106 protein-coding genes, 4 tRNA genes and 1 pseudogene (2 of these 111 running past the window's edge) are annotated in these 113140 nt (G+C 59.0%); 34 read left to right on the forward strand and 77 right to left on the reverse strand.

What is annotated here, in order from left to right; translation table 11 throughout:
• From mmsB to chvE, 3 genes are all read right to left on the reverse strand, one after another.
• A protein-coding gene (gene mmsB, locus V1T76_RS00530) for a multiple monosaccharide ABC transporter permease (RefSeq protein WP_330558677.1) crosses the window boundary here: on the reverse strand, window positions 1-1224 show its 5' portion. The gene continues 21 nt to the left of window position 1, outside the view; 1224 of the gene's 1245 nt are visible here — the first part of the coding sequence; its start codon is at window positions 1222-1224; its stop codon lies off the left edge, out of view.
• 11 nt (window positions 1225-1235) lie between these two features.
• Window positions 1236-2750 carry a multiple monosaccharide ABC transporter ATP-binding protein gene (gene mmsA, locus V1T76_RS00535; RefSeq protein WP_330558678.1) on the reverse strand — a complete coding sequence of 505 codons (1515 nt, stop codon included), beginning with the start codon at window positions 2748-2750 and terminating at the stop codon, window positions 1236-1238.
• 249 nt (window positions 2751-2999) lie between these two features.
• Window positions 3000-4079 (reverse strand): multiple monosaccharide ABC transporter substrate-binding protein, encoded by a 1080-nt coding sequence (gene chvE / locus V1T76_RS00540; protein WP_330558679.1) that lies wholly within the window; start codon window positions 4077-4079, stop codon window positions 3000-3002.
• Between the two features lie 156 nt (window positions 4080-4235).
• Here chvE and V1T76_RS00545 point away from each other — a divergent pair, with 156 nt between their 5' ends.
• Window positions 4236-5192 (forward strand): LysR family transcriptional regulator, encoded by a 957-nt coding sequence (locus V1T76_RS00545; protein WP_330558680.1) that lies wholly within the window; start codon window positions 4236-4238, stop codon window positions 5190-5192.
• Window positions 5193-5255: 63 nt separating this feature from the next.
• Here V1T76_RS00545 and V1T76_RS00550 read toward each other — a convergent pair.
• The 11 genes from V1T76_RS00550 to V1T76_RS00600 form a co-directional block, all read right to left on the reverse strand.
• A tRNA-Phe gene (locus V1T76_RS00550) sits at window positions 5256-5331 on the reverse strand.
• Between the two features lie 378 nt (window positions 5332-5709).
• Entirely contained in the window at window positions 5710-7305 is a 1596-nt protein-coding gene (locus tag V1T76_RS00555; protein ID WP_330558681.1) for a bifunctional metallophosphatase/5'-nucleotidase, read from the reverse strand.
• 486 nt (window positions 7306-7791) lie between these two features.
• Entirely contained in the window at window positions 7792-7995 is a 204-nt protein-coding gene (yacG, locus tag V1T76_RS00560; protein ID WP_006939344.1) for a DNA gyrase inhibitor YacG, read from the reverse strand.
• An 87-nt stretch (window positions 7996-8082) separates the two neighbouring features.
• Window positions 8083-8709, reverse strand: a complete 627-nt coding sequence (locus V1T76_RS00565) for a Maf-like protein (protein ID WP_006939342.1) — start codon at window positions 8707-8709, stop codon at window positions 8083-8085.
• 43 nt (window positions 8710-8752) lie between these two features.
• Window positions 8753-8971 (reverse strand): translation initiation factor IF-1, encoded by a 219-nt coding sequence (gene infA / locus V1T76_RS00570; protein WP_006939340.1) that lies wholly within the window; start codon window positions 8969-8971, stop codon window positions 8753-8755.
• 117 nt (window positions 8972-9088) lie between these two features.
• A complete protein-coding gene (locus V1T76_RS00575; RefSeq protein WP_330558683.1) occupies window positions 9089-9703 on the reverse strand; it encodes a GNAT family N-acetyltransferase in 615 nt (204 codons plus the stop codon).
• A 15-nt stretch (window positions 9704-9718) separates the two neighbouring features.
• On the reverse strand, window positions 9719-10171 hold the full coding sequence (locus V1T76_RS00580) for an arsenate-mycothiol transferase ArsC (protein ID WP_330558684.1): 453 nt from the start codon (window positions 10169-10171) through the stop codon (window positions 9719-9721).
• Window positions 10172-10176: 5 nt separating this feature from the next.
• Window positions 10177-10680 (reverse strand): UPF0262 family protein, encoded by a 504-nt coding sequence (locus tag V1T76_RS00585; RefSeq protein WP_330558685.1) that lies wholly within the window; start codon window positions 10678-10680, stop codon window positions 10177-10179.
• Window positions 10681-10710: 30 nt separating this feature from the next.
• Complete coding sequence (gene hisD / locus V1T76_RS00590) at window positions 10711-12018, reverse strand: histidinol dehydrogenase (protein ID WP_330558686.1); 1308 nt, start codon at window positions 12016-12018, stop codon at window positions 10711-10713.
• 42 nt (window positions 12019-12060) lie between these two features.
• On the reverse strand, window positions 12061-12498 hold the full coding sequence (locus V1T76_RS00595; RefSeq protein WP_006939324.1) for a DUF2948 family protein: 438 nt from the start codon (window positions 12496-12498) through the stop codon (window positions 12061-12063).
• 148 nt (window positions 12499-12646) lie between these two features.
• Complete coding sequence (locus V1T76_RS00600; protein ID WP_330558687.1) at window positions 12647-12859, reverse strand: hypothetical protein; 213 nt, start codon at window positions 12857-12859, stop codon at window positions 12647-12649.
• 151 nt (window positions 12860-13010) lie between these two features.
• Between V1T76_RS00600 and V1T76_RS00605 the strand changes: the two genes are divergently transcribed.
• Window positions 13011-13499 (forward strand): DUF3124 domain-containing protein, encoded by a 489-nt coding sequence (locus V1T76_RS00605; RefSeq protein WP_330558688.1) that lies wholly within the window; start codon window positions 13011-13013, stop codon window positions 13497-13499.
• Between the two features lie 78 nt (window positions 13500-13577).
• Here the strand turns inward: V1T76_RS00605 and murA are convergent, their stop codons facing one another.
• The 3 genes from murA to V1T76_RS00620 all read right to left on the reverse strand — a co-directional run bounded on the left by murA (window position 13578) and on the right by V1T76_RS00620 (window position 15883).
• Window positions 13578-14867, reverse strand: coding sequence for a UDP-N-acetylglucosamine 1-carboxyvinyltransferase (murA, locus tag V1T76_RS00610; RefSeq protein ID WP_330558689.1), 1290 nt, complete (start codon window positions 14865-14867; stop codon window positions 13578-13580).
• 443 nt (window positions 14868-15310) lie between these two features.
• Window positions 15311-15493 carry a hypothetical protein gene (locus tag V1T76_RS00615; protein WP_330558690.1) on the reverse strand — a complete coding sequence of 61 codons (183 nt, stop codon included), beginning with the start codon at window positions 15491-15493 and terminating at the stop codon, window positions 15311-15313.
• Window positions 15494-15577: 84 nt separating this feature from the next.
• The gene (locus tag V1T76_RS00620) at window positions 15578-15883 is read right to left on the reverse strand and encodes an integrase core domain-containing protein (protein WP_442970062.1); all 306 of its coding nucleotides are present in this window, start codon (window positions 15881-15883) and stop codon (window positions 15578-15580) included.
• 858 nt (window positions 15884-16741) lie between these two features.
• Between V1T76_RS00620 and V1T76_RS00625 the strand changes: the two genes are divergently transcribed.
• From V1T76_RS00625 to V1T76_RS00640, 4 genes are all read left to right on the forward strand, one after another.
• A tRNA-Thr gene (locus V1T76_RS00625) sits at window positions 16742-16816 on the forward strand.
• 93 nt (window positions 16817-16909) lie between these two features.
• Window positions 16910-17881 carry an FkbM family methyltransferase gene (locus V1T76_RS00630; RefSeq protein ID WP_330558692.1) on the forward strand — a complete coding sequence of 324 codons (972 nt, stop codon included), beginning with the start codon at window positions 16910-16912 and terminating at the stop codon, window positions 17879-17881.
• Entirely contained in the window at window positions 17874-19868 is a 1995-nt protein-coding gene (locus V1T76_RS00635; RefSeq protein WP_330558693.1) for a capsular polysaccharide export protein, LipB/KpsS family, read from the forward strand. Before V1T76_RS00630 ends, V1T76_RS00635 begins: the two co-directional genes overlap by 8 nt.
• A 1-nt stretch (window position 19869) precedes the next feature.
• Window positions 19870-21282: a glycosyltransferase gene (locus tag V1T76_RS00640; protein WP_330558694.1), complete on the forward strand. Its 1413-nt coding sequence runs from the start codon at window positions 19870-19872 to the stop codon at window positions 21280-21282.
• 96 nt (window positions 21283-21378) lie between these two features.
• On the opposite strand, the pseudogene V1T76_RS00645 reads toward V1T76_RS00640, so the two are convergent.
• The 4 genes and pseudogenes from V1T76_RS00645 to V1T76_RS00660 form a co-directional block, all read right to left on the reverse strand.
• Window positions 21379-21782, reverse strand: a pseudogene (locus V1T76_RS00645) (integrase core domain-containing protein); the annotation flags it as partial.
• A 389-nt stretch (window positions 21783-22171) separates the two neighbouring features.
• Entirely contained in the window at window positions 22172-23497 is a 1326-nt protein-coding gene (locus V1T76_RS00650; RefSeq protein ID WP_330558695.1) for an RkpR, polysaccharide export protein, read from the reverse strand.
• A 34-nt stretch (window positions 23498-23531) separates the two neighbouring features.
• Window positions 23532-24191, reverse strand: coding sequence for an ABC transporter ATP-binding protein (locus V1T76_RS00655; protein WP_330558696.1), 660 nt, complete (start codon window positions 24189-24191; stop codon window positions 23532-23534).
• The gene (locus tag V1T76_RS00660) at window positions 24188-24976 is read right to left on the reverse strand and encodes an ABC transporter permease (RefSeq protein ID WP_330558697.1); all 789 of its coding nucleotides are present in this window, start codon (window positions 24974-24976) and stop codon (window positions 24188-24190) included. The genes V1T76_RS00655 and V1T76_RS00660 overlap by 4 nt, the downstream gene beginning before the upstream one ends.
• Before the next feature lie 622 nt (window positions 24977-25598).
• On the opposite strand from V1T76_RS00660, the gene V1T76_RS00665 reads away from it, so the two are divergent.
• Window positions 25599-26891, forward strand: coding sequence for an Hsp70 family protein (locus tag V1T76_RS00665; protein ID WP_330558698.1), 1293 nt, complete (start codon window positions 25599-25601; stop codon window positions 26889-26891).
• A 70-nt stretch (window positions 26892-26961) separates the two neighbouring features.
• Here V1T76_RS00665 and V1T76_RS00670 read toward each other — a convergent pair whose 3' ends face one another.
• Window positions 26962-27276 (reverse strand): DUF1905 domain-containing protein, encoded by a 315-nt coding sequence (locus tag V1T76_RS00670; RefSeq protein ID WP_330558699.1) that lies wholly within the window; start codon window positions 27274-27276, stop codon window positions 26962-26964.
• A gap of 65 nt (window positions 27277-27341) precedes the next feature.
• The gene (locus tag V1T76_RS00675; protein ID WP_330558700.1) at window positions 27342-27860 is read right to left on the reverse strand and encodes a glycine cleavage system protein R; all 519 of its coding nucleotides are present in this window, start codon (window positions 27858-27860) and stop codon (window positions 27342-27344) included.
• 656 nt (window positions 27861-28516) lie between these two features.
• On the opposite strand from V1T76_RS00675, the gene V1T76_RS00680 reads away from it, so the two are divergent.
• The 9 genes from V1T76_RS00680 (at window position 28517) to V1T76_RS00720 (ending at window position 36249) form a co-directional block, all read left to right on the forward strand.
• The gene (locus tag V1T76_RS00680) at window positions 28517-28756 is read left to right on the forward strand and encodes a DUF6732 family protein (protein WP_330558701.1); all 240 of its coding nucleotides are present in this window, start codon (window positions 28517-28519) and stop codon (window positions 28754-28756) included.
• On the forward strand, window positions 28753-29925 hold the full coding sequence (locus V1T76_RS00685) for a sirohydrochlorin chelatase (protein ID WP_330558702.1): 1173 nt from the start codon (window positions 28753-28755) through the stop codon (window positions 29923-29925). Before V1T76_RS00680 ends, V1T76_RS00685 begins: the two co-directional genes overlap by 4 nt.
• A 22-nt stretch (window positions 29926-29947) precedes the next feature.
• Window positions 29948-30589, forward strand: a complete 642-nt coding sequence (locus tag V1T76_RS00690; protein WP_330559395.1) for a precorrin-8X methylmutase — start codon at window positions 29948-29950, stop codon at window positions 30587-30589.
• 1 nt (window position 30590) lies between these two features.
• A complete protein-coding gene (locus V1T76_RS00695) occupies window positions 30591-30845 on the forward strand; it encodes a hypothetical protein (RefSeq protein ID WP_330558703.1) in 255 nt (84 codons plus the stop codon).
• Window positions 30842-32056, forward strand: a complete 1215-nt coding sequence (gene cbiE, locus V1T76_RS00700; protein ID WP_330558704.1) for a precorrin-6y C5,15-methyltransferase (decarboxylating) subunit CbiE — start codon at window positions 30842-30844, stop codon at window positions 32054-32056. Before V1T76_RS00695 ends, cbiE begins: the two co-directional genes overlap by 4 nt.
• The gene (gene cobI / locus V1T76_RS00705; RefSeq protein WP_330558705.1) at window positions 32053-32778 is read left to right on the forward strand and encodes a precorrin-2 C(20)-methyltransferase; all 726 of its coding nucleotides are present in this window, start codon (window positions 32053-32055) and stop codon (window positions 32776-32778) included. The genes cbiE and cobI overlap by 4 nt, the downstream gene beginning before the upstream one ends.
• Window positions 32748-34670, forward strand: coding sequence for a precorrin-3B C(17)-methyltransferase (gene cobJ / locus V1T76_RS00710; protein WP_330558706.1), 1923 nt, complete (start codon window positions 32748-32750; stop codon window positions 34668-34670). The genes cobI and cobJ overlap by 31 nt, the downstream gene beginning before the upstream one ends.
• On the forward strand, window positions 34667-35440 hold the full coding sequence (gene cobM, locus V1T76_RS00715; protein ID WP_330558707.1) for a precorrin-4 C(11)-methyltransferase: 774 nt from the start codon (window positions 34667-34669) through the stop codon (window positions 35438-35440). Before cobJ ends, cobM begins: the two co-directional genes overlap by 4 nt.
• A gap of 179 nt (window positions 35441-35619) precedes the next feature.
• A complete protein-coding gene (locus tag V1T76_RS00720; RefSeq protein ID WP_330558708.1) occupies window positions 35620-36249 on the forward strand; it encodes a class I SAM-dependent DNA methyltransferase in 630 nt (209 codons plus the stop codon).
• On the opposite strand, the gene V1T76_RS00725 is transcribed toward V1T76_RS00720, so the two are convergent.
• Window positions 36246-37565 (reverse strand): cobyrinate a,c-diamide synthase, encoded by a 1320-nt coding sequence (locus V1T76_RS00725; protein WP_330558709.1) that lies wholly within the window; start codon window positions 37563-37565, stop codon window positions 36246-36248. The genes V1T76_RS00720 and V1T76_RS00725 overlap by 4 nt on opposite strands.
• Window positions 37555-38433 carry a uroporphyrinogen-III C-methyltransferase gene (gene cobA / locus V1T76_RS00730; protein ID WP_330558710.1) on the reverse strand — a complete coding sequence of 293 codons (879 nt, stop codon included), beginning with the start codon at window positions 38431-38433 and terminating at the stop codon, window positions 37555-37557. The genes V1T76_RS00725 and cobA overlap by 11 nt, the downstream gene beginning before the upstream one ends.
• A 130-nt stretch (window positions 38434-38563) precedes the next feature.
• On the opposite strand from cobA, the gene V1T76_RS00735 reads away from it, so the two are divergent.
• Entirely contained in the window at window positions 38564-39658 is a 1095-nt protein-coding gene (locus V1T76_RS00735) for a cobalt-precorrin-5B (C(1))-methyltransferase (RefSeq protein ID WP_330558711.1), read from the forward strand.
• Window positions 39648-40409: a cobalt-precorrin-6A reductase gene (locus V1T76_RS00740; RefSeq protein ID WP_330558712.1), complete on the forward strand. Its 762-nt coding sequence runs from the start codon at window positions 39648-39650 to the stop codon at window positions 40407-40409. Before V1T76_RS00735 ends, V1T76_RS00740 begins: the two co-directional genes overlap by 11 nt.
• Here the strand turns inward: V1T76_RS00740 and V1T76_RS00745 are convergent.
• Together V1T76_RS00745 and V1T76_RS00750 are read right to left on the reverse strand one after the other, a co-directional pair.
• Window positions 40406-41194, reverse strand: coding sequence for a WecB/TagA/CpsF family glycosyltransferase (locus V1T76_RS00745; protein WP_330558713.1), 789 nt, complete (start codon window positions 41192-41194; stop codon window positions 40406-40408). The two genes, V1T76_RS00740 and V1T76_RS00745, sit on opposite strands and share 4 nt — an antisense overlap.
• A 161-nt stretch (window positions 41195-41355) precedes the next feature.
• On the reverse strand, window positions 41356-41970 hold the full coding sequence (locus tag V1T76_RS00750) for a putative colanic acid biosynthesis acetyltransferase (protein WP_330558714.1): 615 nt from the start codon (window positions 41968-41970) through the stop codon (window positions 41356-41358).
• Window positions 41971-42321: 351 nt separating this feature from the next.
• On the opposite strand from V1T76_RS00750, the gene V1T76_RS00755 reads away from it, so the two are divergent.
• From V1T76_RS00755 to V1T76_RS00770, 4 genes are all read left to right on the forward strand, one after another.
• Entirely contained in the window at window positions 42322-43542 is a 1221-nt protein-coding gene (locus V1T76_RS00755; RefSeq protein ID WP_330558715.1) for a glycosyltransferase, read from the forward strand.
• Window positions 43539-44855, forward strand: coding sequence for a glycoside hydrolase family 5 protein (locus V1T76_RS00760; RefSeq protein WP_330558716.1), 1317 nt, complete (start codon window positions 43539-43541; stop codon window positions 44853-44855). Before V1T76_RS00755 ends, V1T76_RS00760 begins: the two co-directional genes overlap by 4 nt.
• A gap of 175 nt (window positions 44856-45030) precedes the next feature.
• The gene (locus tag V1T76_RS00765) at window positions 45031-46335 is read left to right on the forward strand and encodes an O-antigen ligase family protein (RefSeq protein WP_330558717.1); all 1305 of its coding nucleotides are present in this window, start codon (window positions 45031-45033) and stop codon (window positions 46333-46335) included.
• A 154-nt stretch (window positions 46336-46489) separates the two neighbouring features.
• Window positions 46490-48838, forward strand: coding sequence for a GumC family protein (locus V1T76_RS00770; RefSeq protein WP_330558718.1), 2349 nt, complete (start codon window positions 46490-46492; stop codon window positions 48836-48838).
• Window positions 48839-48856: 18 nt separating this feature from the next.
• On the opposite strand, the gene V1T76_RS00775 is transcribed toward V1T76_RS00770, so the two are convergent.
• A complete protein-coding gene (locus V1T76_RS00775) occupies window positions 48857-50650 on the reverse strand; it encodes an alpha/beta hydrolase (RefSeq protein WP_330558719.1) in 1794 nt (597 codons plus the stop codon).
• Window positions 50651-50825: 175 nt separating this feature from the next.
• Here V1T76_RS00775 and V1T76_RS00780 point away from each other — a divergent pair, with 175 nt between their 5' ends.
• Window positions 50826-51734, forward strand: a complete 909-nt coding sequence (locus tag V1T76_RS00780; protein ID WP_330558720.1) for a glycosyltransferase family 2 protein — start codon at window positions 50826-50828, stop codon at window positions 51732-51734.
• A 10-nt stretch (window positions 51735-51744) separates the two neighbouring features.
• On the opposite strand, the gene V1T76_RS00785 is transcribed toward V1T76_RS00780, so the two are convergent.
• On the reverse strand, window positions 51745-52425 hold the full coding sequence (locus V1T76_RS00785) for a polysaccharide deacetylase family protein (RefSeq protein WP_330558721.1): 681 nt from the start codon (window positions 52423-52425) through the stop codon (window positions 51745-51747).
• A gap of 237 nt (window positions 52426-52662) precedes the next feature.
• On the opposite strand from V1T76_RS00785, the gene V1T76_RS00790 reads away from it, so the two are divergent.
• Window positions 52663-53973 carry a lipopolysaccharide biosynthesis protein gene (locus V1T76_RS00790; RefSeq protein WP_330558722.1) on the forward strand — a complete coding sequence of 437 codons (1311 nt, stop codon included), beginning with the start codon at window positions 52663-52665 and terminating at the stop codon, window positions 53971-53973.
• 21 nt (window positions 53974-53994) lie between these two features.
• Here V1T76_RS00790 and V1T76_RS00795 read toward each other — a convergent pair whose 3' ends face one another.
• The 9 genes from V1T76_RS00795 to V1T76_RS00835 form a co-directional block, all read right to left on the reverse strand.
• Window positions 53995-56448 carry a glycoside hydrolase family 2 protein gene (locus V1T76_RS00795; RefSeq protein ID WP_330558723.1) on the reverse strand — a complete coding sequence of 818 codons (2454 nt, stop codon included), beginning with the start codon at window positions 56446-56448 and terminating at the stop codon, window positions 53995-53997.
• Entirely contained in the window at window positions 56449-57471 is a 1023-nt protein-coding gene (locus V1T76_RS00800) for a DUF1839 family protein (RefSeq protein WP_330558724.1), read from the reverse strand. It abuts the gene before it with no gap.
• 11 nt (window positions 57472-57482) lie between these two features.
• The gene (locus tag V1T76_RS00805) at window positions 57483-58391 is read right to left on the reverse strand and encodes an amino acid--[acyl-carrier-protein] ligase (RefSeq protein WP_330559396.1); all 909 of its coding nucleotides are present in this window, start codon (window positions 58389-58391) and stop codon (window positions 57483-57485) included.
• 2 nt (window positions 58392-58393) lie between these two features.
• The gene (locus V1T76_RS00810; RefSeq protein WP_330558725.1) at window positions 58394-59575 is read right to left on the reverse strand and encodes an acyl-CoA dehydrogenase family protein; all 1182 of its coding nucleotides are present in this window, start codon (window positions 59573-59575) and stop codon (window positions 58394-58396) included.
• A 3-nt stretch (window positions 59576-59578) separates the two neighbouring features.
• A complete protein-coding gene (locus tag V1T76_RS00815; protein ID WP_006933785.1) occupies window positions 59579-59827 on the reverse strand; it encodes an acyl carrier protein in 249 nt (82 codons plus the stop codon).
• A gap of 349 nt (window positions 59828-60176) precedes the next feature.
• The gene (locus V1T76_RS00820) at window positions 60177-60971 is read right to left on the reverse strand and encodes a class I SAM-dependent methyltransferase (RefSeq protein ID WP_330558726.1); all 795 of its coding nucleotides are present in this window, start codon (window positions 60969-60971) and stop codon (window positions 60177-60179) included.
• Complete coding sequence (locus V1T76_RS00825) at window positions 60968-62020, reverse strand: glycosyltransferase family 4 protein (RefSeq protein WP_330558727.1); 1053 nt, start codon at window positions 62018-62020, stop codon at window positions 60968-60970. Before V1T76_RS00825 ends, V1T76_RS00820 begins: the two co-directional genes overlap by 4 nt.
• Before the next feature lie 6 nt (window positions 62021-62026).
• Complete coding sequence (locus tag V1T76_RS00830; protein WP_330558728.1) at window positions 62027-62425, reverse strand: 6-pyruvoyl trahydropterin synthase family protein; 399 nt, start codon at window positions 62423-62425, stop codon at window positions 62027-62029.
• A 39-nt stretch (window positions 62426-62464) separates the two neighbouring features.
• Window positions 62465-63487: a zinc-dependent alcohol dehydrogenase gene (locus V1T76_RS00835; RefSeq protein ID WP_330558729.1), complete on the reverse strand. Its 1023-nt coding sequence runs from the start codon at window positions 63485-63487 to the stop codon at window positions 62465-62467.
• Between the two features lie 147 nt (window positions 63488-63634).
• On the opposite strand from V1T76_RS00835, the gene mdoH reads away from it, so the two are divergent.
• Window positions 63635-65407, forward strand: a complete 1773-nt coding sequence (gene mdoH, locus V1T76_RS00840; RefSeq protein WP_330558730.1) for a glucans biosynthesis glucosyltransferase MdoH — start codon at window positions 63635-63637, stop codon at window positions 65405-65407.
• Between the two features lie 163 nt (window positions 65408-65570).
• Here the strand turns inward: mdoH and ptsN are convergent, their stop codons facing one another.
• The 10 genes from ptsN to cueR form a co-directional block, all read right to left on the reverse strand.
• On the reverse strand, window positions 65571-66038 hold the full coding sequence (gene ptsN / locus V1T76_RS00845; protein ID WP_330558731.1) for a PTS IIA-like nitrogen regulatory protein PtsN: 468 nt from the start codon (window positions 66036-66038) through the stop codon (window positions 65571-65573).
• A 60-nt stretch (window positions 66039-66098) separates the two neighbouring features.
• On the reverse strand, window positions 66099-66686 hold the full coding sequence (hpf, locus tag V1T76_RS00850; RefSeq protein WP_330559397.1) for a ribosome hibernation-promoting factor, HPF/YfiA family: 588 nt from the start codon (window positions 66684-66686) through the stop codon (window positions 66099-66101).
• 291 nt (window positions 66687-66977) lie between these two features.
• Window positions 66978-68531, reverse strand: coding sequence for an RNA polymerase factor sigma-54 (rpoN, locus tag V1T76_RS00855; RefSeq protein ID WP_330558732.1), 1554 nt, complete (start codon window positions 68529-68531; stop codon window positions 66978-66980).
• 89 nt (window positions 68532-68620) lie between these two features.
• Window positions 68621-69433: an LPS export ABC transporter ATP-binding protein gene (gene lptB, locus V1T76_RS00860; protein ID WP_330558733.1), complete on the reverse strand. Its 813-nt coding sequence runs from the start codon at window positions 69431-69433 to the stop codon at window positions 68621-68623.
• 67 nt (window positions 69434-69500) lie between these two features.
• Window positions 69501-70079: an LptA/OstA family protein gene (locus V1T76_RS00865; RefSeq protein ID WP_330558734.1), complete on the reverse strand. Its 579-nt coding sequence runs from the start codon at window positions 70077-70079 to the stop codon at window positions 69501-69503.
• A 3-nt stretch (window positions 70080-70082) separates the two neighbouring features.
• Entirely contained in the window at window positions 70083-70733 is a 651-nt protein-coding gene (gene lptC, locus V1T76_RS00870; RefSeq protein WP_330558735.1) for an LPS export ABC transporter periplasmic protein LptC, read from the reverse strand.
• Window positions 70734-70792: 59 nt separating this feature from the next.
• Window positions 70793-71413, reverse strand: coding sequence for a ribonuclease D (locus V1T76_RS00875; protein WP_330558736.1), 621 nt, complete (start codon window positions 71411-71413; stop codon window positions 70793-70795).
• A 283-nt stretch (window positions 71414-71696) separates the two neighbouring features.
• A complete protein-coding gene (locus V1T76_RS00880; RefSeq protein ID WP_330558737.1) occupies window positions 71697-72155 on the reverse strand; it encodes a c-type cytochrome in 459 nt (152 codons plus the stop codon).
• Window positions 72156-72172: 17 nt separating this feature from the next.
• Window positions 72173-72598, reverse strand: a complete 426-nt coding sequence (locus tag V1T76_RS00885) for a cytochrome c (RefSeq protein WP_330558738.1) — start codon at window positions 72596-72598, stop codon at window positions 72173-72175.
• Complete coding sequence (gene cueR, locus V1T76_RS00890; RefSeq protein ID WP_330558739.1) at window positions 72598-73023, reverse strand: Cu(I)-responsive transcriptional regulator; 426 nt, start codon at window positions 73021-73023, stop codon at window positions 72598-72600. The genes V1T76_RS00885 and cueR overlap by 1 nt, the downstream gene beginning before the upstream one ends.
• Before the next feature lie 437 nt (window positions 73024-73460).
• On the opposite strand from cueR, the gene V1T76_RS00895 reads away from it, so the two are divergent.
• Both V1T76_RS00895 and V1T76_RS00900 read left to right on the forward strand, forming a co-directional pair.
• Window positions 73461-74276, forward strand: coding sequence for a hypothetical protein (locus tag V1T76_RS00895; protein WP_330558740.1), 816 nt, complete (start codon window positions 73461-73463; stop codon window positions 74274-74276).
• Between the two features lie 250 nt (window positions 74277-74526).
• Complete coding sequence (locus V1T76_RS00900; protein WP_330558741.1) at window positions 74527-74874, forward strand: SMR family transporter; 348 nt, start codon at window positions 74527-74529, stop codon at window positions 74872-74874.
• Window positions 74875-74974: 100 nt separating this feature from the next.
• On the opposite strand, the gene V1T76_RS00905 is transcribed toward V1T76_RS00900, so the two are convergent.
• Window positions 74975-75061, reverse strand: a tRNA-Leu gene (locus tag V1T76_RS00905).
• Between the two features lie 178 nt (window positions 75062-75239).
• Here V1T76_RS00905 and V1T76_RS00910 point away from each other — a divergent pair.
• Together V1T76_RS00910 and V1T76_RS00915 are read left to right on the forward strand one after the other, a co-directional pair.
• Complete coding sequence (locus tag V1T76_RS00910; protein ID WP_330558742.1) at window positions 75240-76214, forward strand: complex I NDUFA9 subunit family protein; 975 nt, start codon at window positions 75240-75242, stop codon at window positions 76212-76214.
• 249 nt (window positions 76215-76463) lie between these two features.
• Window positions 76464-77726, forward strand: a complete 1263-nt coding sequence (locus V1T76_RS00915) for an MFS transporter (RefSeq protein WP_330558743.1) — start codon at window positions 76464-76466, stop codon at window positions 77724-77726.
• A 29-nt stretch (window positions 77727-77755) separates the two neighbouring features.
• Here V1T76_RS00915 and V1T76_RS00920 read toward each other — a convergent pair whose 3' ends face one another.
• Window positions 77756-77992: a DUF1127 domain-containing protein gene (locus V1T76_RS00920; RefSeq protein ID WP_330558744.1), complete on the reverse strand. Its 237-nt coding sequence runs from the start codon at window positions 77990-77992 to the stop codon at window positions 77756-77758.
• Between the two features lie 150 nt (window positions 77993-78142).
• On the opposite strand from V1T76_RS00920, the gene V1T76_RS00925 reads away from it, so the two are divergent.
• On the forward strand, window positions 78143-79171 hold the full coding sequence (locus V1T76_RS00925; protein WP_330558745.1) for a helix-turn-helix transcriptional regulator: 1029 nt from the start codon (window positions 78143-78145) through the stop codon (window positions 79169-79171).
• A 72-nt stretch (window positions 79172-79243) separates the two neighbouring features.
• Here V1T76_RS00925 and V1T76_RS00930 read toward each other — a convergent pair whose 3' ends face one another.
• Window positions 79244-80050, reverse strand: coding sequence for an undecaprenyl-diphosphate phosphatase (locus tag V1T76_RS00930; RefSeq protein WP_330558746.1), 807 nt, complete (start codon window positions 80048-80050; stop codon window positions 79244-79246).
• Window positions 80051-80268: 218 nt separating this feature from the next.
• Here V1T76_RS00930 and V1T76_RS00935 point away from each other — a divergent pair, with 218 nt between their 5' ends.
• The 3 genes from V1T76_RS00935 (at window position 80269) to V1T76_RS00945 (ending at window position 84487) form a co-directional block, all read left to right on the forward strand.
• Complete coding sequence (locus V1T76_RS00935) at window positions 80269-80961, forward strand: glutathione S-transferase family protein (RefSeq protein ID WP_330558747.1); 693 nt, start codon at window positions 80269-80271, stop codon at window positions 80959-80961.
• 66 nt (window positions 80962-81027) lie between these two features.
• Window positions 81028-82170 carry a tRNA epoxyqueuosine(34) reductase QueG gene (gene queG, locus V1T76_RS00940; RefSeq protein WP_330558748.1) on the forward strand — a complete coding sequence of 381 codons (1143 nt, stop codon included), beginning with the start codon at window positions 81028-81030 and terminating at the stop codon, window positions 82168-82170.
• 148 nt (window positions 82171-82318) lie between these two features.
• On the forward strand, window positions 82319-84487 hold the full coding sequence (locus tag V1T76_RS00945; protein ID WP_330558749.1) for a hypothetical protein: 2169 nt from the start codon (window positions 82319-82321) through the stop codon (window positions 84485-84487).
• Between the two features lie 101 nt (window positions 84488-84588).
• Here the strand turns inward: V1T76_RS00945 and fdhF are convergent, their stop codons facing one another.
• The 18 genes from fdhF to V1T76_RS01035 all read right to left on the reverse strand — a co-directional run bounded on the left by fdhF (window position 84589) and on the right by V1T76_RS01035 (window position 102855).
• Window positions 84589-87357, reverse strand: a complete 2769-nt coding sequence (fdhF, locus tag V1T76_RS00950; RefSeq protein ID WP_330558750.1) for a formate dehydrogenase subunit alpha — start codon at window positions 87355-87357, stop codon at window positions 84589-84591.
• Entirely contained in the window at window positions 87354-89030 is a 1677-nt protein-coding gene (locus V1T76_RS00955; RefSeq protein ID WP_330559398.1) for an NAD(P)H-dependent oxidoreductase subunit E, read from the reverse strand. The genes fdhF and V1T76_RS00955 overlap by 4 nt, the downstream gene beginning before the upstream one ends.
• 271 nt (window positions 89031-89301) lie before the next feature.
• Window positions 89302-89832 (reverse strand): RNA pyrophosphohydrolase, encoded by a 531-nt coding sequence (locus tag V1T76_RS00960; RefSeq protein ID WP_330558751.1) that lies wholly within the window; start codon window positions 89830-89832, stop codon window positions 89302-89304.
• 30 nt (window positions 89833-89862) lie between these two features.
• Window positions 89863-91008: a divergent polysaccharide deacetylase family protein gene (locus V1T76_RS00965; protein WP_330558752.1), complete on the reverse strand. Its 1146-nt coding sequence runs from the start codon at window positions 91006-91008 to the stop codon at window positions 89863-89865.
• Window positions 91009-91126: 118 nt separating this feature from the next.
• Window positions 91127-92458 (reverse strand): S41 family peptidase, encoded by a 1332-nt coding sequence (locus V1T76_RS00970; RefSeq protein ID WP_330558753.1) that lies wholly within the window; start codon window positions 92456-92458, stop codon window positions 91127-91129.
• Window positions 92455-93801: a murein hydrolase activator EnvC family protein gene (locus V1T76_RS00975; RefSeq protein WP_330558754.1), complete on the reverse strand. Its 1347-nt coding sequence runs from the start codon at window positions 93799-93801 to the stop codon at window positions 92455-92457. Before V1T76_RS00975 ends, V1T76_RS00970 begins: the two co-directional genes overlap by 4 nt.
• Window positions 93802-94106: 305 nt before the next feature.
• Window positions 94107-94604 carry a GNAT family N-acetyltransferase gene (locus V1T76_RS00980; protein WP_330558755.1) on the reverse strand — a complete coding sequence of 166 codons (498 nt, stop codon included), beginning with the start codon at window positions 94602-94604 and terminating at the stop codon, window positions 94107-94109.
• Window positions 94605-94654: 50 nt separating this feature from the next.
• Complete coding sequence (rlmH, locus tag V1T76_RS00985) at window positions 94655-95137, reverse strand: 23S rRNA (pseudouridine(1915)-N(3))-methyltransferase RlmH (RefSeq protein WP_330558756.1); 483 nt, start codon at window positions 95135-95137, stop codon at window positions 94655-94657.
• Window positions 95138-95216: 79 nt separating this feature from the next.
• Window positions 95217-95600, reverse strand: a complete 384-nt coding sequence (gene rsfS, locus V1T76_RS00990) for a ribosome silencing factor (protein ID WP_330559399.1) — start codon at window positions 95598-95600, stop codon at window positions 95217-95219.
• Between the two features lie 230 nt (window positions 95601-95830).
• Complete coding sequence (locus V1T76_RS00995) at window positions 95831-96466, reverse strand: nicotinate-nucleotide adenylyltransferase (RefSeq protein WP_330558757.1); 636 nt, start codon at window positions 96464-96466, stop codon at window positions 95831-95833.
• A 23-nt stretch (window positions 96467-96489) separates the two neighbouring features.
• Window positions 96490-97770: a glutamate-5-semialdehyde dehydrogenase gene (locus V1T76_RS01000; RefSeq protein ID WP_330558758.1), complete on the reverse strand. Its 1281-nt coding sequence runs from the start codon at window positions 97768-97770 to the stop codon at window positions 96490-96492.
• A gap of 95 nt (window positions 97771-97865) precedes the next feature.
• Window positions 97866-98990 carry a glutamate 5-kinase gene (gene proB, locus V1T76_RS01005; RefSeq protein ID WP_330558759.1) on the reverse strand — a complete coding sequence of 375 codons (1125 nt, stop codon included), beginning with the start codon at window positions 98988-98990 and terminating at the stop codon, window positions 97866-97868.
• The gene (gene obgE / locus V1T76_RS01010; RefSeq protein ID WP_330558760.1) at window positions 98990-100036 is read right to left on the reverse strand and encodes a GTPase ObgE; all 1047 of its coding nucleotides are present in this window, start codon (window positions 100034-100036) and stop codon (window positions 98990-98992) included. Before obgE ends, proB begins: the two co-directional genes overlap by 1 nt.
• A gap of 46 nt (window positions 100037-100082) precedes the next feature.
• The gene (locus V1T76_RS01015; RefSeq protein ID WP_330558761.1) at window positions 100083-100625 is read right to left on the reverse strand and encodes a GNAT family N-acetyltransferase; all 543 of its coding nucleotides are present in this window, start codon (window positions 100623-100625) and stop codon (window positions 100083-100085) included.
• Entirely contained in the window at window positions 100625-101194 is a 570-nt protein-coding gene (locus tag V1T76_RS01020) for a GNAT family N-acetyltransferase (RefSeq protein WP_330558762.1), read from the reverse strand. The genes V1T76_RS01015 and V1T76_RS01020 overlap by 1 nt, the downstream gene beginning before the upstream one ends.
• On the reverse strand, window positions 101191-101796 hold the full coding sequence (locus tag V1T76_RS01025) for a GNAT family N-acetyltransferase (RefSeq protein ID WP_330558763.1): 606 nt from the start codon (window positions 101794-101796) through the stop codon (window positions 101191-101193). The genes V1T76_RS01020 and V1T76_RS01025 overlap by 4 nt, the downstream gene beginning before the upstream one ends.
• 139 nt (window positions 101797-101935) lie before the next feature.
• Window positions 101936-102205, reverse strand: a complete 270-nt coding sequence (rpmA, locus tag V1T76_RS01030) for a 50S ribosomal protein L27 (protein ID WP_006933726.1) — start codon at window positions 102203-102205, stop codon at window positions 101936-101938.
• Between the two features lie 50 nt (window positions 102206-102255).
• Window positions 102256-102855 (reverse strand): 50S ribosomal protein L21, encoded by a 600-nt coding sequence (locus V1T76_RS01035; protein ID WP_330558764.1) that lies wholly within the window; start codon window positions 102853-102855, stop codon window positions 102256-102258.
• Between the two features lie 634 nt (window positions 102856-103489).
• Here V1T76_RS01035 and V1T76_RS01040 point away from each other — a divergent pair.
• A tRNA-Ser gene (locus tag V1T76_RS01040) sits at window positions 103490-103579 on the forward strand.
• Between the two features lie 102 nt (window positions 103580-103681).
• Here V1T76_RS01040 and V1T76_RS01045 read toward each other — a convergent pair.
• The 8 genes from V1T76_RS01045 to V1T76_RS01080 form a co-directional block, all read right to left on the reverse strand.
• Window positions 103682-104587 (reverse strand): 2-oxo acid dehydrogenase subunit E2, encoded by a 906-nt coding sequence (locus tag V1T76_RS01045; RefSeq protein ID WP_330558765.1) that lies wholly within the window; start codon window positions 104585-104587, stop codon window positions 103682-103684.
• A gap of 9 nt (window positions 104588-104596) precedes the next feature.
• Window positions 104597-106027, reverse strand: a complete 1431-nt coding sequence (locus tag V1T76_RS01050) for an NAD-dependent succinate-semialdehyde dehydrogenase (protein WP_330558766.1) — start codon at window positions 106025-106027, stop codon at window positions 104597-104599.
• A 16-nt stretch (window positions 106028-106043) separates the two neighbouring features.
• Window positions 106044-107387 (reverse strand): biotin/lipoyl-containing protein, encoded by a 1344-nt coding sequence (locus V1T76_RS01055; protein WP_330558767.1) that lies wholly within the window; start codon window positions 107385-107387, stop codon window positions 106044-106046.
• The gene (locus V1T76_RS01060) at window positions 107377-108375 is read right to left on the reverse strand and encodes an alpha-ketoacid dehydrogenase subunit beta (protein WP_330558768.1); all 999 of its coding nucleotides are present in this window, start codon (window positions 108373-108375) and stop codon (window positions 107377-107379) included. Before V1T76_RS01060 ends, V1T76_RS01055 begins: the two co-directional genes overlap by 11 nt.
• On the reverse strand, window positions 108372-109382 hold the full coding sequence (locus V1T76_RS01065; RefSeq protein WP_330558769.1) for a thiamine pyrophosphate-dependent dehydrogenase E1 component subunit alpha: 1011 nt from the start codon (window positions 109380-109382) through the stop codon (window positions 108372-108374). The genes V1T76_RS01060 and V1T76_RS01065 overlap by 4 nt, the downstream gene beginning before the upstream one ends.
• Window positions 109383-109436: 54 nt before the next feature.
• Window positions 109437-110735 (reverse strand): M24 family metallopeptidase, encoded by a 1299-nt coding sequence (locus tag V1T76_RS01070; protein ID WP_006933717.1) that lies wholly within the window; start codon window positions 110733-110735, stop codon window positions 109437-109439.
• A gap of 66 nt (window positions 110736-110801) precedes the next feature.
• Window positions 110802-111608: an SDR family NAD(P)-dependent oxidoreductase gene (locus V1T76_RS01075; RefSeq protein WP_330558770.1), complete on the reverse strand. Its 807-nt coding sequence runs from the start codon at window positions 111606-111608 to the stop codon at window positions 110802-110804.
• Between the two features lie 12 nt (window positions 111609-111620).
• Window positions 111621-113140: the 3' portion of an ABC transporter substrate-binding protein gene (locus V1T76_RS01080; RefSeq protein WP_330558771.1), read on the reverse strand. Its footprint extends 235 nt past the window's final position; the window shows 1520 of its 1755 coding nt (coding positions 236-1755); the start codon falls outside the window, past its right edge; it ends in the stop codon at window positions 111621-111623.

Here is a 113140-nt window from a genome sequence, read left to right on the forward strand (position 1 = left end):
GTAGACATCGAAAATAACGGCGGCGAGCAGCACGAGGCCCTTGATCATCTGCTGGTAGTCGATACCGATCCCCATGATCGACATGCCGTTGTTGAGCACGCCCATGAGGAATGCGCCGACGACCGCGCCAATGATGGTGCCGACCCCGCCGGACATGGACGCTCCGCCGATGAAGACGGCCGCGATCACATCCAGTTCCAGCGCAAAGCCCGCCTTTGGCGTTGCTGTGTTGAGCCGTGCCGCGAAGACAAGACCCGCTGCGGCAGCCAGCACACCCATGTTCGTGAAGGCCAGGAAGGTCAGCCGTTCGGTCTTGATCCCGGACAGTTTGGCAGCCTTCTGGTTGCCGCCGAGGGCGTAGATCCGGCGGCCGACCGTGGTGGTTTCGGTGATGAAGGCATAGATGATCGTCAGAATGCCCATGGTGATCAAGACGTTCGGCAGGCCCCGGAAGAGGGACAGCTTGAACATCACGAAAATCAGTGCGGCGGCGATGATCACGTTGCGGACGACGAAGAAGCTGGTGGGCTCATCCTCAATGCCATAGGCCTTGTTCTGGGCCCGCTGACGCAGCCCGATCCACACCACCAGGGCAGCAGCGGCGATACCTGTCGCAAGCGCCAGGACGTTGACCTTGCGGGCCCCGAAGAGATCCGCCAGCGCGGCCCCTATGCCTGCCGGAAACAGATCCGGTACGAAACCGGTGGCGATGATCTGGAATTCCTTCGGAAACGGGCCGACCGACTGGCCTTCCAGCAGCCAGAGCGACAAGCCGCGGAAGACGAGCATGCCGGCCAGCGTCACGATGAAGGACGGGATCTTCCAGTAGGCGACCCAATAGCCCTGGGCGGCACCGATCAGCCCGCCGATGGCAAGACACACGATCATTGTCAGATAGGGCGACTGGTCGTAGTTGACGATCATGACGGCGGCAAGTGCGCCGATGAAGCCCATTACCGAGCCGACCGACAGGTCGATGTTGCCCGAAACGATGACGATCAACATGCCGAGCGCCATGATGATGATGTAGGAGTTCTGCAGCAGCAGGTTGGTGATGTTCACCGCGCGCAGCAGCGTGCCATCGGTGACGACCTCGAAGAAGGCCATGACCGCGATCAGCGCGAACAACAGACCGTATTGCCGCATATGCGAGGAGATATACTCGCCGATGCCCTTGGTCTTCACGACCGGCGTTGCATTGGTGTCGCTATCAGCCAGTTCCATGGGTTTTTCTCTCATTCGTTGACAATGAGCGACATGATGCGCTCCTGGCTCGCATCGCCGGCGGCAAGTTCGCCAACGAGAGCCCCTTCGTTCATGACGTAGATCCGGTCGCACATGCCGAGCAGTTCCGGCATCTCGGACGAGATCATGACCACGCCTTTGCCCTGCGCGGCGAGGTCGTTGATGATGGTGTAGATTTCATATTTGGCGCCGACATCGATACCGCGGGTCGGCTCATCCAGGATCAGCACTTCCGGTGCGGTGAACAGCCATTTGGCCAGCACCACCTTCTGCTGATTGCCTCCGGACAGGTTGACCGTTTTCTGGAACACCGACGGGGTGCGGATCGCCAGGGCTTCCCGGTATCGCTCGGCAACGCGGGTTTCCTCGTTGCGCTTGAGGATAGGACCGGAGGAAACGCCGTCCAGGTTGGCGAGCGTCGTGTTGAACCGGATCGTCTCGTCCAGCACCAGCCCCAGAGCCTTGCGGTCTTCGGTGACGTAGGAAATGCCCGCTGAAATCGCCCGGTCCACCGTACTGACGTCAATCGGCTGCCCCTTGAGCTTCACCGATCCGGTGATGTTGCGACCGTAAGAACGGCCGAAGATCGACATGGCCAGTTCGGTCCGCCCGGATCCCATCAGCCCGGCAATGCCGACGACTTCTCCAGCACGGACATTGAACGAGGCGTTCTTGATCACCCGCCGTTCGGAATGTTCGGGATGCCAGACGCTCCAGTCGGCAACTTCCATCAGGACATCGCCCGGCGTGCGGCTGTGTTCCGGGAACCGGTGGGTCATGTCCCTGCCAACCATGTCGCGGACGATATCGTCTTCGCTCAGGCCGGCCTTGGCGTCGAGGTTCGACACGGTCATGCCGTCCCGGATCACGGTGACGCTGTCAGCGACATAGCGGACTTCGTTGAGCTTGTGTGAAATGATGATGCTGGTGACGCCTTGCGCCTTGAGCTCCAGCATCAGGTCCAGCAGCTTCCGGCTGTCGTTTTCCTGCAGCGCCGCGGTCGGCTCGTCCAGGATCAGCAGCTTCACGTCCTTGGAGAGCGCCTTGGCGATCTCGACAAGCTGCTGCTTGCCGACACCGATGGAATCGACCTTGGTCGTGGGCGGCTCCGAAAGACCGACCTTGGCGAGCAGTTCTTCGGTCCGCTGGTTGGTTTTCCGCCAGTCGATCACGCCCTTGCGGGCACACTCGTTGCCCAGGAAGATATTTTCCGCGATCGACAGCTGCGGTACCAGGGCAAGTTCCTGGTGAATGATGATGATGCCCTGCTTCTCACTGTCCGAGATGCCGGAAAAGCGGGCCGGTTCGCCTTCGAAAATGATCTCGCCGTCATATTGTCCATGCGGATAGACGCCGGACAGAACCTTCATCAGCGTGGATTTGCCTGCGCCATTCTCGCCGACGACTGCGTGAATTTCGCCTTTCTGGACATCCAGGTTGACCCGGTCCAGCGCTTTCACGCCGGGAAAGGTCTTGCTGATGTTCTGCATGGAAAGGAGTGCCATCGACCCCGTTCTCCGAATTCCGAGGAAAGAGCCGCCCATCGCGCCGAACAATCAGGGTCCGGGTCCGTTCCGCGCTTCCCAGACTGCCGGGAAGAACGGAATGTCCATGTCGATGGGCGGTAAGTGCTACCGGATCAGTGGAGGCTCAATCTCTCTGGATTAAGCCTCCGGAAGCTGACCCTTTTTGAAGGGCTGGAGCATCTTCCTTGCATTCACTTGAATGCGGGATGCTCCAGGCCGTTATGGGTGTTACTTGATCTGGTCTTCGGTGTAGTAACCGCTGCCGATCAGCACTTCTTCCCAGTTGCTGGCGTCGACGGACACCGGCTCCAGCAGGTAGGACGGAACGACCTTCACACCGTTGTCGTAGGTGGTGGTGTCGTTGATTTCCGGCTCGCCGCCGCCCAGAAGGGCATCAACCATGCCGACGGTGACGCGGGCCAGTTCGCGGGTGTCCTTGAAAACGGTCGAGTACTGCTCGCCAGCCAGGATCGACTTCACGGACGGAACTTCGGCGTCCTGACCGGTGACAATCGGCATCTTCAGATCGCCGGAGCCGTAGCCGACACCTTTGAGAGAAGACAGGATGCCGATGGACAGGCCGTCATAGGGGCTCAGCGCGCCATGGAGCTGCTTGTCGGTGTAGTGAGCGGACAGGAGGTTATCCATGCGGGACTGTGCGACAGCGCCATCCCAACGCAGGGTGCCGACCGTGTCCATGCCCATCTGGCCGGACTGGATGACGATGGTGCCATCGTCGATCAGCGGCTGCAGAACGGACATTGCGCCATTGTAGAAGAAGTAGGCGTTGTTATCGTCCGGAGATCCGCCGAAAAGTTCGACGTTGTAAGGGCCATCACCGAAACGCTCCTTCAGACCATTCACAAGCGACGTTGCCTGCTGCACGCCGACCTTGAAGTTGTCGAAAGTGGCGTAATAGTCGACGTCGCCGCTGTCACGGATCAGGCGGTCATACGCGATGACCTTGATGCCGGAAGCTGCGGCATTTTCAAGAGCGTTGGAAAGCGTGGTGCCGTCGATGGCGGCGATGACCAGAACGTCCACACCCTTGGTGATCATGTTCTCGATCTGGGCGAGCTGGTTCGGAATATCGTCTTCGGCATATTGCAGATCTGCGTCATAGCCGGCTGCAGTGAACTGCTCGACCATGGAATTGCCGTCGGAGATCCAGCGGGCCGAGGATTTCGTCGGCATTGCGATGCCGATGGAGCCTTTGTCCTGGGCCATTGCCGCGCCGGACAGCGCGACGCCGGACATAAGGGTTGCTGCCGCCGCTACCGCGACGAGCGCCTTTGAAACAAATTTCATATCGTCCTCCCGGACCGGATCCCAGCCGGCCCTATTCAGTCACAGGCATTCACGGGTTGATGCCGGGGAGTACAAAATGGAAAACCAACATGACGGTCAAATTATTATTCATTATCATTACATATCGCAATTGATATGAAATGATGGGAATCGGCCATGAGCCTCGACTTGCTGCGACGGGGAATGAAAATCTCCCACCTGCGTTTGCTCGCAGAGCTTGCAAAGCACTCACGCCTCACCGATGCAGCCAACGCTCTGGGCATGTCGCAACCGGCCGCGTCGCGTCTCATTTCGGAAATCGAACGGGTTGCGGAGGCCGAGATCTACGTGCGGTCGGGCCGTGGAATCGAATTGACCGACATCGGCTACAAGCTGGCCGAACGCTGTGTGCGCATCCTTCAGGAATTCGCCGATGCGGGGCGAGACATCGAACAGCACAAGTCCGGCCAGAGCGGACACGTCAGCATCGGCTCGGTCACCGGCCCGGCAATCGAATATGTCCTGCCCGCGATTCGGCATGTCCGCCTCAGCTACCCGGATATTTCCATATCCGTGGAAGTCGGGCCCAGTCTCGACCTTGCGCCGATGCTGGAAGATGGCCGCCTCGACTTTTCCCTCAGCCGCGTGCCGGTGGACGAGGATCCCGAGCTGTTCGAGGAACGCCCTCTCCTGCGCGAACCTGCCTGCCTTGTCGCCCGGACGGATCATCCGCTGACGCGCGTTCCGGCCCCCATTCCTGCGGACGCCCTGCTCGGATTCGACTGGGTGCTGCCACCGGTTGGCGCCCCAATTCGCACGACGACCGAACAGGCGCTGAGGGACAAGGGACTGGGCCTACCCACCAAGGTTCTGACAACCTCTTCGTTCCTGTTTACGATTGCCACCGTACAGCGCACCAACTCGATCGCGGCCGTTGCCCAGTCTGTCGCTTCCAGCTTTGCCGAAAATGCAGACGGAAGCCCGGGCACCATCACCGCCCTGGAGAGCGAGCTAACGCTGTCGGTTGAAACCTATTCCTTCCTGACCCGGAAAGGACAGGTTCTGACGCCCGTCGCCCGGATTGTGGCACGGGAAGTTCTGCGCGCGATCACCGGTGAAACGGTACTGGCATGACGGCACACGGAGTGTCACCGCGAAGCAACGTCTTGATATTTTTAGCAAAATTCGTAGGGAGAGTGGTGCCCAGAGCCGGAATCGAACCAGCGACACGCGGATTTTCAATCCGCTGCTCTACCAACTGAGCTATCTGGGCGTGCCTTGCAAGTGGTCCGGGGCGAGCCCCGTTCGCTGAAAGCCCGGTCCTTATAGAGGCTCCCTGAAACCTTGTCCAGCACCCCGGCAAAGTTTTTTGCCCGAGGGCCTCACCTCACCTGTTGAAAACTTTGAAACGAAATAACCGACTGAAATAAAAGTGTTTTCCCGACAGCCCATACGGCTGAACACCCAATGTGCACCGGGCATGCCGGCAATTGCGGCACCAAGGCATGAGGGCAACAGCCCTGCGGCCTCGGTGGTTTGACGGTCCCACATCGGGGGCGGCCTTTGAACGGGGGCCGTCTCGGGAACCGGAAACGAAAGAAGCGCGCCAAGGTTGGCGCGCTTCCAATGACTTTCCAGGGGCTGGAACAGCTTATTTTGCGGTGATCCGATCGTCCGTGTAAGCGGAGTAACCGTTCTTGCTGGCAAGATAGTCTGAAACCACATCTGCCAGGTCCGGACCGAAGTCGTAGGCGTTCATGCCGTTGGTCGCGAAGATCTTGTAGCCGTCGCCGCCACCGCGCATGTAGTTGTTGGACACAACGCCGTAGACCTTTTCCGGATCCAGCGGGACGTAGCTGTCGCCTTCCATGACCATGACGTCGGAGATCCGTTCACCGGCGGGTTTGGTCTTGTCGAAGGAATACTTCAGACCGGCCACCTGCGGGAAACGGCCTGCCCCCTCTTCCACCTGGCTGACGCCGTTCTCAAGAGCTGCGATCACGTCGGAACCCTTGAGTTCGAAAGTGGACAGCGTGTTCTGGAACGGCAGAACCGTCAGAACTTCGCCCTTGGTGATTTCGCCGGCATCAATGGAGGCCCGCAGACCGCCGCCGTTCTGAATGGCAATCTGGACACCCTGGCTCTTCACGCGATCCAGCATGGCGTCTGCAACAAGAACACCCATTTCACAGACCTGAGCCCGGCAGACTTCCCGGTCCGCTCCGATGGGGGCATCCGCCTGGGCAACGACTTCCTTGCGGATTTCGTCGAGCGGTTCGGCAAGTTCCTTGATCCGCGAGACCAGTTCCGGGTTTTCCACGATGGTGTTGTCGATGATGATCGGCTCACCGGACGCTTCGGTGATGACGCCATTGTCGTCAAAGGTCACGTTAAGTTCGCCCAGGAACTTGCCGTAGGCATAGGCCTGCACGACAGCGGTCGGCGTTCCGTCCGGGCCGTCGATCATGGTCGGATACGGGCCTTCGGCCTTGTCCGACGTGTTCGACAGATAGGTGTTGGTGTGGCCGCCGACGATCACGTCGATCCCCGGTGCCTTGGCAGCGACTTCCTTGTCGACCTTGTAGCCGGAATGGCTGAGGACGATGATCTTGTTGACGCCTTCAGCAGCGAGCTTCTCCGCTTCGCGGGTGACGGCTTCGACCGGGTCGGTGAAGGAAACATTCGGGCCGGGGCTGGCCAGCTCGTCAGTGTCTTCCGGCGTCAGACCGATCAGGCCGATTTTTTCGCCGCCACGTTCGATCACGATCGAAGGTTTCAGCACATCTGCGAGCTGAGGCTCCTTGGAAACATCGGCGTTCGACATCAGGACCGGAAATTCGACCGCATCCATGAAACCGCGCAGGACTTCAGGTCCGTCATCAAATTCATGGTTGCCGACGGTCATGCCGTCGTAGCCGAGCTTGTTCATGAACTCGGCTGCAGCCTTGCCTTTGTAATAGGTATAGAAAAGCGTGCCCTGGAACTGGTCACCGCCATCGACGAGGATCGAGTTGTTGCTGGCTGCACGGCGATCCTTGATGATCGTGTCGAGGCGCGCGGTACCGCCAAAACACTTGCCTTCTGCATTGTCTTCCGCACTGCAGGTCGAGTCGTATTTGTTGATCGGCTCGATGCGGCTGTGAAAGTCGTTGGTGTGCAAGATCGTCAGCGAATAATCGGCATAGGCTGCCGTCGACAGTGCCGTGGTCACGGACAGCACTGCGGCGCTCAGAAAACGTTTTGTCATCGGACCCTCGCCCTTGGATAGGTTGGTTATGCCGTATCAGGAACGAGACGCCTGACGCCGGCTTCCCGGTGTTCTTAAAGACCCACACACGCCCGCAACACAGGGTATGACCCCGCCCGGAAACAACCGGAATTGAGGACGTCAGGATCGCCGGTATAAAAAGATCTTGGTGCAGTTTTATGACAGCTGCAAGTGCCAGACGGGGCGAAACTGAAAAAAATTTTGCCGGATAAATATTTTTGCAGCACTGCCTAAAAATCGCACATTCCGGCCATCTCTTTCCCGTCACGCCCAGGCATCAGCCGTCTCGCAGGGCAAATGGTCAGACCTCGTCAAACCGACAGCGGCGTGCCGATCCCTGGTCTTTGCGTAAAGGCGTCTGGAAGTGAGGTTCGGGTGTGCCTGGACCTGCCTGCAACGCAGGCATGGCCCGGCATGCATTTCGCCGCTTAACAGTCTTGCAGGCCCACATGGCCTGCAAGGTCTTCAGGAGCGGTCTTCGTCTGGAAAATTGCTCTCATCGATATCGTCGGTTTCCACCACCGGAATGGTGTAGCCTTCGGAGAACCAGCGGTTCAGATCGATCTTGGCGCAGCGATCGGAGCAGAAGGGATAATTGTCCGGCGTCGACAATTTCGAGCAGATCGGACAGGGACGCATGCGCCGTTCGGGTTTCTGGCTTTCGGCCATTTCAGTCTCCGGATTTCGGCCTGTAGCCAACTGCTGAGAAGCAGCCGGCAATGAGGCGTCGGCTTGCCGAACGCGGTGCCGGCAGCGTCAGGCTGCCGCGGTCGCCCAGCCCTGATGGACAGGGTAACCGGCCGAGCTCAGCAAGTTCGCGGTTTCCACCAGGGGCAGCCCCACGACCGCCGGGTAGGAACCGACCAGCTTGACGACAAAACTTCCGGCAAGGCCCTGAATGGCGTATCCACCAGCCTTGCCCCGCCACTCGCCCGAGGAAATATAGTCGTCCATGTCCTTGCGCGTCAGACGCTTGAATCGCACGCGCGTTTCGACAAGCTTGGAGCGGACCTTGCCGTTTGCCTCCGCAACGGCCACCCCGGTGAACACCCGGTGGCCACGGCCGGACAACAGAGACAGGCACATCAGCGCCTGATCGGTCAATTCCGCCTTGGGCAGGGCTCGCCGGCCGACCGCAACCACGGTGTCGGCAGCCAGCACCACACTGTCCTGCATGGCTTCGGACGCATCGGCCATCTGGCGAACGGCCTCGGCCTTCGCCCGCGCCAGGCGCAGCGCAAGGCTGCGAGGCGTCTCATGCTTTTTCGGCGTTTCGTCGATATCGGCCGGCAAAAGGTGATCCGGCTCCAGTCCGATCTGCTGCAGCAGCGCAAGGCGGCGCGGCGAGGCGGAGGCCAGGATCAACTGAGGGGCATTGGTCATTTAAGAGCGAGCCTTGCAGCCGGGGTCACCTTGAAAGATCCGCTTACTTGAAGCGGTAGGTGATCCGCCCCTTGGTGAGATCATACGGGGTCATTTCGACAAGAACCTTGTCGCCCGCCAGAACGCGGATACGGTTCTTGCGCATACGCCCTGCCGTGTGGGCAATAATTTCGTGATCATTTTCCAGTTTTACGCGGAACGTCGCATTCGGCAACAGTTCTGTTACGACGCCCGGAAACTCCAGAGCTTCTTCTTTGGCCATTTGATATCCTGAATAAAGCGGGCCCTGCCCGCGGGTGCCGGGGAAACTAACGGATTAGGGAACGAAAGTGAACCTTTCTTTCCACCGCCATGCAAAGAAACTGCCAATTTTCCAAGCTCATCGCGCGGAAGCCGTCTCCTGCAGCCGGCCGCGGCCGCCAAACCCGTCTCCATGAACCTGGTTTCGCCATTCGTCTTCCAGAATGGCGTAGTAAAACTCTTCGTCCCAGCCGCCCTTGAAGCGCGCATGTTCGCGGAAATGGGCCTCGCGGCGCATGCCCAGGCGTTCCATCACTTTCCAGGAACCCATGTTGCGGGCATCGCAGCACGCAAAAATGCGGTGAAGGTTCAGGTCGTCAAAGCCAATCTTCAAAAGCGCTGCGGCAGCCTCTGTTGCAAAGCCCCTGCCCTTGTAATCCGGGTTGAGGGAAAAGCCGATGGTGCCCTGCAACGCCTCCACACTGGTGACCCTCAGTGAGGCATCGCCAATCAGCCCGGGTGCTTCCCTTCGTTCGATTGCGAATGCCAGCGTGCCCTCGCCGTCGAGGCGGCACATTTCCACCCACTCGGTCAGCTTCGTGCGGATTTCTTCCAGGCTGCGCGGTTCCCAGAAATGATACCGCGCGGTCTCCGGTAATGACTGATAGGCGTGTAGGGCTTGCGCATCGCCAGCCGCAAAAGGCCGCAACATCAGGCGCTCGGTTTTCACCGGCGCCGTGATTTCAAACTTCATTCCTGTCCTCCGGCATCAGCCGCTCGGTGGCGGCGTCCAGTCGAGCCGCTTCTTGATACGCATCATCAACTGGTCGCGCACGGCGCGGTATTCGTCAAGGATCTGCTCGCGGCTGCCGGTGGCGAGCGTCGGGTCGAGGGTCGGCCAGTATTCGACGTCGACTGCTTCCGTCCGGGTCATGTCGAGCGCCTTGTGGTGAGCTTCAGGCGCCAGCGTCACGACAAGGTCGAAGCCGGACTCGTCCAGATCTTCGAACGTCTTGGGAACGTGCTTGCCCATGTCCACACCGATTTCGGCCATGACCGCATCCACAAAGGGGTCAACCTTGCCGGATCGCACGCCGGCAGAGCGCACGTAGACCTGCCCCGGGAAAAGTTTGGCTGTCAGCGCTTCGGCCATGGGCGAGCGTACGGAATTCATTCCGCAGGCAAACAGGACCGCACTCGGACGCATGCCCGGCCCGGACATATCCGTCAGCCCTTCCAGTGCAGGGCGTAGACAAGGGTAAACAGGCGGCGCGCCGTCTGCATGTCGACCTGGATCTTCCCTTCCAGCCGTTCCATCAAAATGGCTGAGCCTTCGTTGTGGACACCGCGTCGGCCCATGTCGATCGCCTCGATCTGGCTCGGCGTTGCATGACGGATCGCCTCGTAATAGCTGTCGCAGATCAGGTCGTAATCCTTGACGATCTTGCGCAGCGGAGACAGCGACAGAACATGCGTGACGACTTCCTTGTCATCATCCGTCCTGATGCGGAAAACCAGCTTCTTTTCGATCACCGACAGGTTGAGCACGTAGTTGGTGGGTGGATACCCGACCGGCTGGAACGTGTTTTCCTCAATCAGGTCGTAAATCGCGACGGCGCGGTCGTGTTCCACTTCCGGTGTCGAGCGGGCGATGGAGGCTTCATCCAAAACCACGTCGACCAGCTTGCCGCCGGTTTTCTGCGGTTCGGGATCCGGGTGCGGTTCGCTCATCTGGTCGAAGCCTCTTGTTCAAGTCGGGAGCTATAAATTCAGCCTGATGGAAACAGAGCGCGCGTGCGCCGACAACCCCTCCGATTCACCAAGGGCAATTGCGGCCGGCCCGAGCACACGCAGGTTATCCGCATTGCATTTCAGGATCGAGGTGCGTTTGACGAATTCCAGCACGCTCAACCCGGATGAGAACCGGGCGGACCGCGCCGTCGGCAACACGTGATTGGACCCGCCGACATAATCGCCGATGGCCTCCGGCGTATAGTGCCCCAGGAACACGGCGCCAGCATTGCGCACCTTTTTCAGCAGGGCTTCCGGATCGGCGACGGCCAGCTCCAGGTGCTCCGGGGCGATCCGGTTGGCGAGCGGCATTGCCGCCTCCAGATCATCGACCAGAATGATAGCGCCATAGTCCTGCCAGCTCGCGCGGGCGACCTCCTCGCGCGGCAGGGTTTTCAACTGGGCTTCGACGGCAGCTTCCACCTGGCTTGCAAGGTCTTCGCTGTCGGTGATCAGGATAGACTGGGCGGCGGTATCGTGCTCGGCCTGGGCCAGCAGGTCGGCTGCAAGCCAGTCGGCATTGTTGCCGCTGTCGGCCAGGATCAGCACTTCCGACGGTCCGGCGATCATGTCGATGCCGACCGTGCCGAAGACACGGCGCTTGGCAGCTGCCACAAAGGCGTTGCCCGGCCCAACAATCTTGGCGACCGGCGCAATGGTCTGCGTCCCATAGGCAAGGGCAGCAACGGCCTGTGCGCCGCCAATGCGATAGATTTCCGTGACACCGGCAATTCTGGCGGCGGCCAGCACCAGCGGGTTCAACACCCCGTCCGGGCTCGGCACCACCATGACGATACGTTCCACGCCCGCAACCTTTGCCGGCACCGCATTCATCAGAACGGAACTCGGGTAGCTGGCGGTGCCGCCAGGCACATAGATGCCGACGGCTTCGACAGCGGTCCAGAGCGACCCAAGTTCCACGCCGATGGGATCCGTGTAGCGGTCGTCCTTCGGCATCTGGCGAGCATGGTGGGCATGAATACGGTCGTGGGCGAGTTGCAAGGCGTCCAGCGTCTCCTGCGGAACCTTCGCAAGCGCGGCATCAATTTCAGCGGCGGAAACCGTCAGTTCGGCCATGCTCTCAGCCTGCAGCCGGTCAAACCTGGCCGTATAGTCGAGGACTGCCTTGTCACCTTCCGTGCGCACTCGCTCCAGAATATCGCGAACGATCTGGTCGACATCCTCCGACACTTCCCGTTTTCCGGAAAGCAGGGCCTTGAACTGGTCTTCAAAACGGGCGTCGTTGATGTTAAGGCGTAGAACCACGCAATTCTCCATCGTGTGCGGTGCCGGGCACCGTCTGTCATTCCGTGCGGGCGGTCAGCTGAGGTCGTGCTGCGGCAGGTTCGGCGTGGACCAGGCAGCTCCCAGGTCCGACAGTTGCGCCTCGATACAGTCCACCTCAAGCGCGAGGCTGCCTCCGCCTGCAAAGGCAAGCTGGATGGTGCCGGCGGGCTCTTCTCCCGGCTCGAAGGTGACGGCGAGCAGTTCCAGAACGGCGCCCTTGGCCTTCTGGTTGATGTTCTGCGCCTTCATGGCCTTTACCTGCGCAAAGGCCAGCGCCGTGCGGCGGCGCTCGTGTTCCTTCGATCGCTTGTCGGCTTCCTTGTCCCACACGAACCGGTTCATCACGAACACGGCCTTCTGCTCCTTCGGCAGGTAGCGGATATCCGCGACGGTAATCACGGCGTCCTGCAGATGGGCGGAAAGAACCTGAAGGTCTTCCTGGTCAAGGGCGGCAAGTTTCAGCTGATCCATTTGCTCTTGTTCTGATCCGGTCATGCGTTGTCTGGCAGGACGCATATAAGCGATTTTCTGCCCGGTCCCAAGGTTGTTGCCTAATGGGGAATGATGGTTTTGGCAATCTCCAATGCCGCGAAACGTGCCTTGCGGCAACAAGGCGCCTTCAGGGCCCTTCATCCACCCGCTGGCGCAAGTCCGCCTTGATCTCGTCCAGCGTTGCAATCCGCTTGAAGATCCGCCGGCCAAACCAGAGCCCGAAGACAAGCAAGAAAAATCCGAGCGACGGCCCATAGGGCGCCGGAACAAAGACCACGGCAAACAAGGCCGCAAAGGCGAAGGCAAGCTGGATCAGGAAACGGATTGTCTGTGCATTCATGCAGTCGCTCCAACATCGTCCTACTGGCCGTTCCGGCGCTGACCAATGACAACCAGCCCCCTTCCGTCTTGCAATCATGGCACGCATTCAGGAAAGTGGCGCCAGAAGATCAGGGCCATACCCTAACACCACTCAAACGCATGGGCACGTGATGCTGAAACGATTGACCTGCCTCGGTCTGCTGGCAGGCAGCCTGGTTCTTTTCCAGGTGCCTACACAGGTTCAGGCACAAGATTTCACCGAAAAGGTGCTCGGTGAGACCATCTACGTGCCAGCCTATTCGAGAGTGTTTTCTCATCCGAACAGGTCCGATCTGCTGGCGGCAACGCTTGCCGTCCACAATGTCGACCCGGAAACCACCATAACGCTTCAGCGCGTCGATTATCACAATGAAGACGGCACCTTGCTGCGCGAGCTGCTTTTGTCGCCTGTGAAGCTTGCGCCACTGCAGTCGAAAACCGTGCTGATCCCCATCAACGACACCTCCGGGGGCGTCGGAGCCAATTTCCTGCTCGTGTGGTCGTCTAAAAGCCCTGCCCTCAGCCCCATCGCCGAGGCCATCATGACCAGCGGCAGCGGTGGCCCGGGGCCTTCCTTCACCTCGCGCGGCCGGGTGATCGCGCGGCAAGCAGCGGATTAAATTTCGCGAAAAATGCACTACATGGGCTGCGCGCGGTTCACGCCGCCCATGCTTTCACACCGTAAATCGATGCTTTGATCAGGCCGAGATGCGCTCGATCTTCGCGCCGCAGCGGGTCAACTTGTCTTCCAGGCGTTCAAAACCGCGATCGAGGTGATAAACGCGGCTGACCGTCGTTTCACCTTCCGCTGCCAGACCGGCAATGACCAGCGAGACGGACGCCCGCAGATCCGTTGCCATGACCGGGGCACCACGCAGCGTCGCAACGCCGTCGATCGTTGCCGTGCGGCCATCCACGTGGATCTGAGCGCCGAGGCGGGCCAGTTCCTGCACGTGCATGAAACGGTTCTCGAAGATGGTTTCGGTGATCCGGCTGGTGCCGCCGGCCTTTGTCATCAGGGCCATGAACTGAGCCTGGAGGTCGGTCGGGAAGCCCGGGAACGGTTCGGTGGTGATATCCACCGGCTGAATTCCGTTGCCGTTACGGTAAACCTTGATGCCGTCAGCGGTCTGCGTGATGTCTGCACCGGTCTGGCGAAGCGTCTCGAGCGCCGTTTCCAGAAGGTCCGAACGAGCGCCTTGCAACAGAACGTCACCGCCGGTCATGGCAACAGCCATGGCGTAGGTCCCGGTTTCGATCCGGTCCGGAACAACCGCATGGTGCGCGCCATGAAGACGCGGCACACCCTGGATGCGGATGGTAGATGTCCCCTCGCCTTCGATCTTCGCACCCATGGCCTTAAGGCATTTGGCAAGGTCGACCACTTCCGGCTCACGCGCGGCATTGACGATTTCCGTCTCGCCGCTGGCCAACGTCGCCGCCATCATGATGGTGTGTGTTGCGCCGACAGAAACCTTCGGAAACTCGACGCGTGCGCCCTTCAGCCCACCGGGCGCCTTGACGATCACATAGCCGCCGTCGATCTCGATTTCAGCACCGAGCGCCGCCAGGCCGTCGATGAAGAAGTCCACCGGCCGCGTACCGATGGCGCAGCCGCCGGGCAGCGAGACGCGCGCCTCGTGACTGCGGGCAACCAGCGGGCCGATCACCCAGAAGCTGGCACGCATCTTCGAAACAAGCTCATAAGGAGCGGTGGTGTCGACGATTTCACGGGCCGTCAGGTTCAGCGTCTGCCCGGCAAGGTCGTCCTGACCGCTGCGCTTGCCGTTGACCGAATAATCAACCCCGTGGTTGGACAGGATCTGCATCAACTGGGCAACGTCACGCAGGCGCGGCACATTGGACAGCGTCAGGGTCTCGTCTGTCAGGAGCGATGCGATCATCAGCGGCAGTGCCGCATTCTTCGCGCCGGAAATCGGAATGACACCATTCAGTTCCGAACCGCCAATGACCTTGATACTGTCCATGTTTTTCCCCGAACAGGTCCGCGCGCTCCGCACGGCCATCTCTTTGCAAACGTCAACAAACTCACATCAAACGTGCGGTCTACACGTAACTTATGGCCCATGCAAGGCAGGCGACAGGCCGCGTTTGGGCAATTTTCAGATCAGGGTGCGGCTCACCGAATGAAGGCGGCATGGCATGGAAAATGCCGAAACCGCATTAAAAGGCATCGCGGAGCAGGCTCTATTCCCGATCAAACTCGTCGACGCCATGCAAGGACCCCATTTTCATGTCCTTCGGCTTTGGACGGACTTTTCCTCCGCCGGCGTTGCGAAAGCTTTCAAACGGGCCACATTGCCCGCACTTCCGCAGCTTGAGGAAGACAAACCCGTTTCAAACCACATTGTCTTTAAATGCAGGTCCCACAACGGAAAAGCCCCCCCCCTTCAGCCAGGCTTGGCGTGCGTCAGTCGGCATCCCGGCTCTTGGACGCAGACTTGCGTCGTCGCAGATTGGCCCTCAGGGCTTCCGCCAGCCGGTCTTCGCGGGACTTGGCCTCCACCTTATCCGCGGGCTTTTCACCGCGCTGTTTGCCGGTTTTTTCGCCTGTGTTTACCGCTGACTTTTTCTGCTGATCTTTGTCGCCCATGGCGTGCTCATCTGGTGATGTCTCGGTCCACCTGTCTAGCAAGCAGCCCGCAACTTGCCTAGGTGTGCTTTCCAATGAGATTGTTCAGTACTTTAAGGTCAGCCGAGTGATCGGTGTCTTGAAGTTAATGCCGCCGTGCGGGCGTTGGCAATTGTAGATGCCGAGCCATCGCGGCAGTGCAGCCTTTCGTTGTTCAGAGGTCTTGTACGGAACTCCGCAAGCCCACTCCTCGTGAAGGGTTTTGATGAAGCGCTCCGCCTTTCCGTTGGTTTGAGGCGGATTGGTCTGACTCAATGCGCGGAAGCGCAGGAAATCTTGCTCACTTTCAAACTTTCGCACGCTGAGGAAGACCAATCCGGTCAAATCCGAAGGACGTGGAAATGGCTTCATTTGTTGGGCCGCACCCTAAATGCGGCGCTATACAGGAGGAAGACCAGGCAAGCGCGAGGTGCTTTACCTCAAATTCCAGAAAGGCCGAAAACGCGGTTCAACGTATCGCTTCCGCATTCTCCAAACAGACCGATCCCTCCAAATCCGACCAACATGAAAACGACCTCACGCGCTTCGGGAGGGAGCTTGACGGAGCATAGGGCTCCTCCGTCCCCGGCGCTCCCACTCCCTCTCGAGCCTTCGCCGTATCTTATGGCACTTAGGTCTTCACCTTTATGTTCATGCTCAGGTTTCCATACGGACTTCATCAAGGGATCTCGCAGTTCCTCAATGGCAGACAGGTTGCTTTGTTGACTTAAAAACCAAGCAATCACGCCTCTCCGTTTCCAACAGGCGTTTGCCCTCTGCCCGGCATAGTCTGGCGTACATTTGTCTGCGGTCAGCCGACACGTATCGTGTCGAACGCGGCGTCTCACTTCACCCAACTTAACGCCAGGCCACAATTTCCAAAACGCTGCCTCTGCTTCCCTGCCCTCGCACCGGCTAGCTCCTCTCACATTGGCACCCTGCTCCACTCCTCAACATCACCGACCGGATTGCCTAATATCCACAGGCGAAAAACTCCTGAACCCAACAACTTGGCGGCATGATCCGGTCAATCCCCGACGCTTTCTCCGAAGGCCTCAAAAGACACCGGAAAAAAATCCCAAAACACCGCTTGCGTCCCAGAGGCTCTTATGGCAAAAGCCCCCTCATTCCGGTCGGCACCGCTGATCGGCACCAGCACTTGCGTCTTGCAACTCAAGCTTTTTCAAGCACCCAGCCAGACGCCGAGCCTGTCCCAAAGACAAGCCAGATGCTGCCGTAGCTCAGGGGTAGAGCACTCCCTTGGTAAGGGAGAGGTCGAGAGTTCAAATCTCTCCGGCAGCACCATCAAGACCTCAATGAAATCAATAACCTGTTGAAACAACAGGGCTTATCTATCCGCCTGTTCCATTGGACTGTTACAGTGGAGCTATGGAAAAGATGGCTGGCGATCCGAGCCCAAGCACCGAAGCTGGATGCAAATTATATGGACCTAAAGCCGTTCTTAGATTATTGAAAGACCGAAAAAATGGCGACGAGTGCCGACGACCCAACCAAGAAATAGAGAAACAAAAAAGAGGTAGCATGACAGAAAGTCGCGATGTTAACGACGTTCAACTATTAAAAATGGTTGAAAATCTATCTTCTAAAATTGACCAGGTCTGCAATCACTTGGAATTCCTCCAAGGATCTATTTTCGCTATCGAAAAATTCCATTCTCAAAAAGACAAAGTATTTTCATTTAATTTTGGAAATCAATCGATCAAAATGTACCTACCGGAAGGTAATTACGACTTTCTGCAACGGGAAATTATTAGAAGACGAAATTTTTATCAAATTAAGATTCTTAGTTACTTGATAAACATTGGCATCGATCTTAAAAATATTAACGTTATAGACGTAGGAGCCAATATCGGTAACCACTCAATATTTTTTAGCTTAATATGCGGAGCGAGTAAAGTCTTTGCCTTTGACCCAAACGATCATGTTCTTACTATTTTCAAAGAAAACATCACATTAAACAATCTTGAAAACATTTATCTACATAACATTGCACTCGGTTCCGGCGCTGGACGCGGGACGCTACATGAAAATAATTTTTTCAATATTGGTGGAAACGAAGTGCAGGAGAGCAACGATGGGGAAATCCAAATAGATAGCATAGATAACCTGTTTAAAAACGAAAAAGTAGGCTTCGTGAAAATTGACGTGGAAGGTATGCTAGATAAGGTAGTAAGTGGCGCAATAGAAACAATCAAGAGAGACAAGCCAATTTTACTATTAGAGGCATTTGGCAACGAAATTAACACGATAAAATTTCTATGTAATAACCACAATTACTATGTAAAAAAATCTTTTGGCTCCGACTTCTTGCTACTTCCTGTCGACGAGGCTAGCAGTCCAGATGAATAAGTTTAAACTATCTTCTTTTATCGAAAAGAAAAGTCCCAATTGGCTAAAAAAACAACCTTGGGCTGTAGATTTGTATCATTTCCTCTTTAGCCTGAGGGAAGTTGAGCCGAAACGCGCCCCTATCAGAAACACACATCCCAACATTACTCCGTTTACCCGACCCGGTGGCAGCGATGAAGTAGCTATCCTTGTAATTTCGCATAAAAATCTAAGAATAAAAACACAAAATGACAACCTAAAACCTATTTTACTCAAAATAGACAAACTTTCCGATGAATCAATACTATCAATACTAAAGACCAGACTGATCTCATCAGTACTTAAATGCGAAAAAGATTACAAATTAGGTATTCTCTCCACGATACTCCTCGACGATACATTACCTCATAAAGAGGTGATTGCTCAAGCCGTTGCGGAAATTGGTTTTAATAGCCGTAATATTTCAGAATACACTGTACAATATGAGCCAGAGGACATAGACAACTCTCTGGAAATGAAGCTTCGGAACGTAATATTCCATTGTGGCCTTCACTATAATAGAAAACCGACCTTCCTATTCGCCGACAACCTAGATGATAACAACATCATCTGGGACGTGGCCCGATACGCAGAAAACACAGGAAACCCAATCGTAATTGTCGACGAACGTGACGCACTAGAGAAGAACTATGACAAGTATTTGTCTTTTTCTAATGTGGGTGTCCTGCCCGGGAAAATATTTTCAGACGACGAAGTCAGCAATATACTTCAATCGGGTTTTGCCGGTTTCTTTTCTGAAGTTGATAAAAACGCTCTGTTGAATGACATCTTGTATTTAGGAACCAATAGACTTCTTCTTCCTAGTGCAAGTGTTGAGGCACTGCGTGACATATCGACACCAATTTTCCTCTCAAACCTTCTCAGATATCGAGATCAATCATTTGTACAGTACAAGCAATTTATGAATGTTGGAGTTAACAGCGTTTCATTAGCTAATAAACTCGACAACTTAGAAGTCATCAACGGTGTACAAAAATACATACTGGAAGCCACTAAATCTAAAGAGAGAACTTTCGGTGGAAATAGTTACTCACTTTCTGACGAAAGTGCTCGCAGCGAAGTTTTTTTAAGGTGGGGTACTTCCATGAGTCGCACCAGGAAAAAATTTGATACCAACTCTAAGAAGCTTGGCAGGCCATACGTTCAAATTGAAGATGGTTTTATTCGGTCAATTGAAATAGGCGCGAAGGGTAGTCCAGGACTGTCTTTTTTGTGTGATGATTTAGGCGCATACTACGATGCTCGGTCTGATAATAGATTCCAGCAAACACTCAATAGCGATTGGTCGCCATCAGCCGACCTCGCTCAAATAGCGTCAGATTTTATTATATCTTATAGAAGAGAACGTCTATCAAAATATAATCATGCTCCTGACCTTGAACTTGACCAGTATAAAGATGGACGTAAAAAGATCCTCTTGATAGATCAACGTTTTGGTGATGCTTCAATAAAATCAGGCCTAGCTGACGAGCACTCATTTAACAGGATGCTACAGACGGCAATATTGGAGCACACAGACCATGAGATTATTTTAAAGCGACATCCCGATGCCACAGTAGGCGGCATGAATAGCTATTTTTCAAATACTCGAATAGCTTCATTTAAGTCGCTCAACAGGGTACATCTGATAGACACTGAAGTTAACCCTCACTCGCTATTTGACGTAGTGGATAAAGTTTTTGTGGTAACTTCAGGCATGGGATTTGAGGCATTGATAGCAGAAAAGCCCGTCAGGTGTTTTGGAGCGCCATATTACAGCAATTGGGGCTTAACGCATGATGAAGTCACTATCAGCTCTCGAACTCGTTCGCGCTCCATAATTGATATTGTTTGCGCCTTGTGGATTGAAAGCTCACTATACGTGGACCCTAAATTCGGAAATTCAATTCCCGCGAAACAGTTTATAGATCGTTTCTCAAAAACTGTCGAGATGTATAGAAAAAGGTAAAATGAGCACACTAGTTTTATGTACCTGCAGCACTGAGCTAAACCTACTCCTAAAAAATAGTAGGATTTCTAACGACGGCGTCTTTGCCATCTATGGTCTCGAACGCGACAATGTGAATATTGGCCAAACGTCTATCCTGTTGAACGAAATGCACCAAATTGCAACGTTGCCGTTCGAGGTTAAGCGTATTATTTTTGTAGGCTCCCCCAGCGTCGATCAGTTTCGCGAAACGATATTTCAAACGCTTAATCACGCTGTTTCAAGCATATACGTTTTTTACCAAAATAGACTAACCCTCATTTCGGATCATTTCTCAAATCAGAGAAGAAAACGAAAAACTGTTTTTCTTATTTATCCTGGAAAACTATTTCCAATTAGAAATGGGTCTGCAATGAGGTGCTTTGATATAGCAGTATCTCTGTGCGCAAAAACTGATCTTACTATTCTTATTCCTTCTAGTGTAAACATACCTAAGAAATTTCGTACGCTATTGTACGCTATGGGGATCTCCTTTCAAAGTTACCAGACGAATCTGATAGCGAGAATACAAAATAAAGTACTTACTTTTCTCCTAAGATCAATTCGTCGCAAAAACGACTATTTACCAACTTTTATTCGCCTCTTAGCGTGCAAAATGTCTAACAAAGATATCCATTCAATAAATAAGATGAATCCTGATGTACTGATTTGTTCTTACATATGGACTTATGACAAGAGATTTCAGATCGAAAAGCTTTTTGTTGACACTCATGACGTTATGCAAGATCGCGCTGCAAGTATACTAACCAATAGCGCATTTGATAGATGGCTTCTCAATAAAGAAAAAGAGACAGAAAATGCGATTTTAGAAAGTGGGAAGAGCTTTGTTGCTATATCAAAGAAAGATTATAATAGATTTAGAGAATTATCTAGAACTAGCAAATTGAAGTATGCGCCACCTAGCTTCAAATGGATCTCACCAATTGCTAAAACTGAGAATTCAAACCTGAGAGTTGGTTTTTTTGGCGGCAGAATGCAAGCAAATGTCGAAGCGTTAAACGTGAGCCTTCAGCAACTTAAAGAAATCGGTTTTTTCCTGGCTGGCGGCACTTTTGTTGTAGCTGGTGATGTTGCAAGATTTATTGACTCAAGTGAACCTAACATAATTAAACTAGGTTATGTGAAAAGTCCGGAAATGTTTTACAAATTTGTTGACGTTGTGTTTGCTCCAATAACAGTAAAAGGTGGGTTAAATTTCAAGATTTTTGAAGCGCTTGCAGCCCAAAGGCCCGTGATTACAAATAATATCGGGGCAGAAGAATTTAAGTTTCATTCAACTTCGAAAAATCTTTATATCTCCGAAACTACTACCGAATTGAAGGATGCCATTGAGACAATATTCCGTATCCAATTGAAACCAAGTCAATCGCTTTAATAGAGCATTGATTTTGATAATTTTTTTTTACCTCAATAAATTACGAGGCGGAACAATGGTAATCATCCCATTTTTAATGGGTTTGAAAACTGGAATTCAGGCGGCTATTTTCAGTTTCATAGCGGGCGTAATACCGCCAATAGCCATGTTGGGCCGCTCGTTGTTGTATGGCGATAGCCAACGCGTTGTGTGGTCCTGCGCCTCCTCAATCGTTTCGAATATGTATTGTCCGAGCCATTCATGGCCCACGGTACGGTTGTAACGTTTGACATAGGCGTTCTGCTGCGGTTTGCTGGGCTGGATGTATTCCAGCCGATCCCACGTCTTGAAGCCCAGCACTGACGTTTTCCGGATCATTGTCTACTCGGATGTTCAACGGCTGGCCGCGCCATTCAATGATCCGCTCCAGCGTGCGCATGACGCGAAGGACTGAGATGGAAATAGCCACTTCAATGCCCAGGCCCCTCACAGATGAAGTCGTCCAGAACGTTCAAGGTCCTGAGGTGCTCCTGATGATGGATCGAACCAACTAGCACATGACAGGAAAGCTTCAGGCGCCGGACAACATCACGGTCCTGCGTTTGCCGCCCAAGCCCCGAAGCTCAATCCGGTCGAAACCATCTGGCAGTTCATGCGCGAAAGCTGAGTCTCAAACAGGATCTTCAATTCCTACTAACAGAACTGGGCGCTATTCCACCAAGCTTGGAACAGACTTCTCGATCAACCGCGGACCATCATGTCCATCGGGAACCGGAATTGGAAACATGTGTTCTGATCAATTGAGCTTGGTATTAACGAACGATAAATATGAACGTACGGCAATAGCGTAACAAACCTGCAGTTTTCTTATGTTGTTGTGCTCAGCTTTTACTAGCTCTTCTTTGCAGCTTTACGTTCTATCTCTGACATTATAATACATCAAAACAACAACAGACCAACCTCCTGCCAGGAGCAAAAACGCTGCCAGAGAATACAGCAAACGATGCGGATATTGCGCGTCTTCTGATAGGGTCGGCTGGATGAATGTCGCCAGATAGAGATGTTTGCTGTCAGCTTCCTGACGCGCTGTTTCCAGGCTGGCGAGCGACGTTACATAGAGCTGTTGAGCAAATTCTTCTTCCAACGCGAGTTCTGAATAATCTGCAAGTCGGAAGGAAAGTGCTGTTCTGCTGGTCCCAGAAGAACCGGAAGGCGATACGCCGGAGCCAAGGCGTTCCCGCGCACTTGAAATCTGACCTTCCAGGGCCTCAATTTGCTGGTTCAGCAGCCTAATGCGCGGAGAATCCTCGTCCAGGTAACTCATCAGAGTCTTTTTTTCCGCTTCCCGGCTCGCCCTCTGCTGGTCAAGCCCGGCAATCATTTCCGCAGCAAGCTTGGCGTTTTCCTCCGGGCTGACTTCCTGTGTCTCATTTCTGTAGGCGAGCATTTGCTTGCGAATTGCTTTGAGGCGCGCCTCGGCGCGCGCGACACTTTCTTCCGCGAAGCGCACCGTCTCTCGCCGGTTTGCTTCTGAAAGCTGATTGACCAGTATTTCGCTGCGCTTAAGGATTGCCTTGGCGATCTCGACCGAATCCTCCGGGCGGAAGCTGCGCACTTCAACCTGAATGACCCCAGAGGTCGCATCAAAGCTGATGTCAACCATGTCGTTCCAGTAGCTCAAGCGGTCTTCGACCGGCAGATCGCTGCCCATGCTGAACAGAAAATCCGAGGGTTCGCGATTGAAGATGGTCTGCAAATCCAGGTCGTCCGGAAGGTCCTCCAGCACGGATTGGCTTTGGAGATAGTCCGTGACGATATAACTATTGGAGGTAACAGACTCTCCTCCTGCATTTCCCATGACCATGCCAAGCACTTCCGTCGCTGCAACAGGCTGGGAACTGCGGACGGCAAATGCTGTCATGCTGTGATATTGGTCGCTGGCCCAGAAGAACATATAGGCAGAAAACGCTGAGGCTGGCATGGCAACAAACAGCATGAAGCCTAACAGGATCATCCTGTGCCGCATTTTTGTAACGGACTTCGCTGTCGCTGTCGGCAGTGCCAAATCAAGCAGTTTCTGCGGATCGAGGCCGGACTTTTTCAGCCTATTAATCAGCTTACCGTCCTTAGAATTTGCCTTGGCAACGGCAGCACCCTTTTTCGACGGAAGATTGAACACCGTTCCCTGACTATTCTCGTCAGTCTTTTCGCCAGGGATTTTTTCGACAGCAGACATGTTCAATCAAACCTTCAAGTAATCAGAGACCGCACTATCGGCGTGCCATGTTGTCATTGTGCATGTTAATTGCATCGTCAATATTGTTAAAATAAGTTAAGTTTCCATCTTCTAACACAATTCCAGTCGTGCAGTACTCTTTAAGCGACGCGTTTGAATGGGACACCATGATGATGTCGGAGTTCTGGAGCTTTTCTTCAAAAACCAATTTGCATTTTTTCTTGAAGTTCGAATCGCCAACTGCGGTGATTTCGTCGACCAGATAATAATCAAAATCAATCCCCATGCTGACGCCAAAGGCCAGCCGCGCCTTCATCCCGGAGGAATAGCTTTTCACAGGCATGTAGTAGGATTTTCCAAGTTCTGCAAAATCCTGCACATAATCGACCAGTTGTTCCGTGTCGTGACCATAAATGCGGGCAACGAAGCGCACATTCTGCTCTCCTGTTAGAGAACCATTGAAACTGCCTTGAAAACCAAGCGGAAATGACACGTTGGCGAGACGGATAATCCTGCCAGAGGTCGGCTTGATCGTACCGGCAATGAGCCTAAGGAGTGTGGATTTGCCAGCGCCGTTGCGCCCCAGCAAACCAATGCTGTTGCCCCTGGGCACCGTGAACGACACATCCCTGGCGATGTAGCGCATCTCGCCCTTGAGCTTGAAGCGTTTGGTCAAGCGATCCAATCTGATCATTTCGGCTCCCTTAGTTGCGCATCATAAAGCCAAACCAGAAAGAAGCCGAAAACAATCGAAAAGGCAGTTAACCCGACTACATAGGGCATATCGACATAAGCAGCCCGATAAGTGGGATAGAACCCGGTTCGGAAGAGGCCGACAATGTGCACAAGTGGATTCCACATGAGCCATTCTCTGAACGGATGGGGAACGGTGTCCGGTAGGAAGAAAACACCGGAAACGATGAAAGCCGGTCGATTGATAATGCCCCAGATCTGTTGATAGGTACTGCTCAGGTGGAACCAGACGATATTAGAGGCTCCTACACCTGCACCTAACAGGATCGCAATCAAAGAAGCCAAGAAAATAGGCGCTAAATCTATACGTTCAAAGGGTACTACGAGATAGAGAACTCCAAAAAGAAGAGCATTCACGACGAAAAGCGTCGCTACCTGCAAGAATATCCTTCCCAAAATTGTATCGTATGGTCGCACGACAGGGTAATTCAACAGAGCTCTATTTGCCTCCACCGCAGACCCTACTTGCTCTGACGTCGAACGATACATGTAGAATGCGATGTAGCCCGTCGCAAAAAACAAGGTAAAACTTCTTCCAAGTGGCGGGATATGTGCGACTGCTGAAAACACTGTTGTCAGAATTGCAATCGTCAAAACCGGATCAAGCACCGCCCACATGTAGCCGCCAAACTTGTTGCCGTAGCGGGTCGTCATTTCGCGGACGATCAAGGCGAAAGTGATCGCGAATTGGCGCTTTAGGCCTTGGCGTAAAGTTTCTGAGTGCATGTTGCCAATCTGCAGTTAATGGTCTCTGATGACGCGCAATCAGGACGTCAACCGGCTGACTTGGTTAAACCTTTAGTCAGTTCATGTCCATCTTCTGACAGAAATTACCATAATCGAATTTCGCGCAGCAACAAAGTGTCAGAATGTCACGATGATGGAAGCTGCACATTGGACGTGAATAGCGGGCGGAGAATCGGTTTGATGCTTCCACCAAAAGTAACCAGGTTTGCAGTGACCGGATTTTGTGTACACACCGTCATCTTTTCGCCCCCACACACCGCCCCCCTTTGGCTCTCCGATTATCAAAGCTGGCGCCTCGGGACCTGCGAATAGGCCCGCCATTAGTTTCCTGTTGTTGTCCTGACCAATCTTTTTTGCCAAACGAAACCATTCACTTGATGATTGAAACGTTCACCCTCACCCGATCGAACGCATGCTAATCGTCCCGTTTTGCTTGCATTTCGTGCTGTTCCCGCATATTCCGCACGACCATTCCAATATCAGAGAGTTCCGCGCGGCCCGGTTGCTTGAATTGCCCTGCCTTCAAGTACGATCGGAGAAAGATCCGTCCGGCGACGAACTGGCCGTGGCCCCTTGCCTATCGTTTTAACAGGATTCCCCCATGAAACAGACCATCGGCCTCGATTTTGGCACCTCCAATACGGTCGCGGTGCTCGCGAACGGGCCAGCGGCGACGACGCCCGTCACTTTCGCGGATGGCAATGACAGTTTCACCTCGCTTCCGACCGTTCTCAGTTTTCTCGACCGGGGGCCTGCCAGGGCTTTGAATGCGGAGGTTGGGCCCTGGGCGATCCGGCAGTTTCTGGAGAGTTTTGGGGATGTGCGGTTTATCCAGTCGCTGAAGACGTTTGCGGCGAGTCGGGTTTTCAAGGGTACGGGCGTGTTCGGCGTCCGGTTTGAGTTTGAAGATCTGATGGCGACGTTTCTGCAGCGGGCGTTTGAGCGGGCGGGAGCTGCGTTTGATCCGGCGGCGACGCGGCTTGTTGTCGGTCGGCCGGTGGAGTTTGCAGGCCATAACCCGGATGAAGAGCTGGCGATGGAGCGATACCGGAAGGCGTTTCGGAAGGTCGGTTTTGAGGACATTCTTTTCGTGATGGAGCCCGTCGGCGCGGCCTTTTCCTATGCACAATCGCTAGAAGAGGACACGACCATCCTGGTTGCCGACCTTGGCGGCGGCACGACCGACTATTCGATCATGCGCTTCGAGACGGAAGCCGGGCATCTGAAGGCCACGCCGCTCGGCCGTGGTGGTGTCGGCATTGCCGGCGATACGTTCGATTACCGCATCATCGACAATGTGGTGCTGCCGAAGCTTGGCAAAGGCACCACCTATCAAAGCATGGGCAAGATACTGGAGATCCCGCCCAACCTCTTTTCCAATTTTGCACGCTGGCACATGCTGTCGATCTTCAAGACGTCCGACGATTTCAAGGAAATGAAGAAGCTGCTGCGCTACTGCATCGAGCCTGAGAAGATCGAACTTTTCATCGATCTGGTGGAAGAGGACCAGGGCTACCCGCTTTACAAGTCCGTCTCGGAGACCAAGGCGCTGCTTTCCTCCGAAGACGAGGCAGAGCTGACGTTTGCCCCGCTGGGGCCGGACTTCCGGGCAACCGTGAAGCGCGCGGATTTCGATGGTTGGATCGCGCCGGACCTGAAGAAGATGGACCTGGCCCTTGATGTCACGCTGGAAAAGGCCGGTTTGCGCGAAGCCGATATCGACCGGGTGTTCATGACCGGCGGGACCTCCTTCGTGCCTGCGGTGCGCCGCCAGTTCGCCGAGCGTTTTGGCCAGGAACGGATTTCCGGTGGCAACGAGCTGACGTCCGTTGCCAACGGCCTTGCGCTGATCGGCGCGCGGACGGATGCAGCCGACTGGGCGCTTGCAGCTTAAAGTCGCCCGCCTGGATCCGGCTGGCCGAGACTGGCTGACAGAGAACAGCGGTTCAAACCGCCCTCGCCTTTCAAAAGCCCGGCGGCACCTGTAGCCACAGGCTTACGTCAACATTGTCCCCGGCTGCGATCTTCTCTTTCTTGCGCACGGCAGCCTTCACCGGCAGCAGGAACGAGCCGGACGCCTTGTCCGGCCAGATGGTTGTGCTCCATTCAGCCGCGCCGATCCGCGCCTTTACCTTGATCATGCCCCAGGCGCGGCCCATGCGGCTGCCGATGAAAAACCGGATCTGATCGGCGCACGCAGGCGGCAAAGTGACGAAGGTCCAGCCACCTGGACCTGCGGACAGCCAGAGTTCACCGGTAAAATCCAGCCGGTCGAGCATTGCGTGAAGCCCCTCTCCTGCCTAGCCTTTAACGTGCAGCCAGCGTTTGGCAGGGCAGTGCAGCATCAGTCAATCAGATTGATATCCGCCATCAAGTCTCCTGCCGTCTCCTGAAGCGCTTCGCTCAGGGTCGCAGGGTCCAGCCCGCTTGGCAGACGCAGATCTGCTGAGGCCTTGAACAGGGCCTCGCCCTGCATCGAGCCTGTGACGACCTCGGTCTCCAGATGCTCGATGCTGACGCCCCTTTCGGAAAGGACGCGGGTAATATCGCGCAGGATGCCAGGGTGGTCCTGAGAAACCAGATCCAGATGGGCGGATGCGCCCTGCGGCAATTCAGCGCCCGTCTGGTCGGAGCGCAGCGTGATGTCGATCCCATCGGCGGAAAGTGCCTGCAGCTTCTCCACCAGTTCGTCGGCACGAAGCCCCTCGATCGCGATTCGCACGATGCCCGCAAATTCACCGCCCAGACGCGCCATGGAACTTTCGATCCAGTTGCCGCCGGTGCCGGCGATGATTTCCGCCATCCGCTCGACCAGGCCTGGCCGGTCCTTTGCAATGACCGTGAAAACAAGATGAGTGTGCATGATGCCCCGCTTGCGCATTGGATCTCGACAGTCCTACTAGACAGCCTCAACGTGCTGAAAACAAGACGGCAATATCTTCGCCCCGGCTGTGGCCCTCTTTCGAGCGAACGTCAGAATGGCGATGTTCATAGTCAGCTCTCGCGATGGATCGGACAGAACGCCGCCGCCGGGACGATGTCTGGCGCACGCTTATCCAAGGTACGGCGATTTTCCGGTTCTTTTGCCGGATGGCACGGCGGGTTGGCGGTTGCCGAGGCCTGTATACACGTGCTTTCTCAGACGCCGCGCTTGCCCCAGAAAAAAGACCGGTGCTCACTCAACCAAAGGGATGACAGCAACAAACCGGTTCTTGCCAAGCCAGACAAGCAAACTGTGCTTCTGCGGGTTCGCGGCCATGGCTGCCTCGTGCCAAAGGATGTCGCTTTCATGCTTGATCCGCTATGGCCACTCCCCTAAGGTGCCGCCACCTGACGGCGTCCCGTGGAGGGACTGAAAGCGATTCCGGATGAGGTTGACCCAAACAGGGGACCAAGGTCGGAGCTGTCCAAGGCATCAGCAGATCACCCGGCCCGGCCGGCTTTTGCGCGTGTTTGCTTTCATTCTTCCCGACGCCTATTGCCACGCTGCCGATCCGGCATAAGCCACTGGGGAGAGACATGATCAGTCGGACCATCCTTGCAGGCCTCGCGGCCATGCTGCCAACCTCCGCCTTTGCCCACGGCGGCCATCTTGGCGAACTCGCCGGTCATTCCCATTGGGTCGGGGTCGCAGCCCTTGCCGGTGCCGCGCTCGTCGCCGGCATCATCGCCCTCAAAGACAAGAAGCAGAAAAAAGCCGAAGACGCGCAAGAAGCCCGTCCGGAAGACGACGAGACTGCCGGAGAAGCGGCTCAATGAGCGAAAAACTCGGACTGATGATCTGCGGCCATGGCAGCCGCAACAAGGGTGCTGTGAAACAATTTGCCCAGCTGGCGGAAGGCCTGACGGCCCGTTTTCCGGACTGGCCGGTGGAATACGGATATCTGGAATTCGCCAACCCGGTGATTCATGATGGCCTCAACAAGCTGCGCGAAGCCGGCTGCACTCGTGTTCTGGCCGTACCGGGCATGCTGTTTGCCGCAGGTCACGCCAAGAACGACATTCCCTCGGTCCTGAACACCTATCAGGCCATGCATCCTGAGATGACGATCTCCTATGGCCGCGAACTGGCCGTCGACACACGCATGGTGAAAGCCGCCGCCGCCCGTGTGCAGGAGGCAATCGACGCCGCCGACAGCGACGTGCCGCTGCACGAAACGTTGCTGATGGTGGTCGGACGGGGCGCTTCCGATCCGGACGCAAACTCCAACGTCTCCAAAATCACCCGCTTGCTGTGGGAAGGCTTCGGTTTCGGCTGGGCGGAAACCTGCTATTCCGGCGTCACCTTCCCGCTGGTCGGTCCCGGTCTCGAACATGCGGCGAAGCTCGGCTACAAGCGCGTCATCGTGTTCCCCTATTTCCTGTTCACCGGCGTTCTGGTGCAGCGGATCTATTCGACCACGGACGAAGTCGCCGCCAAACATCCCGAGATCGAGTTCCTGAAAGCCGGTTATCTGAACGACCACCCGCAGGTGATCGACACGATGGCCGATCGGGTGCAGGAGATCCTGCAGGGCGCCAACCTGATGAATTGCCAGATGTGCAAGTACCGCGAACAGGTGCTCGGCTTCGAGGCAGAAGTAGGTCTGGCGCAAGAAAGCCATCACCACCACGTGGAAGGCCTCGGCTCGGAAGCGGAATGCCAGTTGTGCGACGAGATCTGCACCGGAGCCTGCGAAAAAAAGGTCCAGGCGGGCGGTCATCATCATCACCATGACCATGTCCACCATCATCATGATCATTCCCATGACAATGGTCACGATCATGCGCATCACCATGGCCACTCTCATGATCATTCGCACGAGCATGCACATGGGCACAGCCACGGCCATGGGAACGGGCATGAGCATGGTCACGATCACCACCACCATCCCTACCCCCACGCAGACCATCCGCACGGCCCCCGGTCGTTGAACCGCGGAGACTGAGGCTGCCGTGAGCACCGAAACCATGCCGTCCTACGACTATGAAAAGGACCCGGCGGCGATCTATCGCCAGTCCTTTTCCATCGTACGGTCGGAAGCAGAGCTGTCTCATCTTCCCGACGGGCTGAAACCGGTGACGGTGCGGCTGATCCACGCCTGCGGCATGACGGACCTGCCGCAGGATCTGGCCTGGTCGGAAGATATTCTGTCGGCTGCGCAAGACGCCTTCGCGCGGTCCGCCACTGTGTTCTGCGATGTGGAAATGGTGGTGCATGGTCTCATTCGCTCCCGTCTTCCCGCTGGCTGCGACGTGGTTTGCACCTTGAACGATCCCGCGGTTCCGGAACTTGCCAAAAACCTTGGCACGACGCGTTCTGCCGCTGCGGTGGAGCTGTGGCGCGACAGGCTGGAAGGCGCCGTTGTTGCCGTTGGCAATGCGCCGACTGCCCTCTTCCACCTGCTTGAAATGATCGCCGCCGGCGGGCCAAAACCGTCGCTGGTTCTGGGCTTTCCTGTCGGCTTCGTGGGTGCGGCCGAATCCAAGGAAGCCCTGATCTCCAATCCCTTCAAGCTGCCTTTCCTGGCCGTGCGGGGCCGCAGGGGCGGATCCGCCATGGCTGCGGCCGCGGTCAACGCGCTTGCCGCCGGTCTGCCGGAGGAAGCGTAAGATGGCGGCGGATTTCCCGAAAGACGATCAGAAGTCACCCGGATTGAAATCCGTGGGTGGTAAAAAGCCTCTGCGCTCGCGCGGGTTCCTGTCCCAGCCGAGTGGCTCCGCGAAGGCCCCAGCTGAAGGCAGTGGCGACCAGCCAGTCCATCATCGCTCGCGCGGTGCCCGGCAAGTGTCGCAAAGCATTGACGGCAAACCGCAGGATCTTTCGGTAAAACCGGTGATCAAACCGTATCGTCTGGAGGACAAATGACCTCCGGGGCAGACAAGCATCCCTGGCTGACTCTGGTCGGCCTGGGCGAGGATGGTGTTCTGGCGGAAGGCGGTGCAGATGCCCTGGCAGGTGCTGACATCGTTTATGGCGGCGCCCGCCACCTGGACCTGACCGGCGAGATTACCGCCGAGAAGCGAACCTGGCCCAGCCCCTTTGCGACCGTCTTTGATGATCTGGCCGCACTCAGGCAGAAGCGCGTCGCGGTGTTGGCGACGGGCGATCCCATGTGGTTCGGCATCGGCTCGTCCCTGCTGAAACATTTTTCCGCGCACGAACTGATCGTGCTGCCCTCGCCGTCTGCCTTTCAACTGGCAGCGGCGCGCATGGGGTGGGCGCTGCAGGACACCGACTGCCTGTCGGTTCACGGCCGGCCTGTCGATCTGCTGCGGGCCTCACTTTATCCGGGAGCGCGGATCCTGTGCCTTACCAGCAATGCGGATACGCCCCGTCAGGTGGCGGATCTTCTGGCTGATGAAGGGTATGGACGCAGCCGGATGACCGTTCTGGAACATCTGGGCGGCACCAAGGAACGGCGCGTCGAGGGCACTGCTGAAAACTGGTCTGCCGAGGTTGCCGATTTTCACACGCTTGCGCTGGAGTTGGTTGCTAACCCGGGGCTGCGGTTCCGCGCCCGGACACCAGGCCTGGCGGATGACGCCTTTCGCCACGATGGCAAGATGACCAAGCAGGACATCCGCGCCATTACGCTGGCGGAGCTGAAACCTCATCCCGGCGCGCTTCTCTGGGATGTGGGTGCGGGTTGCGGTTCGATTGCCATCGAATGGCTGCGGGCCGCCGACCGGACCCGGGCCATCGGCCTGGAACCCCATCTTGAACGCCGGCAGATGGCGACTGAAAACGCCGCTGCCCTCGGTGTTCCACACCTGAAGCTGCTGGACGCCAACGCGCCTGAAGGTCTTGAGGATCTGCCGCAGCCGGATGCGATCTTCATTGGCGGCGGCCTGACAGCGCCAGGTGTCATCGATGCGTGCCTTGCCGCGCTCGACCGAGGCGGACGTCTTGTCGCCAATGCAGTGACTTTGGAGAGCGAAGCCATACTCCTCTCCGCCTATCAGTCTCATGGAGGCACCTTGAAGAAAGTTTCCGTTCACCGGGCAAGCGCCATCGGCGGCTTGACCGGATGGCGCCCGTTGATGCCCGTGACGCAGTGGAGCCTGACCAAATCATGAGTGGCACCCTCTATGGCATCGGCCTTGGCCCGGGCGATCCGGAACTGATGACCCTGAAGGCGCACCGGTTGATCGCCAGCGCCCAGGTGATCGCCTACCCCGCGCCCGATTCCGGCGAAAGCTTTGCCCGTTCGATTGCCGCTGACGCGATCCCGGACGGCGTTCGGGAAATTCCGATTGTCGTGCCGATGCGGGTCGACCGGTTTCCGGCGCAGGAGATCTACGACAAGGCGGCCGAAGAGATCGCCGCCGTTCTGGAAAGCGGTGAGGATGTCGTGACCCTGTGCGAGGGAGACCCCTTCTTTTACGGCTCCTTCATGTATCTGTTCGAGCGGCTTTCCGACCGTTTCACGATCGAGATCGTTCCCGGGGTCACCTCGCTGACAGCCTGCGCCGCCCGACTCAGGCGGCCGCTGACGGCACGCAACGATGTGCTGACCGTCATTCCCGGCCCACTTCCGGATGCCGACATCCGCCGCAAGATCGAAGAAGCCCAGGCGGTTGCCATCATGAAGGTCGGCCGTCACCTGACACGGCTGAAGACCCTGCTTTCCGACATGGGGCTGCTGGAAAAGGCCGGTTACGTGGAACGTGCTAGCCTGCCGGAACAGAAGGTTCATCGGCTCATCGACCTTGAGACCGACACCGCCCCCTATTTTTCCATGATCCTCATCTACAAGGGAGAAGAAGCGTGGACGCTTCCCCCATCCTACTCGTCCTGAACCAGGCCGGCCTTGCCGCTGCCGAAGTGATCGCCAGACGGTTTTCAACCGCCCGCATCCATGGGCTTGCCGGGCGTGTGCCGACGGCGGACACGCAGTTCAACGAAACGATCGACCATATCCGCCTGCTGTTTCAGGCAGGCCACCCGATTGTCGGTTTCTGCGCCAGCGGCATTCTGATCCGGGCGCTTGCGCCGGTCCTGTCCGACAAGACAACCGAACCGCCGGTGATCGCGGTTTCGGAGGACGGCAAGAGTGTCGTGCCGCTTCTCGGCGGGCATCGCGGAGCCAACGAACTGGCCAAGCTTCTGGCCAGCGCTCTCGGTGGGCATGCGGCGATCACGACGGCAGGTGACACCAAGCTTGGTGTCGCGCTCGACGCCCCTCCCCGCGGCTGGCGTCTTGCAAATCCGGAAGATGCCAAGCCGATAATGGCCGAGCTGCTCTCCGGCGCTCCCGTCCGCCTGGAAGGCCGCGCCGATTGGCTGAAAGAGGCCAAGCTGCAGCAGGCAGACGATGCCGCCATCACGCTGTCGGCAACCGAACATCCGGAAGAAGCAGGCCCGACGCGTCTGGTCTACCACCCGCAGCGCTATGCAGTCGGCGTCGGTTGCGCGCGCGGCTGCGATGCGGCCGAACTGATAGAACTGGTGGAGACGGAGCTGGCGGGAGCCAACATTGCCAAGGGCTCTGTCGCCTGTGTCGCGACCATCGACCTCAAGGCGGATGAAGCCGCCGTCAATGCTCTCGCCGAGCATCTGGATGTGCCGCTGCGGGTCTTTTCCGCAGAAGACCTGCAGCGCGAGACACCGCGGCTGAAGAACCCCTCTCCTGTCGTTTTCAAGGAAGTCGGCTGTTACGGCGTCTCGGAAGGGGCTGCCCTTGCCGCCGCCGGCGCGTTCGGCACCCTGAAGGTCGAAAAGCAGAAAACCGACAACGCGACCTGTGCCATTGCCCGATCTCCGAAATGGATCGACAGCGACGCGGTCGGCCGGGCTCGCGGGCATCTGTCGGTCATCGGCATTGGCCCGGGCAAGGACGACTGGCGCACACCGGAGGCCACCAAACTTCTGGCCGAGGCAACCGACGTTGTCGGCTACTCACTTTATCTCGACATCGTAGACCAGCACATCACCGGCAAGACCCACCACAACTTCCCGCTTGGTGCGGAAGAGGACCGGGTCCGCTTTGCCCTGGAAGAAGCCGGAAAGGGCAAGAATGTCGCGCTGATTTCCTCAGGCGATGCCGGCATCTATGCCATGGGGTCACTGGTTTATGAGCTGTTACACCGGAATGAGGAATATGGCGGCGTATCGGATGCCGCCAAACGTGTCAGCGTTACCAACGCGCCGGGCATTTCCGCCCTTCAGGCCTGCTCGGCCCGCATCGGCGCGCCGCTTGGCCATGATTTCTGCGCGATCTCGCTGTCCGATCTTCTCACCCCGTGGGAGATGATCGAAAGGCGTCTGAGGGCAGCCGCCGAGGGCGACTTCGTGATTGCCTTCTACAACCCGGTGTCCAAGCGCCGCCGCACACAGCTTGCCGCCGCAAAGGATATCCTGCTGGAACACCGTTCGGCAGCGACACCGGTCATTCTCGGCGTCAATCTCGGACGGCCGGAAGAAACCATTCGGGTCACCAGCCTGCATGCACTCAGCGTCGACGATGTCGATATGCTGACCACCGTTCTGGTCGGGTCAACCAACACACGCACGGTCATGCGTGGTGACGGCAAGCCCTTTGTCTATACGCCGCGCGGTTATGCCAAGCGGATCGACGCCCCGAAAGCGGCAGAACCGGTTGCACCGCCAGCCCCGCCACCGGCTATGGCCCAGGCAGAAGACACAACGACCGACATTTCCGACATTCTCGAAACGGATGACAAATCATGACCGTTCATTTCATTGGCGCCGGACCGGGTGATCCCGATCTCATCACCGTGCGCGGCCTGAAACTCATCCAGTCCTGTCCGGTCTGCCTCTATGCGGGTTCGCTGGTGCCGGAACAGATTGTCGCCGCGACTCCCGAAGATGCACGGGTGATCGACACGGCCCCGATGACGCTAGACGACATCATCGACGAGATCAAAGCCGCCCATGAAAAGGGTCAGGACGTCGCCCGGGTTCATTCCGGTGACCCTTCCATTTATGGCGCAACCGCGGAACAGATGCGCCGGCTGGATGCACTCGGCATCGACTATGACGTCACGCCAGGGGTCCCGGCCTTTGCCGCGGCGGCGGCCGCACTCAAGACAGAGCTGACCATTCCGGAAGTTGCCCAGACCATCATCGTCACCCGCACGGCGATGAAATCCTCGGCCATGCCGAACAACGAGGATCTGGACACGCTCGGCAAGAGCGGTGCGACGCTGGCAATCCACCTGTCGATCCGGAACCTGCGGGAAGTCGAGCGCCAGTTGACGCCGCATTACGGTGCCGATTGCCCGGTGATCGTCGCCTACCGTGTCGGCTGGCCGGACGAAGCCTTTATCCACGGCACCCTGTCGACGATTGCCTCAGAGGTGCGCGCGGCCAAAATCACCCGCACGGCGCTTATTTTCGTCGGCCATGCCCTGAAACCTGCAGCCGATTTCCGCGACAGTGCCTTGTACGATGCCGACCACGTGCATGTTTTGCGCCCGAAAAAGAAGGCAAAGGCCTGAGGAACCGACGGAAAAGTGTAGCTTCGCGACCTTCCACGGCCTGCTGCCATCGGCGTGTAGGAGGTCACTGAATGCTTTGCAGGTTTCTCGAGCGATGGTTTGCCTGACCGTGAGCGGTCATTTGCATCGCGCTCCTGCCCTCGCCTAGGGTGAGGACTCAATTCACACAGGAGCGCGCCATGCACGACGAAAATCCACTTCTGAAACAGGCGATTTCTCTGACCGGCGATCCCGACGCCATTCGCGACTTTTACGCGGATTGGGCAGACACCTACGACGACGATCTGCTTCAGGCCATCGGCTATGTCGGTCCCAGGATTGCAGCGGAAGCCCTGGTCAAGCGCGTGCCGGAAACTGCCCTCGTGCTGGACGCCGGCTGCGGCACCGGCCTTGTCGGGAGCGAGCTGAACAGTCGCAATTCCGCCCTGACGATTGACGGCATCGATCTGACACCGGCGATGCTGGAGCATTCGCGCAGCCGTGGGATTTACCGCAATCTGTCCCAGGCCGACATGATGGCCCCGCTCTCAGGCATTGATGACAACGTTTATGATGGCATCGTCAGCGCAGGCGTCTTCACGAATGGCCATGTGGGTCCGAAAGGGATCGACGAACTGCTGCGCATTGCCAAGCCGGGCGCTCCCATCGTCCTGACAGTGCGCGATAGCGCCTGGGAAGCCGACGGCTTCAAGGCCAAAGTCGAAAAGCTGGAAAAGGACGGCAAGACAAGGACGCTGGAAATCACCCACAGTCCCTATCACACCAAGGAAGATGTCTCTTGCGAGCTGGTCGTGCTTGAGGTGATTTAGGCGAGCGCGATGACATGGGCAAAGGAGCCCATGACCGATCCGGAGCGCAGCCCCATCTGCGCCAGTTCGGTTCCTTCGGCATCTTCCGCTGAAAACAGCCGCTCCGCCCCGCCTTCCGACACTATGGACGCATAGTGGAATTCGTGGGCCGACAGCGGCCCTTGCCACGGCAAGCCACCGAGCGCTGTGGCCTTCCGGTAGCCGAGATGGCGCTTGCGGATCTGGAACGAAGTCTCCACAGGCAACAGTCCCAGCATTTCATGACGGGTGCCTTCGGCATCAACCATGCCTCCGCCGAGGGTCATGTAGCCGCCGCACTCGCCATAGATCAGCGAATCTGTGCTGGCGGCGTTCAAGATACCGGCTCTGAACGTATCGGCTGCGGCAAGCATTCCGGCGTGAAGCTCCGGATAACCACCGGGCAGAAAGACTGCATCGGCATCCGGAGCCGGTGCTTCATTGGCCAGCGGCGAGAAAAAGTGGAGCTCTGCCCCCTGCCTTCGCCAGAACTCCAGCATATGCGGATAGGAAAAGGCGAAAGCGACGTCCCGCGCGATGGATATGCGCTGACCGAGCGGTGCGGGCAGCTTGTCCTCAGCATGCGCGGTGGTCGCAAGAGGTGCAGCCAAGGCGTTCAGGCGGTTCAGGTCGATGTGCCGGGCGCAAATCTCTCCCGCCTTTTCCAGAAAGGCTTCCAGCTCCGGGTGTTCGCCTGCCTGGACGAGACCGAGGTGGCGTTCCGGCAGGACAAGATCCTGCGCGCGCGGCAAGGCCCCCAGAACATCGATCTCAAGGGGCGCCAGAGCCGTACGCAGCATGGCTTCGTGACGCGGACTGCCAACCCGGTTGAGGATGACGCCTGCAAGGGTGATGTCCGCTCGGAAGCTTTGAAAGCCGTGAACAAGCGCTGCGACAGACTGAGCCTGCTTGCCGCAATCCACGACAAGAACCACCGGCAGTTTCAGGGTTGCCGCCAGATCGGCTGCCGAGCCCTTGCCGCTGGTCGCCCCGTCAAACAGCCCCATGGCGCCTTCGACCACGAGAATATCACACCCTTCAGCCTGGCGGCCTGCCAGCGACTGCAACGTTGTCTGATCCATCGCCCAGGCATCGAGATTGATACAGGGCGTTCCGCTCGCCGCTTCGTGGAATTTCGGATCGATATAATCCGGGCCCGATTTGGCCGAGGTCACCGTGCTCCCAGAGGACTTCAGTGCGCGCAGCAGTGCAAGTGTCAGCGTGGTTTTGCCGGCCCCTGAGGACGGTGCCGCGATCAGTACGCCCCTGGCATTTGCCTTGGCAGTGTCAGCCGGCATCGGCAGTACGGTGCGCTACACGGATGCCTAGCGGATCACTGTCGAGCACCTTGCCGGACAGGGCGCCGAGCCAGTCGAGCCCCTTGCGCAACCGGACGACTTCCCCGACACAGACGACTGCCGGAGGTTCGATGCCGGCGGCCTTCGCCTCGATAGCGCAGCGGCCAAGCGTGGTTTCCAGAACGTCCTGGCCCGAAAGGGAGGCATTGCACACGATTCCCACAGGCTCATCCACAGATCGTCCACCGGCAATCAGTTTGCCGGCTATGACGTCGAGATGCTTCATCGCCATATACATGACAATGACTGGAGAGCCCTTGGCGATCCCGTCCCAGTTGATCGCATCGGGCGTGAGGCCCGTCTGATCATGGCCGGTCAGGAAGGTAACCGCCTGATTGCAATCGCGGTGTGTTGCGGGAATGCCCGCGTAAGCGAGACCGCCGATACCGGCGGTGATGCCCGGAATAATGCGGAATGGTACACCGGCCTCGACCAGGCCGAGCGCTTCCTCACCTCCCCGGCCGAAGACGAAGGGATCGCCCCCCTTCAGGCGCAGCACGCGCTTGCCCTGGCGGGCGTAATCGATCAGCTTCAGCGTAATGTCGCGCTGCTTCGGGCTCGGCTTGCCGCCGCGTTTGCCCGCATAGTCCGTCACGGCTCCCGGTTTGACCCAGGCGAGAATGCTCTGGTCGACAAGAGCATCAAAGACCACGACATCGGCCTGACGCAGACCATTGAGCGCATGCAGTGTCAGAAGGCCCGGATCGCCCGGCCCGGCGCCCGCAAGCCAAACCCAGCCGGGCTCGAACACCGGAAGGCCTCCCGGCACACCCTCTGGCAATCTGTTGTGGTCGTCGTTACCAATCATGGTTCCTGTTTACCCGTGTGGCCCGGCAACGCCAAGCGCTTCGGCGATCAAAAACGATGCGAAAACGACATTTCATCGCGCACATAAACTAATATGCACAAAGCGGAAATTGATCGTCTATAGAAAGAGCATGTCGAAGGAAGAGCCAAAAGAGCTGCGGCGGGGCTGGACGACAGGAGCCTGTGCGACAGCGGCTGCCAAGGCGGCGTATCAAGCCCTTTTGACCGGCGGTTTCCCGGATCCGGTCGAAATCACCCTGCCCAAGGGTGGAACGACTGCCTTTGCCCTCACCCGACACGCCCTTTCAGGAACAACAGCGTCAGCAGCCATCATCAAGGATGCGGGCGACGATCCCGACGTGACCCATGGCGCCTTGGTCAGCGCGACTGTCAGCCTGTTGCCGAAGGGCACCGGGGTGGTCTTCAAGGCCGGAGATGGCGTCGGCACCGTCACAAGACCCGGTCTGCCGATCCCGCCAGGAGAACCTGCCATCAATCCGGTTCCACGCCTGATGATGCGAACGGCAATCGAAGAGGTTGCCAAGCAGCATGGCGGTGCCGGCGATGTCGAGATAACCGTCTCGATCGAAGGCGGAGCAGAGCTCGCTCTCAAGACGATGAACCCCCGGCTCGGCATCCTGGGTGGACTGTCCGTCCTGGGCACGACCGGCATTGTTCGTCCGTTCTCCTGTGCGGCCTGGATCGCGTCCATTCACCGGGGGGTCGATGTTGCCCGCGCGGTCGGGCTTGGCCATGTGGTCGGCGCAACCGGCGCCAGTTCCGAAGATGCGGTGAAGGCCCGTTACGAGCTCGATGAAACCGCTTATCTCGATATGGGCGACTTCGCCGGTGGTTTGCTCAAATACCTGCGCAGTCATCCGGTCGACCGGCTGACACTGGCCGGCGGCTTTGCGAAATTCACCAAGCTGGCCCAGGGAGCGCTCGACCTGCATTCGGCTCGCAGTTCCGTCGATTTTTCCTTCCTGCAGGATCTTCTGCGGCAGGAAAACGCGCCCACAAACCTTATCGAAAAGGCAGCTTCGGCCAATACGGCCAAGGAAGTGCTGGACGCCTCCCTGGCGGCCGGCATCGATCTGAGTGGCCCGCTTGCCCGCCGAACGAAGACGGCTGTCCGCCAGATCCTGCGCGATGCCCCGGTGGATGTGGAAGTGCTGATCACCGATCGGCAAGGCAAGGTGCTGGGGGAAACCGGCTTTGACCGCTGAGGCCAATCATGTCCTGCTCCTTGCCGGGACAAGTGAAGCCCGGCAGCTTGGCAAAACCCTGGCGGAGACATTTCCGGAATGGCGCTTGACCGCGTCCTTTGCCGGGGTGGTTCGTGACTTGCCAGACCTTGGCGTGACCACCCGGGTCGGCGGCTTTGGCGGCGTCGAAGGTCTGCAGGCTTACCTGAGGCAGGAAAAAATTACGGCTGTTGTCGACGCGACCCATCCGTTCGCCGCCCAGATGAGCCGAAATGCTGCCGAAGCTGCCAAAAGGCTCAACATACCGTTGCTACGGCTGGAACGGCCCTGCTGGCACCCAGTCGAAAGCGACCGCTGGACACATGTCGCCTCCATGGACGAGGCGGCCGTTTCTCTGCCAGCCGGTGCGCGTGCTTTCCTGGCGATCGGCCGCAAGGAGATCGAGCGCTTTACCCATCGCTCCGATATTTTCGGCCTCGCAAGGATGATCGAGCCTCCGCCAGCCCCGTTACCGAGTTCCTGGGAACTGCTCCTGTCTCGTCCACCGGCATCCACCAAGGAGGAAATCTCGCTTTTTCAGGACAGGGACATCACGCATGTGGTCACGAAGAACAGTGGCGGCAGTCGGTCCTTTGCCAAGATCGAGGCGGCTCGGCAGTTGAAGCTTCCCGTCATCATGATCGCCCGGCCCCAGCTTCCTGACGCCGAAACCGCTCCGACGGTTGCAGCCCTCGTCGACCGGTTGAGGCTGATCCTTGAAAGCAGGGATTAACGCGAGCTTCCGGATCTTGAGAATCTGATTTTCATCAGCGCAAACAGAAAGCGCGGAATGCCGATTACATACCGGCGGAAAAGACGTCGTGGTTCCTGCAGCAGACGGAAAAGCCATTCCAGACCTGCGGCCTGGACAATCTTCGGGGCGCGGACAACAGCGCCCGACATGAAGTCGAACAGTGCCCCCACCCCGATCGCGACCGGAACGGACAAGGCAGCCCGGTTCTCCACGATGAAATTCTCCTGCCGGGGGTTGCCCATGGCGACCAGCAGCAGGTCCGGATTTGCGGCGTTGATACCCTCGCACAGGCCATCGATCTCATCCTGCGAGAAATAACCGTCCCGATACCCGACCACATGGTGTTTCGGATAGGCGATCTCGATGTGCTCCTTGGCACACCTGACCTGCTCTTCCTTGGCTCCGAGCAGATAGATCCGCAGGGGAATGCCGATGTTGGCGAGCATTTGCGGGATCAGATCCGTACCGTTCAGGTTCTCCGGAAACGGCTCTTCCTTCAGCAGCTTGCTGGCGAGGCTGATCCCGATGCCATCGTTCAGGAGCGTCATCTTCTGAAGCGTTGCGGCGTACCGCGGGTCGTCCAGAGCAGACAGAAGCGTATGGGCGTTGCAGATGGCAATATCGAGTTTCCGGCGCTTCAGCACGGCCGACTCGACAAGTTGAATCGCATCCCGGGAGCGCAGGCGCCCGATGGCAAACGGACCGATGGCGGTTGCTTCGATCCGGCTCCCCAGCAATTCACTTTCGAAATCTCTTGCCAGCATTCCGATCCCAGTCTCACCAATGCTTTTGCCCTGTTCACATCAGCGGCGCGCGCATTCGAGCAATAGCCGATTTGTCTCTAAGCAGTTGTAAATATAGCCGTTAGAAAGTGCGTAGTTACCGATATTTAATTCTCCCGGGCGATCCAGATTGGGCGAGAAAATCAGTCAACGGTCTCCAGCGGCTCTCGCCATCCCCGCTTCGGCACGTCGTTGCGTTCAAAGCGCAGCCTCTCCTTGAGCGCCTTGGCGGGATTACCGGCATAAACGGTCCAGGGTGCCAGGTCCTTTACCGTGACCGCTCGCGCTCCCAGAACGGCCCCCTCACCGACGCGAACCCCGGGACCGACAAAGGCTTCCGCGGCAACCCAACTATAGGCTTCCAGAACGATGGGTTTTGCGATCAGCAGGAACTTGTCGTCGTTGATGTCATGCGTACCGGCGCAGATGTGCGCGCGCTTGGAGACGACACCGTATCGGCCGATGGTGACAGGCCCCATGTTGTAGATGTCCGCGCCGTCAGCGATGGCGGCGAAGTCTTCCAGAATGAGATTTCCCGGATGCCAGATCCGGGCGGAAGGAGCGACATAAACCCCCTGCCCGACGGTAGCGCCGAACCGGCGCAGCAGCCACCGGCGCCAACCATGCAGAGGTTGCGTCCAGGACGCCAGAAGAAACCAGACGATCCCCCAGAGAATGCGGAACAGCCTGTTCTTCAAGCCGAAGCTTTGCGCACCGAGCGCTCTGGCATCCTTGTCTTCGTCGTTCCTGTCCGGCATTCATCTTTCTCCCCTGCAGTTTCCCTCTGCCATTTGCTGGCAAGACGCGTTCCTGACATCAAAGGAACGGGACATTGCCTGAAGGTCTGCACGCCGGCACTGTGCCGATCCGATGTTTAAAGTTAGTTATTTTTGTCGATTGTTCGATATTGATTTTCTCACACGCTGCGGAACGGTGGCCTCAGGTCCGTTGCGTGGTGCCATTCACTCTTTATTGAAACGTGATGATGGAAGTTTGCCCCGGAATTGACGATTTGACACGCTGGCGGGCCTTCTTTCGTCTCGTTGAATTCAAAATCCGATGTGCGCGGCGCAATCGTTCTGCCGCTGACTTTCGTTGCGGGGGAAATTATGGACACACGGACTGAATTCAGTGAAGCGGACACCGCAGCCCCCCTCATCCTGCATCTGAGCGCCGACTACCCTAATCCGCAGCAATTTCACCGCAGAACCACGGCGATCCAGCGTCTGGTCACCGGCACGGATTACGGCAGGCACGTAGTCGTGACCATGGACAGAACCAGTCTGCCCTGGAAGGCCAGCTTCATGGATTGCGGTGAAGACAAGGGCGTACGGCTTTACTCCTACCGTTACTTCGGCATGCCAATGGGTTTCGGTCTCGCCATGGCGATGCGCCGCGTCGCGCGGCACGTCCTGAAGACAATGCAGGCGGAGCATGGCACGCCAGCCCTCGTCCATGCGCACAAGCTCTCGTTCGAGGGCATTGCCGGATTATGGTTGGTGGAACGGTTCGGACCGGATACGCGGCTCTTCGTTTCCGTTCGTGGCGAATCCGAGCGCAAGGTTCTGTTGTTCAAGCCGACCTACCGCAACCTGATGCGCCGCATCGCGGCGCGTGCTGACAAGATCTATCATATCTCCGCCTGGTTCCGGGATACCTACCACCGGTATGTTCCAGAACAGCCGGAGAAGGAAAGACTGCTTCCCAACATCGTCGGCAACTCGACGAGCAAGGTACCGGTGAAGGATCCAATTCCCAGGTTCGTCAGCGTCTTCGATCTGGATATGCGAAAGCGGAAGGGGATGTCAGACCTGTTGCAGGGCTTTGCCACCTTCAGCAAAGCACATCCCGGCATCGGTCTGGATCTGATCGGTCCCGGCAGTCCGGAGGCGGTCGAGGCTGCCCAAAAAGAAATTGCCGACCTGGGTCTCGGCGGCAGCGTTGAGATCCTCGGTCCCATGGACAGCAAGACCCTGTTCGAGGTTCTGCCGAACTATCTGGCCATGGCATTGGTCAGCTACAACGAGACCTTCGGGATGGTCTATCTGGAAGCATTGTTTGCCGGACTGCCGATAATCTATGGCAAGGACACGGGCATCGATGGCTATCTGGACGACATTGACGTCGGTATCGGCGTGAAGCCCGGCGATGTTGCCGGCATAGCTGCAGCTTTCACGGATCTGGCCGAAAAGTCTGATCACTATCGCAACCAGATTGTGGCCAGTGAGCAAATCTTGCACGACCGGTTCAACCCTGCGATGATCCTCGAGAGTTACCGTCAGGATCTGGAAGCCATCCTGAATCCCGCTCAGCAACGGAGCCGCATGTGACTGCAAGAAAGCCGAGCCTCTGGTCCTGGCTGACCGCGATTGCCTTTGGCGTGGCTTTGCTCGTTTTTGCGGCCGGTTTTCTCTATCTGGATGAACGTCAGAACGCCATTGCCGCCGGTGTCCAGGCAGCGCCGGAAGCCACCGTTTCGATCCCCAAGTTCAAGCGTGGCGTCAACGTCTCCCGTCTGCAAAGCTTCGCCTACCGCGACCCGAAACGACCGGGAAAATATCTTTGGCCGCCGTTTCAGGGCGAACTTTCAAAAGTTTCCGATGCCGAGCTTGAGAGACTTCGTGCCCTCGGGTTCGACTTCATTCGCCTTCCGATTGATGCCGGCGTCTTTCTGGCGGCGACGGACAGCGAACGCCGCATTTTGCTGGACGATATGAAGTCCATCACCGTTCGCCTGCTGGACAGCGGTTTTGCCGTGATGGTCGACATACATCCGGCGACTTACCTAACGGAGTGGGCCCCTGTCGACATCTTGAAGGACGCTCCCGGCCCCCGCTTTCAGGCCTACGCCGATCTCTTGGAAGATGTGGCCAAACGGATCCGCGATCTGCCGACGGACAAGGTCGCGCTGGAACTGATGAACGAGCCGCAGGGCGTTTGCTTCCGGGAGGACGGACAGGACTGGTCGGTGTCTCAGAAACAGCTCTACGACAGGGTGCGCAGTGTTGCCCCCGATCTGCCGATTGTGCTGACACCGGGTTGCTGGCGTTCTCTGGAAGGCCTCGAATACATGAGCATGGATGGTTACGACGACAAGATCATCATCGACTTCCATTTCTACGAGCCCTTCCTTTTCACCCACCAGTCTCTGCCCTGGGTGCTGGACCCGCTGCGCTATATCGCCGGACTCAGCTATCCGTGGACAGCGGGCAACGTGGAGATTGCAGCAGAGAGGACCCGGCAGCATATCGCGGCCCTGAAGGCGGCTGATGTCGACGTTCCCGATTATGCCTTCGACAAGGCGATGGACGTCGTCCGGGACTACTACAAACGCCAGAAACCCGACCGGGCCTTCATCGAAAGCCGGTTCGACACGATCTCGCAATGGGCGGACAAACACGGCATCGCCCCCGACCAGATCGTACTTGGCGAGTTCAGCGCCATCCGTCCGCCGCAGGGCTTGCCGGACGACGGCAGCCGGCTCGCGTGGATCAAGGACGTGCGAACCGTCGTGGAAGACCGCGGCTTCGGCTGGGCCCTCTGGGACTATTACGAAGGCTTCGGCCTGATGACCGACAACGTCAAGAGAACCGTCGAGCCGGGAATGGTCGACGCCTTGGGATTGAACGCCGACGCGTTGTGAGTCCCAACCGTCACACAGGTGCGGCCAGTGCCGGATTTTAAGTCGACTGTGCGAAAAGGCGGCTGGTAGATTGAGCCGGTGGCTGCGAATCATGCCTAGTGACTGACTTGAAGGCTGAGGTCCTTCCGGACCGGAGCGCAGGTTCCGCAGTCGTAATCGATCTGGAGACTGGGATTTGACAGTTCACCCCGTTGAACAGTCCGGGCCACAGGCCGTGTTGCACAGGCAGACATTGCTGGACAGGATTTTCAACTGGATTCCGGTCCTGCTGCTCGCCTATCCGATGCTCATCAGCCCGTTTGTCCTGGTGTCCTCCGGCGGGGAAGATACTGCTGCCAACATCAGTGCGTCGAAATCCAACGCGCTGAACCAGCTCTTCTGGATCTGCCTGTTTCTGCTCGTGCTTGTGTCTGCGGGACGGCGCCTGCTCAACACGTTCACGGTGCTGCGAAGCCCGCTTATCTGGCTCCTCCTCCTCTATCTGCTGCTCGCGGTTACGAGCGTGCTTTGGTCTCATGCGCCCGGCATTGCGTTTCGCCGTGTGGTTCTGCAAATCATCATCGTGTTGAGCCTGGTGATTTCGGTCTCTTTTACGGATGATGCGCGCACGCTGCTCAGACGTCTGATGCTGCTGATGAATACGGTCGTTCTGCTCAACGCGGTTGCTGTCGTCGTTCTTCCACCTACACCGATCGGCCATGCGGGCATCTATACCCAGAAGAACAATCTCGGTGCCGTGATGGCTCTGGCGCTGATGTTCAACCTCTACGGCTTCCTGATGTCTCGCGGACTGCTGAGGCGGTTCGGCATGCTCATCATTTCGGCCTTCGCCTTTGGCCTGCTGGTTCTCAGCCAGTCGAAAACGTCCCTCGGGCTGGCGGTTCTCATGCCGGCCATCGCCTATGTTGCAGTCGGGATGGCCTTTCTCTTGCGGATAAATGCGGCCGTGCTGCTGATCTTCGGGGCCGTGACCGGGGCCGTTCTGTTGACGTTCCTGTCGCTTCTCACAAGGTATGGCTTTTCGGATCTGTCGCTGTTCCTGTTCAACGACGAGACTTACACAGGCCGGACGTTCATCTGGGCTTTCGTCACTGACGTGATTTCGAGATCCCCTTTCCTGGGCCAGGGCTATGCCTCGTTCTGGGCGACAGGCTCCGATTCAATTGCCTTCCGCGAAGCCCCGGGTTTCGTCATCTTGCTGATCCAGGCGCACAACGGTTATCTCGACGTCATGCTGGAACTGGGCATTGCCGGCATTTCGCTGTTGTTCCTGATTGTCCTGACGGCTCTTTTTTCCGCAGCCCGGGTCGTTGCCCTGGACACCAGGATCGCCTTTCTCTGCTATTCCCTCATGCTCTTCGTGATCTGTCACAACATGCTGGAAAGCAGCTGGTTCAGGTCATTCGCTCTGAACTGGCTGATCTTTCTGCTCGCCGCGCTGCTCCCTCATGCGGTGGTCCGGACCTGGAACAACCGATAGACCTGCCCTCCAAAGCTCGCTCTTTATCCTGCACAACCGCAGCCTTCCCCTCGGTAGCGACGCACCGTAGTGTTGCCGTAAATTAGCAGTTCACTAACCATAAGTGCTTACAAGCAGTAAGGTGCGTGCGCGCGAGGAGAAAAGGTGACTTTTTGTGGACCCCAGACAGGTAGAAAATCAGGCTTACGATAGAACGTCGGCTCAAGGCCGCGATGCCATTGCCCTGGACGTCCTGTCCATTTTTCAGGTCCTGCGCCGCCGTATCTTCCTCATCGCTGCCATCGCGCTTGTCTTTGCCGTTCTGACTGCCGCCTACTCGCTGACCATCACGCCAATCTTCCGCGCATCATCGCAGGTCCTTTTCGACCCAACTGTGCGCCAACCGTTTGATGACCCGAACCGCCCGAGCCGGTCCGGACAGGGTTCGGAAGTGATCGACAGCCAGATTTCGGTCATCCATTCCGACACCGTGCTGCGTCCGGTCGCCCGTGAGAACAACCTGTCCGAAGACCCTCATTTCGGAGAGGGAAAGCCGGGCCTCCTGAGCCAGTTCAAGAGCCTGATCTTCGGTGCCACCAAGAAAGACGCCGCGACGCTTGAAGCGCAGGAGACTGCGGCGGTAGAAGCCCTTGCCGATGCAACGATCGTCAAGAGGGTCGGCCAGACCTTCGTCATCAATATTTCAGCAGAATCGCCTTCTCCGGTGCAAGCCGCCGTTCTGGCAAACTCGATTGCCGAAAGCTACCTGTCTGACCAGAAACGGCAGGTCGATCTCGCCTCGGACGAAGCTGCCTCCCAGATCGATGACCGGCTGGTGGATTTGCGTGACCGTTTGCGCCAAGCTGAAGAAGAAATCCAGAAATTCCGCGCGGACAACAAGCTTCAGAACTCCGACGAGGGATCTCTGCTCACGGGTCAGGAACTGACCGGACTGAACTCCAGGCTGATCGACGCCCGCGCGGCGCTGGCCGAAGCAACCGCAAAATACGACGAGATCCAGCGGGTGCTGAAAAGCGGTGTCGATGCGGAATCCATTGCAGACGTGGTCAATTCCCCCACGATCTCATCACTTCGCCAGCAATATGCGACTGCAGCACGGACGGAAGCCCAGTTGATGGCCGATCTGCTGCCGTCACACCCGTCGGTGGTGCAATCCAGATCCCAGCTTGAGCGGCTGCGCAATCTCATCCGGGACGAAATCAAGCGGATCGCGGATTCGACGCGTATCGATGTCCAGGTCAATCAGGAACGGGTTTCCAGGCTCGAGCAGCAGCTCGATTCCACGCGAAACCTCTCAGACGTCGATCAGGCAGCCTCCATCCGGTTGCGCGAACTGGAGACTGAAGCACAGGCCACACGGCAGCTTTATGAGATCGCTCTGAGCCGTGCCAAGGAAATCTCGCAGCTCGACCAGGTGGTCCTTCCCAATGCCCGCATCATTTCTCCGGCGATCCCACCGGAGAGCCCGGTCTACCCGAAACGCAAGATCATGGTCATACTGGCCGGCATTCTGGGTGTGCTCTTCGGTACGATAATCGCAGTTGGCGGCGAAGCGATCCGCATCGCCAAAAAACATCTGTTGCCGGAATTCATGCAGACACCCGAGCCGTCAATGGCTGTGGCAGGCCCGGTGCAGCCGGTGGCGCCTGTCGTCACACGGGTCGATGCCTCCTACGATGCGCGCCCTTCATCAGACCTGCCGGCCACCCGGACGAGAAGCAAACGTACGCCGTCCAGGTTGTCGTCCACGACGGAGCCAGACCTGCAGGTGATCAGCGAGTTGCCCTGGCTGACGGAGACCGACGAAAACGGCAGCGTCCGTCCGCTCAGCTCCGACGCTGTATCCGCCGTGCAAGATGCGGTCGAGCGGTATTATTCCGACGAAAACGGACCAGGCTGGGCGTTTGGTCAAGGTGTTGACCAGATCGTCTCGGCCATTCAGGACGCCCCTGCTCAGAACGGCACGCGCATCGTGTTTCTGACCTCCCCGGCCCTCGGCCATGGCCAGACCATTGCGGCCCTTGCCCTTGCGCTCGGAGCTGCCCAGCGCGGGCTGCATGTGCTTCTTGCCGACGGCGAACCGAAACAACGGATGCTCAGCCATGATCTGAGCCTCGACGACGTGGATGATCTTGGCGGGACATTGCGTGAGAGGGTCGTCGACTATGCCGAACTCGATATCGCCTTCCTGTCGCTGGTTTCGGGATTGCCGAAGTACAAGCACCATCGGATGAACATCCGCGAAGCCTTCGATTTCGCCGACATCGCGCGGGACTATGACCTCGTGATCATCGACGGCGTTGCCTTGCCGCAACTTGCAGAAGACGATCCGCTTGCCGGTCTTTCTACGCAATTTCTGGTGACTGTTGCCGAACGGGAAGAAGATCAGATCTCGATGCCGATCCTGTCCCGTGATCTGCTGACGATCGCAGAAGGCAGACCCGCCGGGCTGGTGCGAACAATGACAGGCACCACGCCACCGTCACGCCGCAAATACGCGTGACGCCAGCTCACCCATCCGTCACTTGCTCGATTTCGACCTGGGAACCTCAACGACAAAGTCTTTCAGCAGCGCGAACATATGCTTGCGGGCGGTAATCGGCGTCAGGTTGTGATCGGCATCCGGCAGGGCTTCAACCCTGATATTCGGATAGTCTTTCAAACCGCGCCTGTCCGGGCCGAACCAATTGTGCAATTCCAGGAGCCCTCTGTCATTGTCGCTATAGACAAGACAAAGCGGCACACCCCGCTGCTCGAGATGCTTCAGACGGCGCGTCAGAACTTTGAACAGCCGCTGATGCCGTGAAAGACTTCCAAGAACCGGCGCCAGCTTCCGGCCGGCCTTGAGCTTCGCGGCCCGCGTCACCTTTTTCAAGGCCGATACCAGATTGATATCTCCAGATACGACAAGTTTCAGAGTGTTCAGATCGATCGCCTTGCGCCCGTAACTGGAAAGCGTCTGGATCGGTTCGCGGATGGCCTTGTCCACGTCTTCGTCCGGATCCCAGACCAGCCTGCGCGAGTTGACCAGGAAGGCACCCTCGACACGTTCATCGTCAGAGGCCGCCACAAGTGCGAGATAGGCACCGCTGCAACGGCCGAACAGGATAACGGTTTCCGCTCCGGTACGTTCCTTGACGAAACCGACTGCGGCCCTGACATCATCAAGCTGCTTGTCTGAATAAAGCACCTGGGCTGGCTGGTTCGGCCAATAGCTGCTCTCGCCGATACCGGCCAGATCCATCCGCAGCACCGCGCAGCCGTATTCCGCAAGAGAGCGGGCAAACCCGACCGACATACGCGCCCAGCCGATGGAATGGTCATAGCCGGAATTCAGGATGACAACGGCAGTTTTCGTCTCCTTGCCGAGCGGTGTCGTCAGCACGCCGAAGAACATCTTGTCCGGCCCGAAGCGCAGCGCTTCCTCGACGACATCCGGCAAGGGCTCGGACACGGCGGTGCCTTCGGCCACGGGTGCTGTCTGCAATTGTCCTGCCGGGAAACTGGCCTTCATCCAGGTAACGATCCGCTCAAGCGTTTGCAGCGGGGGCACGGACAGCGTCGGGTCGGACACATAGTCCGCGTACCCCTCAAACGGCAGCGTTTCGACCGCCAGGCCCATTTCGGTGAAATGGTCCGCAAGTTTCTGATCCCCTGGATGGCCGCTGCGTTCCACCAGCAAGGTTTTCAACCCTGAGGGCAATTGCGCCTTGAAGAGATTGATCGATTTGACCTCGTCCACCGTTGCGGCCGACAGAACGAACCCGCCTGCCATCAGTCCGCCCTTTGGGCCATCCGATGCCTTGACCATGAAAGTCGGCTGCGTCATTGCCGTCCAGGCCGCCAGTTCGCGCAGATAGGCCCGGCCCTGGGCCACCGGCGCCAGAAGGACCTGCCCAGCAACTTCCCCGCCTTCGGCGAGGGTCGCTGCAAGACCTGCCCCGATCCCCTGCCCGATCATGACGACACGCTCCGGGTTCACCAGCCGTCTGAGTTCGGCAAGCGCCTGTGTCACGGACTTCCGCCACGCGGACTTGTCTTCAAGTTCTGCGCTGTCGCCATGCGAATTCGCTGTCGCCGGATAATCGAAGCGCAGACAGGGATAGCCCGAAGCAGCCAGTTTTTCGCCAAGCATCCTGTAGCTCTTGCGCGAGCACAGCTCTTCGTATCCCCACGGGCTGAGGAGCAGGATCGCGGTGCTTCCGCTGGCTGGATGAAAGTAGCCGGCTAGACCGTCGAACGCGATCGGGATGGCCAGTGGAGACGTTCCGGCGACCTGTGCTGCAGTGGCGGTATCGAAACCTTGCCGGTTCATGTCGCAGGCTGGCTCCAGCTTATTCGTGGGTTGAAGGGGCACTATTGCAAATCCGGCGCATATTGCGCCTTTTTCCTAAGCCATTGTTTAATAATACGGCAGGATCTTTTCGTGCATGAATAGGGCTTGTCACATCCTTTTGACTGCCTCCAACCTTCATCGGAGCCTTGACTGAATGGAAACTGTTTCCGTCGCCATTGCCAGCATCGGCCGTGAAACCCTGCTCGATACGCTCCGCTCACTGGCTGTGGTGACGAAGCCGGCCGGCGTCGATTTAAAGGTGCTGGTGGCCGACGATTCCAAATCCGGCGCAGCCGCGAAACTCGTGACAGCCCACCCTATCAAGTCGCTGGATGTGACCTGTCTGGCGGTTGCCAGCGGCAATATCTCGACCGCCCGCAACGCTTTGCTGAATGCCGCAGACGGCAGCTGGCTCATTTTTGTCGATGATGACGAATGGGTAGAACCCGACTGGCTGGTGAAACTCTTCGACTGCCAGAAAGAGTTCAACGCGGACGTGGTGATCGGTCCGGTGAAGCCGGTCTATCCCGACAACACACCCGACTGGCTGCGCCGGGCGAACCCACTCTATACGGACTGGGGGCACCGGGGCAAAAGGCTCTATACAGGCCGGGGTGGCAATACGCTGGTGCGCGTCGATTTCGTGCGCGCGCTGGAGCTGAGGTTCGACGAAGCTTACGGCCGCACAGGCGGCGAAGACACCATCTTTTTTGCCCAGGCCGCCGAACGCGGCGCGCGCATTTTTGCCACGGACGACGCGATTGCCCATGAACACGTCCCGCAGGAACGTCTTTCGATGAACTTCATCCTCAGCCGGGCTGTGCGCGCAGGCCAGAGCTATGGCCAAATGCGCCTCGCCAGACATCCCGACCCTTTCTGGCATGTGATGTTCGCGTTGGGAGCGCTGGCGAAATGCGGGATCGCCGGGTCGCTGGCACTTGCCTTTCGGCTGTTCGACAAGGCCCGCTCCTTCCGGATGCGGCAAAAACTCTCGCTCAACATGGGAAAGCTGCGCGCCGTCTTTGGCCGCCCTCTGGCGGAACTTTACAAGAAACCTGATTGATGCCTGGAGGCTAGATCCGGTACCGGCCACGGCGGGCCAGTGCATACAGCGAACTTTTGAATTTCTGCTTCATCGAAAGTCTGGGCGCGATATCAATATCCGGATCGAAGCTCGCCGTTGGCGACCAGCGAGGACAAAACCACGAGCTGCCATAAGCCAAACCGGGTGTGCTGGTGAAGATCCGGCTGTATCCAGCGTCTTTCAGTCTGTGCAAAACGTTCCGGTCGAAGGCGCCAAAGGGAATGGCCGCTTCGGTGACGGGAAGACCAACCGCGTCTTCGATTTTCTTGCGGGCGTCAAAAAACTCCCGCTGAAATCCGGCTTCATCCAGATTGCGCCAGTCGACGTGATCGTGACCGTGACTTCCGATCACCGACCCGGCGGCCACGATTTCGCGCATCTGGCCCGCACTCAGAAAGCCTTCGGTGTCAATCCGTCCGGCAAGGACAAAAAACCGGCCTATCCGGCCAGCGTCGGTCAGCGCGGGCAGACCAGTTGCGATGTCCGACAGATTGCCGTCGTCAAAGGTGACTTCAATTGAGACGCCATGCTGCCGCTCGAGGTCGGAAAGACGAGCGATGGTGCGCCGGAAGGTTTCCACCGTCACATAATAATTGCGCTCGGCCGAGGTAACAGGTACCGCAGGGTCGCCTATGCCGTGGAATGTCAAAACCTGCGTATGTGCCAACATGTCTTGCCGATCTTAATTGAACCCGATGCGCCATCCTTGGCTTAGCCGGGTTAAAAGGAAGGTTAAAATTGGTTTTATTTGAACCGGGAGAGCCCCTATTAACGGCAAGGTCAGAATTGACACCTAGACATGTTCTGTCCCGTCATGGCGACACAATAACTGCTCTCCGCGGACCGAAGGCCTTTTTCGTGGCCCCCGCTCTTCACAGACCAACGGCTAACGCCTCGAGGCCTATTCGTGTCCAAGAACTCCAGTTCGGCTCTTGATAAGCTCAAAGCGCTCTACGACAGGCTGCTTGGCCTGTCGCGTTTGCCGCTGGTTGCCAACACGATTTCCTATACGATCAATTTCGGTCTTCAGCTTGTCATTCAGCTTGCGTTTTTCCTGTTCATCTCTCGCGCGCTCGGGCCAGAGGGATACGGTCTCTTCGTAACGATCACCAGCGTTTCCATCATGGCCGGCTTCGTGGTCGGCCTGGGGAGCGAGTACCTGCTTCTCCAGCGGGTTGCGGTGGAGCCTCAGTCCTTCGGTAAGTATCTCGGCCATTCCCTGATCATGATGGGATTGACCTTTCCGCTCGTCCTGCCGGTAACGCTCGCCTTGCTGTATTCTCTCATCGGCGATTCCGTTCCACTCTCGACCATCGCGATCATTTCGCTGACGGATCTGCTGTTCACGAAGCTCGTCATCCTGGGTGCGCAATCCTACATGGCCTTTGACCAGGCCAGAAAACAGATTGTCATCAACATCCTGGCGGCAGCCCTGAAACTTGCGTTCCTCCTGGTTGCCACCATGCTGCCCGGAACTCTCACGCTCGATGAATGGGCCTGGTGGTTCTTCGTGTCAGGGCTTTTGTCGGCAGTCGTTGCGTGCTGGCTCATCCTGAGAGATCTCGGCCGCCCGGTCTTTACCCTGATCCGGAGCGACCTGAAACTCAGCATGCTCTACTGCATCGAGTTCTTTTCCATCGGCGGCATGAGAGATCTGGACAAACCGGTTGTGGTTCACAATCTGGGTGCGGATGCAGGAGGCCAATACGCGGCTGGGTTCAGGATCATCGATGCGGCCTCTGCCCCGGTCCGGGCGTTTCTTTATGCAACCTACACCCGTCATTTCCGGCAGGCGCAGGACGGTCAGGCAAGCAGCCTTGCATTTGGCGTCAAACTGCTGCCGGTCACGGTTTTCCTGGCGCTGCCAGTCGCCGCCTTCCTGTTGCTGACCGCAGGTTTCATCCCCCTTGTACTGGGAGAGGATTTCGCCGAGACGCCGATCGTCGTGGTGTGCCTTGCCTTTTATCCGCTTCTTATGGGTCTTTCGGGTGTCGGGGCGGACGTCCTGCGGGCAACCGGGCGTCAACGCGTGCGCATGGCGCTGCTCATCGGCACCAGCCTCTTGCTGATCCCTGTCGTGACGCTTGGCACCATGGTAGGCGGCCTGGCCGGCGCGGCGCTTTTCCGCTTCGCCGTCCAGATCGCGCTGACCATCGGCACATGGTTCTTCATTTTGTGGGCAAAAACACCGGCGGTGGCAGACGAAGCAGGCAGATAAGCACCTGCTTGCCGAGCGGTGTCAGAAGGCGGTCCGGCCTGCGAAATTCAACGCAACCAAATGCCCCGTCGGCGCTGTTTGACCGTCGCGACTTACATCGCCTCCGACCTGCCTCAGCCGAACCTGACGTGTTTCCCCTGGCGCCAGATGAAACCAGTTGTCTTCCGGTTCAAACCCGGGCACGTCGACAGCAACCGATTGCAGGAAGCGCCTGGCGGCAATCTTCAGCGACCAGTTACCGGCCTCGTCTTTGAGAACGTTTGCCTCGGGTGCATCGAAATGACGGTTATGACCCCGGCCAAGCGGGAAGTGATGCGCTTCGGAGATCGGTTCACCGGTTTGCGCATCGCAAAGACGCACCAAGGTGACATCGTGCGATGGGGGGCCGAAGCGGTAAGCGTAGGTGACGTCAAAGAACGCTCCGATCAGATCGACCGCATTGAGCGTCTGCGCGCTGCGGGGCGCCAGAACAAGATCCATCTCTCCTGAAACCACCGGCACCTGACCGTCCCTGAGGCAGGCAATGCTGACCTTGACGGGCTTTTCTTCCGCCCGCTCGTTGATCACGTGTATGGCCAGCCCGTTGGTCCCCTCGTCTGTGACACACGCCAGAACCGGCTGGAAGGCCCGCTTGAGAGCGTACCAGGCGGGCTTGGGTCGTCCGGCCGCATCGATCAGACCCCATCCGGCCCCAATCGAAAGGTCGGAAAGGGTCCAGACCAGAGCGCCCTGGCAGTTGGACGCAGGCCGTCGCCATTCGGCATAGGTCTCGGACATGACCTCGCCGGTGACCGCCCGCCCGAAATCGAGATATCTGTCCGGGTCGCCATAACGAAGAGCGGCAGGCTCGACGTCATAGAGCCGTTTCAGATAGTGATCGCGCACGTCCTCGAAATCCCAGCCGGCACCGCGGTCGCGCGGCACCCGCGCCTTCCAGCGCGGATCATGACCGGGTTTCACCGGCAGGCCTTCCTCCAGGCTCTGCGGAACGGGAACGTTGGAGAAGGCAAGGCATTCGCCCGCAAAGCGGACATCGGCCCGCCTTGCATCTTCCAGCGGTCTCAAATATGCGCCAACGCCGTAATAATGCGCGATACCTTCATTGGGAGAAAACGGCAGGACGCCGCCGCAGGGTGAATTTGCAGCAAAAGGCACGTCCGGGCGCAGCTCTGCGGCAATCTCCGGCAGGATCTCCTCACACAGCGGGCCCTTCCAGCGGTCTTCGGAAAGCCCCATCATGGCGCCCTGCTGATAGATCTCGCTGCCACCGCACAGAACGGCAAGCGACGGACAGCCCATGGTTTCCTTCAGTTGATCGCGCAGTTCCGCCTCGACCTCCTCAACGAAGGCCTTGTCCTTCACGGGATAATCGTAGTTCGCGAACTGGAAGTCCTGCCAGACCAGCAGCCCGAGTTCGTCGCACAGCTCGAAGAAGGCGCGGCTTTCGTAAAGCATCGTGCCGCCGATGCGCAGCATGTTCATGCCCGCATCGCGTGCCTTTTCCAACAACGGACGATAGGCTTCGCGGCCGGACGACAAGTTCAAAAGATCCGCATTTGTCCAGACGGCACCACGGCAAAAGACGGGGGTGCCGTTGATCTTCAGGTCAAAGCCTCGTCCATCGTGGCCGTGGTCTGCCTCAATCCGGCGAAAGCCTGTCTTGCCCAGCGAAAACGTGTGATCCGCGCAGTGCACCGCCATATCATAGAGCGCAGGGTCGCCGTGCGTGTGCGGCATCCAGGGCGTGATGCCCTCAGGGCGGAGTGTTGCCGCATAGGTGCCGTCGTCCTGACGGGTCATCTTTGCCGATGCCCCGGCGCAGGTCAGCACCGGGTCAGTGTCCACATTTTCCAGCCTGACCGCAACCGTCAGCGCGGCGCTGCCGTCCGGGGCAAGATCCGCCAGAATGTGCTTGTCGATGAGACGCGGTGCCGTTTCTTGCTCCAGCCGGATCGGGCGGTAGGGGCCAACGGCATGGATCTCCGGGCACCAGCCCGGCATATGGCCGAGCAGCGTCGTCCGCACCAGCCGCAGGCCCTGGCTGGTTGCCAGTTGCGGTTTCCAGCGGGCACGCGGACCCTTCGCGTTGAGATGCGGTTCGAGCGCGCGAAAGCAGATTTTGAGGACGTTGCGCCCAGTGAGTTCGACGGGAAGACTGTATTTCCGGAACATGTTCCGGCTGGACAGGACTTCAACGTCGTTCAGGTAAACCTCGGCAATGGTTGCCAGCCCGTCCAGGCACAAGCGGTATTGCCCCGGTTCTGCATCAAACCAGGCTTCGTACCAGACATCCTTGTCATGGAGCGGAAAGGGATTTTCCGGGTCGTAACGGCCAGCATCCGCCAAAGCACCGGCAACCGTTCCCGGAACCCTTGCGGGAACAAAGTCCCACTGATGGCCGGTTGCAAGCGGCGTTTCGATGGCCCCCGGCTCTGTCAATGACAGCGACCAGGCCCCTTCACTCAGGTCGATCATTCAAACCCCGGCGGCGCTGACAACGGGCGAAAAGCGTGATTCCTCGTCACCATAATGACGGCCGAGCAACAGCATCAGACTGTCCCACGCGTTGACCGCGGGCTGCAGGCTTTCGTCTAGCCCCTGGAATTTCTTTCGCATGACCGCGCGCGCCAGTTTGAACTGCACCATCTTGCAGGTGGACGAAATGGTCCTGGCCATCTGCACACCTTCGGTCAATTCGGTCCGGCCTTCAGCCACCAGCCAATCCAGGTAGGAGGAGAACAGTTCAAAATTCGCCCCGAGCTGGCGCAGCGTGTTGAAGGCATAAAGGTGGAAGAACCCGAACTCGCGTTCGCAGATCTTTTCCACCTGCGCCGGGAACACCTGTGCGAAGGCGGCAATCGGGTTCTGCTGCGGGCGGCGCTTCAGGTGATGACGCAGCAGGCTCTCTGAAACACTCAGGATGTGCGCCGGCGTCGGCAGCGTGCCTGGAACCTTCACGAATTCCGTATAGGGCAGAAAAGGTGTCGCCTTTTCGTGAGCGCCGCGCTGGAAAACGCCATCGAAATCGTCACCATCCAGCCGGTGCAGGCCCAGTCCGTGGAAATACTCCATCGTCCGGGCTTCAAAATCCATCCAGTTGACCGCGATCGTGGTCTTGCCATGGGCCTCGTGATAGCCGACGCCATGCGTGTCGGGCAGAAAATAGCTGTCGACTTCAACCAGCGACAAACGGCCCCGTTCAATCTGCTGCTGAACGTGGTCTTCGACCCGGTCATAGATGGCAAGCTCGGTGACCTTGAGGCCATAAAGCGCTTCCAGGTCCTCCAGCGGCACCTTGAAAAAGGTGAACTGGTCGCCTTCGAAGTCCTGGGTGACCGAATAGGAAAGGCAGGCTTCTGCCGGCAGTCCGAGAGATGGCAACACCTCGATCCAGACATCGAGATAGCAGTTGGTTTCGGGCCAGTCCCGGTCCTGGGAATGGAGCGGACTGCGCACGTAGGTTGCCGCATTGAAGCGGTCAAACACAGCTTGCGTCATGTTGCCTTCCCTTATCCCCAAAGCGCGGCACGGACACCTTCAGGCCATTTGGACGTGTCGAAACCGTGATGGCGGAACAACGCAAGCGCAAGACGTTCGAGACCGAAGCCGACACAGGCTGTGTGGGCGGGTGTGCCATCGGCCTGACTGATGTTCCAAGCCTTGCCGAAATTGTCCATGTGGTAGTTGAAGCTCATGCACGCCGTCGGCTTTTCTTCCGAGGTGATGGGCACCAGCATTTCGAATTTCAGTTCCTGTTCACGCTGACCGGACGCCATGATCTTGCCGGCACGGCCGAAGAACGGATCGTTGGCAACATCGACATGATGCGGCAGTTGCAGCCTTTCCATCATGTCCGAGCCCCGCTGTTTCCAGGTTTCGCGGAACTCCATGGTCTGCTCGGCGGAGCCGACGCGCACGTATTCGCGCTGGCGGAACATCTGCATACGGGCCGGATCCTTGGACGGCTCGTGGCGGAAACAGTAGGACTGCAGCGCCACGTAGGCGCCTTCCGCCGGCAGTGCGCCACGGCGCGACAGGATCGGATAAAGCGGATAACAGGCGGCCGGGGTCAGAGCGACCTGGGTCGGCTTCTGATCCTTGGACCAATCATCGCCAGCCGCCATGCATTGCAACAGCCCCATGTGGTCATGGTCATTGCCGCAAAAGGCATGCACCGTTCCCGCCAGTTGGGGAAAGTTCTTCATATAGCCGCTGGTTTCGAAATCCTGCATGGTCATTCCCGGCGGGAACACCATCGCTTCGGAGATTTCGTCCTGCCCGTAAGTGAGGGCAAATTTTTCAAAACGGGCAATGACGTCTTCAAATTCGCCGCTGCGGGCATAAAGGCCGTCGACGCCGCTGTCATGCAGGACGCCTTCGGAAAAGAGCTGATCCAGAAAAGAGACTTGCGCGTCCATCATTACCCCAAAAGACTGGTGTCTTGCTTGTTGACCAGGAGCATCGTGGACGTGTTGCCCAGAATACGGTCGTTGGAAATCATCAGCTGCGCCGAATGCGCGTCGCGCAGATGCCGGCCGAGGCTGAACGGTGTGCCGTTCTTGTAGCCGGCGATCCCGCAGATCAGCATGCAGTGGTTGATGATCGTCAGGATGGTCTGCGACGTGCCGATCTTCACGTTGTTCATGGCAACCGAAAAGCTCATGGCATTGAGCGCATCGCTATCGCCCTTGCAGCCTTCGAATTGCTTCAGGCCTGCAACGACATTCGCCTTGACCAATTGCAGCAGGCTGGACGCCTCGGCAAGGCGCAGCGCCCCCGGAGGCACCTGGCCCGGCGACTTGCGCGCGGCGGCCTTGACGAAACTCTGCGAGCGCGCAACCGCATCTGCGGCGATGCCATACCAGAGCGCACCCCACAGCAGGTGGGAGACGGCCAACATGGATTGGGCCGCGATTTCGGCGAAGGGCCGCGGCAGGATCTGCCCGGCCGGCGCTTCCGCGTTGAAAATATAGCCATCGGAACAAGTGCCGCGCATGCCGAGCGTGTCCCATTTGCTGGTCTGCTCGAGCGTGTACTGATCCTTGAGAAAAATGGTTGCAACCTGATCGGAATGGGCTGCCTCGGCATGCCGACGGGACGTCACCATGATGGCATCCGCATTGGCGCCGTAGGAAATCACCGTCGCGTCCTTGGTGAGTCGAACGGTGTCGCCATCAACCTGGGTCGCACAGATCGAATTGCGCAGGTTGCCGCCGATCCCCGCCTCACTGGTTGCCGAAGCGATCAGGAGCTGTTCGTCGCAGATCCGCTTCTGGAAGGCTTCGTGCCATGCGCTCCCGACCGCGTAGTCGGCAAGGCTGGCAATCTGGATCTGGTGCATGGCGTAAGTCATCGCCGTGGCCGAGCAGGCTTGTCCGAGGATCGCACAGATGTCGGCAACCTCGGTCAGCGTTGCTCCCTCGCCGCCGAACTCCGGACGGATCATGACCCCCATCAGACGTTCCGCTTTCAAGGCGTCCATGCCTTCAGCAGGAAAACGGCCTTCCACATCGACCTTGTCCGCATATTCGGAAGCGACTTTGGCGGCACGTTTGGCGCGATCTGCCAATCCCATGGCAGTGATCTTGGCTGCGGCGGTCATGGATCAGGCAGCCTGTTCTTTCAGAATTTCGGTAAGCGCTGCGTCGATCGCGTCAATGGAGGAGAACGATTTGCGGTTCAGCAGATGCTCCGGGAACTCGATGTCGAATTCTTCTTCGAGAGCCAGCATGACCTGCACGGAGGCAAAGGACGACAGACCGGCATCGTAGAGATCCGCACCGTCCGCGACATCATCGATAGAAACCGGCAGATTGCCATGTTTTGCCAGCAGGGTCCGAATGGTCTGTTTCATTTTGTCCTTATCACTTTCTCTCGGTTTCGTTTGAACCGGTCCTTGAGTTCCTAAACGTCATCTAGACCCAAAAAACGATAAACTGTAATTAAAGGGCATGGTAAAAAATCACGAAACAACAACCATTAAAGTTTGTTAAGTTAATGCTTCCACACCACCCCGAGGTACGGGCAGAATTATCCCGTTCCGAGACCTTTCAGCTACGGCTATTTATGTTATCCGGCTGAACATCCCCGTCCTTACGGACAAGACCTTGACAAAACACCAAGAGCCTTGGCAGCGAAAGCCTGCCTAGGGGACGTGTCATCTTGAAAGAGGATGGATTTTCCGGAAAGCCGAAAGCCAGTGCTTACGGCAAGGCGGCGAAATCGACGTGGCCGACGGTGAGACTGAGAGCACCTGAGCCGATCTGCTCCTGTCGCAGCGACCACCAGTCTTCCAGCTCTGCCTCGTCCAGCGCGACCTGCCTGCCGACGGTACGCCAGCCGCCAAGCAGCTCCCTCAGGAAGTTTGCCGACGCGTGGTCTGCCTGCCAGTCTGACCGACCTTGCACCACCTTGTAGCCACGATCCTGAAACAGTTCGATGGCACGCCCGGCGGCAGCCGGACCGAGAGCGGGGCCAAACCCCTTGTCCGATAGCTGATGCGTGTTGTGCGCGTTCAAGACAGCTGAATCGAAGGCAAGCTGCGGGGCAAATGCGGCGCGTCCATCATAGGTCAGACTTGCCAGAAACGGCTTTTTCGCCTGCACGACCTGCTCGACCAGACGGACGAGAAACGGCTCCGAGACCAGATCCAGAAAGGCGGAGGTGGTCACCGCATCGACCTCGGCAAAGGGAAGCTGTTCCAGATCCTTGGCAAGGTCGATCTGCCGCGTTGTCACGCTGTCCTGCCAGCGCTGATCGGCAACTTCCAAAAGAGCAGGATCGTAATCGGTCAAAAGCCATTCCACCGAGCAGCCAACAGACCGGCCTCGACGCCGCGAAAGCGCCGAAACAGTCGAGCCGGCGCCGCTTGCAAGGTCCAGAATACGCAAACGGTCACTACCGAGAGCGGCAAAGAACGTGATTTCGACAGCTTCGTTGCGAGCTGCGAGATCGACCGGCTCGCGCAGGGCCAGCCATTCAGGAGAAAAACCGGTCATCGAAAAGTGTCCTGCAAAAGGTTTGCAAACTGCCGCGCTGCGTCTGTCCAGTCCGGCAAGAGGTCTGCCGCCTTTCTGGCTTCAGCGCTCAATCTGTCACGCTGCTCACGGTCCGAAATCAGGGCGTCAAGCGCGCTCTGCAATGCCTCCACATCCTCAACGCCGCAGTAGATTGCAGCGCCCTCCGGCAGCGTTTCCTTCACAGCGCCGCCACCGCTGCCGATCACCGGCAAACCGTAGGCAAGGGCTTCCGTATAGGCCATGCCGTAGCCTTCATACCGGCTCGCGAGAACGAAAATGTCCGCTGACCGGTAAAAGCCGCCAAGGTCCTGCGAAGGAACAGCACCGTGAAAGGTAATCCTGTCGAGAAGGTCCAGCTCATGCGCCTGCTTGAGAAGCGCCTGGTAACAGGCAGGATCCGCTTCAAGCCCGCCTACGATGTCCAGGTGCCACTCAAGCGTCTTCAGGCTGGCCAAGGCAGTCAGCAACAGGTCATACCCCTTGCGCGGCAGCAAAGTGCCGACCGACAGAAGCCGTATGATGTCCTGTTGCGAGCGCTCAAAGGGCGCAGGCTTGTCGGTGCCCGGCAGCACAGCCGTGATGCGGTCCGGCGAGATGGCGAACAGGTCTTCCACCTGTGTTCCTGTCGCAGGACTGGTCACGATGATGTGGCGAGCGAACGCCAGCACATTGTTTTCGCTCTGGAGGAGAGCGTCGGCCTGTTCCCTTGACAGGCCGTTCTCAAGGCATAGCGGGTGGTGCACCAGGGCAACCAGCCTGATCCGCTCGTGCAGCCGTTCCATGGCTTCCGCCATCACACCGAGGGCAAGACCGTCAACGACGACAAGCGATCCTTCCGGAACTGCGGACAGTCTGTATTCGGCCTGGCGAAGCGTTTCTTCGGAGGGAAACGGAAAGCCGTCGCCGAGTGATACCAGCTCGACATCCCAGCCCAGTGTGCGCAAACCGGCAATGATCCTGCGATCATAGCCGTAGCCACCGGTCGGTGTGTCCAGGTCGCCCGGATAGGCAAAGACAAGCGAAGGCATGAGCTGTCAGATCCCGGCTTCGTACCAGGCGCGGGCGACGTGGGATTCAGAGATCGTCACGCGGATTGCCTTCAGTTCCGAGCCCGAACGTCCCAGCCGGTCATCCCTTGCCGCTTTGGCAAGGTGGTCATGAATGTGTTTGGTGAGGAACTCGGTCGTGGTGTTGACGCCGGCAAATTCCGGAACCTCGTCGAGGTTCTTGTAGTTCAAGGGCTGCAGAACTTCCTTCAAGGCTTCATGGGCCCTGCCGATATCGATCACCACACCGTTGGAATCGAGGTTATCGGCCAGGAACGCTGCATCGATGACGAAGGTCGCGCCATGTAACGCCTGGGCCGGTCCGAACAGCTCTCCCTTGAACGAGTGGGCAATCATGACGTGATCGCGAACTTCAACTGCAAACATATTATCATCCTGAATTTACGAGAAAAATGGGAGGGTGTCTCAGAGGACGGCCTGGTTGGGGCTGTCATACACAACAAGCGCGGCAAGCACATCCGATGTCTTGTTCAACAAGTCGGGAAGCTGCCGGGGCAGATCCTCAAAAGCCACCTTGTGGGTGATGAGACAGTCGAGCACCGGATCGGCCAGCAGGGAAAGTGCCGTTTCCAGCCTGCGACGGTAGGTCCAGCGTGCCTGGCGCTCCACCGGGATCGTTCCAACCTGGCTTGAGACGAGCTTCAGGCGGCGGCAGTGAAAATCTGCTCCAAGCGGTGCAGAGACCGCCTGGGCGCCATACCAGCTCAACTCGATGATGGATGTGCCGTCTCCGGCACAGGCAAGCGCCGTGGCAAGGCCGGCCGATGTCGCACTCGTGTGAAACACCAGGTCCTGATTGCCCGGCGCTTCGTGCGGCATTGCAAATTCCAATCCCAGCGCGATGGCAGCTTCCGCACGGTCAGGGTTTGTATCAACGACCGTCACTTTTGATCCGGGCAACCGCCCGGCAACGTATGCAGTCAGGAGGCCGACGACACCACCACCGACCACGCAGATGTGATCCCCAGGTGATGGTTTTCCGTCCCATAACGCATTAAGTGCCGTCTCCATGTTGGCCGCCAGGACGGCCCTTTCGGCGGAAACGCCCTCAGGAACCGGCACGCATGACATGGAGGGGAGCGTAAAGACGCTTTGATGAGGGAAGAGCGAGAAAACAAGGCGGCCGTCGAGATCCGGGTCTCCAGCACGGACCGTGCCGACATTTGCGTAGCCGTATTTCACCGGAAACGGGAAATCCCCTTCCTGATGCGGCGCCCGCATGCGCTGCCATTCGCTCGGCGGCACATCGCCGCGAAAGACAAGGCCTTCCGTTCCCCGGCTTATACCGCTAAAGAGCGTTTCGACCAGCACTTCGCCGGTATTTATCTCGTTCAAGGAAACAGTCTCCAGTCCGCATCGACCGGGCTCGGTGTACCACAGCGCCTGCGGTTTGCCTGTGTCGCTCGTCACCGGTGCGTCTGCGGTCATCCTCTATCCTCAGCGGTCATCAACCCTTGCCTTTGTCAACGTTAGGACATTTTGACATGCGCACTATTGCGATGATCGCTCCAATTGGAAGTCAAAAAAATGTTTCGGGTCTGTGACATGCCAAAATTCACTGGATCAATCTCAAACATGACCGCACGGCGCATCACCTTCGCTGTCCTTCTCGGGCTCAGCTTTGCGGGCCTTGCCACCTTGATGACGCTGACGCTTTCTCCCGGCGGCTACACGGCGCTAGACCTTTTCATTCTGATCTGTTTCCTCGTCACCCTGCCCTGGACCATCATCGGCTTCTGGAACGCGGTGATCGGCCTGCTCATCATGCGGCTTTCCCGAAATCCGGCCGATGCGGTTTGTCCGATCGACCACGGTGATGCTTCGCAGCCGCTGAGAAGCTCCACGGCCCTCTTGTCCTGCGTCCGCAACGAAGATACCGAAAGCCTGGAAACCAACCTGTCTGCCATGGTGTCTCACCTGATACGCGCAGGCGAAGCGGACCGGTTCACCCTCTATGTCCTCAGCGACACCAACATGGACGATGTTGCCCTTCAAGAGCAGCAGATGACTGCCCGGCTGAAGGATCGCTTTGAAGGGCAGATGGACGTCGTCTATCGGCGCCGCACGGACAATCGTGGCTTCAAGGCCGGCAATATCGAAGATTTCTGTGAGCGCTGGGGAGACCGCCACGAGTTCGCGCTGGTGCTGGATGCCGACAGCTACATGTCCGCCGAGGCCATCATTGGCCTGGTGCGGCGCATGGAAGTCAATCCGCAACTCGGCATTCTGCAAAGCTTGGTGGTCGGCCTACCGACGGACAGCGCCTTTGCCCGTGTCTTCCAGTTTGGAATGCGGCTCGGCATGCGCTCCTACACCATCGGCAGCGCCTGGTGGCAGGGCGATTGCGGTCCGTACTGGGGTCACAATGCGATCCTGCGGATCAAACCGTTCAAGGAAAGCTGCCGCCTGCCGGAACTGCCCGGCAACGGACCGCTTTCGGGTACCATCCTTTCTCACGACCAGGTGGAAGCCGTATTGATGCGTCGCGCCGGCTACGAAGTGCGTGTGCTGCCACTGGAGACGGGCAGCTATGAAGCCAATCCGCCGCATCTGCTGGAGTTTATCCGCCGCGACCTGCGCTGGTGCCAGGGCAACCTGCAGTACCGCCGGCTGATCGGCCTTCCCGGCCTCAAGCCTGTCAGCCGGATGCAGCTCGTGCTCGCCATCCTGATGTTTCTCGGCTCGCCCGCCTGGCTGGGCTTCATGACATCGGCGGCCATCCTCGGCATGGTCACCGACTACATGCCGTACCGGCCCGATACCGGCGCCCTGCTCTTCTTCACGGTTCTGACGATGGTGTTCGCGCCGAAACTGGCAACAGTGGCCGATGTGCTCGCCCGGCCGGATCTGCGCAAGGCCTTCGGTGGACCTGTGCGCATCGTCATCAGCGTTCTGGCGGAGATCGTCTATTCAGCGATGCTGGCACCGATCATGGCCGTCGCGCATTCACTGTTCATGGGCGGACTGCTGTTCGGCAAGACCATTGGCTGGGGCGCACAGGCACGCGGTGTCCAGCGCCTGCCTATGTTGCTGGCAGCGGCCAAACTCTGGCCGCAGACACTGTTCGGGCTGGCCGGGCTCGCTTGGCTCTCCACCCAGCCGATCGATCTGGTGTGGCCGGTTATTCCTGTGGCCATCGGTCCGCTGCTGGCCATGCTGATCGCTGTCGCCACGTCCACAAGGACCCTTGGCCAGATCGCGATCCGCTCCACCCTGTGGCGCATTCCTGAGGAAACAAACCCGCCTGCTGAACTGGCCGACCTGCATCTTCCGGCCCTGACCAAAGGCCCGGTTTCCACCCCGCAGCAAGGGCTCGTCCAGGGCGATGCCAATCCGGCGAAAGCCTGAGACGCATCTGCCTCACAAGCGCTCCCCGGCCAGGTGCAAGACAAATGGCCGGGGCAACACCCGAAAGCAGTGTCCACCGCATCTTCGCTGTGGCAAGGCAGCGGATAGAAACCAAAAGACCGGCCATGCGACCGGTCTTGTTGCGTCAGGGACTTTGACCAGATCAAGCCGCGTTGGACGATGCCAGCGGCTGGGTCAGAAGATCGTAGATCTCCTGCGCGTCATGGGATGCGCGAATGCCCTGGGTGACAGTGCTGTCGCGGAGCTGGCGTGCGATACGGGCCAATGCCTTGAGATGGTCGGCGCCTGCGCCTTCCGGCGCCAGAAGCAGAAACACCAGGTCGACGGGTTCGTCGTCCAAAGCATCGAAATCGACAGGTTTATCCAGCTTCGCAAACAATCCGACCAAACGGTCGAGACGTGTCAGCTTGCCGTGCGGGATCGCGATGCCGTGACCGACACCTGTAGATCCCAAACGTTCGCGCTGAAGAAGCGTATCGAAGATTTCCCGTTCGGAAAGCCCGGTCAGTTCAGACGCCTTTCCGGCGAGTTCCTGAATTGCCTGTTTTTTGCTTTTGGCCTTGAGCCCGGCAATTACCGCGTCTTTACCCAGAAGATCACCAAGATCCATTAGTCCGCCTACAAGTTTCAGAAGCCGGCTTCCTCTCGGAAGCCGACCCCATCCGCATCCTTATTCGGCAGCCTGATTGGCTACCAATGCTGGGTCGATCCAGCCAATATTGCCGTCTGGCCTACGATAGACAACATTGACTCCGCCGTTTGCCGCATTTTTGAACAGCACGACCGGCGCTTCGGTCAGATCCAGCTCCATTACCGCCATACCGACGGTCATCGTTTTAACTTTTGCGGAAGTCTCGGCAATCACCAGCGGATTGAAATCCACCGGCACTTCCTCGTCTTCCTCGGGCGAAGCAAGCACGTAAGATGCCGCCTCTAGAGCTTCCCGCTCGTGGCCATTGGGGCCATGATGGTCCTTCAGCTTGCGCTTGTAGCGGCGAAGCCGCTTTTCGATCTTTTCCGCAGCCATATCGAAGCTGGCGCGCGGGTCCTGATCCTGCGCGGACACTTGAAGCACAATTCCGGTGTCCAAATGCAGGCTGCATTCAGACTTGAAGCCTGTGCCCTCCCTGCTGAGCGTAACGTGGCCTGTGAAGCCGCCTGTGAAATATTTCTCCAGAGCGTCTTCGATTCGGTCTGTGACGTGGACGCGCAGTGCATCGCCTACATCGACATTCTTACCCGAAATCCGCAAAGCCATGGGGACCTCTTCTTTTTCTATTGACCGATAGGTCACCGGCGTTGCCACCGGTGTTGAAACGCGAGACGTTTCAAGCTTACAGAATGGACCAGTCAGCGCCGAAGCGCCATCCCCTGTTTACGTCACGAGGGCGGTGCTATAATTGCGCTCGCTCAAAGAGTCAATTGATTATGAATTAAAGAAACAAACTAGAAAAAGTGCCGTGTAATTGACTTGTATTGTTTCAGTGGAAATCTCTGAAACATTTTAAATGTTGCACCATTCAGCCCTAAAGGCAGACCGCATCAGGACTTATAGCCGCACGTTTTTTTCCCGCCGGCGCTGAACGGACGAGCCGATCTTCATGGCTTCACGGTATTTGGCTACCGTTCTGCGGGCAATATCGACGCCATCATCCTTCAGAATTTTGACAATCGTGTCGTCGGAGAGGATCGCCTTCGGATCCTCGGCATCGATCATCTGCTTGATCCGGTGCCGAACCGACTCGGCCGAATGCGCATCGCCCCCCACCGTTGCGGAAATGGCTGACGAGAAGAAGTACTTGAGCTCGTAGATGCCGCGTGGGGTTGCCATGAACTTGTTCGACGTCACGCGGCTGACCGTCGATTCGTGCATGCCGATTGCCTCCGCAACGGTCTTCAGATTGAGCGGCCGCAGATGGGCGATGCCATAGGTCAGGAACCCGTCCTGCTGGCGCACGATTTCCGTCGATACCTTCAGGATCGTGCGGGCGCGCTGGTCTAGGCTCTTGGCCAGCCAGTTGGCCGTCTGCAGCGAGTCGGTGAGATATTCCTTCTCGGTCTCGTTGCGGGCCGTCTTGATCACCTTGGCGTAGTAGGTCTGATTGACGAGCACCTTCGGCAAGGTGTCGGAATTCAGCTCTATCGCCCAGGTGCCGTCGTTGGCCGGACGCACGAAAACATCCGGCACCACCGGCTGCACCAGCGCAGACCCGAACAGGCTGCCGGGCTTTGGATCGAGCGCGCGGATTTCCGCGATCATCTCGATCAGATCCTCGTCATCGACACCGCAGACCTTGCGCAGCGCGGGCAAGTCGCGTCTGGCCAGCAATTCGATGTTGTCGATCAGGGCTTCCATGGCGGGATCGAAACGGTTCTTGTCGATGAGCTGCAGTTTCAGGCATTCGGCCAGGTTTCGAGCGAACACGCCTGCGGGTTCAAAGGTCTGCAGGACCGCAAGAACGCTTTCCAGGCGTGCGATATCGACGCCAAGCTGCTCTGCCGTTTCATCGAAGTCCAGGTAGAGGTAGCCGTTCTCATCAAGCGAGTTGATCAGATGGGTCGCAATCAGCTTGTCGGCCTCATCCCCGATCGCAAGATGCATCTGCTCTTCCAGCGTCGTGACCAGAGAGGCTTCGTCGGCAACGAAAGCTTCCAGATTGTAATCTTCGGACGCGCCGCTGCTGCCGGTGTTCTTGTAGCTGTCGCCGGCCTTCAGGAGGGCGGGATCGGGCGATGCCGGCACGCCGGGCTCGTCGGGAAAGACGTTGCCGAGATCGGTGTCCATGCGCGCGGCAATGGCTTCCGACCCGGTTTCCAGATCGCTTTGCATCCAGTCGCCGGTGTCAGGCTCGTCACTTTGCCGGTTCTGGCTGTCCGTGCCATCGCCGAACGCATCTGCAGCCGCGTCTCCCCCGCCATCGCCCTCGGCTCCACCATCGGCAATGTCGTTCTTTTCCAGAAGCGGATTACGCTCCAGTTCAGCTTCGACATAGGCAACCAGATCGAGATTGGACATTTGCAACAGCTTGATCGCCTGCATCAGCTGCGGCGTCATGATCAGCGACTGGCTTTGCCGCATCTCCAGCTTGGTTGAAATGGCCATTGAGTTCCCAGGCGAGCGTTATTTCAAGTTGGTCTGCTTTTTGCTTATTCTTTGCAGACCGAGTGTATAACGTACCTGACGGCGTGTCATCAAAGCGTAAATTGTTCACCCAGATAAAGCCGGCGCACGTCCGGATTGGTGACAATTTCCTGCGGCAACCCTTCCGTCAGCACTTCGCCGGAAGCAATGATATAGGCCCGGTCGATCAGGCCGAGGGTCTCGCGAACGTTGTGGTCGGTGATCAAGACCCCGATTCCACGCTGGGTGAGATGACGAACGAGTTGTTGGATGTCACCGACGGCGATGGGATCGATACCCGCGAAGGGCTCATCGAGCAGCATGAAGGACGGCCGGCTTGCCAGCGCGCGGGCAATCTCGACGCGGCGGCGTTCACCGCCGGAAAGCGCGATACTGGGTGACTTCCGCAAGTGGGTAAGTCCGAATTCGGCCAGCAGCGAATCAAGTTCCTCGCGGCGTTTCTGCCGGTTGGGTTCAATCACTTCCAGCACGGCGCGGATGTTTTCCTCCACCGTCAGGCCGCGAAAGATGGACGCTTCCTGCGGCAGATAGCCAATGCCGAGCCGCGCACGGCGATACATCGGCATCCGGGTGATGTTGAAGCCTTCCAGTGAAATCTGGCCCTGATCCGGACGGATCAGCCCGGTGATCATATAGAAGGTGGTGGTCTTGCCGGCGCCGTTCGGCCCCAGAAGGCCGACGGCCTCGCCCGGTTTCACAGTCAGGCTGACATATTTCACCACCTGCCGGCGGCCATAGGTCTTGCCAATGCCTTCAACGACCAGCGCTTGCGACAAATCTTCGCCATCATGGGCGTGGTCCGGCGTGCTTCCCTGCAATCCGTTATTCTCCGAAGACGTTCTCTTCACTGGCGCGCCGTCCATCCGATCATTGTCGCGGCTTCACATAAGGTCTGCGACCGACGCTGTCGAGTCGGACTTGCCGTCAAACTCAGTTGCCGGTTTGGCCGTTGTTCACGCTGTTGGGCTGAATGCGAACCTTGACGCGGCCGTTGCCCTGCCCCGCCACCTTGCCGCCACCGGCGCTCAGGTTGGCCTTGCCGGTCTTCAGATTCACGGTCAGTTTGTTACCGACGACAACGTTCGGCCCCTGGCTGAGCACGACTTCCCGGCCGGTCATGACCATGACTTCCTTGTTCATGTCAAAGCTGGCCTCATCGCCCTTCGCTGTCTGATCCTTGGAGGTGATGAACACGCCGCCTTCCGCTTCCAGCTTGGAAATCCGCTGCTGAACGGCGCTCTCTTCGGTCTTTTCCGCACCGGAACCGACGTAGTAGACCTTGAGCCGCTGCGTCTTGAGGCTGGTTTCGCCCTGCGTCACCAGCACGTCGCCGACAAAGGTGGCGGTGTTGTTGTTGTCTTCGACCCGCAGCTCACTTGCCTCGATCTCGATGGGTTCACCTTCGTTCGACCCGAAGCCCGCGAAGGCATCGGAGAAGGTCTGGGCATGAGCCGAACCGGCAAGAAGGGCAGCGGCGGCGGCAATCGTCATGCGTTTCAGAAATGTCATCTCTTACTGTCCTTGCGAAGCAGGATTGAGGGTCATCTTGATGCCATCGGAAAATCTAACGATTCCCTTGGCTTTATCATAATCGAGTTTGCCCGCCACGACACGGCCCTGATCGGACCGGATGGACACGACGTTCGAGGTCTTCAGGGCGCCGTTGGTGAGATCGATCTCAACTTCGGACAAATCGACCGTGTAGCCTTCACTCCACTCAAGCTGAATGCCTTCGTAAAGCCGCAGACTTTCGGTGGCGTTGTTATAGGTGCCCTTCAGCGCCACGATTTGCGCGCTCTGGTCCTTGCTCAGCGTGATGTCGGCCCGAATGGTTTCGAGATCGATGATACGCGGGTCGCTGAGGCGCTGGATCGCCCGGTAGGCGGTGACCCGGTAAGAGCGGTCGCCATCATGGCCGGAAAGCTCGGGATGGTCCATCACCAGCCCCTCGCTGGTCAGCATCACGTTGGTAGCGCCGAAGCCGCTGAGCACGTTGAACAGCACCACCAGCCCCACCATGACGGCGAGGATCAACAGTCCGACACCAGGGAACAGCCAGCGCATGATGCGCACCATCACGCTGTGCCGGCGCGCAGCCCGTTGGGCGCGGCTCAAAGGCCGCCTGGCTGAATGCCCGTGCATGTGATCGCCAACAGCGCTCAATCCGTTCTCCGAAATCGTGTTCCAGGTGCCCTGACGCCAGGGCTCTTGGGAGAGGCCCCTTACGAGTGGGCAAAAATATCGTTTTCTTCCCAGCCCTTCAGATCGAGTTCCGCCCGCGTCGGCAGGAAGTCGAAACAGGCCTCGGCAATATGAGTGCGTTCTTCACGCTCCAGCATCATTTCAAACCGTTCCTTCAAGGCGTGCAGATGAAGCACGTCCGAAGCCGCATAGGCCAGTTGTGCATCGCTCAGGGTTTCCGCGGCCCAATCGGAGCTCTGCTGCTGCTTGGACAGCTCAACACCAAGAAGCTCTCGCGTGATATCCTTCAATCCGTGGCGATCCGTGTAGGTCCGCACCAGTTTGGAAGCGATTTTCGTGCACCACACCGGCGAGACCCGAATGTTCAGATAGTGCTGAAGCACCGCAACATCAAACCGGGCGAAGTGGAATATTTTGGGTTTGGACGTATCCGTCATGAGCGCAGCAAGGTTCGGCGCCTCGTTCTGGCCGCGTGCGATCTGGACCACATCCGCGCTGCCGTCGCCCGGAGAGAGCTGCACGACACAGAGCCGGTCGCGATGCGGGTTGAGGCCCAGGGTCTCTGAATCGACCGCCACCGCTTTTGCCGTTTCATAGGCTTTCAGGTCGGGCAGGTCGCCCTTGTGATAGCGGATGGTCATGTCGTTTCGTCTCCTCTGGCCTGTCCCGGGTGCACGTAGTGGCGGCGTTCCTGCCTTGCTGAACCGGCTGGACACAGCGCTTATGTCTTCAATTGCCGCACCTGCATTTATGCGATGGCATATGAATACAAGTTGAACATAGTGAAATGCGGACGCCTGGCGACTGCCCGCTACGGGCACACGACAGGTTCCTTACTCGAATAAGTTTTCCGTCAGGTAAAACATGCAGCGGGATGAGGCAAGCCGGTTGACCGCAGAACCATGCCGATGCGTGGACAGAATGCTATTTCTTGATACGAAAAACTTCGTGGCAGCTCTTGCAGGTTGCTGCCAATTTGCCGAAAGCACCCGCAATTTCCTTCTTGTCCTTACCGGCTTCTGCCACCCTCTTCAGGGCAAGTGCCGCGGCCTTCATGTTCTCCGCGGAGGCAGAAAATGCAGGCCAGTTCTTCCAGATCTCCGGGCTCGCTTCGGTCGGTGTTTGATCACTGCCTTCCGGAAACAGAGCCGTTAGTGTATCGCCCGAGTGTGCTGCGATGGCATCGCCTGCATGAACCACCAGATCCGGATCAAAGACGGAGCCGCCTTTCAGCATGTTCCCGATGGATTTCATGTTGCGGCTGATATCCGACATCACATCCATACGTTCCTTGACGACGCCGCTTGCACCGCCATGGCCAAAGGCAGCTCCCACAGAAATCAAGCCTGCCCAAAGCACCAACGCCACTCTCCCAATCCGCATCCATTTCCCCCTTGCTTTCAGTCGATCCCGTTTGCCCGCTGCAAGGTGCGAACATAAACGACGATCTTTTCGACATCCGCCTGGCTAACGCCCTCCACGGGTGGCATGTCGCCAAACGGCCAGTGATGGGCGCGCACGCCGCGTGCAGTTGCCAGCAGAAAGGCGCCGTCGGCATGATGGCCAGGTTCGTAAATCTTGTGAACAAGCGGCGGGCCGATGCCCTCACGCCCTCCAGCGTTCTCGCCATGGCAACTCGCGCAGTTTTCACGAAAAAGCGTTTCGCCCGCCAGCGCCTCTCCCTCCAACGCCGGAACCTGAACTTCCACCAGGGCAGCTCCGCTGCCACCGGGGGACTGTTCTTTCTCCGCTACGAGCCCCCAAAACAAAACGGCCAGAACAGCAGCCGACAGGACCGCTGAAACGATTAGGAAGACCCTTCCCATCAGCTCCGCCCGGTGCTTTCGTCCGCTTGATCGGGCGCGTGCTGCCCGGACAGGTCGTCAATGATGGGACAGTCTGGCCGGTCATCGCCATGGCAGGCTGTCACCAGTTCCGACAGAACCTTCCTGAGCGACCGGAGTTCATCGATCTTGCGATCGACTTCCTTGATCTTTGCATGGGTGATCGCCTTCACATCGGCGCTTGCCCGGTTGCGATCCTCATAAAGAGAGAGCAGTTCGCGGCATTCGTCGATGGAAAATCCAAGACTGCGCGATCTTTGAAGGAACTTCAGGCGCTGGAGATCACTGTCGACAAAGTCACGATAGCCGTTTTCGCTGCGCAGCGGCCGGACAAGGCCGATATCCTCATAGTAGCGGATCGTCTTGACCGGCAATCCACTTTGTTCTGAAGCTTCACCGATATTCATTTTGCTGTTCCTCAAAACATCATCCGGTGCGCCCCGCCAACCGGTTATGGGTACGGCCCCAAAACCTCAGCCAAGCCCTTAGGCCAAATCCCCAGCTGGTCCGCGGTCCGTCCTGAGAACGGCCGGTGTGCCGAATGCCTTCCACGGCCAGTCCTGATGGGTGCCGGATTATGCCATCAGATAGGCCTTCCAGTTGCTGGAAGGTCAAGGCTGATAATTGTTTATTGTTCGATCCGGCAGCCATCCTGATAAGAGACAGGATTTCACGGACGCCGAGCCCCTCCCGAATTAGCCTCTCCCTCTCGGAACGACGGCAATTCCAGCCTCCTTTCCTGAATTGATTGGGTGTGCCTTCACGCACTGTTAACCATAAATTGCAATACCTGACACACCAATAGCGCGCATTTACGCGTACTCACACAAGCGGTGTTTCAGCTATGAAAAGACTTTTTCAGTCCCTTCCGGTTGCTGCCCTTCTGGCGCTGTGCTCTGTGCCCCAGGCTTCGGCTGCCGATCTTTATTCAGGGCCAGGCGAACTCTATCAGCCATCGACGCTGCGTGGCAGCATTGGCCTGCGTTACTGGTACAGCAAGTCGCGCTCCGATCTGGACAACAGCGGTTTCGATATTTCCAGCACCGACAACGTCACTTCAAATACCGCTGAACTGGTCGGGACGCTTGAAGACACCACGGCCAATACCTTCGTCAGAGGGTATGTCGGCCTCGGCAGGAGCAATGGCGGCGACGTGCATTTCGCAGGTTACGAGATGGACAGCACCGATGAGACGACGCTCGGATATGTCGTTATCGACGGCGGCTGGGGTTTTGCGCAATTCGCCAACAACCAGGTGCGGCTCAAAGGTTTTCTCGGCTATCAGTATCTTTCTGACGACGTTTCCGCGAAATACGGGAGCTTGACCGTCGAACAGTCCCGCGACTGGCACGCCATCCGTCTGGGCATGACTGCTGAAGGTGATCTGGGCCAACGCGTTGGCTGGTCCGTCGATGTGGCAGGCGTCCCCTGGAGCTACAACAAGATCGAGACCTGGGAGAGCGACTGGACCTATGGTCTGGAAGCCGACGCGATGCTGAATGTAGATCTCACCCAGAATTGGCAGCTCGGGGTCGGCGGCCGCTACTGGTGGCTTCATTCGAATTTCGACCGCAGACTTGTCACCACGGGCGAGAAAGTCGTGCTTGACCAGAACTATCACCGGTACGGCCTGCTGCTGGAAAGCAAATACACCTTCTAGAGTGTGACGCGTTTAACCGGAAATATCCTGCATCGCTTTTTGGTTTAGATCTCTGGTTTCAGACAGCGAAAAGCAATTCCAACAAAATGCGATTGGCTCTGGAACCGTGCCTGACAGAGATAACCCCACGGTTGGAAAGGTCCGCTCATGCGGGCCTTTTTCGTGTAAACCGGTGAGACGAAACCGCATGCCCCCTTAAGAGTTTTGACGCCTTTTCCCAAGTCCGCCTCACCGCCGAAAAGAACCCGACATGCCGAACAGCCTTGCCGTCACCTATCTTTTTCTCATCGCGGCCATCGTTGCCGAGGTGATCGCGACCTCAGCATTGGCAAAAACCGAAAATTTCACCCGCCTGCTGCCATCGCTCATCACAGTCGCCGGCTATGCCATCTCTTTCTGGCTGCTGTCCTATCCGATTCGTGTTTTGCCGACGGGAATCGTCTACGCGATCTGGTCCGGAGCGGGCATCGTGCTCATCACCATGGTCGCCTGGCTGGTCTTCGACCAAAAGCTTGATCTGCCCGCCCTGATCGGCCTCGGATTGATCCTTGCCGGGGTGGTGATCATCAATGTTTTCTCGAAATCGGTGGGGCATTAGGCGGAAGCGTTGAAACTGCCCCAAGAACGAAAAAAGCTCCGGAAAACCGGAGCTTTTTTAGATTGTTTCGGACCTTGGTAGTGTGTCCAAAACCGGAATTTGGTGCCCAGGAGAGGACTCGAACCTCCACGCCCTTGCGAGCGCTAGCACCTGAAGCTAGTGCGTCTACCAATTCCGCCACCTGGGCTGTGAGGGGGGCTTGTAAGGGTGGTTCCGGGGCTTGTCAATCACTCTGTGTGACTTTTTTTATTCATTCACAACCAGCCCTTCACAGACCCGCGGCAAAGGGCTAAGAAACTCCCAGACTGAGCCGGTCAATTTCCAGGCCGCCTCTCCTTTTGGACGCGACAGAAGGCATTTTCAGGATGTCCACAGCACTTAACGGCAAACTCGTCACGGTTTTCGGCGGATCGGGATTCCTTGGCCGTCACATCGTTCAGGCGCTCGCCCGGCGCGGTTACCGCGTGCGCGCGGCCGTCCGCCGTCCTGATCTGGCAACGCATCTGCAGCCGCTCGGCGCTGTCGGCCAGATCATGCCCGTTCAGGCGAACCTGCGCTATCGCTGGTCGGTCGACCGGGCGGTAATCGGTGCCGATGCGGTGGTCAACGCCGTCGGCATTCTGGCCCCGACCGGCAAACAGTCCTTCGACGCGGTTCAAGGCTTTGGTCCGCGCGCGATCGCGGAAGCCGCTCGCGCTGCCGGGCTCGATCGAATCACGCATGTGTCGGCCATCGGCGCAGACGCGCAGAGCACCTCCGCTTATGCCCGCTCCAAGGCCGTCGGCGAAGCAGGTGTTCTGGAAACGCTTCCGGAAAGCGTGATCCTGCGGCCCTCCATCGTGTTCGGTCCGGAAGACGAATTCTTCAACAAGTTTGCCGACATGGCCCGCTTCTCGCCGGTACTGCCGCTGCTTGGCGGCGGCGAGACGAAATTCCAGCCTGTCTATGTCTGCGATGTTGCCGAGGCGGTTGCCCGCTCCGTCGATGGCCAGCTTGCCGGTGGCACCACTTATGAGCTTGGTGGACCTGAAGTGAAAAGCTTCAGAGCTTGCCTGGAAGACGTTCTGGACGTCACACGGCGCAACCGCGTTCTGTTGCCGATTCCCTTCCCGGTTTCCTCGGCCATGGGCAAGGTGTTCCAGCTCTTCCCCTATGCGCCGTTCACGGCAGACCAGGTCGAGCTTCTGAAAACCGACAACGTGGTGTCCGACGCCGCAAAAAGCGAAGGCCGCACCCTGGAAGACATCGGCATCGAGCCGGCAACTGTGGCGGCCGTCTTGCCGACCTACCTGGAACGCTACCGCGAACACGGCCAGTACGACGCGCACCGGCCAGCGTAACGCTTATCTGCAGAACGCCTTTCTGCAAATGACGTCTGCGACGGGCCCTTCGGGGCCCGTTTTGTTTGGCAAGGCCCCCCGCCGCGTGTCGGGCATGTAAGCGCACTACACATGATGATTGGTCTCATCATTGGGGGTCAACACTCACTCGGCAGGCAGCACCTTTCACCCGGACGTCCCCGCAGATCACAGCTTTTCATTGCCGCATCCTGCAGCTTCACCTAACGTCAAAACTGACGGGAGGCGCAGATGTCATTTCTTGCCAAGGTCACGTTGCTGTTTGTTGTCTTTGTCGACCTGCTCGGTCAGGGACTGGTGTTTCCGATCATCAATTCTCTGGTGATGGAACCTTCGACATCCATGCTGCCGCAATCAACCAGCGACGCGATGCGCCATTTCGATTATGGCCTCATCATCGGCGTCTTCTTCCTGTGCTGGTTTTTCGGTGCACCCTACATTTCCAAACTGTCGGACGTCATCGGCCGCAAGAATGCAATCCTGATCTGCCTCGTCGGCGCGCTTGCCGGCTATGCGCTCACCATAGCGGCACTCACTCTCAACAGTTTCGGGCTGTTGATCCTGGGCCGTGCAATCACCGGGCTGACCGCCGGCAACCAGCCGATCGCGCAGGCTGCGATGATCGACGGCAGCAGGGACGACGAAGACCGCAACCGAAACATGGGCTACATCATAACCGGTGTCAGCTTCGGCCTGGTTGGCGGCCCGCTGCTTGGCGGCCTCCTGTCCGATCCGGTCCTGCTCGGCGATCTCGCCAGCATCAAGCTGCCCTTTTATGCCTGTTTCTTGCTGGTACTGATCGCCATCCTGCTGGTGGTGTTTTCATTCAAGGATGCCCGTGACGCTAAAGCCGGGCGACAGAAATTCGTGTTCCGGCCTTCGGACATCTTCGAACTCCTGTGGCGTATCCGGAAATATCCGACGGTGATGCGGCTGACGGTGGTGTTCTTCTTCTTCCACGTCGCCAACCTGTCGTTCTATATCTTCGTCGACAATTACCTGACCAGCCGCTTCGGCTACGGCACGCTCGGCGGTTCGATGGTGATGCTGACCATTGGCATAGCCCTTGCCTTTTCCAGCACCTTTCTGGTGGTGCCGGCGCAAAAGCGCTTCAGCAAGGAAGCCCTTCTGGGGATGACCTTCACAGTCTGGGCGCTGTCTGCGGCGGCCTTCATAGCTTCACCAAACGCCCTTCTGACCTATGTGCCGGTGTTCTGTTTCTACTTTGCCTTCGGCATCGCCTACCCGACGTTTCTCGGGCTTTATTCGGCAGCCGTCAGCGACAAGGAACAGGGCTGGGTCATGGGCGTGACCATCGCCGTTTTCACGCTGGTGGCGGGTGTGATCTCGCTGCTGGGCGGGGAATTGATCGGGCTCAATCTGGATCTGCCGTTCTACGGCGTGATCATCGCAGCGCTCACCGCCCTTGTGGTGATGTTCTTTGCCTGGAACAAGCCGGATATTAAGGCATTGATGCGCGGGACCGGCGGCTGACAGGAGATCTTGCCAGCCGCCGGAAGTCTTTACCCACGCCGAGGCCCCAACTTGAAGCGATCGTCATGCAACTCGCTGTAGCCGAGTTCGGTGCGCTGCAGGCCAATGTCCTTCAGCTCGCTCTCGCTCAGGCGAGAAAGAGCGCGGTGAGTTTCCCGGCGGCGAAGATAATTCCGGAACTCTGCGACACAAACGCGAAGGGCAGAAAACAGAACGCCACGGCTGTTTGCACGGCTACGAAAAATGGTGTCGATCTCAAGGCTCATCTCACTTCTCCTGTGGGCCAAATGCCCGTTCCTTCCTGGGGACAAGGGGAGAATGACAAACCAATCCTGACAGCAGTGAGTCATGTTTGATCCTGTTCTGTTCTCAGGTTATGATTTTTTTTGTCCCGACCTCACCGAGCCCGATTTCCCATGAACCCGATTGAACGCGCACTCGGCATCCTGCTGCTGCTGACCGGAGGCAAACTTGTCCCGGCAACCGTGCTTGCCGAACGATTTCACGTTTCGCTTCGCACGATCTATCGCGACATCGACCGGTTGATCGCGCTCGGCGTGCCGGTGGATGCGGAACGCGGTGCGGAAGGCGGCTACAGGCTTGCAAGCGGTTATCTTCAGCCGCCTGTAGCGCTGACGCGCAATGAGACGGCAGCCCTCCTGGCGGCGATGGCCCTGGTGCGTTCCAGCCGCACGGTGCCGTTGGCAGACGACCTTGCGGCGGCGGAAAAGAAGCTGGTGGCCTCCCTGCCGAAGACAGTGCACGGGCTGCTGAAGGAGGCGGACAGGATCGTCGGCATCGAACCGATCCCGCCCGACATCTTCCATTCCGGTACCAAGGCGGAACCGACCTGCGACTGGCAAAAGGCGCTGGATGGCTTCATGGCCGGGATCCTGGACGGCAAGCGCGTCCGCTTCGAACACGTCAACCCCGCACGAAAGACCGTGAAGGAACATGATGTCGAACCCTACGGCGTCATGTTCGACCGGGACCTCTGGTACCTGGCCGGGCGCTGCGTCGATACGGACACACTGAAGGTTTACCGGGCAGACCGGGTGCGAGGGCTGGAAATCAGCGGGCTGTTCTTTCGGCCGGACAAGAATTTTTCCATCAAGAGCCTTCTCGGAGGAGCCTGGCTGTCCCAGGCCATGCGCCGCTGGGAGCAGGAAGAAGCAATAGCCAAGATCCTCATCACGGCTTCCCAGGCGAAAAAGCTGAGTGCGGACTGGTATTACCGCCACGCCATCTTCACACCGGCTGGAGAGGGCCGGATCCTGGTCAGCATTCCGTCGACCGAGCGTGCCCGCATCCTGCCTCTCGTGCGCTGGCTTGGCCCGGGGGCCGAACTGCTCGGCCCCGAGGACCTTCGGCAAGAGCTTGCGGACGAACTGGAAGCGCTTGCGGGGCTCTATACCGCCAAGGGACAGCTCGACCGCTCAGCCTGAGACAAGGCCCTCCCCGCCCGCTCGGCACTTGTCGAGAAGGACGGGGCCACTCCAGACTTTGGAAACGCGGCTTCAGCCCAGGAAATAGAGCCCGGCAAAGCCGGCGATGCCGACGAAGATGCGCCACCAGGCAAAGGGTGCGAAGCCGTGTTTGGAGACGAAGTCGAGCAGGCCCTTGACCACGAACACACCGGAGATGAAAGAGGCGACAAAGCCGATGGCGATGAGCATGGCGTCATCCATCGAGAGCACGTCGCGGTTCTTGTAAAGGTCGTAGGCGAACGCGCCGGCCATGGTCGGCATGGCCAGAAAGAACGAGAATTCGGCGGCCGAGCGTTTGTCTGTCCCCATCAGCAGCGCGCCTGCAATGGTCGCGCCGGACCGCGAGACACCTGGAACCATGGCAAGGCACTGGCAAAATCCGATCTTCAGGCAGAGCGACAGCGGGTAATCCATCACATTGGTGTAGCGCGGCTTCAGCGGCAGGCGGTCAATCCACAGAAGAACGATACCGCCAAGCAGAAGCGTCGTGCAGATCAGCGCCGGTGTTTCGAACAGCACTTCCTTGATGAATCCATGCAGCAGAACGCCGATAACAGCGGCCGGCAGGAAGGCAATCAGAATACCGGCGACAAACCGCCGGCTGGACGGATCACTCGGCAAGGTGATCAACAATGTCCACAGGCGGCCGAAATAGACCGACAGAATGGCCAGAATGGCGCCGAGCTGGATCAGAACCTCAAAGGTTTTTCCCGTGCTGTCGAAGCCCAGAAAATGGCCGAGCAGCAGTATATGGCCGGTGGAGGACACGGGAATGAACTCGGTCAAACCTTCCACGATCCCCAAAATCAGAGCATTAACAATCGTTTGACCGTCCATAGTATATCTTGTCTCCAAATGGCTTGATGAAAACCAGCCTGACCAAGTATGTGTCGCGACTCATGACGTTGTCCGAGCCGCCGCTTATTTGACGAAGCGAGGTCACGCCGTCAAACCCTTGATAACCATATTCGGGGCAAACTCTCCGTTTAGACGGTTGCATCATTTGGCAACCGCTTCGACGTAGTGTTGCCACAGTTCAGGCTCTTAACCCCTTCATGCTGACGCTCTACCATCATCCGTTCTCGCCATCTTCACGGTTCATCCGGCTCATCTTGAGTGAATACGGCGCCGCCTTCGAGGAGCATCACGTGAACCCGTGGGAACGCCCACAGGCGCTGCTGGTGCTGAACGCGGCAGGCACCGTGCCGGTGATGGTGGAAAACGAAGGCCCTGCCATCTGCGGAGCCGGACCAATCATGGAATATCTGGATGAGACCCGCGGCTATGCCGTCGCCGACCGCCGGCTGATGCCGGATCATCCCGATGCCCGCGCCGAAACGCGGCGACTGGTCGAATGGAGCCTCGGAAAGTTCGACCAGGAGGTCATCGGCCATCTGGTGCGCGAACGCATCTACAAGCAGATCATGCCGAAGTCCGCCGGCGGCGGCGAACCGGATTCGGCTGCCCTGCGCGTTGCAAGAGCCAACATCCATCATCACCTCAAATATTTCGGCTATCTGGTCGCCTCGCGCCGCTGGGTTGCCGGCGACAGGTTGACCTTCGCCGACTTTGCCCTGGCTGCCGCCCTTTCCTGCGCCGACTATCTGGGCGAAGTGCCCTGGGGGGACGAGGAAGACATCAAGAGCTGGTATGCGCGCGTCAAGTCACGGCCGTCGATGCGCCCGCTCCTGGGCGAGAAGGTTTTGGGCATGCCCGCCGCACAAACCTATGCGGATCTCGATTTCTGAGACATTCTGTCTGCGTTCAACCGGCACCGGTTGACTATCCGTTGTTCCAAAGAGCCGCCGAAAGCCTTGGACCTGAAGACCCAAAAGCTTCTGACCGCCTTTGAGGAAAAGGCCCATGCCCTCGGTTTCGACGGCGTGAGGATCACTGCTGCCGACAGCATCCCCGAGGCCGGCGAGCGCCTGCGGCACTTCCTGGACAAGGGCTATGAAGGCAGCATGGGCTGGATGGCGGAAACCGCTGACCGCCGGTCTTCACCGCAGGCACTTTGGCCGGAGGTTAGCTCGGTCATCATGCTGGCGATGAATTACGGCCCCGGCAACGCGCCGCATGAGCATCCCCTCGCCCATCTTGCGGACAAGACCACCGGCGGGATTTCCGTCTATGCACGCCACCGCGACTATCACGATGTCATCAAGGGACGCCTGAAGGAGCTGGCCAGTTTCCTCGTATCCCGGTCCGGCGGCGACGTGAAAGTGTTCGTCGACACCGCTCCGGTGATGGAAAAACCGCTCGGAGAGGCTGCCGGGCTCGGCTGGCAGGGCAAGCACACGAACCTGGTATCCCGCGAGCTCGGATCCTGGTTTTTTCTTGGCGCGATCTTCACAACGCTTGATCTGCCACTGAGCGGTGCGGAGCGCGATCATTGCGGCTCGTGCCGTACCTGCCTCGACAGTTGCCCGACTAACGCCTTTCCCGCGCCCTACCAGTTGGACGCCAGGCGCTGCATTTCCTACCTCACAATCGAGCACCCCGGCCCCATACCGCACGAATTCCGCAAAGCCATCGGCAACCGCATTTACGGCTGTGACGATTGCCTGGCCGCCTGCCCCTGGAACAAGTTTGCCGAAGCTGCCCGGGAGGCCAAGCTCATTGCCCGCAAAGAGCTGATCAACCCGCAGCTTGCGGACCTGCTGTCGCTCGACGATGCATCCTTCCGCAAACTTTTTTCCGGATCGCCGATCAAGCGCATCGGCCGTGGCAAGTTTCTGCGCAATGTGCTGATCGCCGCCGGCAACTCGGGTGAACCGGCTTTGATCGAAAAGGTGGACGCGCTGCTGGCGGACGAGGATCCCCTTGTGCGCAGCACAGCCGTCTGGGCGTTCAGGCAACTTTCTGCACAGGAAGATTTTCAGAACCGCAAAACCACGGCATTACGCGTCGAAACCGACGAGTCCGTGCGCTCCGAGTGGCTTCACGCGCAAATCTGATCCGGCTTTTCCCGATTCGACCTTGTCATGTGATTGGTACATAGTCATGGAATGGCCTAGGTCTTGATGAGGACTTAGATGTCCAACCCCATCGGGACCGACCACGTTCGGACTGCCTGCTTCGGATCATTTTATTGGAGCCACAACATTGAATTTCCAGCCCGCTTCCGTTTTCTCATCCAAACCGGCCAGGGCGCGCGTCCGGCTGTTTATGCTCGGCACCGCGCTGGCGCTGGTCTCCGGTTCCGCCCTTGCGCAGGATACCGGAGAGATTGCCTATGAGGCTTATGTCGAAGGGTTGAAAAATCTTGGTGTCGAGGTCGAGAACGGCAGCGTCGCCTATGACGAAGGCAGCGACACGCTGACCCTGACCGACAGCACCATCACCTTGAGCGGTGTCATCGAGGATCTCCCGGCCGGGGAAACGGATGTCACAGGCAATGACGGCGCAACGGATATCGATCCGGCCAAGCTGACCGACCTCAGCTATTCGCTCTCACTCACCAGCGGCACGGTCACCATTACCGGCCTCAGCCATGAGGATGGCGACTTCACGGCCGCAACCTGGGTCTACTCGGACGATTCCGAAATGGCTCTGTCTGCGAGCGCGGAAGGCAAGGGCCGGCTGCAGATCGACGGCCGGTTGAGCGGCCTTTCCGCCACCAACTACAGCTTCACCATGCCGGAAGTGCCGGCGCAAGACGAGGCGCATCAGGTCAGCCGCTGGCTGCCGTTCGTGAAGGCGGCGCTTCTTACCTCCTATGACGAAGTGAAGCTCGATAACTCGGCCATGACTATCGAGGCCGAGGAAACCGAAGACGGCAAGGACACGCTGGTTCTGTCAGGCACCATGCAAATCGCCGGATACCGCATGGCGGATGCCGAAGACGGCCGGATTGGCGAATACACGATCGATAGCATGACCCAGTCGCTGCAGACGCTGGACCCGGCCTCCGGCAAAATGCTGAACCAGACCACCAGCCAGGGCAAAACGATCTACAAGGACATGGACGCCGCTGCGTTCTTCGATCTGTTTGACCCAAATGTTCCGGAAACCGGTGACGAAGTGGTCATGCTCGGGTCAGCTTCGGCGATCGACTACAAGTCCAAACAGGATCTCGGCGATGGGCTCGCGGTTGAAATAACCGTCGACAAAACCTCGATTGACGAACTCACGGTCATCAAACGCGAGAACAACATCCTCGCGCTGTTGGACGGGCTGTTCACGAAAAAGGCACCGGCACCTGAGGAACTGATCACCGGCGTCTTCCAGTTCTACCGGTCCTTCGGGGTTACCGATGCCCGCGTCAGCGGCATCAACGTGACCGTTCCGACGCCGGGTCCCGAGAAGCCGATCGAGGTTGCCATCAAGGAAATGGCGATGTCGGAGATCAATTCCGATGGCATCGGCGAAATGATGATCGTCAGTATCGACGCCCCGGAACTGCCTGAGGGCGCATCATTCAAGCTCGACTGGGCGGCTGTCGGCGACATCGAATTTGCCGAATATACACCCATGCGCGCCATGATCAGCACGTTGATGGCCGACCCTTCCTTCGGTGAAGATCATCCGATGGACGTCGCCCGGGCGTTCATGCCGCGCTCGTTCGGCTATGAGCTTGAGGGGCTGGACCTCAACATTCCGAATGTCGGACGGACGGAAATCGGCAAGACCGAGATGACGTTGTCCAGTACGGTGCCGCCGATCCCGACAAGCATTCATTCCAAAACCGATGGTTTGAAAGTGCCCGTCGAGACCATCGACGATCCGGAAGTCCAGGCTCTTCTGGAAGCTCTCGAGCTGAAAAACATCGTCTGGTCCGACGAGACCCGGCTCTATTGGGACGAGGCAACGCTGGAACTGCGCCTGGAACGCATGATGGTGGATGTCGAAGGCCTCGGCCGTGCGGAACTGTCCGCCCGTCTCGCAAACGTACCGAAGTCGCTGTTTGAAGACCCTGAAAACCAGGGACAGATGGCTCTTGTGGTTGCGCAGTTTGTTGATGCGTCGCTGACCTTCAAGGATGCCGGCCTCACCAGGAAGGGACTGGCCCATATGGCCGAAGCCCAGAACATTCCGGAAGACGCCTTCCGGGAGGCCCTTGTGGCTCAGGCGGGGCAGATGACCGCTCCCATCCAGAACCCTGCGTTCACGCAGATGATCAGCGAAGCTGCCTCGAAGTTCCTCAACAATCCGGGAGAACTGAAGGTAACCCTAACCCCGCCGAACCCGGTTCCGCTGGCTCAGATCCTTGGTTCGATGGCTGCACCGCAGACCCTGCCGGACCTTCTGGCCGTCAAGGTTGTCGCGAACTGATTGCACTGATCCACTAGACTTGAAAAACCAAAAGGCCGGGCACTTGCCCGGCCTTTTCTGCTCCAAAGCGGCCGATGGCCGTTCCTGACGTTCTTTAAGCCTCATTCGGCCGCGTGCTGCTGACCGACCGGCCCGATCCGGGCGGCGCAGAATTTGAACTCCGGGATCTTGCCGAAGGGGTCAAGCTGCGGGTTGGTCAGGAAGTTTGCAGGGGCTTCGCTGAAGCAGAAGGGGATAAACAGCATGCCTGTCGACACGTCCCGGTCGGCGCGCAGGGTCAATGTGATCGCTCCCCGCCGTGTTTCCACCCTCACCTGCTGGCCGATGTCCAGACCTGAAAGCTTGATGTCGCGTGGATTCATGGAGACGACGGCTTCCGGTTCGATGGCGTTGAGCACCTGCGCACGCCGTGTCATGGCACCGGTGTGCCAATGCTCCAGCATGCGGCCCGTGGTCAGCACCAGCGGGAAGTCGTCGTCAGGCAGTTCGTCCGGCGGCACCAGATCCGTCGGCACGATGCGGCCACGGCCATCGGCTGTCGGGAAGGACTGGCCGAACAGGATTTCGTTGCCGGGCTTGTCCGGAGCGTCTGCCGGATAGGTAACCGTGCCGTCGCGTTCCAGCCGTTCCCAGGAAATGTTGCTCAGCGAGGCCATGTGCGAGCGCATTTCCTCGTAGATCGCCGGCACGCCGTCATAAGTCCAGTTAAGGCCCAGACGATTGGCGAGGTCGATGAGGATCTGCCAGTCGGCCCGAGCTTCACCCGGCATCGGCACGCAGGGACGGCCGATCTGAACCTGGCGGTTTGTGTTGGTGTAGGTGCCGAGTTTTTCCGCATGGGCGGAGGCCGGCAGGATCACGTCCGCATGCCAGGCGGTTTCCGTCAGGAAGATGTCCTGAACCACCAGATGCTTCAGACTGGCCAGCGCCTTGCGCGCATGTGACTGGTCCGGGTCGGACATCGCCGGGTTTTCGCCCTGAACGAACATCGCCTCGATGCCACCGTCCAGGATGTCGTCCATGATCTCCACCACGGTCAGTCCGCGCACGGGGTCGAGCGTGCGGCCCCAGGCATCCTCGTATTCGGCGCGGATGTCCGGGTTTTCAACCGAGCGGTAGTCCGGAAAGACCATCGGTATGAGGCCCGCGTCGGACGCCCCTTGCACGTTGTTCTGGCCGCGCAGCGGATGCAGCCCCGTGCCCGGGCGGCCGATCTGGCCGGTGGTCAGCGCCATGGCGATCAGACAGCGGACGTTGTCGGTGCCGTGGACATGCTGCGACACGCCCATGCCCCAGAAGATGATCGACTTGGCGCTGGTGGCGTAGAGCCTCGCGACCTCCCGCAGGGTTTGCGCGTCGATGCCGCAGACCGGCTCCATCGCTTCCGGCGTGAAGTCGGCGATCTTTTCCTTGAGCGCCTCGAAGCCATCCACATGGGCGGAGATATACTGGCTGTCGTAGAGACCTTCGGTAATGATGACGTTGAGGATCGCGTTCAACATCGCGACATCCGTGCCCGGCTTGAACTTCAAGCCGTAGTCGGCAAAGCGCATCAGCCCCTGGCCGCGCGGATCCATGACGATCAGCTTGGTGCCGTTCTTGGCCGCCTGCTTGATGTAGGTTGCCGCAACCGGGTGGTTCTGTTCCGGACGGGCCCCGATTACGATCATGCAATCGGCGTCGCCGGCCGCATTGAATGGCGCTGTCACAGCCCCCGAGCCGATACCCTCCATGAGCGCGGCCACGGACGACGCGTGGCAAAGACGCGTACAGTGGTCGACGTTGTTGGTCTGGAAGCCCTGGCGGATGAGCTTCTGGAAGAGATAGGCTTCTTCGTTGGAGCCCTTGGCTGAGCCGAACCCGGCGATGCCACGGCCGCCCTTGGCGTCATAGACCGCCTTCAGGCCACCTGCGGCACGCTCGAGCGCTTCTTCCCAGGTCGCTTCGCGGAAGTAGTCGAGATGATTTTCCAAGTTCATGGCGATGTCGGCGCGCTTGGGCGCATCGTCCCGCCGGATCAGTGGTCTGGTCAGGCGCTCCGGGCTGGACACGTAGTCAAAGCCGAAGCGGCCCTTCACGCACAGCCGGTTTTCGTTGGCCGGGCCGTCACGGCCTTCGACGCTGACGATCCTGCCGTCCTTCACTGAAACAGACGTCAGACAGCCGACGCCGCAGAAGGGGCAGACGCTGTCGACGGTTTCTTCGGCAAAGATCTCGCGCTTGCTGGCGGTGGCGTCCAGAAGGCTCTTTTCCATCAGGGCCCCGGTCGGACAGGCCGACACGCATTCACCGCAGGCAACGCATGTGGAAAGCCCCATCGGGTCTGCCAGATCGAACACCGGCACCGTGTGCGATCCCCGGTCGGCCATGCCGATGACGTCGTTGACCTGAACTTCCCGGCAGGCCCGTTCGCACAGGTTGCAGGCGATACAGGCGTCCAGATTGACCGCAATGGCCGGATGGGAAATGTCTTGTGCCGGTTTGGCGCAGGGCGCAAAACGGCTGGCGGAAACACCGACGCGGTCGGACCATTTCCAGAAATCGCTTTCCGGGTCGGGATGGTGATCGCGTGACGGCTGGTCTGCGGCCAGAAGTTCGAACACCATTTCGCGCGCTTTGGTGGCGCGTTCGCTGGCGGTCTTCACCACCATGCCCTCGGCAGGGGTGCGGATACAGGAGGCGGCAAGCACGCGCTCGCCTTCGATATCGACCATACAGGCCCGGCAGTTGCCGTCAGACCGGTAACCCGGGGCGTCCTTGTGGCAGAGATGCGGGATGGCAACGCCTTCGCGCTTGGCAACTTGCCAGATGGTTTCGCCATCTTCCGCAGTGACCATCCGACCGTCGAGAGAGAAAGTGATCTGGCTCATGCCTCAAACTCCTCCGGGAAAAATTTCAGCACCGATGTGACCGGGTTGCTGGCTGCCTGGCCAAGGCCACAGATCGATGCCGAGCGCATGACGGCGTCGAGATCGGCGATCTTGTCCTTGTCCCAGTCGCCCGCGGCCAGAAGATGTTCCATCTTCTCCGTTCCGGACCGGCAAGGCGTGCACTGACCGCAGCTCTCGTGCTTGAAGAAGCGCATCAGGTTCAGCGCCACATCGCGCATGTCATCCTGATCGGAGAAAACGACGATGGCGTGGCTGCCGATGAAACAGCCGTATTTGTCGAGCGTGCCGAAATCGAGCGGCTCGTCGGCAAGCGAGGCAGGCAGGATACCGCCCGAAGCGCCACCCGGCAGGTAGGCCTTGAAGACGTGGCCTTCCTCCATGCCGCCGCAGAATTCGGCCAGGAGTTCGTTCATCGTGATGCCAGCCGGGGCAAGCTTGACGCCGGGCTCCTTGACGCGTCCGGAGACAGAGAAGGAGCGATAGCCCTTGTGGCCGCGGCGCCCATGGCCGGCAAACCACTCCGGACCTTTTTCGACAATGTCCCGGATCCAGAACAGGGTCTCGACATTGTGGTTGAGCGTCGGCCGGTCGAATAGGCCAACCTGCGCAATAAAAGGCGGGCGGTGACGCGGCAGGCCGCGCTTGCCTTCGATAGATTCGATCATCGCGCTTTCTTCGCCGCAGATGTAGGCACCCGCCCCACGGCGCAGCTCGATGTCGATGGTCGTGATGATACCAGCCTGACGCAACGCCTCGATTTCCGTCCGCAGGATTTCAAGGACCGCCGGATATTCGTCGCGCATGTAGAGATAGATGCGCGCTGCTGAAATCGCATGGGCTGCAATCAGCGCGCCTTCCAGGAGCCGGTGCGGATCCCTCTCCAGGTGAACGCGGTCCTTGAACGTGCCCGGTTCGCCTTCGTCACCATTGATGGTGAGGTATTTCGGGGCCGGCAGATCGTGGACGATCTTCCATTTCGTGCCGGTGGGAAAGCCGGCACCGCCGAGGCCGCGGAGCCCTGCTTCCAGAGCCTTGTCCGCGATTTCAACCGCGTCCAGTTCGCCGTTGCGCACCCGCTCCAGCAACGCGTAGCCACCGGCGGCGCGATAGGCGTCCAGCTTGATGTAATCGGGAAGCGCAGGATCAGAATTTCCCTCGAACAGGGCCGCGCGCACGGAGACCTCGCTGGCATTGTCGATCGCCCGCTTGCCCACCTGAACAGCCGGGGCACCGGCACAGCGGCCGATGCAGGGAACTTTCTGAATGCGGACTTTCGCCGGATCGACCCCGGTTTCGAGCGCTGCCGCCAGAGCATCCGCGCCCTTCAGCGCACAGGCAACACTGTCGCAAACCCGAACGGTCAGCGGCGCAGGTCTGGCATCGCCTTCGCGCACGATGTCGAAATGATGATAGAAGCTCGCGACCTCGTAGACTTCAGCCTGCGACAGGCGCATCTCGTCTGCCAGCGCGCGCAGATGCCGGGCTTCCAGGCAGCCGAATGCATCCTGGATCTTGTGGAGGTGTTCGATAAGCAGGTCGCGCCGGCGCGGCTCATCGCCCAGCAGTTTGCGGACCTCGTCCAGAGCCGCATCATCCACCTGACGCCCTTTTGGCTGGGACGGCTTGCGTGAAAGCCCCTTGCCGAACGACATTGGCGTACCTCCCATAGTGTTGGAGCGCATCTGGATTTCGCGTCCGCGCCCCTTTCTTGACCTTCGCGGCGTTGGCAGGCGGTTCGCAACTGCAAACCGCTCACCTCCCCCGTATTTTGGTCCGGATGTTAGCCGCGCCGTTTCGGCCTGTCTGTTTGAAAAACGACAAACGGGACTCCAATGCTGACGCTTTGGAGCTCATTGCCGGAAACGACTTCCCGAAAACGGGCGAGGCCGGACCATCATGCAAGCCTGTTCAGACTGCGTCGTCTCAAGACGTCAGATGAGAAAACGCTGCAACAACACGCTCATAGACCGGGCGCTTGAACGGCACGATCAGGCCTGGCAGGCGGTCTGCATCTTCCCAGCGCCAGTCGCTGAATTCCGCCGTGTGCCCGTCGGGTGGGGTCAGAATGTTGATCTCGTCTTCCGATCCGTCAAATCGGTAAGCGATCCAGCGTTGCGCCTGTCCGCGATACTTGCCCTTGCGAGACATGCGGACGACCTCATCGGGATAGTCGTAGGCAAACCATTCCGGAGCTACTTCAAGCAGGGTGACGGACCTGATCGAGGTTTCCTCGTAAAGCTCACGCCGGGCAGCAGGTTCCGGCGCCTCACCCTTGTCGATGCCGCCTTGCGGCATCTGCCAGCAGTATTCGTAGTTAGATGAACTGCCGCCGTCGTCGCGGCTGCCGATCCAGACCTTGCCCGCCTTGTTGATGAGCATGATCCCGACGCAGGGCCGGTAAGGAAGACCGTCGACAGGTTCCGGGAACCCCGGTCCGAGTGCCAGCTTCGTCACAAAAACCTCTTGGAATTCAATATGCAGACATTATCGGTCAATGGTCGCGCTGACCGGAACAAGCTGGAGGCCCCGTTCTTCCAGGTCCTGTACCCACTTTTCCAGTTGCCGCACGGTGACCGGCAAGGCCGAGGCGGTTGCCACCGCGACCCCGCGGGCACGGGCGACACTTTCGAGCTGCAGCAGCTTGGCGTCAATATCGTCTTCGCGCGGCACTTCGTCCAGCACCACGTCCACCCCGCTGAACGGGATGCGTTTTTCCTTGGCAACGTCATCCGCAATGGATCTGGAAGAGGTGCCATTGTCGGCAAACATCAGGCCACGGGCCTTCAGTTTTTCCAACAGGAATTCCATCGACGGCTTGGTTGCCGTGAAGCGGGCTCCCATTTCGGGAATGACGCCCACATAATTGGTTGCCCGTGTCAGCAGGAAGCCGAGACGATCCATCATCTCGTCGGGGCGCAGGCTGACCAGCAATGTATGCGGCCCCGGGTCGTTGTCCGGAAAATCGAACGGCTCTAGAGGCAGTTGCAGCAGCAGTTCGTGGCCCTTTGTCCGCGCCTGCTGCATCCACACGTCCAGATCTCCGCCATAGGGAGCGAGCGCAAAGGTCGTATCGGCCGGCAAGCGGGTGATCGCGTTCTGGGTGCCGGTTTCGCTCAGCCCGAGACCGGTCACAATGACGGCAATTTTTGGTATCGAGGTGAATTCGTGCACGACAGGCCGCGAATAGGCATCCAGCGGGCGCACGCCTGCATCGCTGATCTTCGGAAGGAAGCCGAAATCGGAGCGTTCGCTGACGCGGCTGTCCGGATTGATCGACAGGCTGGTGACCGGGGCATTCGGACCAAGTCCGTCGGGACGCATGACCATGTCATAGCGCGGGCCAAGCAGATCCTTGCTGCTTTCCGGGCGCAGGTTCGGGCCCAGATCGCCGTCGATGCCCGGGCGGATCTCGACAACTTCAATATCCTGGGAGGTGACCCCTTCGACGATAGCATCGAGCGGCAGAACGGCGACAGGTTCGCCGCCCAGCGGGTCATCGACAACGGTGATCCAGACAAGCGTCGACGTGACAATGACACTCAGAATACCGACCCCGATAAGACCGAACGGCAGCCTGACGAGCCGCCGCTTGCCCATACCTAATGGAGCTGTGAGATCTTCGCTCGACATACCGTCCTGAGCCTATTGCTCGGTTCCAGGAAGCTCCCGGACCGGAAAGTTTGTTTTTGATGTACGCAGAACGAGAACGAAAAGTCGCGCGCCGGCGGACCGGCGCGCGTTGCGTGTTTTAGTTTTTGACAGCGGCGCTGTCGGAGACCGGCGGGAAGGCGCTGTTTGCCTGCTTGCCGCGCAGAAGGTCGAGCGCCAGGTTCAACTGGTTGTCGTCCTTCGGGTCAGACGGAACGTAAGCCTGGCTGCCGCTTTCTTCCTCACCTTCGGATGCTTCCAGGTGACCGCGCAGGCCAGCTTCGCCCTTGGTGTCGACCCGGCCGACCAGATCCTCCGGCAGATCCTGCAGGGATTCGATATCCGGTACGATGCCCTTGGCCTGGATCGACGTGCCCGACGGCGTGTAGTAGCGCGCGGTGGTCAGGCGGATGGCGCCGTTCGCCCCAAGCGGAATGATCGTCTGGACGGAGCCCTTGCCGAAGGACCGCGTACCGAGGATGGTGGCACGGCGGTGATCCTGCAGAGCGCCTGCAACGATTTCCGATGCGGAAGCGGAGCCGCCGTTCACCAGCACGATGACCGGCTTGCCGTTCGTCAGATCGCCGGCACGGGCGTTGTAACGCTGGGTTTCTTCAGCTTCACGGCCACGGGTCGAGACAATCTCACCCCGGTCGAGGAACGCGTCGGAAACGGCAATGGCCTGATCCAGCAAACCGCCCGGGTTGTTGCGCAGGTCGATGACGAAGCCCTTGAGCTTGTCATCACCGATGTTCGCAGTCATTTCCTCGATGCCTTCCTTGAGGCCGTCGAAGGTCTGCTCGTTGAACTGGGTGACGCGAACGTATCCGACGTCATCCTCTTCCCGCCAGCGCACCGACCGGATGCGAATGATGTCGCGGGTGATGGTGATGTCGAACGGTTCGGCGCTGCCCTTGCGGCGCACGGTGACCACGATGTCCGTGTTGACCGGACCGCGCATCTTTTCAACCGCCTCGTTGAGCGTCAGGCCCTGGACCTGCTCCCCATCGATGTAGGTGATGTAGTCGCCCGCAAGAACACCGGCCTTGGCGGCAGGGGTATCGTCGATCGGCGACACGACCTTCACAAGGCCTTCTTCCATGGTGACTTCAATACCGAGACCACCGAACTCGCCCCGGGTCTGCACCTGCATGTCCCGGAAGCTTTTCGGGGACATGTAGCTGGAGTGCGGGTCGAGAGAGGTCAACATGCCGTTGATGGCGCTTTCGATAAGCTGAGCGTCATCAGGGACTTCCACATAGTCGGAGCGCACGCGCTCGAACACGTCGCCGAACAGGTTGAGCTGCCGGTACGTATCCGTCGCCGCCGCGTTGGCAGCAACCGAGACATTGATCGGCATCTGGGACAGTGTCGTGACTGCTGCAGCTCCCATGAGAGCACCCACCAGCAGCAAGGAAGCTTTCCGTATCATCCGCGAGCCTTTTCTTCTTCAGTGCGTGCCCACCAGGGTGTGGGATCGATCGCACGACCGTCTTTCCGGAATTCAACATAAAGGATCGGCTGGGTCGACCCCAAACCGAACGTCGAGGCGCTAGCCCACTGGGTTGCGCCCATCACACCAACCGGTTCCCCGGTCAAAACAAATTGCCCCAACTCCGCATCGATCCGGTCCATTCCGGCCAGCAACACATGGTAGCCGTCGCCGGTATTCAGGATCAAGAGCTGTCCGAACGAACGGAACGGTCCCGAATAGACCACCCATCCGTCCGCAGGTGAAGTAACATTCGAGCCAGGACGCGTGGCAATAGATTGCCCCTCCGTCACGCCGCCGAAATCGTCCTCCTGGCCATAATCCTTCAAAAGCGTGCCCGCAACCGGCTGCGGCAACTGGCCCTTGGCATCCTGGAACGAAATGGCCGGTGCCAGACGTCCCGGATCGGCAAAGGGATCAAAACTGCGCGAGGGATGCTTTCGGGCCTCGAGCGCTGCCTGGCGCGACTTTTCCGCCGCCTCCCGTGCGCTTTCGATTTCCACTTCCAGGGTCGCGATCAACTCCTGGAGAGACCCCGCCTTGTCTGCAAGTTCCGCCGCACGTTCCTTCTCTTCCTGAAGATCCTGTACCGATCGTTGATGTTCCTGCCTTTTTGCGCTCAGAAGAAGCTCCAGCCGGGACTTTTCCTCAGCCAATCGCATTGCATCGCCGCGCAGGCGGTTCTTTTCCTCCGCAATCACCGTCTTCAGGCGGTGCAATTCCTCAAGATCCGCTGCCAGCGCCTCTGTTTCCACCTTCAGCTCCGGCATGACCGCGTTCAGGAGAATCGCACTGCGCACGGCCGAAAGCGCGTCACTGGGGCGCACCGCAAGCGCCGGTGGCGGCCGACGACCGATTCGCTGAAGCGCAGCCAGCACTTCCGCCAGCACATCGCGGCGCGAAATCAGCGACAGACGCACAGCGTCCTCATTCTCACCGAGCGCACGCAGCCGGCGTTCGGTATCGGTCAGCTCCCCCTCCAGACCTTTGATCGTGTCGGAGGTGCTGATGATCTTGGCATTCAACGTGTCCCGGTCGCGATCAAGTGCGCGGATCTCACGCGCGATGGCGGCCTGACGGTCTGTCGAAACCTCGATATCGCGCGAGAGCGCAGCAAGTTCCTGTTCGCGTTGCTTCTTGCGTTCCAGTGCGGCGGTCACCTCAGGTGGCGGTGCGGCCTGTTCCTGGGTGGTCGTCTCGTCGGCACTTTCGGTCGACCCGGCAGGCAGGGGCAGGACAAGCGAAGCAGCAGTCAGACCACTCAAGAGCAAGCGGAAAAGCATCCGTCTCTCAAGTTCCGAACGCGCCGCTGTCATGCGTTCCGCTATCAACCTGCCTAAGCTCCCAAAGGGTTATCTTCCAATGCGATACACAGTCTGCGTTAACGAACCGTTTACCCTAGTGACCGGCCGATTAACTTTTTACTCCCACCGTGATCGCATTCCCTCTTCTGTCTGATCGATGACCGTTACGCGGCGAATGCGGCGAGATACAGGCATTCGCGCCTTTTTCCGCCCATTGGACTGTTAATTTTTGGTCATGGTGACGTTGCGGCAACATCTTTGGTCGGCAATTCCGGGCCCTGCCCTCACCGCCCAAAATGCCTGTAGACAATATCTTCAGGCTCCGGCCGCGGTGCATCGTCATCCAGGGTTGCCCCCAGTCTTTCGGCAAGACGCGCCGAACGATTGTTGTCCGCGTCCATGTAACTGACCAGAGACGGCAACTGCCGCTCCTGCAGTGCCCAGTCGCGAAAGGCCCTGGCGGCTTCATACGCATAGCCCTTGCCTTCCGCATGTTCATAGACAAACCACCCCAGCTCGTGCTCGGGAAAAAGCGGCCCGTGATTGATGCCGACCTGGCCGAGGACCTCCCCCGAAACACGCGCTTCCATCATCAAGGCGCCGTGTCCCATCAAGGGCCATTGCGCAACATCGTGGCAGAACATGCCCCAGGCGGCGGATCGCGACATCGGGCCGCCCATATACCGGGAGCGGTCGGAGGCCATCAAAGCCTCGTACATCGGCCAGTCCGACAGGGTCATCGGCCGCAAGACCAGTCTTTCGGTTTCAAGTGCCGGTATCACCAGGTCTCTCCCAGTATTTTCCAGAGTTTTTTCAGCCGCTATCAGGTGTTTCACACGCGGTGATATGGGTGGCCCGACTGGATCGTCATGGCGCGGTAGATCTGCTCTGCCAAGAGAATGCGGGCGATCTGATGCGGCCATGTCATGGCGCCGAGCGCCAGCTTCAGGTCGGCCCGGCTCAGAACGTCCTGGCCGTGCCCGTCAGCTCCGCCAATGGCAAAAACCACATCGGAAACGCCCTCGTCCTTCCAGGCTTCCAGTTTCTGGCTGAAGGCGGGACTGCTGAGGTTCTTGCCGTTCTCGTCCAGCACCACCAGCCGGGCACCCGCGCTCAGCGCAGCAAGAATGCCCCGCGCCTCTTCCACCTTGCGGTCGTCGGCGCGCTGTGCGCGGCTTTCAGGCATTTCTGTGAGAGCGACTTCGGTAATGCCGAGACCGCGGCCGGTCTTGCGGGCGCGGTCCATGTACCGGTCGAAAAGTTCTTTGTCCGCACCGGCTTTCATTTTGCCAATGCAGAAGAGCGTAAAGCGCATAAGTCCCCGCCGGAGATCGATCCGGTGAAAAATCTGCCCGGCAGCAGACGGAGGCCCGTTTCAGGGCCTCAATGCCGGCTCAGCCGATGTAATGCGGTGCCGCATCCTCTTCCGGTGCCCACATCTTCTCCAGATTGTAGAAGCCGCGAACCTCCGGACGGAAAATGTGCACGATCACATCACCCGCATCGATCAGCACCCAGTCGCAGATGCTCAGACCTTCAACCGTTGCCGATCCGGCACCAGCCGTCTTGAGGTCTTTCAGCAAATGATCGGCAATCGCACCCACGTGACGATGGGAGCGGCCAGACACGATTACCATGTAATCGGCCAGCGAGCTTTTGCCTGCGATTTCGAGGGTAACAACGTCCTCAGCTTTGGAGTCGTCAAGACTGGTGAGGACCGTATCGAGGAGGTCTGCCGCAAGTTCTTTACCTACGGAAGCCTGCAGAGGAGAGGACATGTCTGTCCGCTCACTTTCAAAGGTCATGGTCAGGTGTTATGCCTTTCGCCGTTTATGCCGTCCCGCGCCCAACGTCGTCACGAACTGAAACGTCCGACTTCGTACGTCACCCGTTTTGGATGCAGGACCGGTTGACCGTACCTCGGCCGCGCTCATCGCGACCGTCCTTATAATACCGCTTCCCGTTTGGCATTTTCAAGACACGCGGGAAATCTTGGCAAATCTGCCGTCTACCGTTTTTGCCTCTGGCGCAGATCGGTGGACGATGTGCGGTCCAAAGGCGTGTGCAAAAAGGTCCAGACGGGCGCAGCCATTTCCGGCAGAAGCGCGGCGTCATCTTCCGGAAGTCTATATTTTTCATAGGCTTTCGCCATGGGTGACGACATCACCGATAGCGAGGCTCCCGGACGGTCGACAATGGCGATCGGCACCGAGCCGACAATCGAGCGCCAGTCCTGCCAGCGATGGAAGCCGGCTAAGTTATCTGCCCCCATGACCCATACGAATCGGACGGATGGCCGCATCTGGCGCAGAGCGACAAGCGTTCTGGCGGTATAGGGCGTTCCCAGCACCTGCTCGAAGGCTGTCACTTTCATCCGGGGATGGTCGGCAAGGTCTCCCGTCAGACGCAGTCGCCGTTCCAGCGGCGCCAGATCCGAATGGCTCTTGAGCGGATTGCCGGGCGTCACCAGCCACCAGACCTGATCCAGCCCCAGCCGCTTCAGCACGGTCGACGCCACAAGACGGTGACCGGAATGGGGTGGATTGAAGGACCCGCCGAAAATGCCGATACGGTTGCCCGGCTCGGCATGGGGCAGCTTCATCCAGTCGCGGTCCAGTCCCGCGCCAAGACTCAAGGGGCTCATTCAGACGACCTCACGATTGGCCGTCACGGGCGGATCTGGCCGGTGCCATGCACCTTGTATTTGAAGCTGGTCAGTTGCTCTACGCCCACGGGCCCGCGTGCGTGCATGCGCCCGGTCGCAATGCCGATCTCCGCCCCCATGCCGAACTCGCCGCCATCGGCAAACTGGGTAGAAGCATTGTGCAGCACGATGGCCGAATCCACTTCCCGCTGGAACCGGTCGGCGGCGGCCTGATCCTCGGTCACGATGCAATCGGTATGGCTGGACCCGTAGCGCGCGATATGTTCCATGGCCGCATCGAGATCGGGAACCACCTTCACCGCAAGGATCTTGTCCAGATATTCGGTCGACCAGTCGTCCTCGCTTGCCGGCACGATGTTTTCGCAGATATCGCGTACAATCGCACCGCCGCGGATTTCGCAGCCCTTTTCCTGAAGCGCCTTCACGATCACCGGCAGGTGGCTGTGGGCCACGTCTTCATGCACCAGGAGCGTTTCAAGCGCACCGCAGATGCCGGTCCGGCGCATCTTGGAATTGACGACCACCTCGACGGCTGTCTCCAGATCCGCCGCCTTATCGACGAAGATATGCACCAGCCCTTCCAGATGAGCGAAAACGGGAACGCGCGCTTCGGTCTGCACCCGTTCGACCAGGCTGCGTCCGCCGCGCGGAACAATGACATCCAGATTGCCGTCAAGGCCGCGCAGCATTTCGCCGACGGCGGCCCGATCGGTCACCGGCACGATCTGGATCGCATCTTCCGGCAGACCGGCCGCAACGAGGCCTTTCTGCAGGGCAGCATGGATCGCCCGGTTGGAATTGATGGTATCGGAGCCGCCACGCAGCACCACGGCGTTGCCGGCTTTCAGACACAGCGCGCCCGCATCCGCCGTCACGTTCGGGCGGCTTTCGTAAATGACACCGATGACGCCAAGGGGCGTGCGCACGCGTTCGATCTTCAAGCCGTTCGGCCGATCCCAGGCGGCAATCACGCTGCCGACGGGATCGTCCAGCGCGACGATGTCCTCAAGAGCCTTGGCAATTGCCTCGATCCGCTCTTCCGTAAGCGTACCGCGATCCAGGAACGCCGCGGTCTGCCCACCTGCCTTCATCGCCTCGATATCGAGCCGGTTGCCGGCAAGAATCTGCGGTGTCGCGGCCCGGACAGCGGCTGCCATTTCGCTCAAGGCCTTGTTCTTCTGGTCTGCTGGGGCAATGGCAAGGATCCGGCCGGCAGCGCGGGCACGTCGCCCGATCTCTGCCATCAAGTCCTCGGTCGTCTTTGCCTCGACTACTTCCAGCATACTCACTTGCTCCCGTTTTGCGGCGATGTCCGCCGCCAGTCCTGCCGCGTTTTAGCGCGTTCCAGCTCAAAAGGCATCCACCGGATCACGCAATCTCACTCGAGCGCGGGCAGTTCCAGAACCAGATCATCCCGGTGGATCATTTCCGCACGGCCCGGATAGCCGACGATGGCTTCGATCTCGCGGCTGTTGCGGCCTGCAATCAGCTGCGCTTCATCGGCGTCATAGGCAATCAGCCCCCGGCCAATGACCCGGCCTTCCGGATTGAGCAACGTCACCGCGTCGCCGCGCGAGAAACTTCCCGACACAGAGGTGACGCCGGCCGGCAACAGGCTTTTGCCGGAGGTCATCGCCCGGACCGCGCCTGCATCCAGCCGGATTTCGCCGCGCGGTTCCAGATGACCGCCGATCCAGGCCTTGCGCGCGCTGGCCGGTGAACTGAGCGCCGGAAACCAGGTGCCACGAGCGCCCTGATCCAGTCTCTCGAGCGGATTGAGCTCCTTGCCGGATGTAATCACCATGGATGTTCCGGCAGCCGTCGCGATCTTGCCGGCATCGATCTTGGTCTTCATGCCGCCGCGCGAAAGCTCCGAACCGGCGGACCCGGCCATCGCTTCGATCTCATGGGTAATGCGCGGCACTTCCGGCAGGAACACCGCATCGGGGTTCTGCTGCGGCGGCGCGGTGTAAAGCCCGTCGATGTCCGACAGCAACACCAGGCAGTCGGCGCTGGCCATGGTGGCGACACGCGCCGCCAGACGGTCGTTGTCGCCGTAGCGGATCTCGGAGGTCGCCACGGAATCATTTTCGTTGATGATCGGCACAGCCCCGAGTTTCAACAAGGTGCCGATGGTGGCACGGGCGTTGAGATACCGCCGCCTTTCTTCCGTGTCCCCGAGGGTAAGCAGGATCTGCCCCGCCTTCTTGCCGTGCGCGCCGAGGGCATCCGCGTAGGCCTGCGCCAGCGCGATCTGCCCGGCAGCAGCAGCCGCCTGGCTTTCCTCAAGCTTCAGCGGCCCGCCCGGCAGCCCCAGAATACCCCGGCCAAGCGCGATCGAGCCGGAGGAGACAAGCAATATCTCCGCACCGGCATTCGACAGACTGACCACATCGGCGATCAGCGCGTTCAGCCAGCTGCGCTTCAGTTCGCCCTTTTCGACAAGAAGGGCGGAGCCGATCTTGACGACGATCCGGCTGTAGTCTTTCAGACTGCGGGACATCAGGGATGCCAGCCCTCTTGTTCGGGTGCAGGCACCTGGTTGGCCTCGTCTTCCTTGTCCTTGTCGATAGCCCGCACGATCATGCGCAGTGCCCGGTCGACATTGAGACCACTGGCCGAGGAGAGGATCAGCGGTTTCTGGCCGCAGGCTTCCTCAAGGCTCGCCGCCTTTTCGGCAATCAGGTCTTCGTTCAACGCGTCGCATTTGCTGAGCGCCACGATTTCCGGCTTCTCGGTCAGTCCCGCGCCATAGGCTTCCAGCTCGCCGCGCACGACCCGATAGGCTTCGCCCGGATCTTCCTGGCCGGAGCCGTCCACCAGATGCAGCAGAACCCGGGTGCGCTCGACATGGCCGAGGAACCTGTCGCCAAGACCCGTGCCCTCATGCGCCCCCTCGATCAGGCCGGGAATGTCGGCCATGGCGAAGCTGCGGCCATCGATCTGCACGATGCCGAGATTGGGGTGAATGGTCGTGAAGGGATAATCGGCGATCTTCGGTTTGGCAGCGGAAACGGTTGCCAGAAAAGTGGACTTGCCGGCATTGGGCAGGCCGACCAGGCCGGCATCGGCGATCAGCTTGAGCCGCAGCCAGATCCATTTTTCCTCGCCTTCAAGGCCCGGATTGGCCCGCCGCGGCGCCTGATTGACGGACGACTTGAAATGGGCGTTGCCGAAGCCGCCATTGCCGCCCTTCAAAAGCAACACCTTCTGGCCGATCTCGGTCAGGTCGGCGATCAGCGTCTCGTTGTCTTCCTCGAACACCTGGGTGCCCACGGGAACCTTCAGCACGACATCGCCGCCATGAGCGCCGGTGCGGTTGCGGCCCATGCCGTGAATGCCGGTTTCCGCCTTGAAATGCTGCTTGTAGCGATAGTCGATCAGCGTGTTGAGGCCGTCGACGCATTCGATGATGACATCGCCGCCCTTGCCGCCGTCACCGCCGTCGGGTCCACCGTATTCAATGTATTTCTCGCGCCGGAACGACACACAGCCCGCTCCGCCGTTGCCGGAGCGTACATAGACCTTGGCCTGATCTAGGAATTTCATTTTCTTTTTCTCTTTTCGTCCTGTTTCAGGCCGGATCCCGGTTGGATCAGTGGCCGTTCAGAAAGTCTGTTCGTGTCAGCTCTGTGCGGATGGCGGGCATCGTACAACCTCGTGACACGCTGGCACAGCCCACTTCACCTACTACGCGGAAACCCAATTTCCGGGCAACGCCAAGCGAAGCCGGATTTTCCGTCATGGCTTCGCAGGCAACCACCTTGTGATCGGTGTTTTCGAACAGCCAGGCGATCGCCGCCTGCGCTGCTTCGCTCATATATCCCTTGCCCCAATAGGCGCGCCCCAGCCAATAGCCGATCTCCGGGGTCTCCCGCAACTTTTTGAAGCTGACACCACCGATCATCTCGCCGTCACGCTCGATCTGAAACCCGAGTTCCTCCGCCTCCTGCCGGTTAAACCAGCGCTCGGCGGAACGTGCCAGATAGGCCCGGCCCTGTTCCAGATCATAAGGATAGGTGACCCGCGACAGCATCTTGGCAACTTCATAGTCGCCCAGAAGTTCAGCGCAGCGATCCAGATCCTCCGGGCGCGGGGCGCGAAGGATCAGCCGCTCCGTTTTCAGAACGGGCAACATCAGGCCGCTACCTTGCGCGCGTCGAAATCGGCCCGCGCCAGGCGCACGATGACGTTGGAAACCCTGCGATCCAGCGCCTTGGAGAAGCGTTCCGTCATGGAATAGGGTTTGAAACCCATTTTCCGCAGCAGGCCGCGAGAGCGGAAGTTGTCCTCGAAGGCGCGCGCGGCGATGGCGTCCGTCTCAAAGGCCTCAAACGCCCAGGCGAGCGCAGCCTCCACCGCCTCGCTGGCATAACCATGGCCCTGAAAAGGGCGGCCGAGCCAGTAGCCGAGTGTCGGCAGGTTCGGCAGATCGTCCAGATCCCCCGGAGGCTCGATGGCGACCACGCCGATGAATACCCCGCCGAGCGTGATGGCGAACAGCGCTTCGGTTTCAAACGGATCCTTGCCGACCACGGTCTTCAGAAAGGCTTCCGCAGCCCCATCCTCATACGGCCAGGTGAACGATGTCATCCATCGGGCGACCTCGAAATCCTTGCCTGCCAGGGCGACCATGGCTTCGGCGTCCGACATTTCGATCGGCCGCAGGATCAGGCGTCTCGTTTTCAGTTCCGGCAACATGCTCATCGTCCCTGCCCCCATCTTTTCAACGACTTCCAGACAGCCCGTTCCAGCGTATAGCGCTCGATGGGCACCGAGCCGCCCGCCCCGAGAGAGCGGATCATCGCCTGGTCGCGATACTGAAATCCGGACTTGACGAGCACCCGGCGCGACGCCGGGTTGGTAACCCTGCACGAGCCCTGCAACTCTGCAATGTCGTGATAGGTGAAGGCATGGTCGACCAGCGCGTGGACCGCTTCGGTTGCCAGCCCCTGCCCCCAGAAGGGCTCACCCAGCCAATAGCCGACATGCACCGGGCCCTCGGGCTCGACGTTGGCATAGCGCGTGATGCCGATCAGCCGACCGGTGATTTTCAGGCGAATGGCAAAGGTTGCAGAATGAGGCCGGTTGAGCGCGGACTTGGCGACCAGCGACCGGGCATCGTCCAGTGTGAAGGGATGCGGCATGGTGGCAAGGTTTGCCGCCACTTTCTTGTTGTTGGCCAGAAACACCATATCGGCCAAATCGTCCATACGCGGCTTGTCGAGCCGCACACGAACCGCTTCCTGCGGCAATGGGGCCGCAGCCAGACTGCTTTCGTCTAATAAACCGTCACTTTCAACAACCATCTTTTCCTCCAGCCAAAACAAATCAAGGGAGAGATGGCGCCCCATCTCCCCCTTGGATCTTTGACTGGCCGGAAACTTGGCCTGTCTCGAATTGCCGGGGTCTTACGGGACGCCGGCGTTTCGAAACTTCACGTCGGCTTTACTCCGCTGCTTCCGCTACCGGGAGCACGTTAATGTAGGTTCGCTTGTTGGCTTTCGCCTGGAACTCTACCTTGCCTTCCACGGTTGCGAAGATGGTATGGTCCTTGCCCATACCAACGCCGGTGCCCGGATGCCAGGTAGTGCCGCGCTGACGCGCAATGATGTTGCCGGGAATCACAGCTTCCCCGCCGAATTTCTTGATGCCGAGACGGCGGCCTGCTGAGTCGCGGCCGTTGCGGGACGAGCCGCCTGCCTTTTTATGTGCCATCGTTAGAACTCCTCGTTCTTCGAATACTTTTTAGGTTCGGGAGCGGCGGCTTAGTTGCCTGCCAGTTCCTTGGCCTGCTCAACCCAATTACCGCGTTCGAACTTGCCCTTCAGGCCAGTTTCTTCTTCAACGCGCGCGACATCGTCAGCGGACATGGCTGCGATCTGAGCGAAGGTGGTGATACCTGCCTCGTTCAGCTTCTTCACAGCAGCCGGACCAGCGCCGTCCAGCTTCTTCAGGTCATCGCCGCCTTCTGCTGCAGCCGGTGCGGCTTCAGCGGTTTCTTCAGCCTTCGGCGCAGCCTTCTTCGGCGCTGCCTTCTTGGCCGGCTTTGCACCACCGGTCAGGATGTCGGTCACCTTGACGAGGGTGAACGCCTGACGATGGCCGTTGCGGCGGCGGGAATTCTGACGCCGGCGCTTCTTGAAAATGATAACCTTGCGGTTACGGCCCTGTTCGACCACTTCAGCAACCACGGAAGCGCCTTCCACAAGCGGAGCGCCAACGGTGGTGTCGGTGCCATTGCCGACCATCAGAACCTCTTCAAAGGTGATGGTGCTGCCGGCTTCGGCATCGAGCTTTTCGACCTTCAGGAGGTCATCGGCGGCAACAGTGTACTGCTTGCCACCCGTCTTGATCACTGCGAACATGTCTCGCACGTCCTTCTTTTCGTTTTTGACACACCGGAACGGGCTGTTACGCCAACGAACCGGCTGCTTTTCAGGTCGAACCGAGGCGCCTGTCTCTCCAGGTCTTGAATCCTGGCTGACAAGTCTTTGTGTCGGGTTGAGCGTGAAGCTATGAAAGCCCGGCAGGCCTTGAACGACAAACAGAACTCGAAAAAGCGAACCTTTTCGAGCTCGCGCAATATAGTCGGCCCGCATCGGTTGTCAAACGGAAATCTGGCCTTTCTGCCGGAAAACCGCTTGTTTCCATCTCCCTTGCGCCCGCGCATTCGCAGCAAGCTCTCTGGCGATCATCGCAATGACCGCAATCAGGGAAACGCCAATCAGCGTCACTAGCCGTTATCGGCGCAGGCCCGCATCGGGTCAATCCGAATCTGCCCGACGCTCTCTCCGGCCCTTCCTCGAAGGCTCTTCCAGGAAGCCTTTCTGCGCGCGTAAGCACGTCCACAGGCTGCCAATCCACGCCCCAACCCAGACAAACCGGGCGAAAACAGCCCCAATCCACAAACTGAAAAAAGAACTCATTTCCGGGCTTGCAGGGCGCGCAGAGTGTGTCTATGTTCCGCGCCACTTGAGACCCGTTTATCGCAAGTACCGCGGAGAGGTGCCGGAGTGGTTGAACGGGGCGGTCTCGAAAACCGTTGTGCGGGCAACCGTACCGAGGGTTCGAATCCCTCTCTCTCCGCCATTCTTCCAAACCTGTTTTTAGAAAATCCAGAGCATCAGGCTCGCCTTCGGGCATCGCCGTCTGGAAGAATTCTCCCTGGAAACTCTGACGTGAGTTCGTCCCTCACATTATCATCCGCCGAGGCTCCTTCAGCAGTCCTGCGTAGTAGCTCAGGAAGCGCGCCGCATCGGCGCCGTTGATAACCCTGTGGTCGTAGCTGAGGTCGAGGGGCACCATCTGGACGGGCTGGAAGGCATCGCCGTCCCACACCGGGGCGACTTCGGTGCGGGTGATGCCGAGAATGGCGACTTCGGGTGGGTTGACGATGGGGGTGAAGGCGGTGCCGCCGATGCCGCCGAGGTTGGTGATAGTCATGGAGGCGCCGCCCATTTCGTCAGGGCGCACCTTGCGCTCCTGAGCTCTGGAGGCGAGGTCGGAGATTTCCGCCGCGATCTGCCAGAGGCCTTTCCGGTCAACGTCCCGGATAACGGGCACCATCAGGCCATGGGCGGTGTCGACCGCGATGCCAAGGTGCACGTAGTCCTTCAGGAACAGCGTCTTGCCGTCAGAACTGAGAGAGGCGTTGAACTTCGGGAACTCCCGCAAGGCCTTCGACAAGGCCTTCGCATGGAAGGCCAGCGCCGTCAGCTTCACGCCGCGCTCGCCGGCTTCCGTCCGCAATTCCTTGCGCAGGGCTTCGATGGCGGTCATCTCCGCGCGGTCGTGATGGGTGACAGCGGGAATGAGCCTCTGGGCGGCGGCCATGTTCTGCGCGGCGACCTGCGCAAACCTTGAGACGGGCTCTTCTGTGACCGGGCCATAGAGCGCATGGTCGACATCCCAGTAGGAACTGTCGCCCGATTGCGCGGGAGAGCCCCCGGCGGAGGTTGGCACCGAGGTGCCTCCCTCGCCTTCCACATCCTCGCGGGCGATGGAGGTGCGGCCGATGTCGCGTGCGAGTTTCTCGATATCTATGCCCTTCTGCCGGGCCAGCGCCCTGACTGAAGGCGGTGCGATCACGTCGGACATCTCCACCTCCTACCAGCTTGCCGAAATATACTGGGTTTCCATGAACTCCAGCATGCCTTCATGGCCGCCTTCACGGCCGAGGCCGGACTGCTTGGTGCCGCCGAAGGGGGCCGCCGGATCGGAGACGAGGCCGCGGTTGAAGCCAACCATGCCGTAGTCCAGCTTCTCGCAGACCTGCAGGCCGCGTTTCATGTCCTTCGTGAAGACATAGGCAACCAGGCCGTATTCCGTGTCATTGGCCCTGCGGATCACGTCATCCTGATCGGTGAAGGTCTGGAGGGCTGCAACGGGTCCGAAGATTTCATCGTGCACGCAGTCGGCCGTCTCGGGCACACCCGAGAGCACCGTTGGCGGATAGAAAAAGCCCTTTCCGCCCGGCAGGTCGCCGCCGACCTCGATCTTCGCCCCCTTTTCAACGGCATCGCGAACGAAGTCCGCGACCTTGTCGCGGGTTTCCGCATTGACCAGCGGGCCAACATCCACGTCAGGGTCCGATCCGTCGCCGACCTTCAGTTTTTTCATGGCGTCGACAAGACGGCTGGTGAAGTCTTCGGCAACGGCTTCATGAACGTAGATCCGGTTGGCCGCCGTGCAGGCTTCGCCAAGGTTGCGCATCTTGGCCAGCATGGTGCCCTGCACCGCTTCATCAAGATCGGCATCGTCAAAGACGATCAGCGGTGCATTGCCGCCGAGTTCCATCGCCGGTTTCAGGACCTGATCTGCCGCCGAATGCAGCAGCTTGCGGCCAACGGCCGTGGAGCCGGTGAAGGAGACGACGCGCACGCGCGGGTCATGCAGCATGTGATCGACAAGCGCGCCGGTCCGCTTGGAAGGCAGCACGTTGACGAGGCCAGCCGGAACGCCGGCTTCTTCCAGCAAAGGCATGAGCGCCAGCATGGTCAGCGGCGTTTCGGAGGCCGGTTTGATGATAACCCCGCAGCCGGCGGCCAGAGCCGGGGCGATCTTGCGGGTGCCCATGGCCGCCGGATAGTTCCAGGGCGTGACCAGAACCGCGAGGCCGGCAGGCTTGTGCTGCACGATGATGCGCGCGCCGGAAGCCGGCGCATGGGTGATGAGGCCGTCGGCGCGCACGGCTTCTTCGGCAAACCAGCGGAAGAATTCGGCGGCATAGGTCGCCTCGCCCATGGCATCGCTGTGCGCCTTGCCGTTTTCCAGCGTGATCATCCGGGCGAAATCTTCCAGCCGCGCCGTCATCAGCTCCCAGGCCTTGCGCAGCACTTCCGAGCGTTCGCGCGGCGTCTTGGCGGCCCATTTTGCCATCGCAGCTTCCGCGGCATCCAGCGCGGCATCCGCGTCCTTGATGTCGGCGGAGGCGACAGAGGCAAGCACCTCTTCGGTTGCCGGGTTCAGAACGTCGAACCTTTCGCCGCTCGCTCCCGCGCACCAGGTGCCGTTAATGTAAAGATCGGTATGGTCCATAATGGTCCCCATGGGTTCAAAGCAGGTGGCGGAGCGGTTGCTCCATCCGGCCCGCGAAATTGGAAAGCAGGTCAATCGCCTGAGGCGTGGTCAGCCGGCCGCCCGGCCATTCCAGCACCAGCGTGAAGCCTTCACCGTTCCGCAGGATACTGATGACGGGACACCTGTCTGCCTCCAGCTGAACGGACGAAATGCGGCTGGCTCTCAAATCACGCACCACCAAATCTGCCTCCGGCTCGTCGTCTGCCGGCGCAACCTGACCGAGCCAGAGAGACGAAGCGGAGTAGGTTTTCGGCTGCCGCATGGTTTCAACGCGGACTTTGGATGGAAGGTTCCCGCAGCTGGCAGCCGCAAAGCCTGCCAGAAGCGCAGCCTCGTCGCCCTGTCCGCCGCTTTCCCGCGCCCAGGTTGCAAACTCCGTAAAGGCGGTTCCTTTCACCTCGGCCCGCACTTCAAAGCGCTGCGCGGTGGCACTTGCCGCCGGTGTTTCCGCGCGCAGGGTCTTCAGAGTCTCAAGATCCTTGACGTGGAACGGCTGGGGATGCCCGGCATCGGCCAGGCGCTGCAGGTCCAGTCCCTGTTCCTGCGCAAGCCGTCGTGCCTTGGGGGACGCGAGAACTCTCCCGGCGACCCCAGGTGCGGTCTTGGCCGCCAACCGTTTTTCAGGAGACGGTGCAGGCGTGTTGACCGGTTCCGCCTTTTCCTGCAGCTCCGGCGCTGTTTCACCGGCCGTAGTGGCTGGTGCCCCAGCCGCCTTGCGCGATACCGGCTTGTCCGGCTTTTGCGCTGAAATCACCGCGATCGCCTGGCCGACAGGCACATCCTCTCCCGCCTCCGCCAGAAGCGCGGCCACGAAACCGTCGCGGCCGGCATTGACCTCAACCGTGCTCTTGTCTGTTTCCACTTCAAAGAGAATGTCGTCAGCCGCAACAGCGTCTCCCGGCTGTTTGCACCAGGCAACCAGAAGGCCCGTGTCCTGAGCCATGCCGAGCGTCGGCATGATCACCTGATGTCCGTCGGGAAGCTCATCTTCCCCGGCCTCCGCACCGCTTGGTGAGGGTTCTGCCGTATCGGTGGTCTTCTCCGGCGTAGGGCCATTGCCTGGCTCTCCCGACCCTTCCGGGGTCTCGGAGATCATCGCGATCACCTGGCCGACCGGAACATCGCTGCCGGCTTCCGCAGAAACGTCGGTCAGATAACCTGCCTTCTGCGCCTCCACTTCCATGGCGGCCTTGTCGGTTTCCACCTCGAAGAGCACATCGCCGGCGGCGACTGCCTCTCCCGGTTTCTTGTGCCAGGCCAGCAACTGGCCGCTGTCCTGGGCCATACCGAGCGCGGGCATGATCACCTCATGCGGCATGGATCAGCTCCCCGCGGCAGATCTTGCGCGCATTGTCTGCAACACCGGCTGCATTCGGCACAGTGATGTCTTCAAGGGCGGGCGAGAACGGCACCGGCACGTCCATGGCGCCCATGCGGATGACCGGGGCATCCAGATGATAGAAGGCCTTTTCGCTGATGCGCGCGGCGATTTCCGCCGTCACGCCGTAGCTCTGGTGGCCTTCGTCGATGACGATGGCGCGCGACGTCTTGCGAACGGAACGCAGGATCGTTTCCTCATCCAGCGGCACGATCGTGCGCGGGTCGATGATCTCCGCGCTGATGCCTTCCTTGGCCAGCGTGTCGGCTGCCGCCTCGGCGACCTGCACCATGGAGGATGTCGCCACCAGCGTAACGTCCCGGCCCTCGCGCTTGATGTGCGCCTGGCCAAAGGGGATCAGATATTCCTCCTCGGGCACCGGGGCCTTGTCGTTGTACATCAGCTTGTCTTCGAAGATGACCACCGGGTTGTTGTCACGGATTGCGGTCTTCATCAGGCCCTTGGCCTCGTAAGCCGAAGACGGCATGGCGACCTTGAGCCCCGGAATGTGGGCAACGAGCGCCTGCAGCGACTGGCTGTGCTGTGCGGCCGAGCGGCGGGTTGCCCCCATGTTGGTGCGCAGGACCAGCGGCACGTTCAGCTTGCCGCCGGACATATAGTGGGTCTTGGCCGCCTGGTTGCAGAGCTGATCCATGACCAGATAGAGAAAGTCGCCGAACATCAGATCGACGATCGGCCTCAGTCCGGTCATCGCCGCACCAACGGCAATGCCCATGAACCCGGGTTCGGAAATCGGCGTATCTATAATCCGGTCCGTTCCGAACTCCTCCACCAGGCCAGACAGCACCTTGAACGGCGTTCCGGCCTCGGCAACGTCTTCGCCCAGGAGAATGATCGACGGATCCCGGCGCATTTCTTCCGCGATGGCTTCGTTGACGGCCCTGGACAGGGTGATTTCACGTGTCATGGCGTCTCTCCTAAGGCGGCGGTGTCCGCGTAGACATGCATGTCCACTTCGCGGACATCCGGATATTTCGCGTCGAGCGCATATTTGACGGCAGCTTCCGCATCGGCGGCGATTTCATTGTCGATGGCCACCAGTTCATCGGCGGTCATGATCTTCTGGTCGATCAACCACTTGCCGAAGTTGGTGATCGGGTCGCGCACCGACTTCCATTCCGTCTCTTCGTCCTTGGCGCGGTAATAGTCGCGGTTGATGTCGCCGACGTGGTGACCGTGATAGCGATAGGTGTCGAGTTCGATGAAGAACGGGCCTTGGCCCTTGCGGCATCGGGCGGCGAGTTCGCCTGCCAGCTTGTTAACTGCAAGCACATCCTGGCCATCGACCTTGAAACTCTCGATGCCGAAGGCTTCCGCACGGGCGGTCAGCGAACCGGCCGCGATTTCCTCGGTCTTGGTGTATTCGCTGTAGCCGTTGTTCTCGCAGGCATAGATGACGGGGAGCTTCCAGAGCGCGGCCATGTTCATGACCTCGTACCAGAGCCCCTGTGCCGTCGCGCCATCTCCGAAGAAACACACCGTGACGTGCCCGGTGCCCAGACGCTTGGCGGTGAGTGCCGAGCCCGTGGCAATGCCCATGGAGCCGCCGACAATGGCGTTGGCGCCAAGGTTGCCGTTGGCCTGGTCGGCGATATGCATCGACCCGCCCTTGCCCCGGCAATAGCCCTCTTCCTTGCCCAGAAGCTCGCAGAACATTTCCTTGAAATGCGCCCCCTTGGCGACACAGTGACCGTGCCCCCTGTGCGTCGACGTGATCTTGTCTTCGGGCGTCAACGCCTCGCATATGCCGACAGCGACCGCTTCCTGACCGGAATACATGTGGGTCAGGCCCGGCATCTTCGCCGACAGGTAAAGCTGGTTGGCGTTGTCCTCGAAGGCACGGATGCGCACCATCTGCGTGTACATGCGCAGATACTCTTCCGTGTTGTGCTTCTTTTTCTTCGCAGCGCTCATCTTGTTGTCCCTTGACTGGGCCCGGCCGCCGCGCGGCCGGGCACGATGGGCAGGTCAGTACCGGTTGGCGATGGGAAGCTCTTCGGCCGGGAACAGGCTGATGACCTCAACACCCGTGTCCGTCACCACGACTTCCTCCTCGATCCGGGCGGCGGAATAGCCGTCGGCGGCCGGGCAGTAGGTTTCCAGCGCGAAGACCATGCCCGTCTTGATTTCCATCGGATGGTCGAGCGAGACCGCACGCGAGATGATCGGCCGTTCGTGCAGCGCGAGACCCAGGCCGTGCCCGAATTGCAGGCCGAAGGCCGTTTCCTCGTTGGGGAAGCCGAACTCCTCCGCCTTGGGCCAGACTTCTGCCACCTTGTCGGTGGAAACGCCGGGCTTGATCATGGCGATGGAGGCATCGATCCATTCGCGTGCCTTGACGTAGGCGTCGCGCTGCGCCGGGGTTGCCCGGCCGATGTTGAAGGTCCGGTAGTAGCAGGTCCGATAGCCCTGATAGGACTGCAGGATGTCGAAGAAGGCCTGATCACCGGGCCGGAAATAGCGGTCGGTGAAATTGTGCGGATGCGGATTGCAGCGCTCGCCGGAAATCGCGTTGATCGCCTCGACGTCGTCCGATCCCATTTCGTAGAGCATCTTGTTGGAAAGCGCGACGATGTCGTTCTCGCGCACGCCCGGCTTCAGCTCCTCGTAGATCATGTGATAGACGCCATCGACCATGGAGGCAGCCTGCGTCAGAAGCTGGATCTCGTCCCAGTTCTTGATTTCACGCGCCGCCAGCATGATCTGCTGGCCGTCGACCACATTCAGCCCTTCGGCCTGCAGCGCATGGAACATGGCGGTTTCGGCATAGTCGACACCGACCGGCATATCCGCCATGCCCGCGTCGCGGATCAGTCCGGCAATTTCGCGGGCATATTTGCGCATCAGGCCGAATTCCGGCGGGATGGTGCCGCGCATGCCGACCACACCGGCCCGGCAATGATCCGGCACCAGCCAGTCGGAGAACTTCTTGTGGTGGACGGCGGCGGAGCCGAAGTCCCACACGTAAGGGGCATCATCGCCCGTCAGCAGGCAGAAGCGGCACATCTTGTCCCGCTCCCACTCACCGATCTTGGTGGCCGAGACGTAGCGGATGTTGTTGACGTCAAACAGCAGCAGCGTGCCGGCGGGAGACGCCTTCAGGGCCTCCCGTGTCCGGGCCAGGCGATACCGGCGCAGGCGGTCGTGGTCGATGCGGCGTTCGAAATCGACGGACGTGTGTCCCCAGGCGGGCAAACGCCCTTCCCAGCGCCAATGGGGTTCGAGGTCCTGCGGCGTCAGGAGGTTGGGTAACAGTGCGCGAGACATGGCTCTCTCCTTCGGATGCACCTGCGCACATCCGTCATGTGAAAAAGAATGTTGTTTTTCAGGTCGTTACTGGATGCACCAACCGCCGTCGATGTGGATCATCTGGCCGGTCATGTAGTCGCTGTCGGGGCTTGCGAGAAAAGACGCAGTGCCCTTGATGTCGTCCGGATAGGACACCCGCTTGATCACCAGTTCGTTGTTGGCGATGTCTTCGTAGGCCTGTCCAGCCCGTTCCTTGAAACCGATCTCGACAAGATCCTTGTCGAGCTGTTCCCAAAGCGGTGTCACCACCACGCCCGGTGCATAGCCGTTGACGGTGATATTGTGTTCGCCGAGCGCCACCGCGCCGCAGTGGGTCAGCGCCAGGCAGCCGTATTTGGACGTGCAATAGACAGTCACATCCACCAGCGGCTTGCGCGAGGCGATGGAGCCGACATTGATCAGCTTGTATGGAAAATCCTTCGGCCCTTGGGCAATCATCTGCCGGGCGGTTTCCTGCATGCCCAGCCACATCGCCTTGGTGTTGACGCCCATGATGAGATCCCAGTTGTCCTCATCGATATCCATGAAGAAACGGGGCTTGTTGAGGCCGGCATTGAAAAGTCCGACGTTGATGCTGCCGAAGGCGTCGACAGTTGCTGCGACCGCTGCGGCGTTGTCCTCGCGGCGGGTCACATCCATCTTGACCGCGACCGCCTTGCCGTTTCCGGCCGCATTGATGCGATCGGCGACGGCCTGGGCTTCATCGAGGTCCAGATCACCAAGACAGACGTTGGCGCCTTGCGCCGCGAAATGCTCGGCGTTGGTCGCACCCATGCCGCGTGCGGCACCGGTGATCAGAACGTTTTTTCCCTTGAGCCGATTGGGGTCCATGATTTCCTCCCATTAAAGTTTTCCAGCCTCCCGCATCATTCGGTCGGCACGATCCTGAGCCATCTGCAACGCGGCTTTTGGCGACTTCACGCCACGCAACATGTCGTGGCATTCCTCCCCGCATATGCGGATGATGTCGTTGATTTCCGGGATCGGGGGACGTGGCCAGAACTGCAGTTCGTCCCGCCAGGACATGGCGTCCACCGCCTCGAAAATCGGAGAAAGGCGCCGTACTTCCGGGTCCGCGCCAACCGAGTAGCGCGGGTTGGTTCGGCTGCCGTGTTCGACGTAGAGCTTCTGCGCTTCGGGCGACGTGAACACGATCAGCGCTTCGGCTGCCGCCTCCAGCCGTTCCGGTGCAATGTTGGCCGGAATGCCGAGCAGATACCCGCCGACAGGGGCGATGTTCTGCGCATTGGGGCCGGAAGGATGCGGCAGGAAGCCGACCTTGCCATGGGCCGCGCAGGCCGGGTTCTGTTCAAAGTATGGAGCCAGCAAGGTGTAGCCGTAGGCCATCGCCACCCGCCCGCTGGCGAAGGGACGGACGCGCTCGTACCAGGACATCGACAGGATGTCCGGCGGCGAATACTGAAGCAGCGCCATCAGGTATTCCGCCGCATCGAGCGCACGCTCTGAATAGATGACCGGCCGGTAGTCTCCGTCCGCAAGACGCGAGGCATCATAGCCGCCAGCCTGTTTCGGCAGGTCCAGAATGGGCTGACCAAAATCCGCACAGGTCATCATGAAGGTATGGCCAAGCGCTGTGCCGCGCGCAGCATTCCAGGCAATTCCGTATCGCCCCTGAACCGGATCGTTGAGCCTGGCGGCGGCCTTCAGCAGCGCATCGGTGGTCTGCGGCGGTTCAAGTCCGGCCTCTGCCAGCAGATCCTTGCGGTAGAACAGCAGCTCCGGCGTCGTCTGCGAAGGAACACCATAGGGCTTGCCTCCCCAGTGGGCTGCCTGCCAGCCGGCCGTGTGAAAATCGCTGGGCTGAAGCCGTTCGACATCCAGCACCTCATCCAGCGGCAGCAGGTAGCCGTTCTCGGCAAACTCTCCCAGCCAGGGCAGATCCAGGGCAATCAGATCGTAGCGGCTTGTCGGCCGGTGCGCGTTCTTGACGGCTTCCTCGTGGAGCCGGTCGATGGAAAAGGCCCGCTGCTGGATGGAACATCCGACCACCTGCTCGAACTGGCGCTTGAGGCCGTGCATCACCATGAAGGTGGGATCCCCATGCACCAGAACGCGGAGGTCGCCGGAGAGCTTCAAGGGCTCGAGGAGAACCTGGGGCGGCTGGATCGTCTGGGCTTCCAGATAGGAACCGCCGAAATAATAGTCCTGCGTGCCGGAGCGCAGATCGGTTGACCCAAACGACTGGGCCGCCATCCTGCGGACACGGCTGCTGAACTGGGTCCATGCCTCCAGCATGCCGGCGCTCGGGTGGAGCGAGTAGCTTTTGCCGGTCGAGGTTCTCGGCCGTTGCTCGATCAGGCCGTTGTCGATCATCTCGCGCATGCGGCGGCTGGCCGTCGCGT

The sequence above is a fragment of the Roseibium sp. FZY0029 genome (assembly GCF_036350355.1).
GTDB lineage: Bacteria > Pseudomonadota > Alphaproteobacteria > Rhizobiales > Stappiaceae > Roseibium.

What these genes read in the sequence shown, in the direction of transcription:
- V1T76_RS00675 (WP_330558700.1), bottom strand. Translation starts at nt 27,860, where the DNA reads ATGCACACTCATCTTGTTTTCACGGTCATTGCAAAGGACCGGCCAGGC.
- V1T76_RS00575 (WP_330558683.1), bottom strand. Translation starts at nt 9,703, where the DNA reads ATGAAGTTTGAAATCACGGCGCCGGTGAAAACCGAGCGCCTGATGTTG.
- V1T76_RS00800 (WP_330558724.1), bottom strand. Translation starts at nt 57,471, where the DNA reads ATGACGCAAGCTGTGTTTGACCGCTTCAATGCGGCAACCTACGTGCGC.
- rlmH (WP_330558756.1), bottom strand. Translation starts at nt 95,137, where the DNA reads ATGCGCTTTACGCTCTTCTGCATTGGCAAAATGAAAGCCGGTGCGGAC.
- V1T76_RS00775 (WP_330558719.1), bottom strand. Translation starts at nt 50,650, where the DNA reads ATGAACCGGCAAGGTTTCGATACCGCCACTGCAGCACAGGTCGCCGGA.
- V1T76_RS00735 (WP_330558711.1), top strand. Translation starts at nt 38,564, where the DNA reads ATGTCGAAGGAAGAGCCAAAAGAGCTGCGGCGGGGCTGGACGACAGGA.
- V1T76_RS01025 (WP_330558763.1), bottom strand. Translation starts at nt 101,796, where the DNA reads ATGGTTGTTGAAAGTGACGGTTTATTAGACGAAAGCAGTCTGGCTGCG.
- V1T76_RS00555 (WP_330558681.1), bottom strand. Translation starts at nt 7,305, where the DNA reads ATGACAAAACGTTTTCTGAGCGCCGCAGTGCTGTCCGTGACCACGGCA.
- fdhF (WP_330558750.1), bottom strand. Translation starts at nt 87,357, where the DNA reads ATGAGCCAGATCACTTTCTCTCTCGACGGTCGGATGGTCACTGCGGAA.
- cbiE (WP_330558704.1), top strand. Translation starts at nt 30,842, where the DNA reads ATGACCTCCGGGGCAGACAAGCATCCCTGGCTGACTCTGGTCGGCCTG.
- V1T76_RS01035 (WP_330558764.1), bottom strand. Translation starts at nt 102,855, where the DNA reads ATGTTCGCAGTGATCAAGACGGGTGGCAAGCAGTACACTGTTGCCGCC.
- V1T76_RS00825 (WP_330558727.1), bottom strand. Translation starts at nt 62,020, where the DNA reads ATGCCTTCGCTTGTCTTTGCCTATCCGGGCGACCTGGACACACCGACC.
- V1T76_RS00910 (WP_330558742.1), top strand. Translation starts at nt 75,240, where the DNA reads ATGTCCACAGCACTTAACGGCAAACTCGTCACGGTTTTCGGCGGATCG.
- V1T76_RS00920 (WP_330558744.1), bottom strand. Translation starts at nt 77,992, where the DNA reads ATGAGCCTTGAGATCGACACCATTTTTCGTAGCCGTGCAAACAGCCGT.
- V1T76_RS01075 (WP_330558770.1), bottom strand. Translation starts at nt 111,608, where the DNA reads ATGGACCCCAATCGGCTCAAGGGAAAAAACGTTCTGATCACCGGTGCC.
- rpmA (WP_006933726.1), bottom strand. Translation starts at nt 102,205, where the DNA reads ATGGCACATAAAAAGGCAGGCGGCTCGTCCCGCAACGGCCGCGACTCA.
- V1T76_RS00885 (WP_330558738.1), bottom strand. Translation starts at nt 72,598, where the DNA reads ATGGGAAGGGTCTTCCTAATCGTTTCAGCGGTCCTGTCGGCTGCTGTT.
- V1T76_RS00900 (WP_330558741.1), top strand. Translation starts at nt 74,527, where the DNA reads ATGCCGAACAGCCTTGCCGTCACCTATCTTTTTCTCATCGCGGCCATC.
- V1T76_RS00670 (WP_330558699.1), bottom strand. Translation starts at nt 27,276, where the DNA reads ATGCTCGACCGGCTGGATTTTACCGGTGAACTCTGGCTGTCCGCAGGT.
- V1T76_RS01015 (WP_330558761.1), bottom strand. Translation starts at nt 100,625, where the DNA reads ATGTTGCCCGTTCTGAAAACGGAGCGGCTGATCCTTCGCGCCCCGCGC.
- V1T76_RS00880 (WP_330558737.1), bottom strand. Translation starts at nt 72,155, where the DNA reads ATGCGGATTGGGAGAGTGGCGTTGGTGCTTTGGGCAGGCTTGATTTCT.
- V1T76_RS00650 (WP_330558695.1), bottom strand. Translation starts at nt 23,497, where the DNA reads ATGTCTGCTGTCGAAAAAATCCCTGGCGAAAAGACTGACGAGAATAGT.
- murA (WP_330558689.1), bottom strand. Translation starts at nt 14,867, where the DNA reads ATGGACAGTATCAAGGTCATTGGCGGTTCGGAACTGAATGGTGTCATT.
- V1T76_RS00835 (WP_330558729.1), bottom strand. Translation starts at nt 63,487, where the DNA reads ATGACCGCAGACGCACCGGTGACGAGCGACACAGGCAAACCGCAGGCG.
- cueR (WP_330558739.1), bottom strand. Translation starts at nt 73,023, where the DNA reads ATGAATATCGGTGAAGCTTCAGAACAAAGTGGATTGCCGGTCAAGACG.
- V1T76_RS00655 (WP_330558696.1), bottom strand. Translation starts at nt 24,191, where the DNA reads ATGATCAGATTGGATCGCTTGACCAAACGCTTCAAGCTCAAGGGCGAG.
- chvE (WP_330558679.1), bottom strand. Translation starts at nt 4,079, where the DNA reads ATGAAATTTGTTTCAAAGGCGCTCGTCGCGGTAGCGGCGGCAGCAACC.
- V1T76_RS01020 (WP_330558762.1), bottom strand. Translation starts at nt 101,194, where the DNA reads ATGAGCATGTTGCCGGAACTGAAAACGAGACGCCTGATCCTGCGGCCG.
- ptsN (WP_330558731.1), bottom strand. Translation starts at nt 66,038, where the DNA reads ATGGATCTTGGTGATCTTCTGGGTAAAGACGCGGTAATTGCCGGGCTC.
- cobA (WP_330558710.1), bottom strand. Translation starts at nt 38,433, where the DNA reads ATGATTGGTAACGACGACCACAACAGATTGCCAGAGGGTGTGCCGGGA.
- V1T76_RS00745 (WP_330558713.1), bottom strand. Translation starts at nt 41,194, where the DNA reads ATGCTGGCAAGAGATTTCGAAAGTGAATTGCTGGGGAGCCGGATCGAA.
- V1T76_RS01060 (WP_330558768.1), bottom strand. Translation starts at nt 108,375, where the DNA reads ATGACACGTGAAATCACCCTGTCCAGGGCCGTCAACGAAGCCATCGCG.
- V1T76_RS00615 (WP_330558690.1), bottom strand. Translation starts at nt 15,493, where the DNA reads ATGGGCGACAAAGATCAGCAGAAAAAGTCAGCGGTAAACACAGGCGAA.
- rsfS (WP_330559399.1), bottom strand. Translation starts at nt 95,600, where the DNA reads ATGTCCTCTCCTCTGCAGGCTTCCGTAGGTAAAGAACTTGCGGCAGAC.
- V1T76_RS00580 (WP_330558684.1), bottom strand. Translation starts at nt 10,171, where the DNA reads ATGTCCGGGCCGGGCATGCGTCCGAGTGCGGTCCTGTTTGCCTGCGGA.
- V1T76_RS00895 (WP_330558740.1), top strand. Translation starts at nt 73,461, where the DNA reads ATGAAAAGACTTTTTCAGTCCCTTCCGGTTGCTGCCCTTCTGGCGCTG.
- V1T76_RS00690 (WP_330559395.1), top strand. Translation starts at nt 29,948, where the DNA reads ATGCCGTCCTACGACTATGAAAAGGACCCGGCGGCGATCTATCGCCAG.
- cobI (WP_330558705.1), top strand. Translation starts at nt 32,053, where the DNA reads ATGAGTGGCACCCTCTATGGCATCGGCCTTGGCCCGGGCGATCCGGAA.
- V1T76_RS01065 (WP_330558769.1), bottom strand. Translation starts at nt 109,382, where the DNA reads ATGAGCGCTGCGAAGAAAAAGAAGCACAACACGGAAGAGTATCTGCGC.
- V1T76_RS00545 (WP_330558680.1), top strand. Translation starts at nt 4,236, where the DNA reads ATGAGCCTCGACTTGCTGCGACGGGGAATGAAAATCTCCCACCTGCGT.
- obgE (WP_330558760.1), bottom strand. Translation starts at nt 100,036, where the DNA reads ATGAAATTCCTAGATCAGGCCAAGGTCTATGTACGCTCCGGCAACGGC.
- V1T76_RS01045 (WP_330558765.1), bottom strand. Translation starts at nt 104,587, where the DNA reads ATGTCCGACGTGATCGCACCGCCTTCAGTCAGGGCGCTGGCCCGGCAG.
- V1T76_RS00975 (WP_330558754.1), bottom strand. Translation starts at nt 93,801, where the DNA reads ATGCTTTTCCGCTTGCTCTTGAGTGGTCTGACTGCTGCTTCGCTTGTC.
- V1T76_RS00620 (WP_442970062.1), bottom strand. Translation starts at nt 15,883, where the DNA reads ATGAAGCCATTTCCACGTCCTTCGGATTTGACCGGATTGGTCTTCCTC.
- V1T76_RS00875 (WP_330558736.1), bottom strand. Translation starts at nt 71,413, where the DNA reads ATGACCATCCGCTATCACAAGGGCGACCTGCCCGACCTGAAAGCCTAT.
- V1T76_RS00725 (WP_330558709.1), bottom strand. Translation starts at nt 37,565, where the DNA reads ATGCCGGCTGACACTGCCAAGGCAAATGCCAGGGGCGTACTGATCGCG.
- V1T76_RS00720 (WP_330558708.1), top strand. Translation starts at nt 35,620, where the DNA reads ATGCACGACGAAAATCCACTTCTGAAACAGGCGATTTCTCTGACCGGC.
- V1T76_RS01000 (WP_330558758.1), bottom strand. Translation starts at nt 97,770, where the DNA reads ATGCTGGAAGTAGTCGAGGCAAAGACGACCGAGGACTTGATGGCAGAG.
- V1T76_RS00935 (WP_330558747.1), top strand. Translation starts at nt 80,269, where the DNA reads ATGCTGACGCTCTACCATCATCCGTTCTCGCCATCTTCACGGTTCATC.
- V1T76_RS00965 (WP_330558752.1), bottom strand. Translation starts at nt 91,008, where the DNA reads ATGTCGAGCGAAGATCTCACAGCTCCATTAGGTATGGGCAAGCGGCGG.
- V1T76_RS00955 (WP_330559398.1), bottom strand. Translation starts at nt 89,030, where the DNA reads ATGTCGTTCGGCAAGGGGCTTTCACGCAAGCCGTCCCAGCCAAAAGGG.
- V1T76_RS00865 (WP_330558734.1), bottom strand. Translation starts at nt 70,079, where the DNA reads ATGACATTTCTGAAACGCATGACGATTGCCGCCGCCGCTGCCCTTCTT.
- V1T76_RS00810 (WP_330558725.1), bottom strand. Translation starts at nt 59,575, where the DNA reads ATGACCGCCGCAGCCAAGATCACTGCCATGGGATTGGCAGATCGCGCC.
- V1T76_RS00820 (WP_330558726.1), bottom strand. Translation starts at nt 60,971, where the DNA reads ATGACCGGTTTTTCTCCTGAATGGCTGGCCCTGCGCGAGCCGGTCGAT.
- mdoH (WP_330558730.1), top strand. Translation starts at nt 63,635, where the DNA reads ATGACCGCACGGCGCATCACCTTCGCTGTCCTTCTCGGGCTCAGCTTT.
- V1T76_RS01050 (WP_330558766.1), bottom strand. Translation starts at nt 106,027, where the DNA reads ATGGACCATACCGATCTTTACATTAACGGCACCTGGTGCGCGGGAGCG.
- infA (WP_006939340.1), bottom strand. Translation starts at nt 8,971, where the DNA reads ATGGCCAAAGAAGAAGCTCTGGAGTTTCCGGGCGTCGTAACAGAACTG.
- V1T76_RS00780 (WP_330558720.1), top strand. Translation starts at nt 50,826, where the DNA reads ATGGAAACTGTTTCCGTCGCCATTGCCAGCATCGGCCGTGAAACCCTG.
- hpf (WP_330559397.1), bottom strand. Translation starts at nt 66,686, where the DNA reads ATGGCTTTGCGGATTTCGGGTAAGAATGTCGATGTAGGCGATGCACTG.
- V1T76_RS00695 (WP_330558703.1), top strand. Translation starts at nt 30,591, where the DNA reads ATGGCGGCGGATTTCCCGAAAGACGATCAGAAGTCACCCGGATTGAAA.
- V1T76_RS00815 (WP_006933785.1), bottom strand. Translation starts at nt 59,827, where the DNA reads ATGAAACAGACCATTCGGACCCTGCTGGCAAAACATGGCAATCTGCCG.
- V1T76_RS00785 (WP_330558721.1), bottom strand. Translation starts at nt 52,425, where the DNA reads ATGTTGGCACATACGCAGGTTTTGACATTCCACGGCATAGGCGACCCT.
- V1T76_RS00795 (WP_330558723.1), bottom strand. Translation starts at nt 56,448, where the DNA reads ATGATCGACCTGAGTGAAGGGGCCTGGTCGCTGTCATTGACAGAGCCG.
- yacG (WP_006939344.1), bottom strand. Translation starts at nt 7,995, where the DNA reads ATGGCCGAAAGCCAGAAACCCGAACGGCGCATGCGTCCCTGTCCGATC.
- V1T76_RS00915 (WP_330558743.1), top strand. Translation starts at nt 76,464, where the DNA reads ATGTCATTTCTTGCCAAGGTCACGTTGCTGTTTGTTGTCTTTGTCGAC.
- cobM (WP_330558707.1), top strand. Translation starts at nt 34,667, where the DNA reads ATGACCGTTCATTTCATTGGCGCCGGACCGGGTGATCCCGATCTCATC.
- V1T76_RS00630 (WP_330558692.1), top strand. Translation starts at nt 16,910, where the DNA reads ATGGCTGGCGATCCGAGCCCAAGCACCGAAGCTGGATGCAAATTATAT.
- proB (WP_330558759.1), bottom strand. Translation starts at nt 98,990, where the DNA reads ATGTCCCGCAGTCTGAAAGACTACAGCCGGATCGTCGTCAAGATCGGC.
- V1T76_RS01070 (WP_006933717.1), bottom strand. Translation starts at nt 110,735, where the DNA reads ATGTCTCGCGCACTGTTACCCAACCTCCTGACGCCGCAGGACCTCGAA.
- hisD (WP_330558686.1), bottom strand. Translation starts at nt 12,018, where the DNA reads ATGGAGAATTGCGTGGTTCTACGCCTTAACATCAACGACGCCCGTTTT.
- V1T76_RS00565 (WP_006939342.1), bottom strand. Translation starts at nt 8,709, where the DNA reads ATGACCAATGCCCCTCAGTTGATCCTGGCCTCCGCCTCGCCGCGCCGC.
- V1T76_RS00660 (WP_330558697.1), bottom strand. Translation starts at nt 24,976, where the DNA reads ATGCACTCAGAAACTTTACGCCAAGGCCTAAAGCGCCAATTCGCGATC.
- V1T76_RS00930 (WP_330558746.1), bottom strand. Translation starts at nt 80,050, where the DNA reads ATGGACGGTCAAACGATTGTTAATGCTCTGATTTTGGGGATCGTGGAA.
- V1T76_RS00970 (WP_330558753.1), bottom strand. Translation starts at nt 92,458, where the DNA reads ATGATACGGAAAGCTTCCTTGCTGCTGGTGGGTGCTCTCATGGGAGCT.
- V1T76_RS00830 (WP_330558728.1), bottom strand. Translation starts at nt 62,425, where the DNA reads ATGTTTGCAGTTGAAGTTCGCGATCACGTCATGATTGCCCACTCGTTC.
- V1T76_RS00665 (WP_330558698.1), top strand. Translation starts at nt 25,599, where the DNA reads ATGAAACAGACCATCGGCCTCGATTTTGGCACCTCCAATACGGTCGCG.
- V1T76_RS01055 (WP_330558767.1), bottom strand. Translation starts at nt 107,387, where the DNA reads ATGCCGCATGAGGTGATCATGCCCGCGCTCGGTATGGCCCAGGACAGC.
- V1T76_RS00755 (WP_330558715.1), top strand. Translation starts at nt 42,322, where the DNA reads ATGGACACACGGACTGAATTCAGTGAAGCGGACACCGCAGCCCCCCTC.
- V1T76_RS00685 (WP_330558702.1), top strand. Translation starts at nt 28,753, where the DNA reads ATGAGCGAAAAACTCGGACTGATGATCTGCGGCCATGGCAGCCGCAAC.
- V1T76_RS00605 (WP_330558688.1), top strand. Translation starts at nt 13,011, where the DNA reads ATGCTGAAACGATTGACCTGCCTCGGTCTGCTGGCAGGCAGCCTGGTT.
- V1T76_RS00585 (WP_330558685.1), bottom strand. Translation starts at nt 10,680, where the DNA reads ATGAGCGAACCGCACCCGGATCCCGAACCGCAGAAAACCGGCGGCAAG.
- V1T76_RS00640 (WP_330558694.1), top strand. Translation starts at nt 19,870, where the DNA reads ATGAGCACACTAGTTTTATGTACCTGCAGCACTGAGCTAAACCTACTC.
- V1T76_RS00600 (WP_330558687.1), bottom strand. Translation starts at nt 12,859, where the DNA reads ATGAATGCACAGACAATCCGTTTCCTGATCCAGCTTGCCTTCGCCTTT.
- V1T76_RS00925 (WP_330558745.1), top strand. Translation starts at nt 78,143, where the DNA reads ATGAACCCGATTGAACGCGCACTCGGCATCCTGCTGCTGCTGACCGGA.
- V1T76_RS00805 (WP_330559396.1), bottom strand. Translation starts at nt 58,391, where the DNA reads ATGGACGCGCAAGTCTCTTTTCTGGATCAGCTCTTTTCCGAAGGCGTC.
- mmsA (WP_330558678.1), bottom strand. Translation starts at nt 2,750, where the DNA reads ATGGCACTCCTTTCCATGCAGAACATCAGCAAGACCTTTCCCGGCGTG.
- V1T76_RS00750 (WP_330558714.1), bottom strand. Translation starts at nt 41,970, where the DNA reads ATGCCGGACAGGAACGACGAAGACAAGGATGCCAGAGCGCTCGGTGCG.
- lptB (WP_330558733.1), bottom strand. Translation starts at nt 69,433, where the DNA reads ATGGACGGCGCGCCAGTGAAGAGAACGTCTTCGGAGAATAACGGATTG.
- V1T76_RS00995 (WP_330558757.1), bottom strand. Translation starts at nt 96,466, where the DNA reads ATGAGCCCCTTGAGTCTTGGCGCGGGACTGGACCGCGACTGGATGAAG.
- rpoN (WP_330558732.1), bottom strand. Translation starts at nt 68,531, where the DNA reads ATGGCCATTTCAACCAAGCTGGAGATGCGGCAAAGCCAGTCGCTGATC.
- V1T76_RS00635 (WP_330558693.1), top strand. Translation starts at nt 17,874, where the DNA reads ATGAATAAGTTTAAACTATCTTCTTTTATCGAAAAGAAAAGTCCCAAT.
- V1T76_RS00680 (WP_330558701.1), top strand. Translation starts at nt 28,517, where the DNA reads ATGATCAGTCGGACCATCCTTGCAGGCCTCGCGGCCATGCTGCCAACC.
- V1T76_RS00595 (WP_006939324.1), bottom strand. Translation starts at nt 12,498, where the DNA reads ATGGATCAGCTGAAACTTGCCGCCCTTGACCAGGAAGACCTTCAGGTT.